The organism is Enterobacter cloacae complex sp. IR5428, from assembly GCF_049238585.1.
GTDB classification, from domain to species: Bacteria; Pseudomonadota; Gammaproteobacteria; order Enterobacterales; family Enterobacteriaceae; genus Enterobacter; species Enterobacter intestinihominis.
Genome location: NZ_JBMKHV010000005.1, coordinates 114879 through 228304 on the forward strand (window position 1 = coordinate 114879; position 113426 = coordinate 228304).

The following is a 113426-nucleotide window of genomic DNA, read 5'->3' on the forward strand; positions in this document are numbered from 1 at the left end:
TGGTGGCCAGACCAAGCCGTTACTGATTTACGGTAAACCGGAAGCGCAGCAGGCATCTGGCGAATAATTCACCATTTCATACAATCAGTTAATCAAAAAGGGGGGATTTTATCTCCCCTTTACTTTTTCCGTATTCATGGCGTTGAATGTATGGGAAACATCCCCATATACTGGATTACATGTTAATGGTTGTGTGAAGCACAGTTACATGACCAGTTTACCTGGCGGACACTAAACTAAGAGAGAGCTCTATGAATCCTGAGCGTTCTGAACGCATTGAAATCCCCGTATTGCCGTTGCGCGATGTGGTGGTTTATCCGCACATGGTCATACCCTTATTTGTAGGGCGGGAAAAATCTATCCGTTGCCTCGAAGCCGCCATGGATCATGATAAAAAAATCATGTTGGTTGCGCAGAAGGAAGCATCAACGGATGAGCCGGGTGTAAACGATCTTTTCACCGTCGGGACCGTGGCCTCTATTTTGCAGATGCTGAAGCTGCCAGATGGCACCGTGAAGGTGCTGGTGGAAGGCTTACAGCGCGCGCGTATTACCACTCTGTCAGACGATGGCGAGCACTTCTCTGCGAAGGCAGAGTACCTTGATTCACCGGAACTTGATGAGCGCGAGCAGGAAGTGCTGGTACGCACCGCGATCAGCCAGTTTGAAGGCTACATCAAGCTGAACAAGAAAATCCCACCTGAAGTGCTGACGTCGCTGAACAGCATCGACGATCCTGCACGTCTGGCGGATACCATCGCTGCGCACATGCCGCTGAAGCTGGCTGACAAACAGTCCGTGCTGGAAATGTCCGACGTTAACGAACGTCTGGAATACCTGATGGCGATGATGGAGTCTGAGATCGATCTGCTTCAGGTTGAGAAGCGCATTCGCAACCGCGTCAAAAAGCAGATGGAAAAATCGCAGCGTGAGTACTATCTGAACGAGCAAATGAAAGCCATTCAGAAAGAGCTCGGCGAGATGGACGATGCGCCGGATGAAAACGAAGCGCTGAAGCGTAAGATCGACGCGGCGAAGATGCCGAAAGAGGCGAAAGAGAAAGCCGAAGCTGAGTTGCAGAAGCTGAAAATGATGTCTCCGATGTCGGCGGAAGCGACCGTTGTACGCGGCTACATTGAGTGGATGGTTCAGGTTCCATGGAATGCCCGCAGCAAGGTCAAAAAAGACCTGCGTCAGGCACAGGAAATCCTCGATACCGACCACTATGGCCTGGAACGTGTGAAAGACCGCATTCTTGAGTACCTCGCGGTACAGAGCCGTGTGAACAAAATCAAAGGTCCAATCTTGTGCCTGGTAGGGCCTCCAGGGGTGGGTAAAACCTCTCTGGGCCAGTCCATCGCCAAAGCGACCGGACGTAAGTACATCCGTATGGCGCTGGGCGGCGTGCGTGATGAAGCGGAAATCCGCGGTCACCGCCGTACCTATATCGGTTCTATGCCGGGCAAGCTGATCCAGAAGATGGCGAAAGTGGGCGTCAAAAACCCGCTGTTCCTCCTCGACGAGATCGACAAAATGTCTTCGGACATGCGTGGCGATCCGGCGTCGGCGCTGCTGGAAGTGCTTGATCCAGAGCAGAACGTGGCGTTCAGCGATCACTACCTGGAAGTCGATTACGACCTGAGCGATGTGATGTTCGTGGCGACGTCGAATTCCATGAACATTCCGGCGCCACTGCTGGACCGTATGGAAGTGATCCGTCTGTCCGGTTATACCGAAGACGAGAAGCTGAACATTGCTAAGCAGCACCTGCTGCCGAAGCAGATTGAGCGTAACGCGCTGAAAGCTAACGAGCTGACCGTTGAGGACAGCGCTATTGTCGGCATTATTCGTTACTACACCCGTGAAGCGGGCGTGCGTAGCCTTGAGCGTGAGATCTCTAAACTGTGCCGCAAGGCGGTTAAGCAGCTGCTGCTGGATAAGAGCCTGAAGCACATCGTGATTAACGGCGACAATCTGCATGCTTACCTCGGCGTTCAACGCTTCGACTATGGCCGTGCGGACAACGAAAACCGCGTTGGTCAGGTGACTGGACTGGCGTGGACGGAAGTGGGTGGCGATCTGCTGACCATTGAAACCGCCTGTGTACCGGGTAAAGGCAAGCTGACCTACACTGGCTCGCTCGGTGAAGTGATGCAGGAGTCCATCCAGGCAGCGTTGACCGTGGTGCGTGCGCGCGCGGAAAAACTGGGTATCAACCCGGATTTCTACGAAAAACGCGACATTCACGTTCATGTTCCGGAAGGGGCGACGCCGAAAGATGGCCCAAGCGCGGGTATTGCTATGTGTACGGCGCTGGTTTCCTGCCTGACGGGTAACCCGGTCCGTGCTGATGTGGCCATGACTGGTGAAATTACGCTGCGTGGTCAGGTACTGCCCATCGGCGGGTTAAAAGAAAAACTGCTGGCGGCACACCGTGGTGGGATCAAAACCGTATTGATTCCTTACGAGAATAAACGCGATCTGGAAGAGATTCCGGACAACGTTATTGCCGATTTGCAGATCCATCCGGTGAAACGCATTGAGGAAGTTCTGACTCTCGCATTGCAAAATGAACCGTCCGGAATGCAGGTTGTAACCGCAAAATAGTGACCTCGCGCAAAGAGCGCTAATAAAAACAAGGCTGGTAAGTCATTTCGTACTTGCCAGCCTTTTTTTGTATAGCTAATTTAGATTGCTGATTGGGTTAGCCATCAACAACGGGTGTTGTAAGGTCATAGCAGGACTGATATAACTGCTGCGCGGTCGCGCTGTGAAGGATTCAGGTGCGATATAAATTATAAAGAGAGGAAGAGAACAGTGAATAAATCTCAACTGATTGACAAAATTGCTGCGGGTGCTGATATTTCTAAAGCTGCAGCTGGACGTGCTTTAGATGCTTTAATTGCTTCTGTTACTGAATCTCTGCAAGCTGGGGACGACGTTGCACTGGTAGGCTTCGGTACTTTTGCGGTTAAAGAGCGTGCTGCCCGTACTGGCCGCAACCCGCAGACCGGTAAAGAGATCACCATTGCTGCCGCTAAAGTGCCGGGTTTCCGTGCAGGTAAGGCGCTGAAAGATGCAGTAAATTGATTGCTTTCCCGCTCCAGGGAAGCTGAAAAGTACAAGGGCGCATCGTTTGATGTGCCTTTTTTGTTTGTCCAGACCTGATTTGTGCGAGTTTATGCGAGTTGTGGGCTGACAATTGCCCTGTTTTCTTGTCACAATACGCCTTTACGCGCGACGGTCAGGATTTTCCGTCAGCGTCAGGTAACCAGTCACCTACAGCGGAGTGTTGTTACACCATGATGGACAGCTTACGCACGGCTGCTAACAGTCTCGTGCTCAAGATTATTTTCGGTATCATTATCGTGTCGTTCATATTGACCGGTGTGAGTAGTTACCTCATCGGCGGTGGCGCGAACTACGCCGCAAAAGTGAATGGCCAGGAAATTAGCCGTGGGCAGTTCGAGAACGCTTTTGCTGGTGAACGTAACCGCATGCAGCAACAGCTGGGCGACCAATACTCTGAACTTGCAGCCAACGAAGGCTATATGAAAAACCTGCGTCAGCAGACGCTGAACCGCCTTATCGACGAAGCGCTGCTGGACCAGTACGCGAAAAGCCTCGGTCTGGGCATCAGCGATGAGCAGGTTAAAAAAGCCATCTTCTCGACGCAGGCTTTCCAGTCTAATGGGAAGTTCGACAACGCGCGTTACAACAGCATTGTTAACCAGATGGGGATGACGGCTGACCAGTACGCACAGGCGCTGCGTAACCAGTTGACCACGCAACAGCTGATCAACGCGGTGGTGGGCACCGATTTCATGCTGAAAGGCGAAACTGAAGCGCTGGCGGCACTGGTGGCGCAGCAGCGCGTGGTGCGTGAAGCGACGATTGATGTCAATGCACTGGCGGCGAAACAGCAGGTTAGCGACGCTGAAGTTAATGCTTACTATGAGCAAAACAAGAACAACTTCATCTCTCCTGAACAGTTCCGCGTAAGCTATATCAAGCTGGATGCAGCCGCGATGCAGAAAAACGCGACTGACGCCGAGATCCAGTCTTATTACGACCAGCATCAGGATCAGTTCACTCAGCCGCAGCGTAACCGTTACAGCGTGATCCAGACCAAAACGGAAGCAGAAGCAAAAACCGTGCTGGACGAGCTGAACAAAGGCGCTGATTTCGCGACCGTGGCGAAAGCAAAATCCACCGACATTATTTCTGCCAAAAACGGTGGTGATATGGGCTGGCTGGAAGATTCCACTACCCCGGACGAGCTGAAAAATGCGGGTCTTAAAGAGAAAGGCCAACTGTCTGGTGTAATCAAATCCTCCGTTGGCTTCCTGGTGGCGCGTCTGGACGATGTCGTGGCGGCGAAAACCAAGCCGCTGGCTGACGTTCGTGATGATATCGCTGCGAAAGTGAAGCAGGAGAAAGCGCTGGACGCCTTCTATGCTCTGCAACAGAAAGTGAGCGATGCCGCAAGCAACGACAACGAATCACTGGCGGGCGCTGAGCAGGCTGCTGGCGTGAAAGCGGTTGAGACGGGCTGGTTCAGCCATGAAAATCTGCCGGAAGAACTGAACTTCAAACCGGTTTCAGATGCCATTTTCAATGGTGGTCTGGTAGGTGAGAACGGTACGCCGGGCAGCAACTCAGACATCATTACCGTTGACGGTGACCGTGCGTTCGTACTGCGCGTCAGCGAGCACAAAGCCGAGGCAGTGAAGCCCCTGGCGCAAGTGAAAGATCAGGTGGTGGCGCTGGTCAAACACAACAAAGCGGCACAGCAGGCAAAACTGGATGCAGAGAAAATTCTGGCCGATCTGAAAGCCGGTAAGAACGATGCACTGAAAGCGGCTGGCCTGAACTTTGGCGAAGCCAAAACGCTGAGCCGTACCGGTCAGGATCCTGTCAGCCAGGCGGCGTTTGGTCTGAGCCTGCCGGCGAAAGACAAACCTGTCTTTGGCACCACGACCGATATGCAGGGTAACGTGGTGATTCTGGCGCTGGATGAAGTCAAAGCCGGCACGCTGCCAGACGCGCAGAAGAAGGCCATGGTTCAGGGAATTACCCAGAATAATGCCCAGATTGCTTTCGAAGCGATGATGAGCAACCTGCGTAAAGAAGCCAAAATCAAGCTGGGTGATGTGGTGACCCAGGAGCAATAATTACGTACCTGCTCGCAGATTTTCGTAACGCTCTGCAAAAACTAAAGGCCGCTTTCGCGGCCTTTTCCATTTCTGCAATCTGCTGTTTGTCCCTGTTTTCTCGTACGGCTATCGTGGCGTGGCTGTCAACAAACAAGGAGAAAACAGCATGAAATGTGGAATCAAAGCACTGTTAATTACACTGGCTATTGCCACTTCCGGGATGAGTGCGGGCGCGCTGGCGGCGTCGCCCTCGGCTAAAGCGCAGGCTGCACAGACCAAAACAGACTCAGTTGCGCAGGCTTATACGCAATCAAAAGCGACTGATGCCGGTAAAAGTGCAGAGGATGACGGTACGCGAGTCAGCATCAATTCGGCATCGGCAGAAGAGCTCGCGCGCGTGATGAACGGTGTGGGACTTAAAAAAGCCCAGGCCATTGTTAGCTACCGCGAGGAGTACGGTCCTTTCAAAACCCTTGACGATCTCAAGCAGGTGCCGGGTATGGGCAGCGCGCTGGTTGAGCGCAATCTCGCACACCTGACGCTGTAATCGCGTAATCACTTGCACTGCGGCAAAAATTTGCCAGGATAAAGAGGTCATACCAGTTATGACCTCTGAACCTATAACAACGAAAGGCTATTGCGCTATGCAGACACAAATCAAAGTCCGTGGTTATCACCTCGATGTTTACCAGCACGTCAATAACGCCCGCTACCTTGAATTTCTTGAAGAGGCGCGCTGGGATGGCCTGGAGAACAGCGAAAGCTTCCAGTGGCTGACCGCACACAACATCGCGTTTGTGGTCGTCAACATCAACATTAACTACCGCCGCCCGGCTGTGCTGGGGGATGTGCTCACCGTGACCAGTGAGGTCCAACAACTGAATGGCAAAAGTGGTGTATTGAGCCAGGTCGTCACGCTTGAGCCAGAAGGGCAGGTAGTGGCCGATGCGCTGATCACCTTTGTCTGTATCGATCTCAAAACCCAGAAAGCGTTGCCGCTGGAAGGGGAGTTGCGTGAAAAGCTGGAGCTGATGATCGCGTAAGTAATATTCAGGAATGCCCGCGCTGTCGACTCCTGTTGTACGACAGCGCGGACAGTTAGCCCTTATTTCAGACCGGTCTTTTTCTGCATCGCGGCCATCACGCCCGCTTTATCCGCAAGATAATGATTCAGACCGTTCGCGCGCAGGTTACAGGCGGCACACTGCCCGCAGCCGTCCCCTTTAATGCCGTTGTAGCAGGTCAGGGTCTCGTTGCGAACGATATCCAGCTTGCCCCAGTAGTCGGCCAGCGCCCAGGTTTCGGCTTTATCCAGCCACATCAGCGGCGTTTCGAAGCGGGTCTCTTTTGCCATTCCCAGATCCACGGCGTGATTGAGCGCTTTCACGAATTCATCCCGGCAGTCCGGGTAGCCAGAGAAGTCGGTCTCACACACGCCCGTGATCACCGCTTCGGCTTTCACCTGGTAGGCATAGATTGCCGTCAGGGTCAGGAAGAGAATATTACGCCCAGGTACGAAGGTATTCGGAATGCCGCTGGCATCCGGTTCGTAATCAGGCACCGGAATGCTGTCGCGAGTGAGACTGCTGACGGCCAGTTCATTTAACAGCGTCACGTCCAGCACTTTATGAGCGCGGGCGCCCAGTTTGAGGGCCAGTTCACGAGCGACATCGATTTCAGCGCGATGACGCTGACCATAATCAAAAGTGACGCAATGCACTTCATCATACTGGTGAAGTGCCTGAATCAGGCAGGTTGTGGAATCTTGTCCTCCGCTGAACACGACGACGGCACGTTTCATAGATCATCTCGACAGTTACGGTAAAAGCGTCATGTTAACGCCTGGCTAAAGCGGCGACCAGCTTCTTCACGCGTTTGGTGGAGGAAGCCAGGCTTCGGTGAAGTCAAACCAGCCGCGAGTGTTAAGGCGTATGCCGTTGACCCCCGGAGGCGCGCTGATTTGATACTGGTAGTTAAAGAGCGGTGTCAGGACGGCTGTCTCCATTAATCGGCTGAAGATAGCCTGAAGTCCTGCGTGTCGGTCACGTTCGTCGGCCTGCGTCTGCACCGCATCCAGCGTGGCCTGCAAATGGGCGTATGCCGGTGCGCTCAGCAGATGCGGCCAGAGCGCATCGCAGCGGAGCCATTGCTCAAGGGTGTACGCTGGCGCTTCGCCAATCAGTCTGTCTCCCATCATGATGTCTGCATCGGCAAGCTGCTGGCAACCGTCCCACGTCTTGGCGTCGTGAAAGATGACGGTCAGTTCACACCCCTGTCGCGCAAGGTATGCTTTTAACTGACTGGCCATGGTGTGAAGCTCAACTGGCAGGTGGTAGACAAGCGTCAATGCCTCTGGCAGCACAACGTCGGTTAAATCAGGCCATTGGGGGATCGCCCAGCCGGGAAGCAGTTCCTCGGTAGGAGTGATGAGCCCTTCGTTCAGGGGAAGCGTATGCAGCAGCGTTGAGAGATGAATGATATTAATCAGCCGCTTTGCCTGAAGTTCGCTCAGACGCGGACTTTGTTTCAGCGTGAGGTAGCAGAAGCCCAGACTGGTGCTGTTACTCACCAGCCGCAGGCTGGCCAGCTCGTCGGCCTCACCAATGGCGATTTGCACCGGGTGGCGACAGCTGGTGCCCAGACTGTAGTCAAAAAGCTGGGGCGTGATCCAGTACTCGATAGCCTTAAGTAACGGATGACCAAGGTGATACTGCTCGTGGCTTTCCAGACGCACCAGTTCAGGCTCAAAAACGCTCAGCCGAAAGGGACCGCTGCCCACCACGGGGTAATCAGGATGCGCCAGACGGCTACAGTAGGTTGCCAGCCTGTGCGCCAGCCAATAGTCAGGTTGATGGAGAATAAACGTCAGGCTTTGCGGATGCGTGGTTTCGATACGTAAGACGCTGCGGAAAAGCGTGTCCATGCCGGGCTGCGATAGCAGCGCCGTCAGGCTTTGCCTGAGCTGTGCCGTCTCTATTTTATCGCCGTTATGCCAGTGCAGGGTGGAGCGAATGTAGAAATGCCAGCGCAGGCCGTCAGCGGAGATTTCCCAGTGATGCGCCAGATCGCCCGTGGGTTCACTGCTGGTACCATTAAAACGCGTCAAACCAGAGAATACCTGTCCCGCCAGATGCTGCTCCGCCCGGCCAGGGAGAAACCCCGGCTGAAGCGGCTCCAGCGAGCGATAGTAGGGAATACGCAGCGTCGGCGTATCGTTCTGCCATTGCCCGCCCATAAACGGATGCAGCAGCGATCGCAAATCTTCAGGCGCGAGCTGGGCCAGCTCCAGCGCGTTGTGCTGCTGTCCACTTTTCAGGGCCTCTTCCATCATCGTATTACGCAACGAATCCGGGGTGACGTGAAAGCGTAATTCCCCACGCTTTCCTCGTCCGGAGCGGGCGTGCCAGCTTAGCCAGCCCGCCTCCTGCGCCTGGCGCAGCAGGGTGCGTACATGTCGCTCGCTGCAAAAGCAGCGGCTGGCAAGTTCACTGATGGTCACCTGCTGCGTTGCGCCGGCGGAGGGGTGCCACAGACGCTGATACTGGTTAAGACGGTTAAGCTGGCGCATGAAAAACCCGGAACAATAATTATCATCTATTCACTATTACTTCCGTATATCTCACGTAATACTGATGCACAAGTTAACCGCATCACATTTCGGGAGTAATTATGGCTCGGCTCGCTGCATTTGATATGGACGGCACGCTGTTAATGCCGGATCACCGTTTAGGGGAGAAAACCCTGAACACACTTAAGCGCCTGCGCGAGCGTGAAGTCACCCTGACGTTTGCCACTGGTCGTCATGTTCTCGAGATGCGCCATCTACTGGGAACATTTGCCCTCGATGCGTTCCTGATCACCGGCAACGGGACGCGCATTCACTCCGTCGAGGGCGATGTGCTGCACCGTCAGGATCTGGATCCGGAAGTGGCGGACATCGTCCTGCACAGCACCTGGGATACGCAGGCCAGCGTGCATGTTTTTAACGATGAAGGCTGGTTTACCGGGCGTGAGATCCCGGCCTTGCTGCACGCTCACGTTTACAGTGGCTTTAAATATCAGCTCATCGATTTGCGCCGCATTCCGGCACACAAGGTAACCAAGATCTGCTTCTGCGGCGATCACGACGATCTCTGCCGCCTGCGTATTCAGCTTAACGAGGCGCTGGGCGACCGGGCGCACCTGACCTTCTCGGCAGTGGACTGTCTTGAAGTGCTGCCGGTGGGCTGTAACAAAGGATCTGCGCTGGCGGTGCTGAGCGATCGTCTGGGGCTGACGATGCAGGACTGTATGGCCTTTGGTGACGCCATGAACGACCACGAGATGCTGAGCAGCGTAGGCCGTGGTCTGATTATGGGGAACGCGATGCCGCAACTTATCGCCGCGCTCCCGCATTTACCGGTTATCGGACACTGTCGTAACGAAGCGGTGTCCCATTTTTTGACGCATTGGCTGGACAAAAATAACCTCCCATATTCCCCCGAATAGCGAGATCCTTCCAGCAAGCCAGACTAAAGCCTGGCTTTTTTTTATTTCACCAGATGCGAAATCTGCGCTTTCCACGGTTCAACATCGCCAATATTGGCCTGTACCCATTCTGCGTTATAATAGGTGTCCAGGTAGCGCTCCCCGCTGTCGCACAGCAGCGTGACGACAGAGCCGCTAAGGCCTTCTTCACGCATTCTCGCGGCCAGTTGTAGCGCCCCCCACATATTGGTGCCGGTAGAGGCCCCGACTTTACGGCCAAGCTGTGTCTCCAGCCAGTGCGCCGTCGCGACGCTGGCGGCGTCCGGCACGCGGAGCATCTCATCCACAACGTCCGGAATGAACGAGGGTTCGACGCGCGGGCGACCAATTCCTTCGATCTTGCTCCCCACAGGGCTGCGCAGGCTGGCATCGCGAGATTGCCAGTAATCAAGGAACACCGAGTTCTGAGGGTCAACCACCATCAGCTGCGTATCATAACCCTGACAGCGGATATAACGTCCGATGGTGGCGGAGGTTCCGCCCGTGCCCGCGCTCATGACAATGTAAGAGGGGACGGGATGTGGCTCGTGGGTCATCTGGCGGAAAATGCTGTCCGCAATGTTATTATTGCCGCGCCAGTCGGTGGCGCGTTCGGCGAAGGTGAACTGGTCCATATAGTGACCATTTAGTTCGCGGGCCAGCATTTCGGAGGCCGCATAGATTTCGCAGGCGCTTTCCACAAAGTGGCAGCGTCCGCCGTAAAATTCGATCTGTTCAACTTTACGTTTCGCCGTGCAGGAGGGCATCACAGCGATAAACGGCAGGCCCAGCAGGCGGGCAAAGTAGGCCTCTGAGACGGCAGTTGATCCGGACGACGATTCAATAATCGTGGTGCCTTCTTTAATCCAGCCGTTACATAAACCGTATAAAAAGAGTGAACGCGCCAGGCGATGCTTCAGGCTGCCGGTAGGATGGGTACTTTCATCCTTCAGGTAAAGCTGAATGCCGGGAAATCCAGGCAAAGGCAGGCGGATCAAATGGGTATCTGCCGAGCGCTGATAGTCGGCATTTATTTCGCTGATGGCATGTTTAACCCAGGTGCTATTCATCGTAGTTATCCGTTTGTCATTTTGTGCCCAGCATAGCGAAAAGCACAGAAAAAATTGTTGCTATCTGGCCTTTAAAATAGAATGTAAGGAGAATAATTTTCTCTGGGAGGTGGATATGCTAGATAAAATTGACCGCAAGCTGCTTTCTTTGCTGCAAAGCGACTGCACCCTCTCTTTGCAGGCGCTGGCAGATGCCGTTAATCTGACCACCACACCGTGCTGGAAGCGCCTCAAGAAGCTGGAAGACGATGGCATTCTGCTGGGACGTGTGGCGCTGCTGGACCCCGAAAAACTGGGGCTTGGACTGACCGCCTTCGTCCTGATAAAAACGCAGCATCACAGCAGCGAATGGTACAGCCGCTTCGTCACCCAGGTTTCCGACATGCCCGAGGTGCTCGGCTTCTGGCGCATGGCGGGGGAATACGACTATCTGATGCGCGTTCAGGTGGCAGACATGAAGCGCTACGATGATTTTTACAAGCGGCTGGTCAATAGCGTACCGGGCTTGTCCGATGTCACCTCCAGTTTCGCCATGGAACAGATTAAATACACCACAGCGTTACCCATTGAATAACTTCATAAAATATCTTCAGGAAAAGACCGCGTGCGATTATTTGCCCAATTAAGCTGGTACTTTCGTCGGGAGTGGCAACGCTACCTCGGCGCGGTGGCCCTGCTTATTATCATTGCCATTTTGCAACTGATCCCGCCCAAAGTGGTGGGATACGTCGTGGATGGTGTTACGGAACAACATTACACCGCCGCACGGGTGATGATGTGGGTCGGTACGCTGGTGTTGACGGCCGTGGTGGTTTACCTGCTGCGTTATGTCTGGCGCGTGCTGCTGTTCGGCGCGTCCTATCAGCTTGCCGTTGAGCTGCGCGAGGACTTTTACCGCCAGCTGAGCCGCCAGCACCCTGAGTTTTATCTGCGTCACCGTACCGGGGATCTCATCGCCCGCGCCACTAACGATGTGGACCGTGTGGTGTTTGCCGCCGGTGAAGGGGTGTTAACGCTGGTGGATTCCCTGGTGATGGGCTGTGCGGTACTGATTGTGATGTCTACGCAAATTAGCTGGGAGCTCACGCTGCTGGCGTTGCTGCCGATGCCGCTGATGGCGCTGGCGATTAACCGCTACGGCGAGCAGCTCCATGAACGCTTTAAGCTGGCGCAGGCGGCGTTCTCGTCGTTAAACGATCGCACCCAGGAGAGCATGACCAGCATCCGCATGATCAAAGCGTTTGGTCTGGAAGACAGGCAGTCCGCGCTGTTTGCGGCCGACGCCGCCGATACCGGTGCGAAAAACATGCGCGTGGCGCGTATAGACGCCCGCTTTGATCCGACAATCTATATTGCGATTGGCATGGCGAACCTGCTGGCGGTGGGCGGCGGCAGCTGGATGGTGGTGCGAGGCACCATGACCCTCGGGCAGTTAACCAGCTTTGCGATGTACCTCGGGCTGATGATTTGGCCGATGCTGGCGCTGGCCTGGATGTTTAACATCGTTGAACGTGGGAGCGCCGCCTACAGCCGTATCCGCGCCATGCTGGCGGAAGTGCCGGTAGTGAACGATGGCAGCGAGCCGGTACCGGAAGGTCCGGGTGTTCTGAAGGCTGATATCCGCGTCTTTATCTACCCGCAAACGGAACATCCGGTGCTTGAAAACGTCAGTTTCACGCTGCGTCCTGGTCAGATGCTGGGCATCTGCGGCCCGACGGGCTCCGGTAAAAGCACCATTCTGTCACTGATTCAGCGCCATTTTGACGTGAGCGAAGGCGATATCCGTTTCCATGACGTCCCCCTGCCACGTCTGCTGCTGGATGACTGGCGCAGCCGCCTGGCGGTCGTCAGCCAGACGCCGTTTTTGTTTTCAGACACCATAGCCAACAATATCGCGCTCGGGTGCCCGACGGCGACACAGGACCAGATCGAGCATGTGGCGCGCTTAGCCAGCGTCCATGAGGATATTCTGCGCCTGCCGCAGGGCTACGACACAGAAGTGGGTGAGCGGGGCGTTATGCTCTCCGGTGGACAAAAACAGCGTATCTCTATTGCCCGCGCGCTGCTGCTGGACGCTGAGATCCTGATTCTGGATGATGCGCTGTCCGCGGTTGACGGGCGTACCGAGCATCAAATTCTGCATAACCTTCGCCAGTGGGGGGAGGGGCGCACGGTCATCATCAGCGCGCACCGTCTGTCGGCCCTTACCGAAGCCAGTGAAATTCTGGTGCTTCAGCACGGGCATATTGCCCAACGTGGTCAGCATGAACAGCTCGCCGGGCAGGCCGGCTGGTATCGGGATATGTACCGCTATCAACAGCTTGAAGCTGCGCTGGATGAGGAGGTCACCGATGCGTAAGTTTGGACAGATGTGGCCGACGTTAAAACGGCTGCTCGCCTATGGCTCACCGTGGCGCAAACCGCTTTCCATCGCCGTGCTGTTACTGTGGATCGCCGCGATTGCGGAGGTGACCGGTCCGCTGCTTATCAGCTATTTTATCGATAACATGGTGGCGAAAAGCTATCTGCCGCTGGGGCTGGTGGCGGGGCTGGGTGTGGCGTATGTCGGGCTACAGCTGACGGCGGCGGGGCTGCACTATGCGCAGTCGCTGCTGTTTAACCGGGCCGCCGTGGGCGTGGTCCAGCAGCTACGCACGGATGTGATGGATGCCGCGCTGCGCCAGCCGCTGAGCGAGTTTGATACCCAGCCGGTCGGGCAGGTTATTTCGCGCGTCACCAATGACACCGAGGTGATCCGCGACCTTTATGTGACCGTTGTCGCAACGGTTCTGCGCAGTGCCGCATTGATTGGCGCGATGCTGGTGGCGATGTTCAGTCTGGACTGGCGGATGGCGCTGGTGGCGATCGCTATTTTCCCGGCGGTGCTGATTGTGATGGTAATTTACCAGCGCTACAGCACGCCGATTGTTCGTCGCGTGCGCGCTTACCTTGCAGACATCAATGATGGCTTCAACGAAGTGATCAACGGCATGAGCGTTATCCAGCAGTTTCGCCAGCAGGCGCGTTTTGGCGAGCGGATGGGAGAAGCCAGCCGTTCGCACTATATGGCGCGGATGCAGACGTTACGTCTGGACGGCTTCCTGTTACGCCCGCTGCTGAGCCTCTTCTCTGCGCTGGTGCTGTGCGGGATGTTGATGCTGTTTGGCCTGACGACGCGTGGAACCATTGAGGTGGGAGTGCTGTACGCGTTTATCAGTTACCTTGGCCGTCTTAACGAACCGCTGATTGAACTCACTACGCAGCAATCGATGCTGCAACAGGCGGTAGTCGCGGGTGAGCGTGTGTTTGAGCTGATGGACAGGCCGCGTCAGACCTATGGCGATGATGAACGTCCGCTGGAAAGTGGATCCATAGCGTTTGATCATGTCTCGTTTGCCTACCGCGACGATCAGCTTGTCTTGCAGGATATCAACCTCGAGGTACCGTCGCGCGGTTTTGTCGCACTGGTTGGGCATACCGGCAGCGGCAAAAGCACGCTCGCCAGTTTGCTGATGGGCTACTATCCGTTGACGCAGGGGGAGATCCGTCTGGATGGACGGCCTCTTTCCGCGCTTAGCCACAACGCGTTGCGTAAAGGCGTCGCGATGGTGCAGCAGGATCCGGTAGTGCTGGCGGATACCTTTTATGCCAACGTGACGCTGGGACGATCTTTCACGCCTGAGCAGGTATGGGAGGTGCTGGAAACGGTGCAGCTGGCAGATCTGGCGCGCGGGTTAAGCGAGGGGATCAATACCCGGCTGGGCGAGCAGGGCAATAATCTCTCTGTCGGGCAAAAGCAGCTCCTGGCGCTGGCGCGCGTGCTGATTGAGACGCCGCAGGTGTTGATTCTGGATGAAGCGACCGCAAGCATCGACTCCGGTACCGAACAGGCGATCCAGCTGGCGCTGGCTGCCGTGCGGGATCGCACTACGCTGGTGGTGATCGCTCACCGCCTCTCAACGATCGTCGATGCCGATACCATTCTGGTGCTGCACCGTGGCCAGGCCGTTGAACGGGGTACGCACAAAGCGCTGCTCGAGGCGAAAGGACGCTACTGGCAGATGTATCAGTTGCAGCTGGCAGGCGACGAGCTGGCCGCCAGCGTGCGCGAGGAGGAGTCGCTCAGCGCCTGATGCACCATAACAAGGCAATGCGCTAACAGTCTTAACCGTTGGTGCAAAACTGAAACGCACCCTGCACTGCCATGGTGCGTTTTTTTTCTCCCCTTCGCGGCGCATGCGCGCCGCGGCGCTTTCCTCCTCACATTTCACTTCTGGCACACCCTTTGCAATATCCCTCTCGTGTTAGCTGCGGCCATTACCGAATTCTGACTGGAGGGGATATATGAAGCTGGTTACGGTGGTAATCAAACCATTCAAACTCGAAGACGTGCGTGAAGCGCTGTCTTCCATGGGTATTCAGGGACTGACTGTCACCGAAGTGAAAGGCTTTGGGCGTCAGAAAGGTCATGCCGAGCTTTATCGCGGGGCGGAATACAGCGTTAACTTCCTGCCAAAAGTGAAGATTGATGTGGCGATTGCCGACGATCAGCTTGATGAGGTGATTGATGTCGTCAGCAAAGCGGCCTACACCGGAAAAATTGGCGACGGCAAAATTTTCGTTGCCGAACTACAGCGCGTCATTCGCATCCGTACCGGCGAATCTGACGAAGCGGCGTTGTAAGTAACTCCTGGCACACAGTGATAGGGATCGAGAAAATGATGAAAGCAACAATGAAAACAGGTCTGGGTTCGCTGGCACTGCTGCCGGGCCTGGCAATGGCTGCACCTGCTGTGGCAGACAAAGCCGATAATGCCTTTATGATGATTTGCACCGCGCTGGTGCTGTTCATGACGATTCCGGGGATCGCGCTGTTTTACGGCGGCCTGATCCGCGGCAAGAACGTACTCTCCATGCTGACGCAGGTTGCCGTCACGTTCGCGCTGGTGTGCGTGCTGTGGGTGGTTTACGGTTACTCGCTGGCCTTCGGGGAGGGCAACGCCTTCTTCGGCAACGTTAACTGGGCGATGCTGAAAAATATCGAACTGACCGCGGTAATGGGCAGCTTCTATCAGTATATTCATGTCGCGTTCCAGGGCTCATTCGCGTGCATCACCGTGGGGCTGATTGTGGGCGCGCTGGCTGAGCGTATCCGCTTCTCTGCGGTACTGATTTTCGTGGTGGTCTGGCTGACGCTCTCCTATGTCCCGATTGCGCATATGGTCTGGGGCGGTGGTCTGTTGGCTTCCCATGGCGCTCTGGACTTTGCGGGCGGCACCGTTGTTCACATCAACGCCGCCGTAGCCGGCCTGGTAGGCGCATACCTGATTGGCAAGCGCGTGGGCTTTGGGAAAGAAGCATTTAAGCCGCACAACCTGCCGATGGTCTTTACCGGCACCGCCATCCTCTACTTTGGCTGGTTCGGCTTCAACGCAGGTTCAGCCAGCGCCGCTAACGAAATCGCCGCGCTGGCCTTCGTGAATACCGTGGTGGCAACTGCCGGGGCCATCCTCTCATGGGTATTTGGCGAGTGGGCCGTTCGCGGCAAGCCATCCCTGCTGGGTGCCTGTTCTGGGGCGATTGCCGGTCTGGTAGGTATTACGCCAGCATGCGGTTACGTGGGCGTGGGCGGCGCATTGCTGATCGGTATCGTCGCGGGTCTGGCGGGGCTGTGGGGCGTTACCGCACTGAAACGTATTCTGCGCGTTGACGATCCGTGTGATGTATTCGGCGTACACGGTGTGTGCGGCATTATCGGCTGTATCATGACCGGTATCTTTGCTGCACAATCTTTGGGCGGCGTGGGTTATGCTGAAGGCGTGACCATGATGCATCAGGTGCTGGTCCAGCTTGAAAGTATCGCGATTACGGTTGTCTGGTCGGGCGTTGTGGCCTTTATCGGCTACAAGCTGGCCGATATGACCGTGGGGCTGCGCGTACCGGAAGAGCAGGAGCGCGAAGGTCTGGACGTCAACAGCCACGGCGAGAATGCGTACAACGCATAATTTGAGTGCCTTGCCGGGTGGTGGCTTCGCCTTACCCGGCCTGAAAAAGTGAAATTTGCAGGCCCGGTAAGCGTAGCGACCGGGCTTTTTACCTCACCCGCGATTACGCATCACACCTTCCTGCACGGTAGAAGCCACCAGCACGCCATCCTGAGTGTAAAACTCCCCGCGTACAAAGCCGCGCGCGCTGGACGCAGAGGTACTTTCCACGCTGTAAAGCAGCCATTCATTCATATCGAATGGACGGTGGAACCACATGGAATGGTCAATTGTGGCGACCTGCATCCCTTTTTCCAGGAATCCCACGCCGTGCGGCTGTAGCGCAACCGGCAGGAAGTTGAAATCCGACGCATAACCCAGCAGATACTGATGCACGCGCAAGTCTGCCGGTACGCTGCCGTTGGCGCGGATCCACACCTGGCGGGTGGGCTCAGCAGTATGCCCCTTCATTGGGTTATGAAATTCGACCGGGCGGATCTCCAGCGGTTTATCGCACAGAAACTTCTCTTTTACCTGCGGCGGCAGCAGATGTGCGAGTGCGCGGGCAATTTCGGTTTCCGATTTCAGATCGTCCGGCGATGGGGCAGACGGCATCTGTTTTTGATGCTCATAGCCCGGCTCTGGCGCCTGGAAGGAGGCGGTCATGTAGAAGATGGGTTTCCCATGCTGGATGGCCGCCACACGGCGAGCGCTGAAGCTTTGGCCGTCACGCAGAACTTCCACGTCGTACACAATCGGTTTAGCGCTGTCACCGGGGCGTAAAAAGTAGCTGTGGAATGAGTGCACCAGACGGTCTGCCGGAACGGTCTCCTTAGCGGCATATAGCGCTTGCCCCACGACCTGGCCCCCAAAAACCTGGCGTAAGCCTAAATCTTCGCTCTGTCCGCGAAAAAGCCCTTCTTCTATTTTTTCCAGGTTCAGCAATGTCAGCAGATTGTTCAGTGCCTGACTCATAGTGGTCCTCAATAAACGCCGTGGCGAAAGATATGCTGAGTATAACGCAGAAACGATAGTGGTCCGATGGGTAGAATTATCTTAATACCTGGGCAAAATTAGGCATAAATCCGTGATTTGTGCCACACTTGTTTACGTTATGTGAATAAAAACGACATCGGATGGGATCGATCCCGCCGGTGCATTGATGATAAGGAGACTTCAATGAAACTCGTGCCTATGTTAAGCGGTGTTGCAATGGCGGTGGCGTTGTCCGCCTGTGCGGATAAGAGTGCCGATGTAGCGGTACCAACGGCGACCCCAAACGGGATTAACACCCTTTCACAGCAAGCTATTCGACAGCCTAACGTGTCCGGTACCATCTGGATCAAACAGAAAGTCGCTCTGCCGCCGGACGCGGTTTTAACGGTCACGTTATCCGATGCGTCTCTGGCGGATGCACCGTCTAAAGTCCTTGCACAGCGTGCAGTTCGTACAGAGGGTAAACAGGCGCCGTTCAGCTTCGTGCTGCCGTACAACCCGTCTGACGTTCAGCCTAACGCGCGTATCCTCCTGAGCGCGGCGGTAACGATCAACGATAAGCTGGTCTTTATCACCGATACCGTGCAGGAAGCGGTCAACAAAGGGGGCACCAAAATCGACCTGACCCTGGTCCCGGTGCAGCAGACTGAAGTGCCTGTGGCAACGCAGACCAATCAGCCGACCTTGCCTACACCGCCAACACAGTTGTAACTTTCTTTCGCCCTCTTCATCTTGACGGGAGAGGGCGTCAGTATTCCCAGCGATACTTCTGCATATCTATCTGTCCCGTCCCGGACACCTGCACCCCTTCTGAGAGTAATGCCTGACGCTGGCGCTGCAAGTCTGGCCCGGTGAGGGAAATGGCACCATGGCGATTAACGACCCGGTGCCATGGTAACGTACTTCCCTCCGGAAGCCTTCTTAGCACGCCGCCAACCTGACGCGCTGCGCGCGGAGAGCCCGCCAGTCGGGCGACTTCCCCATAGGTCGTAACACAGCCTTCCGGAATCGAGGCCACGATTTGCCACACTCGCTGTGGGAAAGAGTCGTGTTCGTCCATTGTTTCTCCAGCGGGAATTCAGCGAAGGGTAATGTTATACGAAGATAAAGAAGATTGTCGGGTCAGTTTGCGCAATAATCCAGCATCCAGTTGCCAGCGGCTTGCAATTGAGGTGCTCCACAGGGATAATGCGCCAGCGCGTTGGTTATCAACGCTCTCAATGGGGGCTCTGTTGGTTCTCCCGCAACGCTACTCTGTTCACCAGGTCAGGTCCGGAAGGAAGCAGCCAGGGCAGACGACGTGGGTGCCGGGATGTAGCTGGCAGGGCCCCCACCCATTTGTGCTAAGTGCATGATATCCATCATGTAACCCTCTGTTTTCGTGCATTGAAACGGCGGTGATACAACTTTCATGTATCACTTAGGACGCTAATCAATGTCGCATCTGATGCTTTCCCGTCACGGGATCTGGTACTACCGTAGGGTCTACCTGACACCTCGGAAACGCCGTGAAATTCGTATTTCTCTTCGCACACGTTCCAAGCGTGAAGCTTTGCTCCGTGTGGAGAAATATCTCACCTCACAACCTTTCCACTGCGTTCCGCAGTCCATCCCGGCACACACTGCAACCCCGTCTGCTTCCTTCCAACAACCACATCAGAAAAAGCCTTTCAAGAGCCTGAAGAGCGAGCTTGATAAGTACACCAAGGCTAAAACAGGAGAGGTTGGTGAACGGGAAATACTGACGATCAATAGGTGCGTAAATGCATATCTGAATTCTACAAAAGAGCCTTTCAGCAAACGAAGCGCGGCGGCGTTTGTTGATGGCCTTGAAGGTTCAGCATCCACCAGAAACCGTTACATCAAAAAGAACTCGGCGTTTTTCAAATGGCTTGCAACTCGCACGGATGATGAGATTCGAAACCCATTTGAGGGGATGGGGGTTAAGGAAATAACCGCACCAATGGATCGCCGTCCAGCATACACGCTCAACGATCTGAAACGATTGCACATTGCTTTACATGGCGTGAAGGATTGGAAACGGTGGATCATTCTGATTGGTCGCTATTCGGGGATGAGGCAGAATGAGATCTGCCAGCTTTACCACAATGACGTGATGAAAGTTGACGGAGTTTGGTGCTTCCGTGTTGATAACTTGAATCCGAATCAGACGCTTAAAACGGACAGTTCGCGCCGATTCGTTCCGATCAATTCGCAACTGCTGACACTTGGTCTACTTGATTTTATCAAAGAAAGAAAAGGCCATCTGTTCCCTGAGCTAACATTGCATCTTGGGAGCTATGGTCACTATTTCAGCCGTTGGTTTACGAGGTTCAGAGGCAAGCATAGCCTGCCTGAATATCATTCACTGCGCCACTATGCCGCCACAACATTTAAACAGAATGGCTTCCCTGAACAGTTCGCTTCGCAGGTGCTCGGACACTCGAACGCAACGATCACGTACAACCGATACGGGAAGGGGATTGCTGTCAGGACGCTCGTCGAGTTAATTGAGGTACTCTAAAGTTATCTGGATAAGCAAATTCACGCTGGTTCCAAAGGGGATAAATACGCTTCGAAAATCTTGAGTGCCAATCATAACCCCTTTAAATATAGAGGTTTTGTGATCCGTGTTGTTTTAGCGAGGTTTCCAAAAGTGATAGTCTGGAAATCATGCTAATGCACTATTGATGGGGGTAGGATAATTATGCCAACTCGTAGAATCGCTTATGCATACTACGATCCTGATTGGATTAAAGGCGAGCATACGCTTCTCGCCCTCAAAAGGAATACTGTCGAGCCGCTTGCTTATTCACTGTCTATGAAAGGATATATTTTTTGTCCTTCTTGCTATGAACATATAACTCGAGTGCCTGCCGATCCTGACAAGGGCATGACTACGAATGAAGTTCCGGCCTATTACAAACACCTTAAAGATGATAATGCGCCTTTCTGTAGTTTGAGATGTGGCCCCATTCAGTACAAAAAATACGCATCTCAAGAGGATGCAAAAAAAGCCGTTGAAGATGAAGAGCTTATAGTCATAAGCGGTTTTCTCGAGTCTCGTCCTGATAACAATCCAAGGATCGATTCTGAGGGCAGTGAGGTACCTGTCGATTCTCATTTTGAGAGAAAAAATGGCAAAGAGGTTTCATTGCCTATTTCCCGCCATCATGGTGAGTCTTTCAAGGTTCCGAGCCAAGTAACTAGTGTCCAGTCTTTATGCGTTAATTTCGATCATAATTATTACCGTGAGATTTACCTTGTTGGCGCAGATGGTAAAGCAAAGCGCTACAGATTTTGTGACTCACTAAAAGAAATCAATGACATAACTGAGGGTTCTCCTGATCCAGCATTCTTTTTTGGTACGTTTTGGAAAATTGAGACGTTTACAGGCCATAGTAATGTCTGGTTAAAGATCAACCAAGGAACATCATTTAGGGATTTCAGAGTACGTATCACTAATGATACCGCTGAAGGGAGAGGATTTTTTAATGATAAAAATCGTGGGAGGATAACCGTTTTTTATAGTCGAGTAGATGAGGTCGGCATGGGTTATATGACACCCCAGTTAGGGTGGGGGGAGGTGGCACTTTTGCCTGCAAAATATGATGATTTTTTAATCAGTGATTATGCGTCATCTCGTAAGGACAATCATTAATTTTCGATTGGTGTGAGGAATCGACAAGATTATAAGCCCTGCTGAAGCAGGGTTTTTTTATGTGTAAAGCTGACCGATAAGGCGGCTTCGTTCGACCATACGTCAGGTATCTACAGCGCCAGGATTGTCTTGTGTCGCAGACTGTATCTCACTTTGTGTAGCAGATAAAGTCAGTTAAGAAGCAAAAAACTTGCAGGGGCGAAACCAGCTAATCTGCTGAAAATTGAAAAAAATATTTATTTTGAAAGGTCGAAATTTGAGGGGGTAGATAAAAATCAGCTATACGCGAGAAGCGGAGTTTCAGTGCCGGTTGGCTTAACAAACATCGCAGTATGTCAATGAGCTGGGAGAAAGCCAGTAAGAAAATAAATATGAAGCTGTAATGACTTTTCGATAATCACTTCTTGATTTTGTCATAATATTTATGTTGAAATCATGAAGTGAAACTACCGGAGAGACTTTCATGACCATGCCTTACTGTATCCTGCATACCGAAGCTGATTCAGATGTTGTACTTAATGGACTGGGCTTTTCAGAAAACGATATTCATGCTGCTCTGACATCTGCTTTGTACGAGCGCCGCAAATCCAGCAAGCTACACCCCGCTGTCGATGCAGGGTTCCGTTTCTGGAGTGAAATGGTTGCCGCGACACGCCGTGTACTAATTGGTAAGGGTAACGGCTGGTCCCCTGAAGTGGTAAAGCGAATGGAAATGGTCGCTAACTCAGCGAGAGGGGTTAATCTGATTATCACCTCGGGTGACAGACACACCGGGCGTCCTGATGGATTGCCGAAAACCAAAAATGCCAAAGGGGAGGCAACGCGCTCGATTGTTCACAACAATCCTGGCACAGTTGATATGTTCCAGACGGATGCATTGTATTCAGGCAAATCTGAAATCACTCCGATAGATAGCACTCGCACTTATATCGTCCTGTACTATTATGATGCGGCTAACAAAGAGGTTCGCTGCGAGGTGTCTTATCCGGTAGGAATGGTGAATCAGGACGGATTTGCCCGCGTAAGCGCATGGAGTGAGCGTATTATTTTGAGTCCTCTGCCATTTGAAGGTGCGGATATTTTCCCTGATGAGGATTTCAATGATGACATATCAATTACTGTTGAAAGCAAATGAGTAACCCTGTTGATGACGGTAAACGTCTTTTTAATCCATCCCGGCTCAAGCTGGCACGGATCAGACGCAAACTGACCCTAAAAGAACTGGCAGAAAAGATGGGACTTTCCAGCCGTATCGTAATTGAGTACGAAAAAACCTATTGCCTATATGAACCCACGCCAGAGACGGTCCAGGCGTACGCTAGGGCTCTGAAATACCCAGAGTCATTTTTTTTCGGGGATGACGTTGAAGCAATCGATCCACTGACGGTTTCATTCCGTTCTTTGCGCACGACAAAAGCCGCCGACCAGCATGCGGCAATCGGGGCTGGTGCGCTGGGAGTTATGCTGAGCGAGTATTTCAGCACCCGTTTCACTCTGCCGCAGCCTGAATTGCCGAATCTTCGTGGAAGTGAGCCTGAGATCGCTGCTCAGGCGGTGCGCGAAGCTTGGGGTATTGGCAAGAAGAGCATCACCAACGTTGTTCATCTTCTGGAGAAGCACGGCGTTAAGGTGTTCTGGCTCTCGGAGGAAACGGCGAGTATCGATGCATTTTCGTTCTGGAAAGATGATGTCCCTTACATCTTCCTGAACACTCGTAAATCAGGTGAACGCAGTCGTTTCGATGCGGCACATGAACTTGCTCACCTGGTGCTCCACCGTCATGGTGACGTCAAGGGGCAAGATGCAGAGCGTGAAGCGGATGCTTTTGCGTCGGCCTTTCTGATGCCCTTGGAAAATGTGATGGCTGTTAAGATGACGTTGCCGACGTTCGACAAAATCGTGCAATTGAAATCGCTCTGGAAAGTCTCGGCGATGGCTCTGATTGTCAGAATGCGAAATCTGAACATGCTTACAGAATGGCAGTACAACAGTCTGATGCGCGATGCGACGGCAAAGGGGTATCGAACCGGTGAGCCGGGAGGAATCGAGCGTGAAAGATCGCTCATTATTGAAAAAATGATGACCGCTCTGGCTGGTAACGGCATTAATCTGACTCAATTGAGTGATGAGCTTAACGTGCCTCTTGATGAACTGAGTAGCCTGCTTTACGGTGTGGCGGCAATTAGTGGTGGTAATTGCGGAACATCAAGCTCACTGTCAAAGGCCTCTCTCCGTCTGGTGTGAAAAGCTATAAGCCGTTAGAGACCGTCTTTAGCGGCTTATTATTGATCGCCAGTGGGCTCACCGCAGTCATCCTTCTGAGCAATAACCTTCATTTTCGATGTTCGACACATTCTTATCCATAATTTACTCACTTTCGACCGTGTTGAAACTTTTGCTATATGGGCAATGTTTCGACTTCGTGACGTAGGTAAAGGTGTAAATACTGTTGGAATAGACACACAAGGTTTGCCCGTTCGCCGTGGTTGACTGCTCCGGGTTGCTCATAGTTATACGCCCGGCATTGGCACTGAACGCAGCAAGAATAAATCCCATCAACAACACTCTTCTTACCATCTCTAAACCTCCATTGCAGTTGATTTCTGCCGCCTTCCTGCAAGCGGTGTATGTAGGATGTATCTCAATCATTGATCTACAAAAACGATCGATAACATAATTTCGATCGATAAAATCTATTATTAATGGTAACGATCAAGTCTGCATACAGGAAGAAGCATGAAAAAAATTATTGGGTTGTCTCTGGCGTTCTGCGCTTTCTCGTCCGTAGCTGGTGATGCTGCCTCAGGCGAAATCCAGCCATATCCTGAATACCTGTCTGCCTATGTCAAAACGCTTGTTACAGCCAGTTGCGACCAGGTACTTTCAGATGATGGAAAGAACTCCATTGATAGAGTCATCAAATCTATCAGCACCAGCGCCACCAAAGGAATGACTACCGACACGGAAAGCTACTACGCTGTTTACAATTCAATCGTCTTTGGTGCTGAGATGGGGGATAAGCTAAAAAATGCTAAGAAACAGAAAATAATTCTGGCAACGAAAGACAAAATTGGAATAGATAGTTGCGGTGGTGTTGGTGCTTATGCATTGATACAGAAGGATTTTAGAAAGATGACTCTTACGGGGCTAATGCCTTTAGCCACGCAAACTGGTGTCGTAAAACCGAAGACGATAACTTCTGATGAGGGCATTTACCGTACAACAGCAAAAGCTCTGGCAGAACTGTACAGCGCTAATGAAGTTGCAGCGGATGACAAGATTGGTGGTCGTAAGGTGGAAATGACCGGAACTGTTCAGGACATAACAAAAAATTTCGCGAATGATGTCGTTCTTAAACTTGAAAGTGGTAATCGCTTCATGCCTGTCAGCCTGAGTATGGCTGATTCAGAGATGGCGCAGGCGTCGAAGCTGAAGAAAGGGCAGAAGATAACCGTGACTTGCGAAAAGATGCAGCTTTTCATCGGTGCACCGTCTGGCGGCAACTGCACCTTTAACTGATCTTTCATACAGTCTGCCGGGTAAATTCCCGGCGACTTACCCAACTCCCCGCCGGGTAGATTCAGAAGTACCCCTACCAAATACACTACTAGTAGCTCAAATATCCCAGTCGAGTTCTCAGCACGGCCTGATGCACATAAAGATAAACAATTTTGAAGTTGTATCTTGGCCTACCCTGCTAAAAATTGTACTTTCATTTTGACAAGAGATATCAATACGGGAACGAAAATGCCTGAAAAATTGCTATTTAAAGCTCCTTGCCCAAAATGCCAAGGGGACTGTAACGCATTTGTCCATGGAGAGACTTCTACTGAGTGGAGTGATGACAGCGATCCTGATAACTACATGTATGGTGGAACATTCCATAAGCTTTTAGAATGCTGTGGTTGCAGTACCGTCTTTTACTTCACTGATTCATCCCATAGCGAGGAATGGGATTTTGACAAAAATGGACAGATGTACCTGATCCACAACATTAAAACCTTCCCTGCAAGAGATCATAGACCAAAGTGGTTTGATTCGCTCTTTCGCAAAGATTATATCCTATATCATATTTTATATGAGGTTTATAATGCTGTAGGTAACGAATCATATATTCTCGCTACTATCGGCCTCAGAACAGCCTTTGATCGAGCAATTGAAATTATCGGTATCGATCCAGAGTTAAAAATGTACCAAAAGGTTGATGCTGTCTTGAAGGAAGGTTTTGTTGGCGAAACAGAACGCGAGCAGCTCAGTATAGTCACCGAGGCAGGCAATGCTGCGGCCCATCGCGGATGGTCGCCAAATAGCCACGAATTTACTCCTTTACTACAAGCAATCGAACGTTTTATAGAAAAGTCGGTTATGCGTGATAAGCGCATTGAGGAACTCAAAGAAATAATCCCAATGAAACAAAAAAAACGCAGATGAAAAAACCGTCATTGAAGCCCCTGGGCTTAGCGAAGAGCTACAGGGGTCTAACGTTTTTTTAATGAAACCATCCCTCCGCCGTGAAGGGTCCAGAAGTCCCCTCTCCCCAAATACGTACAGGCGGACAATATCAATGGCGTATGTGCAGCACGGTCAAACCCGGATTTTCTGAAGCATAAAGCCAGCCCTGGAAATATAGAAATATCAGGTCGGGCTGTGGATGCAGTGATTATCAGGCGGTTTCGAGGATTTTCTTTACCTTGGCGACCATCCCAACGGAGCAATCACACAGTTTCGCAATCTCTGCATATGTATTCCCGCCTTTGGTGAGATACAACTCAATCTTGCGTCGCAGGTCTGTATCCGCTGGTCTGCCTTTGTACTTATTTTCAGCCTTTGCTTTAGCAATGCCCTGTGCCTGACGTTGGCGGCGTTTGGTGTAGTCCTCGTGTGCGTAATGGGCTGCAATATCCATCATGAGGCCATTGATAAGCTCAATGATGCGGTCACCTGCTGCGGATTTTAATGCATCGTGCGATGTAGGCAGATCCACAACGACGACGCGTAAGCCCTGCTTTTCAATGCGAGCCTTGAGGGCTTCATATTGTACAGCGGGGAGTCGGGTTAAGCGATCGATGGACTCCACCAGCAAAAAGTCACCCTTTTCGGCTGCGGCAAGCAGACGGGAAAGTTCCGGGCGCTCCAGCTTGGCACCAGAAAAGTTTTCGACATAATACTCAACACTTGTTAGCCGATGCTCCTCAACAAAGTCATTTATGGTTTCAAGTGCGCGTGTAGCGTCTTGATCGTCAGTGGATGCCCTGAGGTAAACGTGGGTCGTGATTTGGTGTGTAGTCATTGTTTTTTTCACATTGGGTTTTAACTGTATAACTTTACGTGAATTATTTACATAGAGTCAATTTTTACTACTCATTGTGAATGAATTTGTTCACGAAAGCTCTTTTCATTTCAGGTATACCCTTTGTGAATATCACAATCCTATCTCAATACACGAGAGGATGATCGCCCTAAGGCTTTTTCGGTTCGTCGCATTTATAAAACATTTCGACGGTGTAGCCGCAGACTGTGGATTTATGTTTTTCAATGAAGTGCTCGTTCCGCAGTTCAATAATCTCACTCACTGATTTTTTCAATATGCTTGTTCCGAACTGGTGAAAGCTCTCATATCGGTTACCATCAACAACGCAGTACCGAGGCATATGTTTAATCCCACCGCGATTCAATTTGATTGGGCGGTTTGTTACTGGACAAATTTTGTGTGTCATCAATTGACCCTCTATGAGCAAGTTGTATTCAGAACAATTTAATCATTTCCAGATACCAGTTACAGGTTTTTTATCGCTTTTGCGCTCATGAAAGCGATATTTACCAGCTTTTTCGTTTAAATGTTCCGGGAAAGTCCCCGACTGTTTCACAGACAAAGAGCATTTTCTGATTGGAAATTCTCTGGCGAAGTTGAGAATAAACAGCTATATTTAAAGGTTAACCAAAAGTATAAGAGATAAACCCTTGTTAAACGCAACATGCGCCATCGTGAGCGCGTTTTATGGTGTTGGTAATGGTAGGTGCTGCTTTTGATTTTCGAGGGCGCATGGAGCGTTACATGAAGGATTTCGCGATCATGGCTTTTGTTTCGTTATTGTAAAGTTGGATGTATCCGACGGTATTTTTCCGGGTTAGCTTCTGCAATATCCTTTGCTTTCTGAATGGCTCGTTTCAATGCGCCTTCGTCGATGACGGTAACGGGGCTCTCTTGCCCCTTGGTCTGGCTGGATTGCGCTGTCATGCTTTCACCATACCGAGGGCAGCCCTCAACTGGTCACGCATTGCAGCTTCTTCGGCAGCTGCTTGCTGAACTGCTTTCTGTTGTGCGTGCTGTGCTGCTTCATGTATCAGTTCGTCAATCTCACGCTCCATCGCTTTAAAAAGTTGATCGTGGTAAGCGTTGGAGACTCTGGAGCGTAGCGTCTTCAACTCCTCTTCGATCAAGGCCTCCGGTTTCTGCAACTTAACAGAAATCATCGCAGCATTGGAAAGCACTGAAGAATTAGCTGAAGGGCAAAACCGCCAGCCGTCTAGGAGCAGGCTCTGGAGTTTAACCACCAGCCGCGCTGGAATGTCAGAAAACTGTTGTGTTCGGCTGTAGCGAGCTTCCGCATTATCAATTTGACGCTTTAGAGCCCCCGGATCTGGTTTGTACTTCGCTGCGATGTTGTCGAGATAAGTTTTCAATTCCGGCGAAATCTGGGCCTGTGATTTCTTTTTTGTAGTCATGTTGGAACTCCGTATCGGTAGTAAAGGGGCGTGGTTGCTCGCTGGCGCTGTTTGTATGCGTCAGTCTCAGCCGCTTTATGCGGTCATTTGGTTGTATCAGCGAGAGGCGTTGTAAGTCTGATTGCAAGTTGGGCAGAAGTTAGGGCGGTCTGCGAAAAGAAAATACCAACGACAGACGCTTGCGCGATCAACAATGAAATCGACTAGTCCGCAGTCAGCGAACGTCGAAAGAGTCCTGTGTGTTGTTGATAGCGGGAGTTCAATTTGTTTTGACAAGTCTGAAGCCGTAAGCGGGATCTGGGTTTGCTTCATGTGGTGAAGAAGATGGATTCTTGAAGTTGTCAGCGTTAGCCCGAAATCATTCAGGGTTCTGACCAGCTCCTTACGTTCTTCTACCGATGGCAGAAAAAATGCTAGTGGTCTAAAGGCAAAGCACAAAATAACCTCTCTGTAAGTCATTCATCACATAAGTATTTTATCATATAAACGTAAAAAGATATACTAGTGGTATGCATTTTGCTTGACAATGATTTCAGAAAGTGGATAATGGCGGGTTGAAGTTCGGGGGTGGCTTGAGGGGCGTTCGCTCACATCAGATAGCGAAGATGTGCCATAAAACGCCACAATATAGTATTCCTTCATTCCTTTTCGTCCATACTGGGTGATAGGAATAAAACGCCACAATAATATAAGAGACTTCGTTACTCTGTCTTTTCCTTCCTTCTCCAGGAATGAAAACTCACGTAACATCACCCATACGGGCTTCGGTCTCCTTGTATCTCGTTTCGACATTTATACACACTAACACTCATAATCTCGTCGAAACAAAAGCAAAAGAGTGAAAACCAACAGCAGGATGACTGGTGTCATCTGGATGGTTGTTTAGTTATTTACTTACGTCACTCCGTGACAACTCGGCTACGCCACTTTAGAAGATATAATGGTAATGGTCTGTCCAGAAGTGAACAGACTTGTCTGTCCATACCATAACCTTCGTTTACCACTCTGTTACATCCCACAACATCAACAGGCTGATAGCCTGTCTCTGTGTGGTCTGTTCCAATCGTGGACTCAGGTAACCTAGCTGATACCCCGCTATGTGTTTACATCATGGTACTGAAATTCCTTGCTGATGTTTACATCATTGGCTGTGCCAGCATGTGTGTGGAAAAGCGATTTAGATCGCTCTGTACGAGAATGGTGGTCAGCGCGACTGCAATCGTATGTTGGTCATTCTTATCGTATAAGCGTTAACGTCGTCTGGCGCGCAGCGAGACATATCAAGCTACCGTAAACACGGTAATTTAAAACCAAATGCCATCCACAAAGGAAGGCCACATATCCTGATCGCTACCAGCGATAGCGGAGGATTACTTATGTCTATTTAAAAAGGAGAACAATATGGCGAGAACTAAGGGTGCTGTAGCAAAAGGGGTTGATAATACAGCTGTACGCATTTTCTTACGAGGGTATGGCTCTTTGGGGGAGTTGCCACGCATTGTGGAAGATTGTATCTGCGGTGCATTGGGGCAGGAAGAAGAGACAAGAAGGTTCAAGGGAGAGCGAATTCTTGCAATCTTAGAACAACTGGATCATATCGATACGCCAACAGTACATCGGCAGATGTGGGATTATAATATTTCTCAAGGTAAAAATACTGAGCCATCCAAACGGAACACGGAACGCATGACAAGGGTTCTAAGATGTGCTTCTAGGGCACTGTATCATCATTTGAAATTGTGTAACGGATTGTCGCGTGAAGACGAGGTGGTCCAGATTTCCGCTCCCGATCTCACGGTAGATGAGATCGAACATGCCCGTCGTTTGGCTCTGGCAGGTAGAATTGAAGCGTTCACACAATTTGTGAACTCTTGCCGGAGCGTGATCAAAAACTATGAGCCGCCAGTGTTTAAGTACACAGGGGAAAATGTGGTCGCTTTATCTTCTTGTACGGAGGTATCTTTAAGGACTGCGGTTAGTCGTCCGTATTATGGTTATGTTAAAAAAGCCGTAAAAGATGAACAGCCAGAAGACCTATTTACAGTCAAAGGCAGCAATACGAACCTCCAACCACTGATTGAAGAGGTTGGGCGATCCTACATGGTAGTGGAAAATGTAGCTTAGATGGAGTTTGGTCAAAAGCCATACAAAGCCGGGTCAGCCCCGGTTTTTTTGTGTCTGTCGCATGAGAAAACGGCTTGCCAGTGTATACTTTTGGTGATACAAAATCATTGCCCCACCGCTTTTTAGTGCATTGAAATACATAGGTTTTATTAGAAAAAGCTTAGCTGGCAGGGCCCCCACCCATTTGTGTTCTTCTCTGAAGTTTCCCCCTATATAAACCTTCTCAATTATGTGCCTATTTTGTTCGTGCAATATCTCCTTCATTGAACTGAAATAATAATGTCATAAACCTGTAATAATAGACTGTCATTTTATTATCGGGCGTCTTTTTGTTGTCATAAGCAAAAAAATATATATCTGGATAACAAACTTATCTTCGTGTATTAAATTAAACACGTGTTCCGAAAGGATGTGACAATCATGGTAACTGCGGTTTTAAACGTTAAAATTGATGAAGCGCTAAAAGAAAGACTCCGCCACTATGCGGAAGACAATAATGAGAATTTAAGCGTGACCACAGAGAAACTGCTGCTGCTGGCATTTGAAGCAGTAGAAGAGGCGGGAGTATCGGAAGAGGATGTTGATAATCAGCATACGGAAGAAGAGAGCGTAAATCCATTTACTCCTAAAGAAATCAAAGCACTACGTAAACTTCTGAAGAAGAGAAAATGAAACAACAACTATCGACTGCCAGCGATTACAACGAGGCCTGCAATCTGTTACGTTCGGGCTATGTGAAACATGTTCGTCTTGGCTGGAATGTAGGAAGTGATGAGTTCTTTCGAATTGCGTCTGACTGGTGTGATACCGGTGCGAAAATAAAGAAAGAAGGTGAAAATTTCATTATTTCGCTGAAAGGCTTCCCGATTCCTCCTCAACATTAAGTTGTTCTTCATGAAAACAGCTGACTGCATGCGTTACAGTCAGCTGTTTTTATTGTTTCTGGCGAATAATTTACACCAGGCTCCGTTTTACTGGCGGTGTACTTTTATTTAAGGCAAGCCACAGCGGTTTGATACGCAGTAATGCCTCTTCAAGTTCTGGCGAATTGAGTGAGAAGGGCATACGCAGGTAGCGGTCAAACGCGCCTGAAAGCCCAAAGCGCGTGCCGGTGCCCATAATGATGCCTGTCGTTTCCGCACGTGCCGCCAGTTGAGTCGCCAGCATGCCGGGTAGTTCAATCCAGTATGAAAGTCCTCCCTCCGCTTCCTGAAAGCGCCATTCGGGGAAATGCTCCCGTAACATCTGGCCGCAGCGGTCACGCCGTTCTGCCAGCATTTCCCGCCGGGCAGGCAGGAAGGTTTCACTGTTTTCGATAAGCCACAGCGTGGCCAGCTGTTCCAGCACCGGAGAGCCCAGATCCAGCGTATCGCGCGTCTGTGCGAGCGTGGCGATAGTGCGGGACGAGGCGCGGATCCAGCCGAGACGAAGCCCACCCCAGAAGCTTTTGCCTGCGGAACCCAGCGTAATCACCGCGGCCTCCGGGTTAAAGGCGGCCAGCGGTGGCGGCGGGGGAGCATCGAACCAGAGATCGACCATGGTTTCATCCACCACCAGCGTGGTGCGGGTTTGCGCGGCGATGTCGGTTATGGTCTGACGCGTCGCGGCATCCATGCAGCGCCCGGTCGGATTATGAAAATCCGGCATTAGATAGGCCAGACGCGGGGCGGTCTGGGCAAGCGTTGCGGCAAAACCATCGGTATCCCAGCCCGTTTCTGGCAGCGAGACGCCCACGGGCCGGCATTGCGCCCCCTGAATCGCGGCTATCGCCAGCGGGTAGGTGGGATGATCCACCACCACGCGATCCCCGGGCCCGGTCATCATTCTTAAGATCAGGGCGAAGCCGCTGACGGCACCGTTCACCACCATCACTTCGTCTGCCCGGGTGGGCAGACCGCGTGCGGTGTAGCGGGCGGCGATAGCTTCACGCAGCGCTGGAAGCCCAAGCTGATCGTACCCGGTCAGCGCCAGATTCGGCGTAATGGTCGTCAGCGCGTGGGTGTAGGCCTGATGGATCTCTGGCCCTGCGTTGAGCGCGGCGGTTGAGAGATCCAGCGCCGCGCTGGCAGTGGAAAGCGTGGGCACGGCCCGGCTGTCTGGCAGGATCGCCCGGGAACCGCTGCCGTGACGGCTCTCCAGAAAACCCTCTTCACGCAGATGCGCCAGCGCGCTGCTGATGGTGGTGCGGCTGACGTCCAGTGCGGCGGCCAGTTCCCGCTCTCCGGGCAGGCGCGTGTTTAGCGCCAGCCTGCCATCCAGAATTAACAGGCGTAACGCGTCAGCCAGCTGGCGCCACCGCGGGGTGCGGGAAGAGGTTTGTTGCCAGTGCCCTAACAGGCGAACCAGAGACTGGCTTCCAAAACGACGAGATGACATGTGCAGTCCACTATTTGAAAACTGGACATTAATCATAGTGCCATTTTCAGCGAAGATGGAAGCTGGTTCTTCGGAGAAGAGAAAATGGTGCGTCGTCTGGTACAACTTTATGTCGGTTTAGCCCTTTACGGACTTTCAACCGCGATATTTATTCGTTCGGATCTGGGTGTTGATCCCTGGAATGTTTTTCACCTTGGCGTCGCCATCCAGGCCGGAATGAGCATCGGCACGGTGATGATTTTAACCGGGGCTGCGGTGCTGCTGCTATGGATCCCGCTGCGTCAGCTTCCGGGGCTGGGTACGGTCAGTAACGTGATTTGTATTGGCCTGGCGGCAGATGCGTCAATGGCATTGATCCCGGAACTCACCTCGCTGCCCGTGCGCATCACCCTGCTGGTTTCCGGCATTGTGGTTAACGCCCTTGCCACCGGAATGTATATCGGCGCGGGTTTTGGCGCAGGCCCGCGCGACGGTCTGATGACCGGCATACACGCCCGGCTGGGCTGGTCGATCCGCAGCGTGCGTACCGCAATCGAGGTGACCGTGTTGATCGTCGGCTATCTCCTCGGGGGAGCGTTTGGCGTCGGAACCGTGCTATATGCGTTAACCATCGGCCCGCTGATCCAGCTTTGTTTGCCGTGGTTTCGCCAGAGACCGCGCATGCAGAAAGCCGCGCAGCCGGAGCGGATTGCTTAATTTTGCGAAGCGCTCACAGGCTATAATGGCGTAACTGTGTCAGAATAGTGACTACCTTTTACGACGCCAGAATCTATGAAAGCGATCACTCTTTATGACGTTGCCCGCGTAGCGGGCGTTTCTTATCAGACCGTTTCCCGGGTGATTAACGACGCGGAACACGTTTCTGCCCGTACGCGGGAAAAGGTCCGACAGGCCATGGCGGCGCTACATTATGTACCTAACCGTGGCGCGCAGCAGCTGGCCGGAAAACGCACCCGCACGCTGGGGCTGATGACCAGCGATCTGGCGCTGCATGCGCCGTCGCAAATCGCCTCAGCTGTAAAATCCCGGGCAGTGGAGCAGGGGGCTGGCGTGCTCATCTCTATGGTGGAGCAGCCCGCGCAGTGTCAGGCTGCTTTGCAGGAGTTACTGGCGCAGCGCGTGGAGGCGCTGCTGGTGAACGTTCCGCTGGAAGATGCTCAGGCAGAAATGCTTCAGGAAATGGCCTCGCCGACCCCGGTTCTTTTTCTTGATGTTTCCCCCACAGCTCGGGTTAACAGCCTCGTTTTCAATGCTGAACAGGGCGCTGGCCTGGGGGCGGAGCATCTGCTTTCGCTGGGGCACCGGCGAATTGCGCTGCTCGCCGGGCCGGAAAGTTCTGTCTCTGCCCGGGCTCGCCTGGCGGGATGGAAAACTACGCTGGCTCAGGCTGGCGTGGAGGCGTTTGCGGTGGCGCAGGGCGACTGGAGCGCGGCTTCAGGCTACGAGAAAGGGCATCAGCTCCTGGCGGGCGCGCAGCTGCCGGAGGCGATCCTTGTGGCGAACGATCAGATGGCGCTTGGCGTTTTACGCGCCTGTGCGGAAAAAGGCGTTGCGGTACCGGGGCAGATCTCGGTTGTTGGGTTTGATGATACGGCTGACAGCGCGTGGTTTTCCCCTCCGCTGACCACCGTTCGGCAGGCGTTCCGCGAGGCCGGTGAACGCAGCGTGGAGTGGCTCCTGGCAACTGCCCGTCACGCCGAACCCTGGCAACAACAACTTCCTGTTACGTTGATCGTTCGTCATTCCACCGCGCCGCGCGCCGTACAACAGGCCGATCGTGAAGAGCTGGCGCAACAGCTAAGAACGCTGGCGCTGCTGGCGGAGAAACTGGCGCGCAGCTAGCGCTTTTGTGATCGTGCTCGCCTGGTGACGATCAAAGTCTTTACCGCCACCGTTTACCAGGGCATGTTGACTAAAATTGTGAGCGCTTCGTAAAGAGGTTGATATGTCTTCCACATTGCCGCTGACCCTCAGCGCAATTCTGGCTCGTCGTGACTGGGAAAACCCGGGCGTGACGCAGTGGAATCGTCTGGCCGCACACGCGCCTTTTCATAGCTGGCGCGATGAAACCCTCGCCCGGGAGGATAAGCCTTCGCTGAGCAAGCGTCTGCTTAACGGCATCTGGCGATTCAGCTTTTTCCCGGCACCAGAGCAGGTGCCCGAGGCATGGGTAACGGGCGATCTGTCTGATGCCGTTGAGATGCCCGTGCCGTCGAACTGGCAGATGGAGGGATTTGATACCCCCATCTACACCAACGTCACCTATCCGATAAATGTGAACCCGCCCTATGTTCCGGCTGAAAACCCAACCGGTTGTTACTCGCTCACATTTGAGATGGATGATGCCTGGCTGCTCAGCGGGCAAACCCGCATTATCTTTGATGGGGTGAATTCAGCTTTTCATCTGTGGTGTAACGGCCAGTGGATAGGCTATTCCCAGGACAGCCGTCTGCCTGCGGAGTTCGACCTCAGCGCGGTGCTGCGACCGGGGCAGAACCGCCTGGCGGTGATGGTGTTACGCTGGTGCGACGGAAGCTACCTGGAAGATCAGGACATGTGGCGGATGAGCGGCATTTTCCGTGACGTCTCGCTGCTGCACAAGCCGGAAACGCAGATTGCCGATTATCAGATCGTGACCGATCTGAATGCCGAATGCGATCGGGCGCTGCTCCGGGTTGACGTTGCGCTGGAAGGCTTACGCTATGCCGAATGCGAGGTGGCGTTTACCCTGTGGCGTAACGGCGAAGCCTGCGCGCAAATCACGCAACAGCCCGGATCGGCCATCGTGGACGAACGCGGCAGTTGGGCGGAGCGGCTCACGGTGGCGATACCCGTGAACAATCCCGCGCTGTGGAGCGCTGAAACACCGGAACGCTATCGTTTGACCATGTCGCTTCGGGATGTGCAGGGCAACATGCTGGAGACTGAAGCCTGCGATGTCGGTTTCAGACGCGTCGAAATCAGCAACGGCCTGCTGAAGCTTAACGGCAAACCGCTGCTGATCCGCGGCGTGAACCGTCATGAACATCATCCTGAGAAGGGGCAGGTGATGGATGAGGCGACCATGCGCCGCGACATCGAACTGATGAAGCAGCATAACTTCAATGCCGTGCGCTGCTCGCATTATCCGAATCACCCTCTGTGGTACACGCTTTGCGATCGCTACGGCCTGTACGTGGTCGATGAGGCGAATATTGAAACCCATGGCATGGTGCCGATGAGCCGTCTGGCGGACGATCCGCGCTGGCTGCCTGCCATGAGCGAACGCGTCACGCGTATGGTGCAGCGGGACCGGAATCATCCGTCCATCATCATCTGGTCCCTGGGGAATGAGTCCGGGCATGGGGCGAATCACGATGCGCTGTACCGCTGGCTGAAAACCACCGATTCCACGCGGCCGGTGCAGTACGAAGGCGGGGGGGCCAGTACGGCGGCAACTGATATTATTTGCCCGATGTATGCCCGCGTCGATCAGGATCAGCCGTTCCCGGCGGTGCCAAAGTGGTCGATTAAAAAGTGGATTGGTATGCCGGACGAAACCCGTCCGCTGATCCTGTGCGAGTATGCCCACGCGATGGGTAACAGCTTTGGCGGCTTTGCCAGCTACTGGCAGGCATTCCGCAGCCATCCCCGGTTGCAGGGCGGCTTTGTCTGGGACTGGGTCGATCAGGCACTGACGAAAAAAGCGGAAGACGGCACGGCATTCTGGGCCTACGGCGGCGATTTTGGCGATAAGCCCAACGATCGTCAGTTCTGCCTCAACGGGCTGGTGTTTCCCGATCGCACCCCGCATCCCGCCCTTTACGAGGCACAGCGTGCCCAGCAGTTCTTTACCTTTACGCTGGTGAGCACCGCTCCGCTGGTCGTCGATATCCAGAGCGATTATCTGTTCCGTCATACTGACAACGAGAGTCTGCTATGGTCGGTGGCGCGTGACGGTGCGGTGTTGGCTTCCGGCGAAATAACCCTTTCTGTTGCGCCCCAGGGAACACAGCGCGTTGAGATCCCGCAGACTGAATTCGGCGCTGAACCGGGCGAGGTCTGGCTCAACGTGGAGATCGTTCAGCCGCAGGCCACGCCGTGGTCGCCGTCCGGCCACCGTTGTGCCTGGGATCAGTGGCCGCTCCCGGCTCCGCTGTACCTTACGCCACCGAAAGCAGACGGAACCCCACCACAGTTAACGGTGCAGGAAGAGGTGCTGGACATCACTCATCAGCAGCAGCGCTGGCAGTTTAGCCGTCTCACCGGCAACCTGACCCAGTGGTGGAACGCGGGCGCTGAAACGCTCCGTTCCCCGCTAACGGATAACTTTACCCGCGCGCCGCTGGATAATGACATTGGCGTCAGCGAGGCGACCCGCATCGATCCGAACGCGTGGGTGGAACGCTGGAAAGCGGCAGGGATGTATGAGATATCCTCGCGCCTTATCCAGTGTGAAGCGGAACAGCATGCCCGTGAGGTGGTGGTGACCACGCAGCACGTCTGGGAGCATCAGGGTAAAGCGCTGTTTATCAGCTACAAGGTCTGGCGGATTGATGACCACGGGTTACTGCACGGTGATGTGCAGGTGACGGTGGCGTCTGACATTCCTGAACCCGCTCGCGTGGGCCTGAGCGTTATGCTGGCGGATATCCCGCAAACGGTGCGCTGGCTGGGGCTGGGCCCGCTGGAGAACTATCCGGACAGAAAACTGGCGGCGCAGCAGGGGCGCTGGGCGTTACCGCTGGACGCCATGCAGACGCCGTATATCTTCCCGACGGAGAACGGTTTACGCTGCGACACCCGTGAGCTGACGTTTGGCTCACATCACTTCCAGGGACAGTTCCATTTCTCCCTGAGCCGTTACAGCCAGCAGCAACTGCATACGACAACGCATCAGCACTTGCTGCGGGAAGAGGCTGGCTGCTGGTTGAATCTTGATGCCTTCCACATGGGCGTGGGGGGGGACGACTCATGGAGCCCGAGCGTAGCTCCCGCCTTCATTCTGCAAAACCGTCGGCTGCGCTACACGTTTTGCTGGCAGCAGAACGGCTGAGCCGATACGTGCGGCCACTGCCGTGGCCGCACGTAACACCGCGTAATAGGTTTATTTCCTGAGGTTGTGCTCGGCCCAGCGAATGAAATCTTCTTTAGGCAGCGCCTTGCTGAAATACCAGCCCTGTCCGTACTGCACGCCGTGGCGATGCAACCATTCGAGCTGCCCTTCAGTTTCAATGCCTTCTGCGACCATCGCCAGCTTAAGCGATTTGGCCATTTCGATAATGTGGGGAGTCACGTTCTTATACTCCAGCGCGTCCACAAAGGATTTATCAATCTTCAGGGTATCGACATCAAGATCCTGCAAATAGCTCAGGCTGGAGTAACCCGTACCAAAATCATCAATGTAGATGGCATGCCCGGAGCGCCGAAACGCAGCGATGGCAGGGGCGCTGACGGCAGGATCGGCAAAGCCGCGCTCGGTCAATTCAAGGGCGATCTGGCGCGGGTGGACGCCCCATTTGTTGAGCAATTGACTCAGCAGGCGAGGCAGCTCGGGGGACGTTAAATCGGCTGGCGAAAGGTTGACAGAAATGTGCAGTTCCGGGTGATGATGCAGCCAGGCACCTAAATCCTCAAACACCTTATTCACCACCAGCTGTGTCAGCGTTGAAATAAGCCCCGTCTGCTCCGCCAGGGGAACAAAGAGATTAGGCGACAGGTCACTGCCATCTGGCTGCGGCCAGCGCATCAGCGCTTCTGCACCCACCAGTTTTCCACTGCATAGCGCCACAATGGGCTGATAGTGAACCTCGATCTCCCGGTTGTTGATCGCGTCGATCAGCCGGTTACGCGGGGAAAGCAAACGGCGGAGGATGCGAAGCACAATAAGGGCTGCAACCAGGCTTATCAGTATGCCTGCCGGTAGCCAGATGATCAGCTGCTGATGCCAGGATGCCGCGAGCGGTTTTAACGATGCCCAGGCAATAACCGTAAGCCCCAGTTCTGGCACCGGTTTCAACACGTACATCGAGCCGTTGTATTGCACGCGCTTAACGTCCTGCTGCTCCTTAACGACAGAAAGAATATACGGGTCGAGAATATTGCTTCTGGCAAATATCCGATGGGTTTCGCTTCCCACCAGGGCGGCATCCATCGAAATGTCACCGAACGGGACAACATCCACAAGCGACTCCGGATCGACCATTACCAGATAATGTCCTTTCCCCAGAACGGCCATATAACGGTGAATGCCGAGGTCGTTTTGCGAGGTGAGCCACGCGCTATATCCGTCTGCGGTGATCCGCATCGGGGGCGGTAAGATCGCCGTATTACTGGATTGTTCCAGAGAGGAGCAGAGCGGCTTCAGGTTATCGATATACATCACTTCCTGAATATAGCGCCATGAGAACGCGACACGACGCATTTCGCGTAAGTGCGGAGGAGTGCAGGGCGGGGCGTTGAACAACTGTAGGTGCGTGAGCGCCTGTTTTGCCTGCGCAACGACTCTGTCGGTACGGATCAGGGCGCGCGAGGCATATCTGTCCAGTGCATCCACAAATTTCGCCTCTGCCTGACGATGCGCCAGCCAGATACTGAGGCACACAGGGACCAGCACAGAGAAGATCAGTACGCCTGTCACCAGGCTGACCAGATGTCGGGTTCGCATGCTGCTGTATCCTTTCCATATGCCCGACCAGGGCATGGAGTTTGCGCGCCAGAGGAAAAATTTTTTATCGCTAAATGATATAGTTATAGCATGTAACAGTCTCTGGCAGTATTTGAAAACCTTTCAAAAACAGGCTGTGCGTCACAGGGGTTGTTTTTGCAGCAAAGCTCAGATAGTATCTTGTTATGTTATAACAATACACGAAGGCCAGAGATGAAACCGAATATCCATCCAACCTATCGCACCGTTGTGTTTCACGACACCACGGCTAATGAATATTTTAAAGTTGGCTCAACGATTAAGACAGACCGTGAAATTGAACTTGAGGGGAAAACGTATCCCTACGTTACTCTTGATGTCTCCTCTAAATCACATCCGTTTTATACCGGGAAGCAGAAGACCTTCTCGACGGATGGCAGCGCGGCACGCTTCCGCAAGCGTTTTGGTGGCTTTCTTGATGCGAAGCGAGGCTAATCATGCAGGTGCTTAACTCATTGCGCAGTGCAAAACAGCGTCACCCGGATTGCCAGATAGTCAAACGCAAGGGACGCTTATACGTGATTTGCAAATCTAACCCGCGCTTTAAGGCGGTGCAGGGGCGTAAAAAAAGACGCTAGACGCGCGTTTCTCGCCAGCTTTCCAGGGATCTTTTCTGTTTGCCATCGACGGTAAAATTGTCGGTGGCAAGCCAGCTTTCAAACGCGCTCGCCAGCGCTGACCACTCTTTGTCGAGAATTGAAAACCAGTCGGTGTCCCGGTTTCGGCCTTTAATGACCAGCGCCTGGCGAAAACGCCCTTCAAACTGAAAGCCAAGACGCAGGGCCGCTTTGCGGGAGGGTTCGTTCAGGCTGTTGCACTTCCATTCATAACGTCGGTAGCCCAGGGTATCGAACACGTACCGCATCAGCAGATACTGCGCTTCTGTCGACATGGGCGTGCGGCTTAACATTGACGAGAAGTGAACATGTCCCACTTCTACAACGCCGTTTTTAGGATCGATCCGCATAAGGGACAGCGTCCCGACAGGAGATTGGGTCTGGTTATCGATAACGCTAAAGTGGATGGGATCGGATAATTTGCTCACGCTCGCCACCCATTCGGCAAACTCCTCTGCGGTGGCATCGGGTTCACGCAGCAGCCACGTCCAGCTTCGGGTATCTCCGGCCAGGGAATACGCAGAGAACAACGCGTGGGCATGCTCCACGCGCAGCGGCTCAAGCCGACAATAGCGACCCTGAAGTACCACCCGGGACGGGGGCGGGCGAGGCTGCCAGTCGGCAAGGCTTTCCCCTACAGGTTGTCCAAACTCATTGAATACACTCATCTTTATTTCCACGATGTTGAAAAGATCTCCAGATTAGTGAATTACTGGTTCCTTAAAAAGAACCACCAGGCTATGTTTTGCTGGTACCACGAGGAGGTAAAGATGAATATACCGGGTGATGAGCTATACACCCTGCTCCATGCTGCGCTGAAAAAACGTGGGGAAGAAACGCTCCAGCGCGCGCTCTACCTTGCTTTGCGGGAGGCCATACTGTGCGGAAGGCTTCGGTCCGGCAGTCATTTGCCCGGCTCGCGAACGCTGGCGCAGCAGATCTCGGTGTCCCGAAACACCGTTAATGCGGCGCTGGACCAGCTCACGCTCGAAGGTTATTTGCTGCGTAGCCGCCAGGGTACGCGGGTGGGGCAATTCGCTCATCGTACGATTGCCCGGACATTACCGGACCCGGACGTCAGGCTGACAAAACGTGTTGCCCTGCTGCCCGCGCCTGTGCCGCGCGACACTCCGGTGATGGCATTTACGCCAGGAACGCCTGCCATCAACTATTTCCCCTTGCCGCTGTGGCGGCGGTTATACGATCGCGTCCTGCGCGAGGAGGGGAGCGCCCTGTTAGGGTATGGCGACCCGGCCGGCGAGCCGACGCTACGGGCCGCCATTGCCCGCCATCTTGCGCTCTCCCGCGGCATTGACTGCGATGCCAGCCAGATTGTGATAACCGAAGGGGCACTGGAGGGCGTCAATCTGTGCACGATGCTGTTAAGCGAGCCGGGGGATGTCGCCTGGGTTGAAAATCCCGGCTATAGTGGTGCTAAAAGCGCTTTCGTCAAAACCGGCCTGGCGATGAGCGGCATACCGGTTGATGACGAGGGGATGTGCTGGGAAGGGTTGTGTGCGCCTTCACCCACGCTGATTTTTACCTCGCCATCGCATCAGTTCCCTTACGGAAGCGTGCTCAGCGCGCGGCGGCGTCTGGCGCTGCTGGAACTGGCCCGGCAGCACAGCGCGTGGATCATTGAGGACGATTACGACAGCGAATTCCGTTATGCCGGTGAGCCCGTACCGGCGATGCTGGGAATGGTCAACAATGCGCCCGTTGTGTATCTGGGGACGTTCAGCAAAACGCTGTTTCCGTCGCTCAGAATGGGGTTCATGGTATTACCGCCAGCGCTGGCTAAGGCGGCGCGTCCGGCCATCGGCTCGCTGCTGCGCGGCGGGCATCGCGCTGAACAGCGCACCCTGGCGCTATTTATTGAGGAAGGCCACTATGCGCGACATCTTGCCGCCATGCGCCGACTTTATCGTAAGCGATACCGCCAGCTGCGGGAGGTGCTAAGCGCAGAGCTTCATACGCCGCACCGTGTTCTTGCCGGAGAAGGAGGGATGCACCTGGCGCTGGCGATTGACGGTATCGACGACCAGCGGCTGGTGGAGCAGGCAAGAGCGTTTCAGCTGGCACCCGCTGCACTGAGCGGGTACTACCTTGAGACGACGCAGGGGCAAACCGGTCTGGTTTTAGGTTACGGCAATACCTCTGCTTCGCAGTTTGCGCCGGGTATTCGACGTCTTCAGGCGCTCATTACACAGCAGCGGGGCGGGAAAGGGTAAAGACATCATAAAAAGAGAGCTGGCCCTTGGTGATGACCATTTTCTGCAACTTCTCTTTTTGCCCGGCTTCGACAGCCGGCGAGTGCAGGATGCTGTCGATCAGCTCTTTCGGCACGTAACGCGTGTTGTACCACTCCCCGTTGTAGCAGACGCGGAAATCGAGTACGTCGATATCTTCATACCGGTAACGCGGATTGACGTCGAAAAAGAAAAACGCGTTAAACACCACGAACAGCACAACCAGCAGCCAGACGGAATCGACCAGCGTTTCAGACTTCAGCATGACGATAAGCGTTGCCAGCCAGGCGGCGTACATGGCGACGAACAATCCGGGATGTTTGCGAATAAAGCTGATGCTAAAGCGCGGACGATTGTCGCGCTTTTCGCGGGTATTGAGCTCGTCGATGGTGGCGGTAAGCAGGCGCTGTATCTCTGTCATTTTTTGCCTTTATGATTGTTAAAAATACAGGTGATCTGCCTATTTTATGAGAGGGGTTTATGCGATGAAAGTAACAGTTATGCCAGGAAAAAGCATAACAGTTACTCAGGATGCGCTTAGATCATTTTAATGATTTTCGCCGGATTCCCGCCCACTACCGCATTGGCCGGCACGTCTTTGGTCACTACCGCGCCGGAAGCGATAACTGCATTATCGCCAATGGTCACGCCCGGATTAATCACCGCGCGTCCGCCGATCCAGACGTTATGGCCTATGGTGACCGATTTACCGTACTCCAGCCCGCTGTTACGTTCGGTCGCGTCCAGAGGATGCGTGGCTGTATAAATGTGCACCCCCGGTGCGAGCATACAGTTATCGCCAATGCGGATAGGGCAGACGTCCAGCATGACGCAGTCGAAGTTGGCGTAAAAATTGTTGCCCAGATAGATGTTATAGCCGTAGTCGCAGCGGAAGCTCGGCTCAATATAAGCGCCTTTGCTTTGACCCAGCAGGTCAGCTAATAAGGCGCGACGTTCGGCCTTCTCATCGGGTGCGGTATGGTTATAGCGGTGAACAATATGACGAGCGCGTAAACGGTCAGCCCTCAGCGTGTCATCGCCGGGGCGATAATATTCACCGGCAATCATCTTCTGTTTTTCTTCACTCATGGGAACCTCTCTGGAATCGTTTTACGTAGCGTAAAGAGGATTAGCCAGAAAGGGAACGTTCCCTAAAAGTGGCTGTGACGGGAGTCACAACATTCTTGCGTATAAATACGTTTTATACGGGGACCTGGCGTTTGCACTTGAAGCGTAATACGAAAGGTAAATTCAGCTTAACAACGGGCGTAGTGCCTTAAAGTCTCTCTTCAACGACTAACGAACAAATTTCCATACCGAAGAGGGGATCTTGTCATAGAGTTTATTCATGGTCAGTTCAGCAAGACGATGGTCGGCAGCTGAATAAAATACCGCCAGTTCATTATCAGACAGCTCGTATTTATTTTTCTCAATAACACGTTCGAGCGTGTCAATTGACTGACAGCGTCGCAGGCGCATCAAATAATCGACTTTAGTTAATGGTTTATCAGACATAAAATTCACCTTAGTATTTGTAATAATTTTAACAGGAAAGACTAACCGGATTAGCTCTGCTGACATTCGTGAAGCAGCGAAATAGACGGTTTCCTGATTTACGCCATTTCTGCAAATCCTGTGCGTTAATGCCGTAGCTGCTGAACAACATAAAGGTGTCGTCCAGGTATTCATCAATTTGCTCTATCAACTTATTATCTTCATTGTACTTAATTTTATAATTAAGTGCGAAGGTTGCGATATGCTCGATCAGCTCATTAAGCTGTAAATTGATAGCAGACGTTGGATCGTTCACCCAGCCATGGTTACTTTCTTCAAGATTGGCAAGGCAGTCATGGTACAAGGATTCGCAGAGAAATTTCAACTGCGCGATATCATGCCTTTTTGGCGAGTACTCGTCCATAGCGCATCCCCTTCTGAGTGATTTTTTACTCACCGAACATCATGTCGGGATGGATACAACTTGCTTAGCCACACGGGAGCTGTGTTCCTGATAACACTAACTATAAGCCACTCTGATCAGGATTTCACCGCGCTATTACGAAAAATTACAATTAAAACGTTTCCTTGCGAGCGCTTACGCAAATGTGACCTCAGACGCGAACACTTTTATCGAGAGAAACCCTTTTTTTAATCCGTTCCTTAAGATTCATTGAGTTAGCGCAATGTTTCATTTGAAGTCCGGATTCAGATGTCTTCGGCATTTACGATGATTTAGGATTTGTCCGAATATTTTAGGCGATGAATTGATATAAAAAGAATGCTGAATTCTACGATTAGCTTATCGGATTATTATGATAAGTCTTATCAGGACGGGTGAAAATAAATAAAACGACAATAAGACTATTTTATGAATTTTTCTGAAAATGAAAAAGGCCGCAAATGCGGCCTTTTTATCATGTGAAACCGGTATCAGTGATGTTCTACCGAATGATTGTGCTCCACATCTTCATTTTTGCGGCTAAAGCGGCGACGTACCACCACGAAGAACACCGGTACAAAGAAGATGGCGAGAACGGTCGCAGTGACCATACCACCCATTACACCGGTACCTACCGCGTTCTGTGCGCCGGAGCCTGCGCCTGAGCTGATAACCAGCGGCATAACGCCGAGGATAAACGCCAGGGACGTCATCAGGATTGGACGCAGACGCATACGAACGGCTTCAAGCGTTGCTTCAATCAGGCCTTTACCTTCTTTCTCCATCAGATCTTTGGCGAATTCGACGATAAGTATCGCGTTCTTCGCCGACAAGCCAATGGTTGTCAGCAGGCCCACCTGGAAGTAAACGTCGTTAGTCAGCCCACGGAAGGTTGCGGCAAGCAGCGCACCGATAACCCCCAGCGGAACCACGAGCATAACGGAGAACGGAATCGACCAGCTCTCATACAATGCCGCCAGACACAGGAACACCACAATCAGTGAAATGGCGTACAGGGCAGGGGCCTGGTTACCGGACAGACGTTCCTGATAGGACATACCGGTCCAGTCGTAGCCAATACCCGCAGGCAGTTTGCTGGCCAACTCTTCCATCAGGTTCATGGCTTCACCGGTGCTTCGGCCCGGCGCCGCCTGACCGAGGATCTCCATCGATGGCAAGCCGTTATAACGCTCCAGACGCGGCGAACCGTATTCCCAGCGCGAAGTTGAGAAGGCGGAGAACGGCACCATCTGGCCATCACTGCCGCGAACGTACCAGTTGTTGATATCGTTCGGCAGCATACGGTATTGCGCTTCGGACATGACGTACACTTTCTTCACGCGACCACGGTCGATGAAGTCGTTGACGTAGCTGCCACCCCAGGCTGCACCCAGCGTGGTATTGATGTCACTGATGGACACACCCAGCGCCTGTGCTTTTTCCTGGTCGATATCGATCTTGTACTGCGGCGTATCTTCCAGACCGTTAGGACGCACGCCCACCAGCAGGTCAGGGTGTTTAGCCACCTCGCCAAATAGCTGGTTACGCGCCTGAGTCAGTTTTTCGTGGCCCAGACCGCCCTGGTCAATCAGCTGGAAGTCGAAGCCGGTCGCTGTACCCAGTTCAACAATCGCTGGCAGGTTAAAGGCGAAGACCATCGCATCTTTAATCTGTGAGAAGGTACCCATGGCCCGGTTGGTAATGGCTTCAACTTTGTTCTCATCACCCGGACGTTCGGACCAGTCTTTCAGAGAAACGAAGGCAATACCGGTGTTCTGACCACGACCCGCGAAGCCAAAGCCGTTAACCGCAAACACGGATTCGACGTTGTCTTTCTCTTTGGTCAGGAAGTAGTCGGTCATCTCATCCAGCACTTTTTGCGTACGTTCTTGCGTCGCACCCGCCGGAAGCTGAGCCATGCTCAGGAACACGCCCTGGTCTTCATCTGGCAGGAACGAGCTTGGCAGACGAACAAACAGGAAAGCCATGCCCACCACGATGATGATATAGAGCAGCAGATAACGACCGGTGCTGCGCAGGATGTTCCCCACGCTGTCGGTGTAGTGATGCGTACTCTTATCAAACATGCGGTTAAACCAGCCGAAGAACCCTTTGTGCTCGCCGTGGCCACCTTTCTTAATCGGCTTCAGCATGGTCGCACACAGGGCTGGCGTCAGGATCAGGGCTACCAGCACCGACAGCGCCATCGCGGAAACGATGGTAATAGAGAACTGACGGTAAATCGCACCGGTTGAACCCCCGAAGAAGGCCATCGGGATAAATACCGCAGACAGAACCATCGCGATACCGACCAGCGCGCCCTGGATCTGGCCCATTGATTTACGGGTTGCTTCCTTCGGCGGCAGGCCTTCTTCCGCCATCACACGCTCAACGTTTTCGACCACTACGATGGCGTCATCCACCAGCAGGCCGATGGCGAGCACCATCCCGAACATCGTCAGGGTGTTTATCGAATAGCCAAATATCGCCAGAACCGCGAAGGTGCCGAGCAGTACAACCGGCACGGCGATGGTTGGGATCAGCGTTGCGCGGAAGTTTTGCAGGAACAGGTACATTACCAGGAAGACGAGGATGATCGCCTCAACCAGGGTTTTAACCACTTCGTGAATCGAAATTTTAACGAACGGCGTGGTGTCATACGGGTAAACAATTTTCAGACCTGACGGGAAGAAAGGTTCCATCTTCTTCAGTTCTGCACGGATAGCCGTCGCGGTGTCCAGGGCGTTCGCTCCAGTCGCCAGTTTGATACCTAAACCGGAAGCCGGTTTACCGTTGAACTTCGCAATAACGTCGTAGTTCTCGCCACCCAGCTCCACTTTCGCCACGTCACGCAGGCGAACCTGCGAACCGTCCTGATTCACCTTCAGCAGAATTTTACTGAACTCATCCGCCGAGGTCAGACGCGTTTGCGCGATGATAGACGCATTAAGCTGCTGGCCTTTCACCGGCGGCGTGCCGCCTAACTGACCGGCTGCAACCTGGGCGTTTTGCGCTTTAATTGCGCTGATCACGTCAACCGGGGTCAGCTGGAAGTTGTTCAGCTTATTCGGATCCATCCAGATACGCATCGCGTACTGTGAACCGAACAGCTGAACGTCACCCACACCAGACGTACGGCTGATGGCGTCCTTCATGTTGGCGCCCACGTAGTCGGAAATATCTTCCTGCGTCATGGTGCCATCGGTGTTAATCACGCCGACAACCATCAGGAAGCTACTGGACGATTTCTCGACGCTCACACCCTGTTGTTGCACTTCCTGCGGCAGCAGGGGCATCGCCAGCTGCAGTTTGTTCTGCACCTGAACCTGCGCAATGTCCGCATCCGTACCGGATTCAAAGGTCAGGGTAATCTGAACTGTACCGGTTGAGTCACTGTTTGAGGACATGTACATCAGGTTATCGATACCGTTCATGTTCTGTTCGATAACCTGCGTAACGGTGTCCTGCACCGTTTTGGCATCAGCGCCCGGGTAGGTTGCGGAGATCGTCACTGCCGGCGGCGCAATCGTTGGATATTGCGCAACAGGCAGCTTCAGGATCGCAAGTCCCCCGGCCAGCATGATGATAATGGCGATCACCCACGCAAATATGGGGCGATCGATAAAGAAATTAGGCATGTCTTAACGGCTCCTGTTTAAGTTAAGACTTGGTTTGTTCTGACTGGCCAGCGGCCGACGCTTGTTGTTTGTCGTCAGATTTCACTTCCTGAGCTTTGACCTGCGCGCCAGGACGAACTTTTTGCAAACCAGTAATAATCACGCGATCGCCATCTTTCAGACCTTCCGTTACCAGCCACTTGTCGCCAATCGCCTGCGTTGCAGTGATATTGCGTGTTTCGACTTTGTTATCGGCACCTACAACCAGCGCGCTCGCATCGCCGCGTGGCGTACGGGTCACACCTTGCTGCGGAACCAGAATGGCGCTTGGGTTAGTCCCTTCTTCAAGACGGGCGCGTACGAACATACCCGGCAGCAGGGTTTTATCCGGATTCGGGAAAATAGCCCGGATGGTGATAGAGCCGGTGGTCTGATCGACGGTCACATCAGAAAATTCCAGTGTGCCTGTTTGTGAGAACTTGATACCGTCGTTGGTAACCAGTTCAACTTTGGCTTTACCGTTTTCCTGTTTCAGTTGTCCGCTGGCAAGCTCCTGTTTGAGACGCAGGAAATCGTTGCTGGACTGTGTAACGTCAACGTAGATCGGGTCAAGCTGCTGCACGGTGGCCAGCGCGTTGGTTTGACCGTTCTGCACCAGCGCACCTTCGGTGACGGCTGATTTACCAATACGACCGCTGATAGGGGAGGTCACTTTGGTGTAGGCGAGGTTAATACGCGCGGTTTCTACCGCCGCTTTCGCCGCCACAACGGCTGCATTGGCTTGCTGTGCATCGGCCAGGGCAGAATCGTAATCCTGTTGGCTGATGTACTGCGTGCCGAGCAGTTTCTTGTAACGATTCAACGTCAGTTGCGAAATTTTGGCTGCCGCTTCTGCTTTCGCCAGATCGCCTTTAGCGCTCTCATAAGACGCCTGATAGGTTGCTGGATCAATCTGATAAAGAGACTCACCTGCTTTCACATCACCGCCTTCGGTGAAGTTACGTTTCAGGATGATACCGCTCACCTGCGGACGTACTTCTGCAATGCGATAGGCGCTGGTGCGGCCCGGTAGTTCTGTTGTCATCTGGAGAGGTTCGGATTTGAGCGTCACGACGCCAACTTCTGGCACCTGCTGAGCTCCTTGTTGAGCCTCTTTCTCGTCACATCCTGTAAGCGCTAAGCTGCCTGAGAGCATCAGAACGACCGCCAGAGGCGTTAACCCTCTGTTTTTGTTCATATGTAAACCTCGAGTGTCCGATTTCAAATTGATCAAGGGTCCTGAGTCTAAAAACCCATTGCTGCGTTTATATTATCGTCATGCTATGGTACATACATTCATAAATGTATGTAAATCTGACTCCTGTAAATTCATCAACGTATGGCACGAAAAACCAAACAACAAGCGCTGGAAACCCGACAACACATTCTGGATGTGGCAATGCGTTTGTTCTCACAGCAGGGTGTTTCGGCAACCTCGCTGGCGCAGATTGCTCAGGCCGCGGGCGTCACGCGGGGAGCGATTTACTGGCATTTTAAAGACAAGTCAGATCTGTTTGGTGAAATCTGGGAGCTTTCAGAGTCCAGCATCAGCGATCTTGAGAGTGAGTATCGGGCAAAATTCCCTCACGATCCACTCTCAGTATTAAGAGAAATATTAGTATATATCCTTGAAGCGACTGTTGTGGAAGAACGCCGACGTCTGATGATGGAAATCATCTTCCATAAATGTGAGTTTGTTGGCGAAATGGCGGTGGTTCAGCAGGCGCAGCGCGACCTGTGTCTGGAAAGCTACGATCGCATCGAGCAAGTTCTTAAGGAATGTATGCAGGCCGACATGCTTCCCGCTACGCTGTTAACGCGCCGGGCGGCGATCCTGATGCGCAGTTATATTTCCGGCCTGATGGAAAACTGGCTTTTCGCCCCGCAGTCGTTCGATCTGAAATCAGAGGCGCGCAGCTACGTCGCGATTTTCCTGGAGATGTGCCAGCTTTGCCCGACCCTTCGCAGCGAGGGAGCGCCGCTTACTGCCTGAATCTTTCCAGGAAATGTCTTAGAGGATTACCTTCCCGCTATTCTGCTTTAGCCGGGCGTGATATTCTTCACGCCCGACTATTTTCGGTCATTTCTCAGATCACATTCACGACTATGCTGCACACCTATCGCTCGACACATTCTGTTCTGGCCGTTTTTTTGATCCTGCTGTTTTTCTTTGCAGCCGCACCGCATTCCTGGGCCCGTGCAGACAACGGCAGTGACGTCCCGACGCGTGCCGAGGTTCAGTCGCAACTCGACACCCTGAATAAACAAAAAGATCTCTCCGCCCAGGAAAAGCTCGTTCAGCAGGACCTGACGGAAACCCTGGATACGCTGGATAAGATCGATCGCATCAAAGCCGAAACGGCCCAGTTGCGGCAGAAGGTCGCTCAGGCGCCGGAGAACATGCGTAAAGCAACGGAGGCCCTGAACGCGCTTAGCGACGTTGATAACGACGATGAAACCCGAAAAACGCTTGCCACGCTTTCGTTGCGCCAGCTCGAGTCGCGCGTGGCGCAGCTGCTGGACGATCTGCAAACGGCGCAGTCCGATCTCTCGACCTATAACAGCCAGCTGGTTTCGCTGCAAACCCAGCCTGAGCGCGTGCAGAACGCCATGTATTCTGCATCGCAACAGCTACAGCAGATACGTAACCGTCTGAATGGCATTACCGTGGGGGAAGGGGCGCTTCGACCGACCCAGCAAACGCTGCTGAACATCCAGCAGACGCTGCTGAACGCGGAGATTGAACAGCAGCGTAAGAGTCTGGAAGGCAACACGGTGTTGCAGGATGCGCTGCAAAAACAGCGTGACTACGTGAACGCGAATATCAACCGGCTCGAGCATCAGCTTCAGCTGTTGCAGGAGGCGGTGAACAGCAAGCGCCTGACGCTGACCGAAAAAACGGCGCAGGAAGCGGTCTCGCCAGACGAAACGGCGCGTATCCAGGCCAATCCGCTGGTGAAGCAGGAGCTGGAAATTAACCATCAGCTGAGCGAGCGCCTGATTCAGGCGACTGAAAGCGGCAGCGCGCTGGTGCAGCAGAATATTAAAGTCAAAAACTGGCTGGATCGCGCTTTGCAGGCTGAGCGCAATGTCAAAGAGCAGATTGCCGTCCTGAAGGGAAGCCTGCTGCTGTCGCGCATTCTTTACCAGCAGCAGCAGACGCTGCCGTCCGCCGACGAGCTGGAAGACATGACCAACCGCATTGCGGATTTGCGTCTTGAACAGTTTGACGTTAACCAGCAGCGCGATGCCCTGTTCCAGAGCGATACGTTTGTTGCCAAAGTGGAAGAAGGCCATTCAAGTGAAGTAAACGGTGAAGTTCACGACGCGCTGTTGCAGGTTGTGGATATGCGCCGCGAACTGCTCGATCAGCTTAATAAGCAGCTGGGCAACCAGCTGATGATGGCGATTAACCTGCAAATCAACCAGCAGCAGCTGGTGAGCGTGTCTAAAAGCCTCCAGGAGATCCTGACCCAGCAGATTTTCTGGGTGAACAGCAACAAACCCATGGACTGGGACTGGTTTAAATCTTTCCCTGAAACGCTGAAATCCCAGATCAAAAGCATGAAAATTACCGTGAACTGGGAGAAAGCCTGGCCTGCGGTAATGATTGCCTTCCTTGCGGGTCTGCCTTTGCTGCTCATCGCCGGAGTAATACGCTGGCGTTTGAAATGGCTGAAGCAGTACCAGGCGAAGCTGGCCTCGGAAGTGGGGCAACTGCGTAACGACAGCCAGCTGCACACCCCGAAAGCGATCCTGATCGATCTGATCCGTGCTCTGCCGGTCTGCCTGCTGATCCTCGCCGTCGGCCTGATCCTGTTGACCATGCAGCTCAATATCAGCGACCTGCTGTGGGCGTTCAGCAAAAAGCTGGCGCTGTTCTGGCTGGTGTTTGGCCTGTGCTGGAAAGTGCTGGAAAAAGATGGCGTCGCGGTCCGACACTTCAACATGCCGGAGAAACTCACCAGCCACTGGCGTCGCCAGATTGTACGTATCAGCCTCGCGCTGTTGCCGCTGCACTTCTGGTCCGTTGTGGCCGAGCTTTCGCCGCTGCATCTGATGGATGACGTGCTGGGACAGCTGGTAATTATGCTGAACCTGCTGCTGATAGCCGTCCTGATGTGGCCGATGTGCCGCGACAGCTGGCGTGATAAAGAGTCCCACAATCTTCGTCTGGTTACCGTAACGGTGCTGGCGATCATTCCGCTGGCGCTGATGGTGCTGACGGCAACGGGTTACTTCTATACCACGCTTCGTCTGTCAGGCCGCTGGATTGAAACCGTGTATCTGGTGATCCTGTGGAACCTGCTGTTCCAGACCGTGCTGCGCGGTTTGAGCGTGGCGGCGCGCCGCATTGCGTATCGTCGCGCTGTTGCCCGTCGACAGCATCAGGTTAAAGAGGGGGCTGAAGGGGCTGAGCCGCAGGAAGAGCCGACCATTGCCCTGGAGCAGGTCAACCAGCAAACGATGCGTATTACCATGCTGGTGATGATTGCGCTGTTTGCGGTGATGTTCTGGGCCATCTGGTCTGATTTAATTACCGTCTTCGCCTACCTCGACAGTATCACCCTCTGGCAATACAACGGTACCGAAGCGGGCGCTGCGGTAATGAAAAGCGTCACCATGGGCAGCCTGCTCTTTGCGCTGGTGTCGTCGGTGGTGGCCTGGGCGTTGATCCGCAACCTGCCTGGTCTGCTGGAAGTGCTGGTGCTCTCAAGGCTGAACCTGCGTCAGGGGGCGTCGTATGCCATTACCACCATCCTGAACTACGTCATTATTATTGTCGGGGCGATGACGGTATTCGGCTCGCTGGGCGTCTCGTGGGATAAACTCCAGTGGCTGGCGGCGGCGCTGTCGGTAGGTCTGGGCTTCGGCTTGCAGGAGATCTTCGGTAACTTTGTTTCTGGCCTGATAATCCTGTTCGAACGTCCGGTGCGTATCGGCGATACCGTCACCATCGGCACCTTCTCCGGGACCGTCAGCAAGATCCGTATTCGTGCGACCACCATCACTGACTTCGATCGTAAAGAGGTGATCATCCCGAACAAAGCCTTCGTGACCGAGCGACTGATCAACTGGTCGCTTTCGGATACTACGACGCGCGTGGTGGTCCGACTCGGGGTGGCATATGGTTCAGATCTGGATAAAGTGAAAGAGGTCCTACTGGAAGCCGCGAAATCACATCCTAAAGTGATGCACGATCCTGCGCCTGACGTATTCTTCACCACCTTCGGGCCAAGCACGCTGGATCATGAGCTGCGCCTGTACGTACGCGAACTACGCGATCGCAGCTACACCGTCGATGAGCTGAACCGCACCATTGACCGTCTGTGCCGTGAAAACAACATTAATATCGCCTTCAATCAGCTTGAGGTTCACCTGCGTAACGAGAAAGGTGACGAACATACGGAAGTGAAGCGCGAGATTAAGGGTGACGAAAACTCCGCCCCTCACCCTGCCCTCTCCCCAGAGGGGAGAGGGTAAAAAGCGAATCAGGGCAGATCTTTCAAACCGCACCTAACGGTCCCCTCTCCCTCCAGGGAGAGGGCTAGGGTGAGGGTGAGGGCAACCGGCCTTCACCTTTCCCTCAAAATCCCGCCGCACAATCTCCAGCGCTTTCAGCACCGTCTCCGCCGGGATCTCGTGATTCTCCAGCAGCATAATTAAATCGACGGCCAGCTTGACCTCGTCGGGGGCATTTTCCAGTGACATTAGTGGCTCCTGTTAACGGGTCAGGCGTTCAATGACGCGTTCAATCTCATCCAGCGCCTGACGGCAGCGGACGATGCGGCCTTCCAGCGCGCTGATTTCACGCATTAATAACTGCTGCTCTTGCAGCGTTTCGCTGGTGGTCAGGCGGGCTTCGCGCTCACACTTCATCTCAAACAGACGCCGCTCAAACTCCTGGTTCTCCAGCCGCTTGCGCTGCCATTTTCCGAGCCCAGGCGAGGCGCTGTCCCACGCCCGTAGCGGCCAGGCGGCGATTTCGCGGTGCAGGGCGGTGATCTGCTCAGTAAGATGCTCCGCAAGCCACACCACCTGTTCCTGCTGTTCACTCTCAACCGCGTGGCGAAGCTCGTCGAGGTTGGTCTGCATTTCAGCAAGGTAATCCTGAATGACGGTACTGCGGGTGCGGAAGAGCTGCCGGTCAAAGCGCGGTTTCAGCGTAGCATGTCCCATCAGCGGTGTGGCCTGCGCCCGCAGCGCGATCAGCTGATTTTGCAGCCTCTCAAGAAGCAGTGCTGTTTTCAATGCGCTCTCCAGTGGTAAAGTAGCCGTTCAGTTTGATAACGATTCGCATTATGCAGCGTACTATTTTAATCATCATTGGCTGGCTCGCGGTAGTGCTGGGTACGCTGGGCATCGTATTGCCCTTGCTGCCGACCACCCCGTTCATCCTGTTGGCCGCCTGGTGCTTCGCCCGCTCGTCGCCGCGTTTTCACCACTGGCTCCTGTACCGTTCGTGGTTTGGCGGCTACCTGCGGCACTGGCAAAAACACCGGGCCATGCCGCCCGGGGCCAAGCCGCGCGCCATTGCCTTCATCCTGATCACCTTCGCCGTCTCGTTATGGCTGGTGAAAATGATGTGGGTGCGCATTCTGCTGCTGGCAATCCTGGCCTGCCTGCTGATCTTCATGTGGCGGATCCCCGTGGTTGATGAAAAGCAACAAAAGCACTGAAGCCTCATCATGGCGGTTGCAATTATGGCGCACAGCCAGTAAATTCGACCGTTTTCGAGCACAGGTGCGCCTGGTCAAAGGTTAAACAACTGTTACTTTGACCGACTCGTCGCGCGCCGTGAGTAACACTGTTTCATTTAGGCACAAACCGATGACCGCAACTGCACAGCAGCTTGAATATCTGAAAAATAGCATCAAAAGTATCCAGGATTATCCAAAGCCTGGCATTCTTTTCCGTGATGTCACCAGCTTGCTGGAAGACCCGAAAGCGTACGCCCTCAGCATTGAACTGCTGGTTGAGCGTTATAAAAACGCCGGGATCACCAAAGTAGTAGGTACCGAAGCCCGTGGCTTCCTGTTCGGCGCACCGGTTGCGCTGGCGATGGGCGTGGGTTTTGTGCCGGTGCGTAAGCCGCGCAAACTGCCGCGTGAAACCATTGCTGAGAGCTATGAGCTGGAATACGGCACCGATCAGCTGGAAATTCACGTTGATGCCATCAAGCCAGGCGACAAAGTGCTGGTGGTGGACGATCTGCTGGCAACCGGCGGCACCATCGAAGCGACCGTGAAGCTGATCCGTCGTCTGGGCGGGGAAGTGACCGACGCGGCCTTCATCATCAACCTGTTCGATCTCGGCGGCGAGCAGCGCCTGGAAAAACAGGGTATTACCAGCTACAGCCTGGTGCCTTTCCCGGGACATTAATCCCGTATCTCACAACCTCGCTCAATGGGTGAGGTTGTGATAGCATTCCCCTCCATTAATTCACCTTCCAGCGTTGCAGAGCCTGCCCATGAGTTATCAGGTGTTAGCCCGTAAATGGCGACCACAAACCTTTGCTGACGTTGTCGGTCAGGAACATGTGCTGACGGCCCTGGCGAACGGCTTGTCGCTAGGTCGCATCCATCACGCCTATCTTTTCTCCGGCACCCGTGGCGTCGGTAAAACCTCTATTGCCCGTCTGCTGGCAAAAGGTCTGAACTGCGAAACCGGGATCACCGCCACCCCGTGCGGCGTATGTGACAACTGCCGGGAGATCGAGCAGGGGCGTTTTGTCGATCTGATCGAGATCGACGCCGCCTCGCGCACCAAGGTGGAAGACACCCGCGATCTGCTCGACAACGTGCAGTACGCCCCGGCGCGCGGCCGCTTCAAGGTCTATCTGATCGATGAAGTGCACATGCTGTCGCGCCACAGCTTCAACGCCCTGCTGAAAACGCTGGAAGAGCCGCCTGCGCATGTCAAATTCCTGCTGGCGACCACCGATCCGCAAAAGCTGCCGGTCACGATCCTGTCGCGCTGCCTGCAATTCCATCTGAAGGCGCTGGACGTTGAGCAGATCCGCGCACAGCTTGAACACATTCTTGATGAAGAGAAGATCGTTCACGAGCCGCGCGCCCTGCAGCTGCTGGCCCGCGCGGCGGACGGCAGCCTGCGTGATGCGCTGAGCCTGACTGACCAGGCAATTGCCAGCGGTGACGGTAAGCTTTCCACTGACGCGGTCAGCACCATGCTCGGCACGCTGGATGACGATCAGGCGCTGTCGCTTATCGAAGCGATGATTGCCGCCAACGGTGAGCGGGTAATGACCCTCGTCAACGATGCCGCCGCCCGTGGCATTGAATGGGAAGCGCTGCTGGTCGAGATGCTCAGCCTGCTGCATCGCGTGGCGATGCTGCAATTGTCTCCGTCGGCCATTGGCGCGGACATGGCGACCATTGAACAGCGGATGCGTGAACTTGCGCGCACCGTGCCGCCGGCTGACGTGCAGCTTTATTATCAAACCCTGCTGATTGGCCGCAAAGAGCTGCCGTTTGCACCGGATCGCCGGATGGGCGTTGAAATGACGCTGCTGCGCGCGCTGGCCTTCCATCCGCGCAAGCCATTGCCGGAGCCGGAAACGCCCCGGCAGTCCTTTGCGCCGGTTGCGCCGACCGCGGTAATGTCACCGCAGCAGGTGCCACCGCAACCGGCATCGCCGCCGCCGCAGAACGTGCCGCTGTCGGATGCCACCAGTTCGGTGCTTGCCGCACGAAGCCAGTTGCAACGTGCGCAGGGAGCAACCAAACCAAAAAAGAGTGAACCGGCAGCGCCTGCAAGAGCGCGGCCGGTGAACAACGCCGCGCTTGAACGACTGGCCTCGGTAACGGAGCGCGTGCAGTCGCGTCCGGCACCGTCCGCGCTCGAGCAAAAAGCCCCGGCGAAAGAAGAGGCATACCGCTGGAAGGCGACTACCGTTGTTGAAACGGTCAAGGAAGTGGTCGCCACGCCAAAAGCGCTGAAAAAGGCGCTTGAGCATGAAAAAACGCCGGAGCTGTCCGCGAAGCTCGCGGAAGAGTCCATCGAGCGCGACGCCTGGGCCGCTGAGGTCAGCAAACTTCAGCTGCCGAAGCTGGTGGAGCAGGTCGCGCTGAATGCCTGGAAAGAGCAGGAAGGCAATCAGGTGCGTCTGCATCTGCGTCCGGGCCAGCGACATCTGAATTCCCCTGGTGCGCAAAAGGCGCTGGCCGAGGCGCTTACCGCCTTACAGGGTGTGCCGGTTGAATTGACTATCATTGAAGATGATAATCCGGCGGTGAAAACGCCGCTCGAGTGGCGACAGGCGATTTATGAAGAGAAGCTCGCGCAGGCGCGCGAGTCGATTATCGCGGATAACAACATCCAGACCCTGCGCCGGTTCTTCGACGCCGATCTGGATGAAGAGAGTATTCGCCCCCTTTGATCGTGAGTCTGACTTACGGTTGTAATCCTTAACGTGAAAGAAGAGAGAAGCCTATGTTTGGTGGAAAAGGCGGTCTGGGTGGCCTGATGAAGCAGGCTCAGCAGATGCAGGAAAAAATGCAGAAGATGCAGGAAGAGATCGCTCAGCTGGAAGTCACGGGTGAATCCGGTGCCGGTCTGGTCAAGGTGACCATCAACGGTGCGCACAACTGCCGTCGCGTTGAAATCGACCCGAGCCTGCTCGAAGACGACAAAGAGATGCTGGAAGATCTGGTTGCAGCCGCGTTTAACGATGCCGCTCGCCGTATCGACGAAACCCAGAAAGAGAAAATGGCCTCTGTTTCCAGCGGTATGCAACTGCCGCCGGGCTTTAAGATGCCATTCTGATGCAAACCAGTCCGCTGCTCACGCAGTTAATGGAAGCACTGCGCTGCCTGCCGGGCGTTGGCCCGAAGTCGGCGCAGCGTATGGCGTTTACGCTATTGCAGCGCGACCGCAGCGGCGGGATGCGCCTGGCGCAGGCTCTGACCCGCGCCATGTCAGAAATTGGTCACTGTGCGGATTGCCGGACCTTTACCGAGCAGGACGTCTGTAACATCTGCACGAACCCGCGTCGTCAGGAAAACGGTCAGATTTGCGTGGTGGAGAGTCCGGCGGACATCTACGCCATCGAACAAACCGGGCAGTTTTCCGGCCGCTATTTCGTGCTGATGGGGCATCTCTCCCCGCTGGACGGCATCGGCCCGGATGATATCGGTCTCGATCGTCTTGAACAGCGTCTTGAGTCCGAGACGATCAAAGAGGTGATCCTCGCCACCAACCCGACGGTGGAAGGGGAGGCAACCGCCAACTACATCGCCGAGCTGTGCGCGCAGTACGGCGTTGACGCCAGCCGCATCGCCCACGGCGTGCCGGTCGGCGGTGAGCTGGAGATGGTCGACGGCACCACGCTGTCGCACTCGCTGGCCGGACGACACAAGATTATTTTCTGACCAAACGGAGGCTGCGTGCGCGGCCTCCGCTTGAAAATTCCCCCCCTTATCCCCATCTCTCACTCAACGTTTTACAACCCCATTAAATGGCATTGTTGAGGTCGACTTAGATGAAAGGACAAGAAACCCGTGGTTTCCAGTCAGAAGTAAAACAGCTTCTGCACCTGATGATCCATTCCCTGTATTCCAACAAAGAAATCTTCCTGCGTGAGCTGATTTCCAACGCCTCCGATGCGGCGGACAAGTTGCGCTTCCGCGCGCTGTCCAACCCGGATCTGTACGAAGGCGATGGCGAACTGCGCGTGCGCGTCTCTTTTAATAAAGAGAACCGCACCCTGACGATTGCCGATAATGGCATCGGGATGAACCGCGACGAGGTGATCGACCATCTCGGCACCATCGCTAAATCCGGCACCAAAGCGTTCCTCGAGTCCATGGGCTCTGACCAGGCGAAAGACAGCCAGCTGATCGGTCAGTTCGGCGTAGGCTTCTACTCGGCATTCATCGTGGCGGATAAAGTCACCGTGCGCACCCGCGCCGCGGGCGACAGCGCCGAAAACGGCGTGCTGTGGGAATCCAAAGGGGAAGGCGAATACACCGTTGATGATATCACCAAAGCGGATCGCGGCACCGAAATCACTCTGCACCTGCGCGAAGGCGAAGACGATTTCCTGAACGACTGGCGCGTACGCTCCATCATCAGCAAATATTCTGACCACATCGCGCTGCCGGTTGAGATTGAAAAACAGGAAGAGAAAGACGGCGAAACCGTGGTTTCCTGGGAGAAAATCAACAAGGCGCAGGCGCTGTGGACGCGCAACAAAGCTGAAATTAAAGACGACGAGTACAACGAGTTTTACAAGCACATCGCCCACGACTTTACCGACCCGCTGACCTGGAGCCACAACCGTGTGGAAGGGAAGCAGGAGTACACCAGCCTGCTGTACATTCCGGCGCAGGCGCCGTGGGACATGTGGAACCGCGATCACAAGCACGGCCTGAAGCTGTACGTGCAGCGCGTCTTCATCATGGACGACGCCGAGCAGTTCATGCCGAACTACCTGCGCTTTGTGCGTGGCCTGATAGATTCCAACGATCTGCCGCTGAACGTCTCCCGTGAAATTCTCCAGGACAGCACCGTCACCCGTAACCTGCGTAACGCCCTGACCAAGCGAGCGTTGCAGATGCTGGAAAAACTGGCGAAAGACGATGCGGAAAAATACCAGACCTTCTGGAAACAGTTCGGCCTGGTGCTGAAAGAAGGCCCGGCGGAAGACACCGCGAACGTGGAAGCTATCGCTAAACTGCTGCGCTTCGCCTCTACGCACAACGACTCCTCCGCCCAGACCGTGTCGCTGGAAGAGTACGTCTCCCGCATGAAAGAAGGGCAGGAGAAGATCTACTACATCACCGCCGACAGCTATGCGGCAGCGAAGAGCAGCCCGCATCTGGAGCTGCTGCGTAAGAAAGGCATCGAAGTGCTGCTGCTGTCTGACCGCATCGACGAGTGGATGATGAACTACCTGACCGAGTTCGACGGTAAATCCTTCCAGTCCGTTGCTAAAGCCGACGAGTCTATCGATAAGCTGGCGGATGAAGTGGACGACAGCGCGAAGGAAGCCGAGAAGGCGCTGGAGCCGTTCGTTGAGCGCGTGAAAACCCTGCTGGGCGACCGCGTGAAAGAGGTGCGCTTCACGCACCGTCTGACCGATACGCCAGCCATTGTCACCACCGATGCGGACGAAATGAGCACCCAGATGGCGAAACTGTTCGCTGCGGCGGGCCAGGCCGTGCCGGAAGTGAAATATATCTTTGAGCTTAATCCGGATCATCCGCTGGTGAAACGCGCGGCGGATACCCAGGACGACGCCCGCTTTGCGGAGTGGGTTGAACTGCTGCTGGATCAGTCCCTGCTGGCCGAGCGCGGCACCCTGGAAGATCCTAACCTGTTCATTAAACGTGTGAATGCGCTGCTGCTGGCGTAATACAAAACCTACCCCTCACCCTGGCCCTCTCCCCAAAGGGGAGAGGGTATAATCGTCCCCTCTCCCCTTTGGGGAGAGGGTTAGGGTGAGGGGGCATTCTCGCACTACCCCAAATAATCTCCCCCCGTTAACCGTTTCAGCCTCCCCGCCTTCCTTGAGCGATACCCGTTCTGGTGGTATTGTTTAGCGCTTTTGAAAAATTGAATCGACATTTGAGGGGATTTTCGCAATGCGTATTATTCTGCTTGGCGCTCCGGGCGCGGGTAAGGGAACTCAGGCTCAGTTCATCATGGAGAAATACGGTATTCCGCAAATCTCTACTGGTGACATGCTGCGTGCCGCTGTTAAATCTGGCTCCGAGCTGGGCAAACAAGCTAAAGACATCATGGACGCAGGCAAGCTGGTGACCGACGAACTGGTTATCGCGCTGGTAAAAGAGCGCATTGCTCAGGAAGACTGCCGCAATGGTTTCCTGCTGGACGGCTTCCCGCGCACCATTCCTCAGGCTGACGCCATGAAAGAAGCGGGCATCAACGTGGATTACGTGCTGGAGTTCGATGTACCGGACGAACTGATCGTTGACCGTATCGTTGGCCGTCGCGTGCACGCTGCCTCTGGCCGCGTTTACCACATCAAATTCAACCCACCTAAGGTTGAAGGCAAAGACGACGTGACCGGCGAAGAGCTGACCACCCGTAAAGACGACCAGGAAGAAACCGTGCGTAAACGCCTGGTGGAATACCATCAGATGACCGCACCGCTGATCGGCTACTACTCCAAAGAGGCGCAGGCGGGTAACACCAAATACGCGAAAGTTGACGGCACCAAAGCCGTGGCTGACGTACGTGCAGAGCTGGAAAAAATCCTCGGCTAAGCGCACCTCTCTCACCCGGAGCCCCGGGTGAGAAAAATTCTCATCTTACCTATTACAGCAATGGGTTTCGTTTAAACGCATTTCCGCTACAATTGACAGCCTATCAAATGGTTAAGAGGCGTGAATGAGTCAGGCGAAAACCGGCATCCTGCTTGCCAATCTGGGCACCCCAGAAGCACCTACTCCAGCGGCGGTAAAACGCTACCTGCGACAATTTTTAAGCGACACGCGCGTCGTGGATACCCCAAGACTGCTGTGGTGGCCACTGCTGCGTGGTGTTATTCTGCCGATTCGTTCTCCGCGTGTAGCAAAGCTCTATCAGTCCGTGTGGATGGAAGAAGGCTCGCCGCTGATGGTCTACAGCCGTCGTCAGGAGAAGGCGCTGGCCGCCCGTCTGCCGGACATGCCCGTTGCGCTCGGTATGAGCTACGGTAAGCCATCCCTGGAAAGCGCCGTCGACTCTCTGCTGGCGCAGGGCGTTGAACACATTGTGGTGCTGGCCCTTTATCCTCAGTATTCGTGCTCCACGGTGGCTGCCGTCTGGGACGAACTGGCACGCATTCTGGCGACCCGCCGCCGTATACCGGGCATCACCTTTATCCGCGACTACGCCGATAACGAGCTGTACATTCAGGCGCTTGCCAGCAGCGCGCGCGCGTCGTTTGAAAAACACGGCGAGCCGGATCTGCTGCTGCTCTCCTATCACGGTATTCCGCAGCGTTTCGCGAACGAAGGGGACGATTACCCCCAGCGTTGCCGCGATACCACCCGCGAGCTGGTCTCCGCCCTCGGCCTGCCGCCTGAGAAGGTGATGATGACCTTCCAGTCGCGCTTCGGTCGTGAACCGTGGTTGACCCCGTATACTGATGAAACGCTAAAAATGCTGGGCGAGAAGGGCGTGAAGCACATTCAGGTTATGTCGCCGGGCTTCTCGGCGGATTGTCTGGAAACGCTGGAAGAGATTGCCGTCCAGAACAAAGAGTTCTTCATGGAGGCCGGCGGAACGAAATACGAATACATTCCTGCGCTTAACGACTCCCCTGAACACATCGATATGATGGTGTCACTGGTCACCACCCGCCGCTGATCGCGTTACGGGCCGGGTTTGTGCTACCATTCCCGGCCCGTATTCTTTGCACAGTTCAGACCATGAAATTTCCCGGTAAACGTAAGTCCAAACACTATTTCCCCGTCGATGCCCGCGATCCGCTGTTACAGCAAATTCAGCAGGAAAGCGAAACCAGCGCTGCCTGGGTGGTCGGTATCGATCAGACGCTGGTGGACATTGAAGCCAAAGTGGATGATGCGTTTGTCGCACGTTACGGTCTGAGCGCCGGGCACTCGCTGGTGATTGAGGATGACGTTGCCGAAGCGCTGTATCAGGACCTGATGCGCGAAAATCTTATCACCCACCAGTTTGCTGGCGGCACCATCGGTAACACCATGCACAACTACTCCGTTCTGGCAGACGACCGCTCGGTGCTGCTTGGCGTGATGTGCAGCAATATCGAAATCGGTGGCTACGCCTACCGCTACCTGTGCAATACCTCCAGCCGCACCGATCTGAACTATTTGCAGGGCGTTGACGGGCCGATTGGTCGTTGCTTTACGCTGATAAGCGATTCCGGCGAGCGTACCTTTGCCATCAGCCCCGGCCATATGAACAAGCTACGCGCTGAAAGTATTCCGGAAGAGGTGATCGCGGGCGCGTCTGCGCTGGTGTTGACGTCTTATCTGGTGCGCTGCAAGCCGGGCGAACCAATGCCGGACGCAACCATGAAGGCAATTGAGTATGCGAAGAAATACAACGTGCCTGTGGTTCTGACGCTGGGCACCAAATTCGTGATTGCCGACAACCCGGAGTGGTGGCAGGCCTTCCTGAAAGAACACGTCTCGATTCTGGCGATGAATGAAGAAGAAGCCGAAGCGCTGACCGGCGAAAGCGATCCGCTGCTGGCGTCTGATAAGGCGCTGGACTGGGTGGATCTGGTGCTCTGCACCGCCGGGCCGGTCGGGCTGTACATGGCGGGCTTCACGGAAGAAGAGAGCAAGCGGAAAACCCAGCACCCGCTGCTGCCGGGCGCTATCGCCGAATTTAACCAGTACGAGTTCAGCCGCGCCATGCGTCATAAAGACTGCATCAACCCGCTGCGTATCTTCTCCCACATTGCACCGTATATGGGTGGCCCCGAGAAGATCATGAACACCAACGGCGCGGGCGACGGCGCGCTGGCCGCGCTGCTGCACGACATCACCGCTAACGCCTACCACAAAACCAATGTGCCGAATTCCAGCAAACACACCTTCAACTGGCTGACCTATTCCTCGCTGGCGCAGGTGTGCAAGTACGCGAACCGCGTGAGTTATCAGGTGCTGAACCAGCATTCACCGCGCTTAACGCGTGGGCTGCCGGAACGGGAAGACAGCCTCGAAGAGGCGTATTGGGACAGGTAAAAGAAGACCCCTCACCCTGGCCCTCTCCCCAAAGGGGAGAGGGAACTTGAACACCCTCTCCCCTTTGGGGAGAGGGCTGGGGTGAGGGGACCAGGCCGCACAAAATTTACCCCGTCACCGCCTCTTCAACCGGCGGCTTCGTCAGCATTGTCAGCATCGTATTCGCAATCTCACGCTCACCCATCACCACCTGATTCGCGCCGCGCTCGGTAATGTACTCTACTTCGTCATCATAATGGGCGCGGGCTATGATTTCGATATGCGGGCATTTTTCACGGGCTGTGGCGACAATCTCGCCAGCCTCGTAACCGTTCGGGATAGTGAGCAGCAGCCAGCGAGCGCAGTCCAGATGCGCCAGATTCATAATCTCTTCGTTAGCCGCGTTGCCCAGCACTGCGCGGATGCCGCGCTCGCGAAGCTCGTCGACGCGAGTGCGTGACGTTTCAATCACTACAAGTGGAATGCCCTGAGCCATCAGTTTTTCACCCAGCAGGCTGCCGACGCGGCCAAAACCGACCAGCAGCGCGTGGTTGCAGATATCCACCGGGATCTGTTTCTCTTCTTCTGTCGCCTCTTCCAGCGTCAGCTCTTCGAGGGTTTCGGTCTTCTCGAGATATTTCTCCAGCAGGGCAAACAATACCGGGTTCAACATGATGGAGAGGATCGCCCCCGCCAGCACCAGATTTTGCCCAGCCTGTGGCAGCAGATTCAGGGCCATTCCCAGACCAGCCAGAATAAAGGCGAACTCGCCAATCTGCGCCAGGCTGGCGGCGATGGTCAGCGCCGTGCGCGGCGAGTGACCGAACATCCGCACCAGGAAGAAGGCGGCAACGGACTTACCAAAGATGATGATTGCCAGCGTACCCAGCACGGCCAGCGGCTGCTGGATGAGGATCATCGGGTCGAACAGCATCCCGACGGAGACAAAGAACAGCACCGCGAACGCATCACGTAATGGCAGAGTATCGTGCGCGGCACGGTGGCTCAGCTCGGACTCGTTCAGCACCATCCCGGCGAAGAACGCGCCCAGCGCAAAGGAGACGTCAAACAGCTCGACAGCGCCAAAGGCAATGCCCAGCGCCAGCGCAAGGACCGAAAGCGTGAACAGTTCACGCGAGCCGGTGGCGGCGCTGCGGGACATGATCCACGGCACCAGACGGCGGCCCACCAGCATCATGATGGCAATAAACGCCACAACCTTACCGATGGTAATGCTCATATCCAGCGCCAGCGAAGCGAAGCCGATATTCTCTTTTTCCATCATCCCGGCGACGGCGGGCAGCAGTACCAGCGTCAACACCATCACCAGATCTTCAACTATCAGCCAGCCAATCGCGATTTGCCCGCGCTGGCTGTCTATTAGCTGTCTCTCTTCAAGCGCGCGCAGCAGCACCACGGTACTGGCGGTTGAAAGACACAGCCCAAATACGATACCGGTCATGATTGACCAGCCCAGCACCGCCGAAAGCGCCATGCCCAGTAGCGTCGCCACCCCTATCTGGGCGATCGCTCCCGGTATGGCGATCGACTTTACCGCCATCAGATCCTTCAGGGAAAAATGCAGTCCGACGCCAAACATCAGCAGGATAACGCCCAGTTCCGCCAGCTCCGGTGCAAGTTTGGTATCTGCGACAAAACCCGGCGTAAAGGGTCCTGCCAGCACGCCCGCTAACAAATAGCCTACCAGGGGCGAAATACGCAGTTTGTTGGCAATCATGCCGAGGATAAAAGCGAGCACAAGTCCACCAACAATGGTGGTGATAAGCGGTGTGGCGTGGTGCATTCCGTCTCCTTTCGCGATGGGTGATCCATTTTTGGTGCAAATACCAAAAAGCCGATTAATAGTTTATGACAATTTTTACGCTTATGTTTATGAATAATTGTTGAAATCACAATAAAAAGGCAATAAGCACGAAAAAAGGCAGATTTTGATAAATTTGCTGAGGGGAGGGAGAGGAAAGCCTTATGGCATCAGGTTATCCGGCTGCCAAAGTTTAACTTTGGCAGCCATGAAGTTACGCTTTATGACGGTTGTCAGGCAGGAATATGGTCAACATCCCCAGAAGTGGCAGGAAAGCGCAGATTTTATAGACCAGGAAGATGCTGGTGTGGTCTGCAACCATCCCTAACACGGCGGCGCCAAGGCCGCCCATGCCAAAGGCAAAACCGAAAAAGAGACCGGAAACCATACCGATACGTCCCGGCAGCAGCTCCTGCGCATAGACCAGAATGGCTGAAAACGCCGACGCGAGAATAAAACCAATAATCACTGTCAATATTCCGGTCCATTCCAGCGTTGCGTACGGTAAAACAAGCGTAAACGGCGCAACGCCGAGGATAGAGCCCCAAATCACATATTTACGTCCGATTTTATCTCCCACAGGGCCGCCAATCACCGTGCCTGCCGCCACCGCAAACAGGAAGGCAAAGAGATGGAACTGGGCGTTTTGTACCGATAATCCGAATTTTTGCATCAGATAGAAGGTGTAATAGCTGCTAATGCTCGCCATATAGAAATATTTCGAGAAAATCAGCACCAGCAACACGCTGACGGCAAGGATCACCTTATTACGCGGAAGGGGATTGGTTATCTTCGCGACAGGTTTTCCCTTATTTACGCGGTGCTGCGCGGCATACCAGCGGCTGATTTGCGCCAGGACGACAATCGCCAGCAGCGCGGCCAGCACAAACCACGCCACGTTGCCTTTGCCGTAAGGCGCGATAATTACCGCCGCCAGCAGAGGACCGAGGGAGCTACCAAAATTCCCCCCCACCTGAAACAGAGACTGCGCCAGCCCGTGGCGTCCGCCGGAGGCCATACGCGCCACGCGGGACGATTCCGGATGGAACACCGATGAACCGGTTCCCACCAGCGCCGCGGCAACCAGTACCGCCTCAAAGCTGCCCGCCATGGCCAGCAGCACCAGCCCGCTCAGGGTGAAGCACATCCCAATGGGCAGCGACCATGGCATCGGGTATTTGTCCGTCCAGTAGCCCACCACCGGCTGTAGCAGCGAAGAGGCCAGCTGGAAGGTCAGGGTAATCATCCCGATCTGCACGAAGGTTAATGAGAACTCAGACTGCAACAGCGGGTAGATCGCCAGAATCAGCGACTGGATCATGTCGTTGAGCAGATGAGAGAGACTGATTGCGCCTAATACTTTGAAGGAAGTGCGCGATTTCGGCGGCGACGCCGGAACGCCCTGAACAGGCTGGGTTGATTCACTGATTGCCATAAATACCACGTCAATTTGTAATTAGAGATGCAGGGAGTAATTATTATCCGACTAACATACTCGTCCGTGACATTTGAAGAAAGTCGCAATTCTGAAAACTTATTTGTCTATTCTTGTGAGTCACTGTAATTTTTGCGTTTGTCTATGGGTCAGGGAGAGAGAAGATGAAGTTAATAAAGCGTGGCGTCGCGCTGGCGCTCATCGCCGCATGGGGGCTGACAAGCCTGCCCGCGCAGGCGTATGAAAAAGATAAAACCTATAAAATTACCATTCTGCATACTAACGATCATCACGGCCATTTCTGGCGCAGCGAATACGGTGAATATGGCCTGGCGGCGCAAAAAACGCTGGTGGACGGCATTCGTAAAGAGGTCTCGGCTCAGGGCGGCAGCGTGCTGTTGCTGTCGGGCGGGGATATTAATACCGGCGTACCGGAATCTGATTTGCAGGATGCCGAGCCTGATTTCCGCGGCATGAATTTAATTGGTTACGACGCGATGGCGGTCGGAAACCACGAGTTTGATAACCCGCTGAGCGTATTGCGCCAGCAGGAAAAGTGGTCCAAATTTCCGTTCCTTTCCGCCAATATTTATCAGAAAAGCACCGGCGAGCGCCTGTTTAAACCGTGGGCGCTGTTTAAGCGTCAGGATCTGAAGATCGCGGTCATCGGCTTAACCACCGACGATACGGCCAAAATTGGCAACCCTGAATTTTTCACCGACATCGAATTCCGTAAACCGGCGGACGAAGCGAAGCTGGTGATCCAGGAGTTGCAGCAGAATGAAAAACCGGATGTGATTATCGCTACCACCCACATGGGGCATTACGACAACGGTCAGCACGGCTCTAACGCGCCGGGCGACGTGGAGATGGCGCGCAGCCTTCCTGCGGGCTCGCTGGCGATGATTGTGGGCGGTCATTCGCAGGATCCGGTCTGCATGGCTTCTGAGAATAAAAAGCAGGTAGATTATGTGCCCGGCACGCCGTGCGCGCCGGATCGTCAGAACGGGATCTGGATTGTACAGGCCCACGAGTGGGGTAAATACGTAGGCCGTGCGGATTTCGAATTCCGTAACGGCGAGATGAAGCTGGTGCACTATCAGCTCATCCCGGTCAACCTGAAGAAGAAAGTAACCTACCCGGACGGCAAAAGCGAGCGGGTACTCTACACGCCAGAGATCGCTGAAAACCAGCAGATGCTCTCCCTGCTGACGCCGTTCCAGAGCAAAGGGAAAGCGCAGTTGGACGTGAAGATTGGCACGCTTAACGGACGACTGGAAGGGGACCGCAGCAAAGTCCGCTTCGTACAAACCAACATGGGGCGTCTGGTGCTGGCCGCGCAGATGGCGCGCACGAATGCGGATTTCGGCGTGATGAGCGGCGGCGGTATTCGTGATTCCATCGATGGCGGAAACATCACCTATAAAGACGTGCTCAAAGTGCAGCCGTTTGGCAACGTGGTGGTGTATGCGGACATGAGCGGGAAAGAGGTGATTGACTACCTGACCGCCGTGGCGCAGATGAAGCCGGACTCCGGAGCGTATCCGCAGTTTGCTAACGTCAGCTTCGTCGCGAAGGACGGTAAGCTCAACGATCTCAAAATCAAAGGCGAACCTGTTGATCCGGCGAAAACCTACCGCCTGGCAACGTTAAGCTTTAACGCCACCGGCGGCGACGGCTATCCGCATATCGATAACAAACCGGGCTATGTAAATACCGGGTTTATTGATGCGGAAGTGTTAAAGCAGTTTATCCAGCAAAATTCACCGATTGACGTGAACGCGTATGAGCCGAAGGGCGAGGTGAGCTGGCAGTAGTGCGGGTGTGTTGTGCCGGGTGGCGGCTACGCCTTACCCGGCCTACATTCGAATCGGAGGCCCGGTAAGCGCAGCGCCACCGGGCAATTTTCTCAATCCCTGCGCGCAATATCCGCAAATTTCGCGTCCAGCATTTTCGCCAGATCGCCTGCGGCCAGTTCGATATCCAGCCCGCGTTTGCCGCCAGAAATATAGATCGTCTCAAATTCCTGCGAAGGCGCATCGATCAGGGTCGGCAGACGCTTTTTCTGGCCGAGCGGGCTGATCCCGCCGACCAGATAACCCGTAGTGCGTTGCGCAACCATCGGGTCTGCCATATCGACCTTTTTCGCTCCCAGCGCTTTGGCCACTTTCTTCAGATCAAGCTGTCCGGCGACGGGCGTCACTGCCACGGCGAGGTGCTTCATATCGCCATTCACCGCGACCAGCAGCGTTTTGTAAACCTGGTTCGCGTTCAGCCCCAGCTTGCGCACCACTTCATCACCAAAGTTGGTTTCGTTCGGATCGTGATCGTAGGTGTGGATCCGGAAAGAAATTTTGTTTTTTTCGAGTAATTTAACGGCGGGAGTCATGGCTATCCTTCTTACGACAGACGATTCATACCAGCAGCATACGCCTGACGTTTGTCTAAAAAATAGCACCATCTTGCGCAATAGTATTGGCAGTGATGGTTACTTTGAGCGACAATCGGCGTAGCCGAAGGTCACTTCGGTATAATAAAAACGATGAAATTCCTCTTTGACGGGCCAATAGAAATATTGGCCATTTTTTTATTTCAGCAGCGACGGCAAATTCCCTTCTCCGTACAAATGCAACGCGCCAACCGCGACAACATAACGACCGGCAGGCAGGGCATACAGCGTCTCCCGCCACGCCTGGTTGCGCGCGTTCATCAGCACATCATACAACGATTCACTGAACGTCGACGGTAACGCCAACTTACCTTCTGCGGGCGGCGCATCCAGCCACCAGCCAATCATCGTTTGCAGCAGACGCGCGTTGGTGTGCCAGTGGGTCAGGGTATCATCCAGTAGCATCTTACCGTCATCAGGAAGCTGGCGAAGAAGCGCAATCTGGCTGTCCGTGCCTTCCAGTTCAATGACGGACAGGTTGCACGCCCGTGCCGCATTCAGCAGTTGATAATCGATACCGTAATCGCCGCGCAGCCCCAGGCGCTGCGCCTGGGTTGCCTGTAGCACCATGGCAATTTGCCACAGGGGCAGGGTGTCGAGCATTGAGAGCGAGACGCCGGACTCATCCGCAAGACGGGTAAGCTCAGCCAGCTGCGTCTCGTTAAGACGTTCAGCCAGGGGGCGGTCGCTTTCCAGCCCGGCAAACGGCGATTCATGGCCGGAGATGTCGGCTTCGACGATCAGCGCGTCGGCGCGCTTCAGTAGTTTAATCAGGCCGGAGGGCAGGGGGGACATATCCTGCGTGCCCATATGAATGCTTCCCACCAGGTGCAGTTGCTGCCCACCCGGAAGCGAAATATCCATACCGGGCCAGGCATAACGGCGGGGAAAAAGGGCGCGAAACGATGTTTTTATACGATTAAACAGACCCATACGCGCTCCATAAACGGAAAGGTTCATGCTAGCGCGTGGGGAAGGGGGGCGCAATAGGCGAAAGCCGGGCGGCGCTGCGCTTACCCGGCCTGCTTCCGGGATTCTACGCTTTCGGTTTAAACCGCAGCAGACGGTTAGCGTTGCTCACCACGGTAATTGACGAGAGCGCCATCGCCGCACCCGCAACAACCGGGTTCAGCAGGGTGCCGGTCAGCGGCCACAAAATCCCGGCGGCAATCGGAATGCCGAGCGAGTTATAGACGAAGGCCCCCAGCAGGTTCTGCTTCATGTTGCGCAACGTGGCTTTCGAAATCGCCAGCGCATCCGCCACACCCATCAGGCTGTGGCGCATCAGGGTGATCGCCGCGGTTTCAATGGCGACATCGCTCCCGCCGCCCATCGCAATACCTACGTCAGCCTGCGCCAGCGCCGGGGCGTCGTTGATGCCGTCGCCGACCATCGCCACCTGACGACCATCACGTTGCAATTTCCTGATGGCGTCCGCTTTGCCATCTGGCAGTACGCCGGCTATCACCTCATCAATCCCGGCTTCTCTGGCGATGGCGTTAGCGGTAGTCGGGTTATCACCGGTTAACATCACCAGGCGATATCCCGCATGGTGCAGGCGTTGCAAGGCATCCACGCTGTCCTGGCGTAACGGATCGCGCACGGCCAGCAGCGCCGCCACATGACCATCTTTCGCCAGCAGAACCGGCGTCGCGCCCTGAGAGGCCTGCGCGTTCAGCTCAGCGTCCAGCACGGACGTATCAACACCGTGTTCAGTTAGCAGTGCCAGGTTACCCAGCAGCAGCGTATGGCCTTCTGCTTCACCGCTGACCCCTAAACCGCGCAGGGTGCGGAAGTTGCTTACCTGCGGCAGACGGGCATCACCGGCTTTCTCAAGGATGGCGCGCGCCAGCGGGTGACTGGAGCCTTGTTCCAGCGCGGCGGCCAGGCGCAGGGCATCCGTCTCCGTACAGCCAATGGTATTAACGGCCACTACCTGCGGTTTGCCCTCGGTGAGCGTGCCGGTTTTATCAAAGACAAGGGTGTCCAGCGTGCTTGCCCGTTGCAGGGCGTCAGCATCACGGACCAGTACGCCAAATTCGGCGGCGCGTCCGACGCCAGAGATAATCGACATCGGCGTGGCCAGGCCAAGGGCACAAGGGCAGGCGATGATCAGCACCGTGGTGGCGATCACCAGGGTGTAGACAATCTGCGGCGCCGGGCCGAAGAAATACCAGATTGCCGCGCTCAGCAGGGCAATACCGACCACCACTGGCACAAAAATGGCGGAGATTTTATCGGCAAGCTGACCAATTTCCGGCTTACTGCTCTGCGCCTGGCGGACCATCCGAATGATGCGTGACAGTGTGGTATGACTGCCAACGGCGCTGGCGCGGAACAGCACGCTGCCGTCCTGTACCACCGTACCCGCATGCACCGCATCGCCCTGAGATTTCTGCTGGGGGATCGGCTCACCGGTCAGCATGGCTTCATCAAGCCAGGCATCGCCCTGGGTGATTTCACCGTCGACGGGCACGCGGTCACCGGTGGTGAGACGCAGCGTCATACCGGGTTGCACCTCTGAGAGAGGAACGTTTTTTTCCCCATCGTCGGTGACAACGCGGGCCGTCGGCGGGGTTAAATCGAGTAATCTTTCCAGCGCTTTCGACGAACGCTGACGCGCGCGGGCTTCGAGCATATGGCCTAAGTTAATCAGACCTATAATCATCGCGCTCGCTTCATAATAGAGATGGCGCGCCTCCATCGGGAACCACTGCGGCCAGACGTTAACGCTCATCGAATACAGCCACGCCGCACCCGTCCCGAGCGCGACCAGCGTGTCCATCGTCGCGGTGCGGTTTTTCAGGCTCTTCCAGGCGCTGGTATAGAAATGTCCGCCTGCAAACACCATCACCGCAAGGGTAATCAGACCAATCACCAGCCACAGGGTGCGGTTGTCTGCGGTGACCATCATGTTGTCACCGATCATGCCCCACACCATCACCGGAATACCGACCAGCAGGGCGACAATCGCCTGCCAGCGGAAGCGCTTCATGGTGGCGACAGCCGTTTCCTGCTGGCGCTCGCGGCGCTCGGCATCATCTTCGATGGCCTCCGCCCCGTAGCCCGCTTTCTCCACGGCCAGCACTAAATCTGCGGCGGAGGCACTGCCCATCACCAGCGCAGTACGCTCCGCCAGGTTTACCCGTGCCTGTGCGACGCCCGGTACCGCCTGTAAGGCGTTTTGTACCCGGGAGACACAGCTGGCGCAGCTCATGCCGTTGATCAGCAGCTGTTGGCTGTCATCAATATCATCAGCTACCGGAAGCTCAGGAGTGGCCGCTGTCAGTGCTTCCGACGGGGATGATGACTCTGCCAGCGGTTTAGCCTTTGGGTGGCTTAACTCCGCCCCGTAACCGGCCTGTTTAATGGTATCAATCAGCGCGTCGGCGCTGGCGCTGCCGGTCACGGCGGCATGATCGATAGTCACCTCAGCGCTTTCCACATCAGGACGCTGCTCCAGGCTTTCTTTAACACGTTTGACACAGTGGCCGCAGGAGAGGCCGTCCAGTGTCAGGTCAATAGTGTGAGACATAACAAAACTCCCGTATAATGTTCTGGTCAATTGTTGACCTTCACTCTGCTTTTCGCTAACTGTTATGAAGGTTAAACCTTCCATCAAGGGGAAGGTCAAGGGGGAAATGTGAATATCAGCGATGTTGCGAAAAAAACCGGCTTAACCAGCAAAGCGATTCGCTTTTATGAGGAAAAAGGGCTGGTGACGCCACCGTTGCGCAGTGAGAACGGCTACCGCAGCTATACGCAGCTGCATCTTGATGAACTGACGTTACTGCGCCAGGCAAGACAGGTAGGATTTAACCTTGAAGAGTGCGGCGAGCTGGTTAACCTGTTTAACGATCCGAAACGCCACAGTGCCGACGTGAAAAAACGTACGCTGGAAAAAGTGGCGGAGATCGAACGCCATATCATCGAATTACAGGCGATGCGTGAGCAACTGCTACAGCTGGCAGAATCCTGCCCGGGAGATGACAGCGCCGAGTGCCCGATTATCGACAATCTTTCCGGCTGCTGCCACCGTAAAACCCACGCCTAACAGGCTTTAACCCGCAGGGTAATGCCTTCTACCGCAATGACCTCAACCCGCGTGCCGGCGCTGAGGTCATCATCGGCCACCACCGGCCATGAACTGTCCCCCACGCGCATATGACCGCGTCCGTTGATCAGCGCGTTATCAAGCGTAAAACGTTTACCCACGATCTGCTGCCCACGCTGATTGAGATGCGCGTCGACCGGCTTCTGCGCCTTCACCCGTTTGTTCAGCCAGCGCCACCACAGCCAGGCGGCCAGCAGCGTCAGCACGGCAAACAGCGCGCCCTGCCACTCCCAGCCGACAGGCAACAGCCAGATGACTAGCCCGGTAATCACAGCGGCAACACCGCTCCACAGCAAATAACCGTTGCCGCCAAGCATCTCGGCGGCCAGCAGCAAGCCGCCAAGGCTTAGCCAGAACGCATGAGGATGTGCAACGATGAGCTCAATCATTTTTTACGCTCGTTTCCGCCGTCTTTGATCAACTCGGCAATTCCGGCGATAGATCCCATCAGACTGCTGGCATCCAGCGGCATCATCACCACTTTGCTGTTGTTCGCAGAGCCGATCTCCTTCAGCGCATCGGTATATTTTTGCGCGACGAAGTAGTTCACAGCCTGGATATCCCCGGCGGCAATCGCCTCGGAAACCATTTGCGTCGCGCGGGCTTCCGCTTCTGCCGAACGTTCACGCGCTTCTGCCTGGAGGAAGGCAGACTGACGGTCGCCCTCGGCTTTCAGGATCTGCGACTGTTTTTCCCCTTCCGCTTTCAGGATCTCGGCCTGACGCACCCCTTCGGCTTCAAGAATATAGGCGCGTTTGGTACGCTCGGCCTTCATCTGCGCGTTCATGGAAGCAATCAGCTCTGCCGGTGGGCGCACGTCGCGGATCTCAATGCGGGTCACTTTGATCCCCCACGGATTGGTGGCTTCATCAACAATGTGCAGCAGGCGGGTATTAATGCTGTCGCGCTGGGAGAGCATTTCGTCCAGCTCCATCGAGCCAAGCACGGTACGGATGTTGGTCATCGTCAGGTTGACGATCGCCAGCTCCAGGTTGCTCACCTCATAGGCCGCTTTCGGCGCATCAATCACCTGAATAAAGCACACCGCATCGATGGTGACGTTGGCGTTATCCTTGGAGATGACTTCCTGGGAAGGAATATCCAGCACCTGCTCCATCATGTTGATTTTACGCCCAATTCTGTCCATGAAGGGGACGATCAGGCTTAAACCCGGCTGAAGGGTATTGGTGTAGCGACCGAAACGTTCGACGGTCCACTGGTAACCCTGCGGGACAATTTTGACGCCTGCGCCCACGATAACCAGCGCAACGAAAATAAGGACAGGAACAACGATGAGCATAAAAACCTCCTGTTTTGCATGCCGTAACGAGAAAAATTGCGTATTTGTTGAACGTAAGTATATCGGTTAACGGGCGGGATTTCGCCCCTGTAAAGAGGTGGGAACCGGACTGGTAAAATTAAAACGCCCCGCCAGGAGAGCGGGGCGCATAGCGTTACTCTTCAGACCAGGTATAGCTGAAGTCGGTGATAAACCCATCCCCGGCGTCAGCGATGGCTTTCGATAAGCCCTGATAGTATTTTTCCAGGCCGATGGCCTCTATCTGCTGGATCTGCTCGCGAACGGGAGCGCAGAACAGTACTGCATTGCCCGCTCCGACACGTTTGTTGTTCGGCGGCAGATCGCCGGTAATCCCCTTAAACCAGGTTCTGATCCCTTGCTTTAAGCTGTGCGGCGCTTTTGCAAGATCCTTCTGGCCTGTCAGCACCTGTAAGGTGGGGAACTCATTTGCATTGACGGCGGTTTTCATGCGTGCAAAGAACGCGGTAAAAAGCTCAAAAGAGCCGAGATCCGTGACGCGAGGTTTGGTGGTTTTTCCGTTTTTATTGCCCATTTTTCCGGCAGGGGCTGTAGGCGCCGGAACCACATTGACCTTATGCAGATCCAGACCAAACAGCAGATTGCAGTGCGCCCGGCGCTCTTTAAGCGGGTAGGACATTAGCACGTCAATAAACGCCGTCGCCTTCACATCGGCCAGGTCATGGTTAATCAGCCATTGCGAGCGGGCAAATTCCGCGGGGGAAACGAACCAGTCCGGCACCTCAGTAAAGCGTCTGGATTTACCCTTGCCGTCAAACTCGAGAAAGTAAGCCCCATCATCGAAAGCAAAATAGCAGTTTTTAAAGCTTCCGATCGTGGTGTTAACGATGAGCGCCTTCTTAACAAAATCGACCACCTCTGCACCCATGACAAAACGCGTGAGTTCAGAAGAATTGATGACTTCCATTAATGTTTCCACATCTGGAACACCAGGCTTCAGGGAAGAGAACTCATAAAAGATATGTGCCATGTTGCTGACTTCCTGTAGTTATAGAGGTGACAATTACCGAACAAAAAGTTTAACACTTGCGATAGGTTAAGGCTATTCGCGCAGCGTAGCGGAAAGGATTATGCTAAAGGCTGTTCTTATCACAGCGGTTAACGGAATCGGAATGAATAATAAAAAAAATCTTCTGGATATCAGGGATGTTGGCTTTTGTGTGGGTGATAACACCATCCTTCAGCACGTCGATTTTTGTCTCTCTCCGGGCGAATTTAAACTCATAACCGGCCCCTCCGGCTGCGGCAAAAGCACCCTCCTGAAAATCGTGGCTTCGCTACTGAGCCCAACGGAGGGAACCATCCTGTTTGAAGGGAAAGATATCGCCACGCTTACACCGGAAAGCTATCGCCAGCAGGTGTCATACTGCGTGCAAACGCCATCCCTGTTTGGCGACACGGTGTACGACAATCTGGTTTTCCCCTGGCACATCCGCAACCAAACGCCCGATCCGAAAAAGTTTGCGGACGATCTGACCCGTTTTGGGCTTCCGCCGGAGACGCTGACCAAATCGACTGCCGAACTGTCAGGCGGGGAAAAGCAGCGCGTCTCGCTGATCCGTAACCTGCAATTCCTGCCGAAGGTGCTTTTGCTGGATGAAATCACCAGCGCGCTGGATGACGCTAACAAGCGCAACGTCAATGAGATTATTCATCGCTACGTCCGTGAACAGGATATTGCCGTGCTGTGGGTGACGCACGATTCAAATGAAATTAGCCATGCGGATGATGTCATCACGCTCAGGCCGCAGGGCGGGAAAATGGAGGAGGCTCACCGTGGGTGAACATAACATAACCAACGAATCGCTGGCGCTGTCGATGGTGCTGGTGCTGGTGGCGATTGTGGTCAGCTACCGGGAGAAGCTGGGGCTGGAAAAAGATATTCTGTGGAGTATCGTTCGCGCGGTCATTCAGCTCATCATCGTCGGCTATGTGCTGAAATACATCTTCAACGTCAATCATGCCGTGCTGACCCTGTTGATGGTGCTGTTTATCTGCTTTAACGCGGCATGGAACGCGCAGAAACGCAGTAAATACATCGATAAAGCGTTCCTCTCGTCGTTTATTGCCATCACCACCGGGACCGCGTTAACGCTGGCGGTACTGGTGCTCTCCGGCTCGATAGAATTTACGCCGATGCAGGTGATCCCCATTTCCGGGATGATTGCGGGCAATGCGATGGTGGCGGTCGGGTTATGCTACAACAATCTGGGGCAACGCTTCAGCAGTGAACAGCAACAGCTTCAGGAGAAGCTAAGCCTGGGCGCGACACCGAAGGTGGCCTCGGCGCGGTTGATCCGCGACAGCATTCGTTCTTCGCTGATCCCAACGGTGGATTCCGCCAAAACCGTGGGTCTGGTGAGCCTGCCGGGCATGATGTCGGGGCTGATTTTTGCCGGTATCGATCCGGTAAAAGCGATTAAATACCAGATTATGGTGACGTTTATGCTGCTCTCTACGGCGAGCCTGTCGACGATTATTGCCTGCTATCTGACCTATCGGAAGTTTTACAATGCGCGCCACCAGCTGGTGGTGACGCAGTTGAAAAAGACGGGGTAATATCGGCTTTTGTAGGCCCGGCAAGCGTTAGCGCCACCGGGCATTTTTGTTAGTAAAGCAATGCGTACAGCTGACGACGATACTTAGACGCCAGCGCGTCACCGGTGCCGAGCGCGGCCAGGATCTCCTGGAACATCTTTCGCGCCTGACCGTCTGCGGCGCCCAGGTCCTTCTGAAGGTGGCTAAACAGCAGCTCCAGCGCCTCTTCATTACGCCCCACCTGATGAAGCTGAAGCGCCAGCTGGCTTGCCAGCGCGGCATCCGCCGGGTTGTCCGCAACCTGCTGCTGAAGTTGCTGAATTTCAGGGGTATCCGCCGCCTGTTTCAGCAGGTCAATCTGCGCCACCAGGCCCTGATAGCGGGTGTCCTGATCCTGCATCGGCACCGTTTTCAGCACGGCTTCCGCGTCTTCGGGGCGGTGCAGCGCAATCTGGGTCTCTGCCAGCAGCAGACCAATCTGGCTGTTCTGGTTCGACAGCTGCCACGCGTCTTTTAACAGCGGCAGCGCCTCGTCGTACTTGCCTTCCTGCATCAGCGCCATGGCTTCCTGCGCTTTCAGCTCTTCTTCGCGCGGCAGGACTTTATCCAGCAGGGCGCGGATCGCCTCTTCCGGCTGCGGCCCCTGGAAGCCATCCACCGGCTGACCGTTCTGGAACAGGTAGACGGTTGGGATCGCACGCAGGCCAAACTGGGAAGCCACCATCGGTTCGGCGTCACAATCCAGCTTCGCCAGAATGAATTGACCGTTGTACTGCGCGGCAAGGCTTTCCAGGACCGGCGTCAGCTGCAGGCAGTGTTGGCTGCGTTCAGACCAGAAGTAGAACAGCACCGGTGTAGTCATTGACTGTTCGAGTGTCTGTTGCAGGTTAGCTTCAGTTATGTTGACGATATTCTGTACGGACATGCGGCATTCTCTTTTATCGGTTTACTCTTTACATGGGGGTAAGCGTCGTCGCTTCAACTCAACCCTGCAAAATTTTGTCCATCATCCGCCCCGGCAGCAGGCGTTTCAACCAGCCGACGGCATGGGTCACCAGCGTGACCGGATAGCGCATTTTAGGGGTATCGCTCTCAAATGCGTGGCGCACTTTGGCAACCACGGCTTCTGGCCCAAGCGTAAAACGCGCCGCGATACCGGGATTTTCGACCGGTTGGTCCGCCTGCGTCTGGTTAACGTTTTCCGTAAAGCGGGTGCGGATGGGGCCCGGTTCAATCAGGCTGACCTTAATGCCGCTGTGGCGCAGCTCCATGCGCAACGCATCGGACCAGGCTTCAAGCGCATATTTACTGGCAGCGTAAGCCCCGCGTCCCGGCGTGGAGATCAGGCCCATCACCGAGGAGGTCATGACAATCCGCCCTTCGCCGTGTGGCAGCATGGCGGGGAGAAGGCGCATGGTGAGCTGATGCGCCCCAAAAAAGTTTGCGGAGAACTGCTGCTCCAGCTGTTCCCGTGAGAGGGTCTGTAGCGGGCCGTATACGCCATAGCCCGCATTGTTGAACAGGCCGTAAAGCCGGTTGTTGGTCAGGGCGATAACCTCATCGGCGGCCTGCTCCACGCTCTCTGGCGAATCGAGATCCAGCAGAATGCCGGTAAATCCCAGCCCTCGCATGCGTTCGACATCCTCGGGTTTGCGGCAGGCTGCCAGCACCCAAAACCCCTGACGTTTCAGTTCAAGGGCGCTTTCAAGGCCAATTCCGCTGGAACATCCTGTTATTAAGACCGATTTTTGCATAACTTTACCTGTCAGGTTCTCAGCTGTTTGACGAGTCATGTTTTACTAAAGGAGCCAGCCGGGTTGCCATCCAGTCGGCAATGAACGGCTGGGCATCGCGATTGGGGTGAATGCCATCATCCTGCATCCACTGGGGTTTCAGATAGACCTCTTCCATGAAAAATGGCAGCAGCGGAATATCAAACTCTTTGGCAAGCTTAGGATAGATCGCGCTAAACGCCTCATTATACCGACGGCCGTAGTTAGCGGGCAGGCGAATTTGCATCAGCAGCGGCTGGGCGTTAGCGGCCTTAATGGTCTGCAAAATAGTCCGCAGCGTTTGCTCCGTTTGCTGTGGCTGGAAGCCGCGCAAACCATCATTACCGCCCAGTTCGACCAGCACCCAACGCGGTTGATGCTGCTTAAGCAGGGCAGGCAGGCGCGATAAGCCTTGCTGCGACGTATCGCCGCTGATGCTGCCGTTAACGACAGACGCCCGGGACTGCCATTTATCATTGAGCAGGGCGGGCCAGGCCGCACTGGCCGCCATACGATAGCCCGCGCTCAGGCTATCGCCCAGAATCAATAACGTGTCCGCAGCCGCCGCGCGGAAGGTCATCAGCATCAAAAACAGGAAGGGCAAATGCCAGCGGAAAACATTGTTGAAGTTCATCGTCTTAAGAAGTCCGTCGGTCAGGGAGAACACGAGCTTTCCATCCTCACCGGAGTTGAACTCGTTGTCAAACGTGCCGAAACCATCGCCCTGATTGGCGAATCCGGTTCCGGTAAGTCCACGCTGCTGGCCATTCTCGCCGGGCTGGACGATGGCAGCAGCGGGGAAGTGAACCTGGTCGGCCAGCCCCTCCACGCGCTTGATGAAGAGGCGCGCGCCGCGCTGCGTGCCCGGCATATCGGGTTTGTCTTTCAGTCATTCATGCTGATCCCAACCCTCAACGCGCTGGAAAACGTTGAGCTGCCCGGCCTGCTGCGCGGTGAAAATACCCGCGAAAGCCGCGATCACGCCAAAGCGTTGCTGGAACAGTTGGGGCTGGGAAAACGTCTCGACCACCTTCCGGCACAGCTTTCCGGCGGTGAGCAGCAGCGCGTGGCGCTGGCCAGGGCGTTTAACGGGCGCCCGGAAGTGCTGTTTGCCGATGAGCCCACGGGCAATCTCGACCGTAAAACCGGGGACAAAATTGCCGATCTGCTGTTTTCCCTCAACCGCGAGCATGGCACCACGCTGATTCTGGTTACCCACGACCCGCAGCTGGCCGCCCGCTGCGACCGCCGCCTGCGGCTGGTGAACGGTGTTCTTCAGGAGGAAGCATGATTGCCCGCTGGTTTTGGCGCGAATGGTGCTCGCCCTCGCTGCTGATTGTCTGGCTGGCGTTGAGCCTGGCGGTGGCCTGCGTGCTGGCGCTCGGCAGCGTCAGCGATCGTATGGAGAAAGGGCTTAGCCAGCAGAGTCGGGAATTTATGGCGGGGGACCGGGCTCTGCAAAGTTCTCGCCCCGTGCCGCCGGGCTGGATTGAGGAAGCGCGCAAAGAGGGGCTGAAGGTGGGAGAGCAAATCACCTTCCAGACCATGACCTTTGCGGGCGACACGCCACAGCTTGCCAGCGTAAAAGCCGTGGATGACATCTACCCGATGTATGGTGATTTACAAACCAGTCCGCCGGGGCTAAAACCGACGGCCGGTACGGTACTGCTGGCATCGCGTCTGATGGCGCTGCTGAACCTGAAACCCGGCGACAGTATCGACGTCGGCGACGCGACCCTCAAAATTGCCGGGGAAGTGGTGCAGGAACCCGACTCCGGATTTAATCCGTTCCAGCTCGCGCCGCGCCTGCTGATGAACACCGCTGATGTGGAGAAAACCAACGCCGTCCAGCCGGGTAGCCGCGTCACATGGCGCTATAAGTTTGGCGGGACGCCTGCTCAACTGGAGGCGTATGAAAAATGGCTCCTGCCTCAGCTCAAGCCGGAACATCGCTGGTACGGGCTGGAGCAGGATGACGGGGCGCTCGGCAAATCCCTCGAGCGTTCTCAGCAGTTTCTGTTGCTGTCGGCGCTGTTAACCCTGCTGCTGGCCATTGCGGCCGTTGCCGTGGCAATGGGGCACTACTGCCGCAGCCGTTACGATCTGGTGGCGATCCTCAAAACTCTCGGCGCGGGCCGGGCACAGCTGCGCAAGCTGATTGTCGGCCAGTGGCTGATGGTGCTGGCGCTGTCGGCTCTGACCGGCGGGGCGATAGGGCTGCTGTTTGAAAAGCTGCTGATGGTGCTGCTCAAACCGGTACTGCCCGCTGCGCTGCCGCCTGCCAGCCTCTGGCCGTGGCTGTGGGCCATCGGCGCGATGACGACGATCTCCCTGCTGGTGGGGTTACGCCCCTACCGGCTGCTGCTCGCCACCCAGCCGCTGCGCGTGCTGCGCCGGGATGTGGTGGCCAGCGTCTGGCCGCTGAAGTTCTATCTGCCGGTGATTATTGCGGTGGCAGTCGGGCTGTTGGCCTGGCTGATGGGCGGCAGTACGCTGCTGTGGGCGGTGCTGGCGGGCGCGGTGGTGCTGGCGCTGCTGTGCGGCGTGGTGGGCTGGCTATTGCTCAATCTTCTCAAAAAGCTGACGGTGAGATCGCTGCCGGTGCGGCTGGCGGTTAATCGACTGCTGCACCAGCCGTGGTCTACCCTCAGCCAGCTCTCGGCGTTTTCGCTGTCGTTTATGCTGCTGGCGCTTCTGCTGGTGCTGCGCGGGGATCTGCTGGATCGCTGGCAGCAGCAGCTTCCGCCGGAAAGCCCGAACTATTTCCTGATCAACATTGCTCCCGAACAGGTGACGCCGCTGAAGGGGTTCCTGTCTGAGCATCACATTATTCCGGAATCGTTCTATCCGATCGTGCGCGCCCGCCTGACGCAGATCAACGGCCAGTCCACGGAGGGAAATAAGGATGAATCGCTCAACCGCGAGCTCAACCTGACCTGGCAGGCGAAACGTCCGGACCATAACCCGATCGTTGCCGGCACCTGGCCGCCGAAAGCGGGGGAAGTGTCGATGGAGGAGGGGCTGGCGACACGCCTGAACGTGAAGCTCGGCGATAGCGTGACCTTTACCGGTGATACCCAGGATTTCACCGCCAAAGTCACCAGCCTGCGCAAAGTGGACTGGGAAAGCCTGCGGCCAAATTTCTTCTTCATCTTCCCGCCGGGCGCGCTGGACGGACAGCCCCAGAGCTGGCTGACCAGCTTCCGCTGGGAAAACGGCAACGGCATGCTGACGCAACTGAACCGGGAATTTCCGACGGTGAGCCTGCTGGATATCGGCGCGATCCTCAAACAGGTCGGGCAGGTGCTGGAACAGGTGAGCCGCGCCCTGGAGGTGATGGTGGTGCTGGTGACCGTCTGCGGCCTATTGCTGCTGCTGGCGCAGGTGCAGGTCGGCATGCGTCAGCGTCATCAGGAGCTGGTGGTCTACCGCACGCTGGGGGCCAGTAAACGGCTGCTGCGCGCCACGCTGTGGAGCGAATTTGCCCTGCTCGGGCTGGTGGCGGGCCTGGTGGCGGCCATCGGGGCGGAAACCGCACTGGCGGTGCTTCAGACGAAAGTCTTTGATTTTCCATGGGAGCCTGACTGGCGGCTGTGGTTAACGTTGCCCGTCTGCGGCGCGGTGCTGCTGTCCCTGTGCGGTGGCTGGCTCGGGACGCGGCTGTTGAAAGGTAAAGCGCTGTTCCGCCAGTTTGTCAGCTAGTTTACTTGCGTGATGATGGCGCACCGGCATTTCTGCTGGTGTGTCATCGCTTAATAGCACAAATCGTTAATACCCATGCATTTAGTAGCACAAAACATTAAAAACCCGCCCACACAGCCCGAATTTTTCCGGTTAATATTCACCAGCTAAATATTTAGCAGCGTGTCTATCAAGGAAAAATAATGACTATAAGAAAAACAGCGCTGGCGACAACGATCGGCGCAGCAGTGGCATTGGCTTCTTTCGCATCTCAGGCGGAAATCACCCTTCTGAAACAGGATCCGCAGGCGGGTAACCCGCTGAGCCGTCTGAACTTCACCGTTGGCGGCAGCATCCGTCCTCAGTTCCAGAACATGACCGGTGATGACGGCAAAAACGGCTACAAGCGTAACGGTTTTGACGGCGGTACCCGTTTCCGTTTCGCGGCAGACTACTACCTGTTCGATGACATCAGCTGGATCACCTACTACGAGCTGGGTGTGAACATTCCGGCGCAGTTTAACTGGGATAACCACTACGCCGACGGCGCGCACGACACCTCACGCCGTATGCTCTACACCGGTCTGAAGAGCGACACCTGGGGTACGCTGACCTTCGGCCAGCAGAACAGCGTGTACTATGACGTGGTGGGCGCGAAAACCGATATCTGGGACTACGACATGATTGGTCAGGCGTCGGGTAACGGGATCAACGGCGACTACGACGGCTCTTACCGTTCACGCCAGATGCTGAAGTACAAGAAAACCGTGGGCGATGCTGACATCTACGCCTCTTACCTGTTTGAAGACAGCGAATACCTGCCGGGCAACGGCCTGCGCTACAAGCGCAAAGGCGGCGGTTCACTGGGTATCGATTACCACCTGACCACTGATCTGACCTGGGGCGCAGCGTGGAACTACACCCGCGCGGACATGCGTAATCCGGACAACGGCGACAGCAAATCCTACGACCAGAACATTCTCGGCACCGCACTGAGCTGGACGCCGGATAACTGGACCTTCTCCGCAGGCGGCGGCTGGTATCAGAACTTCATGACCACCAAAAAAGTGTCCGTTAACGACTACTTCGCCGGTGATGCATGGGGTATTGAATACTTCGCAGGATACAAATTCCCGGTCGGTCAGTATGCGGTGAAATCCATTCAGCCGTACTTCATGGGCGACCGCATTGAGTACGTGAACGGCCGTAACTACCAGCGCATCGACAACGGCGTAGGTATCAGCTTCCAGCTGGACTACGGTTTCCGCGTGGATTACGAACACGTGTTCACCTCCAGCACCGACAACCTGGGCGACATGAACCTGGTGCGTCTGCGTTACGACTTCTAAGTGGTTTGTTCCCCGGTGGCGCTGCGCTTACCGGGGCTACAAAAGCACGCGTAGGCCGGGTAAGGCGTAGCCGCCACCCGGCTTTTTTCAGCGATCAAGCCACTCGGCAATTTCTTCGTACGTCCCGCGAAAAACAATCTTCTCCGCTTTCTTCTCCAGCTGATAGCCGTACATCGGGTCGTAATAGTCCTTCAGCAGCGGCACAAGCCAGCTGAAGTGCGCGTCAGTGCTTCCAGAGCGCTGTTGTTCCAGCAGCGCGGAATCTAATAGCGCGGTAAATTCCGCGAATCGTTGCAGCCCCAGACGACGGCGGATGGCGAACAGGCCGTGATGCAGGTATTCGCTGTAGGCTTTCCAGCCCGCTTCTTCACCGTAGGCGGCAAAAAAATCGGCCCACATGTGGTCGAAATACTCTTCGCGCAGGCGCTCAAGACGGATCTCAAACGGATCTTCGACCACCACGACAGGCGCTTCCGCCATGCGGTCGCGCAGGCACTCCGGCAGGTGGTTAGAGCCAATCATCCGGCCCTCATCCTCCAGCACCCAGCGCGCGGCATCTTTTTTTAGCAGCTCGACGGCAAGGTGATTCTCGAAGCTCGCCTGAGAAAGTTGCGGGGTGAGCGTGCGGCCAAATGACGAGCCGCGATGGTGCGCCAGCCCTTCCAGATCGATGCCCTGCGCATGCTGCTTCACCAGCAGCGTTTTGCCGTTTCCGGTACAGCCACCGATAAGCACCATCGGTTTTTGTGACTGCTCAATCGTCACCTGAATTGCCGTCTGGCGCAGGGCCTTATAGCCGCCGCGGATCAGCGGATAATCGATTCCCGCCTCTTTAAGCCAGGCCTGGGAGATATGTGAGCGCTGGCCACCGCGCGCGCAGCAAAGGTAGCCCTCAGGATGGGCCAGGCTGGCTTCGCGCCAGGCGTTGATGCGCGCCTCTCGCGTCTCGCCGTTGACCAGGCTATGGCCGAGCGTCAGTGCGGCGTCCGGACCCTGGCGTTTATAGCAGGTGCCGACGGCGGCACGCTCGTCGTCGTTCATTAAGGGCAGGTTGAGTGCGGCGGGCATCGCACCCTGGACAAATTCGATCGGCGCGCGAACGTCGATTAAAGGGGTATCGGACGCGAGGATCGCGCGATAGTCCGTTCCATCGTTCATGGTGGTTCCAGAAGAAAGCTAAGCAGCAATGGGCGGGAATTGTACGCCGGGGAAGGGGAAGGTCAACTCCCCGGCGGGGGTTACTTACTTCAGTTTTGACTGCGCCCAGACAATCCCGCTCGCGTATTCTGGCGGTAGCAGGGGAACAATCGCTTCCAGCGTGGCGCTCAGGCGGTCCGTGTCGGTATCGTTCAGGTTCAGGTGGCCGACCTTACGACCCGGGCGCACCGCTTTGTCGTACCAGTGCAGGTGCACCAGCGGCAGCTTCAGCCAGTCGTAGTTCAGATCGGTGCCGATCAGGTTGATCATCACCGACGGGCTGGTCACCACCGGCTGCGGCAGCGGCAGGTCAGTGATGGCGCGCAGGTGCAGCTCGAACTGGCTGATGGAGGCACCGTTTTGCGTCCAGTGGCCGCTGTTGTGCACGCGCGGCGCAAGTTCGTTGATCAGCAGACCCGATGGCGTGACGAAACACTCCATCGCCATTACGCCCACATAGCCCAGCTCATGCATGATGGCAGAGAGCATCTCTTCCGCCTGCGCCTGCTGGTCAGCATTGGCCTGCGGGAAGGCGACGCTGGTGCGCAGAATCCCGTCCTGATGCAGGTTATGCGTTAGCGGGTAAAAAACGGTGTGCCCGTCATGCCCGCGCGCGCCCACCAGCGACACTTCACCGCTGAAGTTTATGCCCTGCTCAACGATGCACTCGCCGTAGCAGTCGTCCGGCAGCTCGGCGGTGTCGTTCGCGCGCAGGCGCCACTGCCCGCGACCGTCGTAGCCGCCGACACGACGCTTCACGATCGCCAGATCGCCCAGCATGGCGAAGACGTCATTCCACTCGCTTTTGTCGGACAACAGCTGCCACGGCGCGGTCGCAAGGCCGAGCTTGTCGAACAGCTGCTTTTGCGTCAGACGGTCGGCGATGATCGGGAAGACGTCGCGGTTCACAAAGGCGTTATGGCGCGCCAGCTCGCGGGTCAGGGCGGTTTCCGGCCAGCGTTCAATTTCGGCGGTGATCACGCTCTGATGGAACGGCACGGCTTCCGGCTCGGCGTCCAGCCCGACGGGCCAGACGGCAATACCCAGCGGCTCACCGGCCTGACGCAGCATCCGGCCAAGCTGACCATTACCAAGAACGCAAACCTGCTTCATGCTGCACCCCGCGGATCCGGGTTATCCAGCACCTCGTCGGTCTGGGCTTTACGCCACTCCGCCAGACGTTGATGTAAGTCATTATCATGCGTCGCGAGGATCTGCGCGGCCAGCAGGGCGGCATTTGCGGCACCCGCCTTACCAATCGCCAGCGTACCGACAGGGATACCGCGCGGCATCTGGACGATAGAGTACAGGCTATCAACCCCGCTTAACGCGGCGCTTTGCACGGGAACACCCAGTACCGGCACCAGGGTTTTGGCGGCAATCATGCCCGGCAGATGTGCTGCGCCGCCCGCACCGGCAATGATCACCTCGTAACCGTTCTCTTCGGCGCTTTCGGCGAAGCTGAACAGTTTATCCGGCGTACGGTGCGCGGAAACCACTTCGACGTGGTGCGGAACATTCAGGATTTCAAAGATTTCGGCGGCGAACTGCATGGTAGCCCAGTCGCTTTTGGACCCCATCACGATGGCGACACGCGCCGGATTATTGCGGGAAGACATGCGTCTTAAAACTCCTGTGGTGCGGAACACACTGCTTTCGAGGGCACAGAGAATAGCATGTAATACCGGCAAGGAAAACGGTTGCGTGGTCGTGAAATGGGCGAAAAAACGAGGAGGGTTAGAACGGGAAGGCGATCAATTCCACACCTTCCGGCGTGACTTTGACCATCGATCCTTCACTGTGCCAGGCGCCTAAAACCACGCGATGGGCGGGCTCGCCGTTGGCGATAAGGGAATGCACATCGGGACGATGGGTATGGCCGTGGATCAACCACTGAACGCGATGCTTCTCCATCACGTTCACCACCGCCTGCGGGTTGACGTCCATGATGGTCATCGATTTGCTGCTATTGGCGGCCTTGCTGCCCGCGCGCATTCTGGCGGCGATGCGGTTGCGGATAAACAGCGGCAGGGCGAGGAACACTTTTTGGATCCACGGGGTGTGAACTTTGGCGCGAAACGCCAGGTAGCCGGTATCGTCAGTGCAGAGCGTGTCGCCGTGCATGATCAGAATATTGCGGCCATAGAGGTCAAGCACCTGCTCTTCCGGCAGCAGCGTCATGCCGCTCTCGCGGGCGTAGCGCTGGCCGATCAGGAAATCACGGTTGCCGTGAATGAAATAGCAGGGGACGCCGGAATCCACCAGCGCTTTAATGGCCGCTGCCATCTCACGGTGCAGCGGGTTCGGATCGTCGTCGCCTATCCAGGCCTCAAACAGGTCACCCAGAATGTACAGCGCATCGGCGCTTTTCGCTTCACCGCGTAAAAAACGCAGAAAACCGGCGGTTAACGCCGGTTCTTCTGTTTGCAGATGCAGATCCGCAATAAAGAGTGTCGCCACGAATTACTCGCTGACGGTCACGCTTGTGATCACAACGTCTTCTTTAGGAACGTCCTGGTGCATACCGCTGCGGCCAGTAGAAACGGCTTTGATCTTGTCGACCACGTCCATGCCTTCAACCACTTCTGCGAATACGCAGTAGCCCCAGCCCTGCAGGCTTTCGCCAGAGAAGTTCAGGAAGTCGTTGTCCGCCACGTTAATGAAGAACTGTGCGGTAGCAGAGTGCGGGGCCTGAGTACGGGCCATTGCCAGCGTACCGCGGGTGTTTTTCAGGCCGTTGTTCGCTTCGTTTTTGATCGCTTCTTTCGTCTCTTTCTGGCGCATGCCAGGCTCGAAACCGCCGCCCTGGATCATAAAGCCGTTGATCACACGGTGGAAAATAGTGTTGTTGTAGAAACCTTCGCGGCAGTAGTCCAGGAAGTTTTTAACTGTTTCAGGCGCTTTGTCATCAAAGGTTTTGATTACGATATCGCCATGATTAGTGTGGAAAGTAACCATTTTTGCATCCTGTTCCGTTATTGTGGTGCGTCGACCCGTGCTCGGGTCACATATAGGGGCTTGTTATAGCATAACCACAGGACACGATCACCTTGCATTGTGTGCTGACCGTGCTCCGAATTATGGGTATTATAAGGAACAAACAATCCACACACGTGTTTACATGGAATCTTCGATGTTAAAAATCTTTAATACAATGACGCGCCAAAAAGAGGAATTTAAACCTATCCATGCCGGGGAAGTCGGCATGTACGTGTGTGGTATTACGGTTTACGATCTCTGTCATATCGGCCATGGCCGTACCTTTGTCGCGTTCGATGTGGTGTCCCGCTACCTGCGCTTCCTGGGCTATAACCTGAAGTATGTGCGCAACATCACCGACATCGACGACAAAATCATTAAACGTGCTAATGAAAATGGCGAAAGCTTTGTCGCGCTGGTGGATCGCATGATCGCCGAAATGCACAAGGATTTTGATGCCTTGAATATTCTGCGCCCGGATAGCGAGCCGCGTGCGACCCACCATATTCATGAAATCATTGAGATCACCCAAAAGCTGATCGAGCGCGGTCACGCCTATGTGGCGGACAACGGCGACGTGATGTTCTCGGTGCCGACGGACCCAACCTACGGTGCGCTTTCCCGCCAGGATCTGGACCAGCTCCAGGCCGGTGCACGCGTGGACGTGGTTGACGTGAAGCGTAATCCGATGGACTTCGTGCTGTGGAAGATGTCCAAAGCGGGCGAACCGAGCTGGCCATCCCCGTGGGGCGAAGGGCGTCCGGGCTGGCACATTGAATGTTCCGCGATGAACTGCAAACAGCTGGGCAACCATTTCGACATTCACGGCGGCGGTTCGGATCTGATGTTCCCGCACCACGAAAACGAAATCGCGCAGTCCACCTGTGCTCACGGCGGCGAGTACGTGAACTACTGGATGCACTCCGGGATGGTTATGGTTGACCGCGAGAAGATGTCGAAATCGCTGGGTAACTTCTTCACCGTGCGCGACGTGCTGAAGTATTACGACGCGGAAACCGTGCGCTACTTCCTGATGTCCGGCCACTATCGCAGCCAGCTGAACTACAGCGAAGAGAACCTGAAGCAGGCGCGCGCTGCGCTGGAGCGTCTGTATACCGCACTGCGCGGCACCGACAGGTCTGTTCCGGCCGCTGGCGGCGAGGCGTTCGAAGCCCGCTTCGTTGAGGTCATGAACGACGACTTCAACACGCCGGAAGCCTACTCCGTGCTGTTCGACATGGCGCGTGAGGTGAATCGCCTGAAGTCAGAAGATATGGCGGCGGCGAATGCGCTGGCGTCTCATCTGCGTAAGCTCTCTTCCGTGCTCGGCCTGCTGGAGCAGGAGCCGGACGTGTTCCTGCAAAGCGGCGCGCAGGCGGACGACGGTGAAGTAGCGGAAATTGAAGCACTGATTAAAGCGCGTCTGGAAGCGCGTCAGGCGAAAGACTGGGCGGCGGCGGATGCGGCGCGTAACCGTCTGACCGAGATGGGTATTATTCTGGAAGATGGCCCGCAGGGCACCACCTGGCGTCGTAAGTAAGTCTGTAATGCCCGGTGGCGCTTACGCTTACCGGGCCTACAGGTGAAAGTAGGCCGGGTAAGGCGTAGCCGCCACCCGGCTTTTTTTACCTTCTCTTCTTCCACCATAATAGTCCCATCAGCACGATTCCCGGCAGCCACACCCACAGCAGTTCCGAGATAATCACCTGATGCCCGTACGGCGTGGTATAGCGCGACAGTGCAAACGGCGCGACCTTAATCACCTGCCACGGTGCAAAGAAGCGCTCATCTGACCAGGGCCACAGCCAGCCGACGCCTTTCCCGCCGGTGGTAATCGAATCCAGCAGGCTGTGCGACAGCAGCGACACGGTTAAAAACAGCCAGCAGCGCGACAGGCTGGCCCGGAACCATCGACGCCCAGCCAGCACGCAAAGTATGGGCACTACAAAGGCAAACAGCAGCGAATGAGTGAAACCGCGGTGGCCGAAAATATTTTCGTAGGCGACACCGAATTTAAACGCCAGTACGTCAGCGTCAGGCAGCATGGCGAGGACGATCCCGGCAAACAGCAGGCGGGGTGGGATGACTTTGGTTCCGAGCCCTAAGCCCAGACACAGAGGTACGGCAGCGTGGGTGATAACGGTAGGCATTACATTTATCCATGGCAAATCATGGAAATATAGCAGTCATCTCGCGCTATAAGACCCATGCTAAATTCTGAATCTACGCCGATTCCCGCGCGATAAGCTGGCCGGAGAGGGTAATACGCTGCGTTTGCAGATCCGGCTCCTTCAGCCTGCGGATCATCAGCCCTGCCGCCTGGCGGCCTGTCTCTTCGCTGGCAGACGAAACGTAAGTCAGTGACGGCGACGTGAGGTTTACGTGAAGCATATCTTCAAAGCCGATCAGCGCCACCTGCTGAGTCAGGAAAACATCTTTGCCCACCGTGCGCCCCACCTGGTGAATGCCGGAGATCGAACCGATCATCGCGTCCGGCGAATGGCAGAGCAGGGCGGTAATCGTGTTGTTCTTCTCCAGCAGCTGGCGAGTCGCCATGGCCGCCGCCTGCGTATCATCGGTGCAGGCGGGAGAATATTCCTCACGCCAGACCAGGCCGTTCTGCGTCATCGCGCTGCGAAAACCGAGCAGGCGCTGCTCGCGAATACGGCACCCGTCGCGCCCGCCCATGTAGGCGATGGTGCGGTGCCCGCGCTCGATAAGATAACGCGCGGCCAGGTTCGCCGCCTGGCGGTTATCGCGCATCACCAGGTTGCATTTCTCTTCCAGCAACGACTGCGAAACCGCCACAAGCGGCAGCGGGCATTGGCGAATGTGTTCCGGGAGAGAGGCGGCGCGGGTGTCCGACGCCAGATAGATGACGCCCGCCACGCCCTGCTGCTTAAATGAGAGCAGGGTACGCTCAAGATGTTCGTCGTCGTTCAGCGGCTGACCGAGAAAAACCATATAACCCTGTTTCTCCAGCTCCTGAACGATGCTCGCCATCACTTTGATGGAAAAGCTGTCGCTGAAGTCCCGCAGGATCAGGCCGATTAAGTTGGAGGTGTTGGCGCGAAGGTTGGCAGCGGCGACGTTATGAACATAGCCCAGCGTTGTGATGGCGGCATTGACCTTCCCGATCGTCGCCTCTGAGATCTTCCCTTTCTGGCGCAGCACCAGCGACACGGTAGAAACCGACACGCCCGCATGCTTTGCAACATCAATAATGCTGACTTTCTTCAAAACCGCTCCCTGAAATTTACCGATTATCAGCCAGATAAGAGGCGTACCCCAGCGTACAGGAGACGCCTCCTTCAGGCATCTTATTATTTGCCAATCATCGTGGACATGGTCTGGGCGATAAACTGTGCTCTGGCCCCGAAAATCACCTGTATCCCGTTGTCGCCAACAAACACCACGCCGCGCGCGCCCAGCCCGTTCAGCCCGTCCCGGTCCACCGCTTCGCTCTTCGCCACTTCCAGACGCAGACGCGTGATGCAGGAGCCGACAGAATCAATGTTCTGCGCACCGCCCAGCAGGCCGATGATTTCGGTGGCAAGTTCGGAATCGGACTTGTCATTCGCGCTGGCGGTCACTTCGGTGCGGCCCGGCGTTTTCACGTCGAAACGGCGGATCACGAAGCGGAAGGTGAAATAGTAAATCAAGGCCATTGGGATACCGATGATAATGGCGCTCAGGAAGTTGGTCTGATAGCCGTTAAACGACGGCAGGATCCCGAACGACAGGTAGTCGATAAAGCCCGCCGAGAACGACTTGGCGATGTGCGCATGCAGCAGGTACATGGTCATGTACGCCAGGCCCGCCATGATGGCGTTGAAGACGTAAAGGATTGGCGCCACGAAGATAAAGGTGAACTCTACCGGCTCGGTGATGCCCGTCAGGAAGCAGGTGAGGGCGGCGGAGAAGAGAATACCGGCCGCAATTTTCTTATTCTTCGTATGCGCTTCATGGTACATCGCAAGGCACGCCGCAGGCAGCGCGAACAGCATCAGCGGGAACTCGCCCTGCATGAATTTCCCGGCGTTCTGGTAGGTATCGCTGCTGAAGGATTTCACCCCTTCTTCGAGCATCTTGAACCAGATGGTCTGGTCGCCGTGGATCACCTGACCCGCCTGGGTGGTGTAATCCCCGAACGAATACCAGAAGGAGGGATACCAGATGTGGTGCAGGCCGAGCGGGATCAACGCGCGCTCCACCAGCCCGAAGATAAAGGTCGAGGCCGCCTGGTTATCGCCGTTCACCACCACGGACAGGGCGTCGATCCCGGACTGAATATGCTGCCACACGTACGGCAGCAGCAGGCCGAGCAGGAACGACAGAAATGCCGTCGCAATCGCCACAAAACGCTTCCCGGAGAAGAAGCCGAGGAATTCCGGCAGCTGCATGGTGTGGAAGCGGTTGTAGCACCAGGCCGCGAGAATACCGCAGATCAGGCCGCCAAAGACGCCCATTTGCAACGTCGGAATGCCGACGACCATGGCGTATTTCCCGCCCTGGGAGGCCATTTCCGGCGTAATGCTCAGCACGGTGCTGATGGTTATGTTGGTGACAAACACCGAGACCGCCGCAGAGAGTGCCGCAATGCCGGATTCCGAAGCCAGACCGACGGCAGAGCCGATGGCGAACAGCATCGGCAGGTTATCAAAGATAACCCCGCCGGCGTTCATCATCAGCGGCAGGTGGAACTTATCGCCGAAGGCCAGCAGCAGGCCCGCAGCGGGAAGCAGTGAAATTGGCAGCATTAAGGCGCGACCAATCATCGATAACTTAGACAGCGATTTAACAAACCCTGATATCAGACTCATGCTGATTTCCCCCCGAGTAGCGCTTTTTCGCGCTGTTATTGTAAGTAGAACGTTTTAGTAGAACGTTCTACTTATCGTGGGGAAAGTCTGAAAATCGCGCAACATAATTTTCACGTTTCGCCAGAGGGAATAGTGATTATTTGAAGTTGATCGATAATTAACCGTGATGGGTGTGAGGGGATGTTTATCCCCTCTCCCTGTGGGAGAGGGTTAGGGTGAGGGCATCAGACAGCTCAGGCCGTCACGGTCACGCTCTGACCTGCAAAGCTCACGGTCTGGCCCGCGACAATTTTGCAGCGCTTGCGGGTTTCCACCGCGCCGTCTACTTTTACCTGCCCGTCGGCGATGACGATTTTCGCCTGCGCACCGCTTTCGCTCCAGCCTTCCAGCTTCAGCAGATCGCACAGCTCAACGTGCGGATGTTTACCTAAAGAAAAAGTTGCCATGATTACGCGTCCTCTACGTCGTGATACTCCTCGCACGCCTGCAAGGTATTCTGAATCAGTGTTGCGACCGTCATCGGGCCTACGCCGCCCGGGACCGGAGTAATATAGGAGGCTCGCGCTGCGGCATCTTCATACACCACGTCGCCAACCACTTTGCCGTTTTCCAGACGGTTAATACCCACGTCCACGACGATTGCGCCCTCTTTGATCCACTCGCCCGGAATAAAGCCCGGCTTGCCGACCGCAACGATCAGCAGATCGGCGTTTTCGACGTGATGACGCAGGTTTTTGGTGAAGCGGTGGGTGACGGTGGTGGTGCAGCCCGCCAGCAGCAGCTCCATGCTCATCGGGCGGCCCACGATGTTGGAGGCGCCAATCACCACAGCGTTCAGGCCATAGGTGTCGATGTTATAACGCTCCAGCAGCGTCACGATGCCGCGCGGGGTGCACGGACGCAGGCGCGGCGCGCGCTGGCACAGACGGCCCACGTTATACGGATGGAAACCGTCAACGTCTTTGTCCGGCGCGATACGCTCCAGCACCTTCACGTTGTCGATGCCCGCAGGCAGCGGCAGCTGAACCAGAATGCCGTCGATCTCTTTATCGGCATTCAGGGTGTCAATCAGTTCCAGCAGTTCCGCTTCGCTGGTGGTTTCCGGCAGATCGTAAGAGCGGGAGACGAACCCCACCTCTTCACACGCTTTGCGTTTGCTGCCGACATAAATTTGCGAGGCCGGGTTGCTGCCAACCAGCACTACGGCCAGCCCTGGAGCGCGTTTTCCGGCAGCTTTACGCGCCTTCACTTTTTCCGCAACCTCAGAGCGCACCTGCTGCGCAATCGTTTTACCGTCAATAATCTTTGCTGCCATCAGAGAGAAGATTCCGTCTGTAACGTTAGAAAGGGGGGATTACCTGTATTTTGTCAGAAGCGAGCGCCGCTGTCAGTCACCCTTTACGAGATTTCATCGATGGCCCGCAAAACCCCTTCTCAGGGCATGGTCAATTTCTTAGAGGCGATTAGGATGTGACCTGGCAAAATGGCAGCGTTTTGACATATTACAAAATAGATTCCTGAGCTACTTTGTCCTCTCCGAAATAAGCCTTCAATTTTTTAATTGAACGTATTTCTTATTCCCGAATATGCGCGGGAAGGGTTATTTACATTTTAAAGGAATAGACATGAAACTCAGCAACATTGCTTCTACTGTTATTGCAACTCTGGCCCTGGTCGCGGGTGCCGCTCACGCAGAAGATCCGGTAGCACCTGTATCTGTAAACGGTGGTACGGTGCATTTTAAAGGTGAATTAGTGAATGCCGCGTGTTCAGTGAATACTGACTCTTCAGAGCAGACGGTTAATCTCGGCCAGTACCGTACCGCGAAATTCACTAAAGTGGGTGACACCACCTCCAATATTCCCTTCACCATCGAACTGAACGACTGCGATCCTGCGGTAGCGAAAACCGCTGCTGTCGCGTTTACCGGCCAGATCGACGCCACCGACAAAACGCTGCTGGCGGTAAGCTCCGGTAACAACGACAACTCCGCGAAGGGCGTAGGCATTGAGATCCTCGACAGCAAATCCTCCACGCTGACCCCGGACGGTGCAACCTTCTCTGCGGCGCAGAACCTGATTGAAGGGACTAACACCCTGAACTTCACCGCGCGCTATAAAGCCACGGCGGCAACCACCGCGCCAGGCCAGGCAAACGCGGACGCAACATTCGTAATGAAATACGAGTAATGCCTGAGTACAGGGATGTGGCTGGCCTCAGGGAAGAGGTCTTTTGAGCGCCTATACCGGGAGCGAAGGATGACAAGGACTGGGATACTGCTGTGTGCCCTTGCGATTGCCTCAGCAGTAAACGCACATACCGTTGTCATAGACGGCGGCAAAGTACACCTCAGGGGAGAGCTGGTTAACGGCGGCTGCGCCGTGGCCCCGGACAGCCAGAATATGCGCGTGGATATGGGGCAATACCGCACAAACGCCTTTTCCGGCGTCGGCAGCTTTTCCACGGTTAATGTGCCTTTCACCGTACGTCTGCTGGATTGCAGCGTGGACGTCTCCCGCAGCGTGGGGATCCAGTTCCAGGGAGTGACACCGGCAGAAGACCCGCAGGTTTTCCTGGCGACATCGCGGCCGGGGGAAAATGCGGTCAGCAGTGGTGTCGGACTGGCGCTTTTTGACGAACAGCAACGTCAGATCATCCCGAACGCGACGGCAGTGAGCTGGTTACCCATTAACACCCGCGAGCTGGTATTTCATTTCAGCGCCCGCTACCGGGCTATTTCCGAACACCTTGTACCAGGCACTATTCAGTCGAATGTCTGGTTTACGTTGATTTATCCCTGACGCCTGCGAACTAATTATTAAAGGTACGGTTGTGATGAACACCCTGATTAAACCTGGACTGTTTTTAACTTTTATTTTGATGATGGTTTCTGCCAGCGCGAATGCATCCGGCGGAATTGCGCTGGGCGCGACGCGCGTTATTTATCCGGCCGATGCAAAACAAACGTCGCTGGCGATCACCAACAGCAATAAACAAGAGCGCTATTTAATTAACGCGTGGATAGAAAATGCCAACGGGCAAAAGGAAAAAACCTTTGCCGTCACGCCGCCGCTGTTTGTCAGCGAGCCGGCCAGCGAAAACACCCTGCGCATTATCTACGCAGGCCCGGCGCTGCCTGCCGATCGCGAATCACTCTTTTACATGAACGTCAAAGCGATTCCCTCCGTCAGCAAAAAACATCAGGACGGCAACAACGTCCTGCAACTGGCCATTCTGTCACGCATCAAGCTGTTTGTTCGCCCGGCTAACCTGGCGATGCCGCCGGAAGAGGCGCTCTCACAGCTGCGTTTTGAGCGCGTCGGCAACCATCTTAAGGTGAGCAATGCCTCGCCGTATTACGTCACGCTGGTCAATCTGAAGCTCGGCGGTCAGACGCTGGAGAACCTGATGGTTGCTCCGAAAAGCTCGGCGCAGCAGGTGCTGCCTGCCGCAGCGAGCGGCACGCTCTCCTGGCAGAGTGTGAATGACTACGGTGCCATTACGCCGGCGCGTAGCGTCAGCCTGTGAGCAGAGACAGGGCGATGAACACTCAATGGCGTTACTGCCCGGTTGCGCTGGCACTGATGGCAACGCTCTGGCCACACGCTGGCTGGGGCGAAAGCTACTTTAACCCGGCGTTTCTCTCCGATGACGCGGCGAACGTGGCGGATTTGTCGCGTTTTGAGAAAGGCCACCAGCAGGCACCGGGCGTCTATCGCGTCGATATCTGGCGTAACGATGAGTTTATCGGCACCCAGGACGTGCGGTTTGAGCAAGCCGACAACACGCCGCCGGTCGCGGGCGGTTTGTCGCCGTGCATTACGCGCGCGATGCTCGATCGCTTTGGCGTCAATATCGCCGCCTTCCCGGAACTGAGCAACGTGCAGGGCGAGACCTGCGTTCCGCTCACCACGGCTATTCCGGGCAGCGAAACGGCGTTCAACTTCGCCTCGTTGCGCCTTAACGTCAGTCTGCCTCAGGTGGCGATGCAAAACAGCGCCCGCGGGTATATTCCGCCTGAACAGTGGGATGAAGGCATCCCCGCCGCGCTGCTGAACTACAGCTTCACCGGCAACCGGGGCAGCGACGACGACAGCTACTATCTGAACCTGCAAAGCGGGTTGAACTATGGCGCCTGGCGATTACGCAATAACGGCGCGTGGCGTTATACCGAAAGCAACGGCCAGCGGCACAGCAGCTGGCAAAATATTGGCACCTGGGCGCAGCGTACGGTCATTCCGCTAAAAAGCGAGCTGGTGCTCGGCGACAGCAACACCGGTAACGATGTCTTCGACAGCGTCGGTTTTCGCGGTGGTCGGCTCTATTCGTCCGACAGCATGTATCCGGACAGCCTGCAAGGCTACGCGCCTACCGTACGCGGAATCGCCCGCACCCCTGCCAAAGTGGTGATCCGCCAGAACGGATACGTGATTTACCAGAGCTATGTGCAGCCGGGGGCTTTTGCGATAACTGACCTTAACCCGACCTCCTCAAGCGGTGACCTGGAGGTGACGGTGGAAGAGAAGGACGGCAGCCAGCAGCGCTACACCGTCCCGTATTCCACCGTTCCGTTGCTTCAGCGTGAAGGACGCTGGAAATACGATCTGGTGGCAGGGGACTATCGCAGCGGCAACAGCGAGCAGGACACGCCGTTCTTTACTCAGGGTACGATGATTGCGGGTCTTGCCGACGGCTACACGCTGTACGGCGGAACGCAGCTGGCCTCGCGCTATACCGCCATCGCCATTGGCGCGGGAAAAAACCTCGGTGACTGGGGGGCGGTGTCACTTGACATCACCCATGCCCGCAGCCAGCTTGCCGATGACAGCCGCCATGAAGGGCAGTCTCTGCGGTTCCTGTACGCAAAATCCCTTAACGGATTCGGCACCAACTTCCAGCTGCTGGGCTATCGCTACTCGACCAAAGGCTTCTACACCCTCGACGATGTGGCCTGGCGCACAATGGAAGGCTACCAGTATGGCGACGATCAGGACGATGACGGCGTGCCGGACGTGCAGAGCTATCACAACCTGACGCTGAATAAAAAAGGACGTTTCCAGCTCAATATCTCCCAGTCTCTTGGCGATTACGGCTCGGTGTACGTCTCTGGCAGCCAGCAGAGTTACTGGGGTACCAGCGAGTCCAACGTCTGGTATCAGCTCGGCTACGCCGGCGGGGTGAACGGGATCAGCTACGCCTTATCCTGGTCATGGAACAAGGCCGTCGGCATTGAAGGAACTGACCGGATCGCCTCGTTTAACGTCTCCGTCCCGTTCAGCCTGTTCACCCGTCACGGCTACCGTCGCGATAACGCGATCGACCGGGCCTATGCCACGGCCTCAGCCAGCCGCAACAGCGACGGTGATACCAGCTGGCAGACCGGGATCAGCGGAACGCTGCTCCAGGATCGTAACCTGAACTACAGCGTCACGCAGGGTCACACCAGCAATAACGGTGCCAGCGGCAGCGCCAGCGCCAACTGGCAGGCAACGTACGGTACGCTGGGTGTGGGCTACAACTACACGCGGGATCAGCACGACCTCAACTGGCAGCTCTCCGGCGGCGTGGTAGGGCATTCAGACGGCATCACATTCAGTCAGCCGCTGGGCGATACCAACGTCTTGATCAAAGCGCCGGGCGCGTCAGGCGTGAGCGTCGAAAACCAGACCGGCGTCAAAACAGACTGGCGTGGCTATGCGGTGATGCCGTACGCCACGGTGTACCGTTACAACCGCGTGGCGCTCGACACTAACACCATGAGCAACAACACCGACATTGAAAATAACGTTTCCAGCGTCGTGCCGACGAACGGTGCGCTGGTGCGCGCCAGTTTTGACACCCGCATCGGCGTGCGTGCGTTGCTCACCGTTAAGCGTGATAACCAGCCTGTGCCGTTTGGGGCGGTGGTGCGTGAGACGCAGAGCGGCGTAACCAGCATGGTGGGCGATGACGGGCAGATTTACCTGAGCGGGCTGCCGCTGAGCGGGGAACTGCTGATTCAGTGGGGAGACGGGAAGCAGTCCCAGTGTCGTGCGCCCTACAGCCTGCCAGAACAGAGCCTGCAACAGGCGATCACACTTAAGGGGATCCGCTGTGAATAAAATCCATTATCTGGGGCTATCCCTTCTGGCATTTTTGCCGCTATCTGAGGCGTTCGCCACCGTCTGCGTCAATGAAAATGGCGTGCCGACGGAGGTGTATTACGACCTGACGGATAAATTCAACAGCTCCAATAACCAGGTGGGGCAGATTGTTACACTCAGCGAGAAGTCCCAGTGGGTGGGCGTCAACGCCGTCTGCCCTAAGGGAACGTCCGGGAACACCACCAAGCGTAGCTATGTGACCGAATTCCCGGTCACAGGCACCAGCGATGGCTACCAGTATCTGAAGCTAAACGACTATCTGGACGGGGCGATGAAAATCACCGACAGCTACGCTGGCACGTTCTATCCACCCAGAAAGTACATTCAGATGGGGAGCCATCCGAACGTGTCTAAAAACAAACCGTTTGGAGTACAGGATTCCAGCCTCGTCTTTCGGCTTAAGGTGACCCGACGCTTTATCAATATGGTGGTGATCCCCCGGGCAATCATGTTCCGGGTTTACGTCACCACGACCTCCACGGATCCGCTCACCACGCCGGTTTATACCATCAGCTACAGCGGGACCATTCAGGTGCCTCAGAGCTGTGAGATTAATGCCGGAAATGTGGTGGAGTTCGATTTCGGAGACATCGGCGCCTCTCTGTTCAGTAAAGCGGGCATCGGAAATAAGCCGGAGGGGATCTCAGCGCAAAGCAAAACCATCGGCATAAAATGCACCAACGTCGAGGCGAACGCCATGCTCACAATGCGTGTTGAAGCGGAGAAGGTTTCAGGCAGTACGCTGGTCTCTGATAACGCGGATGTGGGTTTTGTGATTGCCAACAGTAATGGTGTACCGCTGACGCCGAACAACCTGACCAGCAAAATCCCGTTCCGTCTGGACGATAGCGCACAGGCACAGGTGGGGATCCGCGCGTGGCCCGTCAGCGTGACCGGTAAAAAACCTGCCGAGGGGCGTTTTACCTCTCGCGGCTATTTACGCGTCGACTATGACTAAGGAGCAGGTATGCGAAACGGAATGCGGTATTTAGCCGTCGCGCTCTTTGCGCTTTGCTCCCCTGCGCACGCAGAGACGGCGCTTGGGGAAATTAACATTCAGCTCTATGGCAATATCGTGGATTTTACCTGCGTGGCGGAGGGGGACGACAGCAATAAAACCGTCACGCTCGGCACCTGGCCCACGAAACAGCTCCGCACAACGGGAAGCCGGACGCAGCCTGTACCGTTCACCCTGAAGCTGACCGGATGCCCGCCGGGGGCGGCTTCGATCACATTTACGGGGAAGATGGACGGGCATGATAACAGCCTGCTGGCGCTGAATGATGCCAGCGCGGCCAGTAACGTGGCCGTGGAGATCCTCGACCGGGATAAAACGCGCCTCGCGTTGCAGCAGGCCAGCCAGACGGTGTCCGTGGATGCGCAGGGAAATGCCGAACTGTCGTTTTATGCCAATTATATCGCCACGGCGGATAACCCGCAGCCGGGCCGGGCTGATGCCGATGCAACTTTCATGATTAATTATAATTAATCGTATCCCCTCTCCCTGTAACGGTTATATGTTGCAGGGAGAGGGAAGGATTACAGTAATTCGTGCGCTTTCGCGTAATCAATTAATTCAACGATACTTTGTACGCCCAGCTTGGAAAAGATATTAGACTTATGAGCGCGAATTGTTTTGTTGCTAAGTAATAATTGATCCGCAATCTCCTTATTAGATAATCCGTTCGCCAGATATCGCAGAACCGTCACTTCACGATTCGATAATGGCATATCCACAGCGGCGCCTGTCCGGGAGCCTATATGGTTTATAAAACTCAATGTTTCTGACGGGAAAAAAGAATAGCCCGTCAGTATCATTTCCACCGCGTTATAAATTTCCCCCAGATCTTTCCGCTTACTGACAAAACCATTTGCCCCGGCGCGGATGGCGCGCCCTGCGTAGAAGGCTTCAGATTTCGAAGAGAGGAAGAGAATCTTAATATCTTTATTTAAGTTTCTGATTCTTTTCAATAATACGAAGCCGTCCGTGCCTGTCATTTCGATATCGAGAATGACCAGGTCGATGGGGTGGTTGCGTATACAGTCAAGCACTTCGTGGCTGTCGCCTGACTTCAGTTTGACCTGGATGTTTTTATTTTTCTGTAGCAGGACTTCTATCGACATTCTGACGATAGGGTGTTCGTCCATAATGATAACGGATGCCGGTTTCATTTTTTATGCCTCAGATTGTTAAAAGCGTTATGCTGAGTTTTGTTAAAACTCTCGAAAAGCCGGAAGGATAATTACGCAGATCCTTGTACGGTAGATCCCTGGGAAGAGCGAAAGCATCCTTGTTTACGTAGTGGTGATATCAATGCCTGAGCGCAGTTATCTCATAAGGCTGTTATGGCAAAATGATTTTTCTTATTCGCGTGTCAAACACGTCTTATTATACCGTTTAAGTATTGTCCGAAAAGCCTGTAAATTAATGTCCATATATTGATGATTATTATCTTCTGTATCTGAATCGCTAACTTTTTAAAATTAGCAAAAATGTCCTGATATTGCATTTACCACACAGTTTCATCTTTATGTAATAACAAAAAATAAACGATCTTACTGTATGTTGATCAAATGTTAACAATACGCAGGTCGTGACAAAGTGTTTTCCGCCTGTCCGCTACCTCTGATGTCCGCTCTTTAGCGCGTCATCGCCTCATTTCTAACACCTCAGGCCAGGAGGATGATCCCTTCGTCAAAACAGCACTATCTGCTGTTTTCTTCACCTCTCATCGCTTTTATTTACAGATAAATCGCTTGTTTTTACACCATTATCATCCTGTTAACGGAAACGTCAGAAACTTAACGCATGGATAAAACGACTCTCGTTTAGCGTACAGGCAGCATTTCGCATGGTTTAAGATGAAGAATTAGGAATAGTTATAAAATCGAAAGTTTTGTTAAAAAACACAAAAAATTAACATATATCCTAAGTATTTTCTTAAAGGTCTTTAGGAATTAAGGGGTTACTGAATACGTTAATACGTGAAATCTGAAAGGTTGTTGAGAAGATGTAGCAACTCATGACGATGATTCAGCCCAAGTTTCGCCAGGATGCAGCTGAGACGGTAAATAATGCGGCTATAGGGGCGGTTCTGTAACTGAGCAATCTGTCGCAGGGTGCTACCCTGCGATAGCGCCTGCAGGATCGGCCATTCATCACGTGAAAACCACTCTTTCCGGTGGCCGGCGGGTGACGGCGCTTCCAGCAAGGTTTGTTGCAAAGCCCGCGGCGTAAGTTGCCGTTCAAGCACATGAAAAGGGCCAGCCGCTTTGCAAAACAGGCGTGTATCGTAATCATCGGCGCGAATGAGCAGGTAGGGTGTCAGGTAGGGGGCGAACAGGCTGTGGCGTCGTAATCGGTCCAGCAGGTCAATAAGCGGCGAGGCGCGGCTTTCTACATCTACCACCAGACGTGATGAAGGCCACTGATTCAGATCGCTGAGGGCGGCTTCCAGGGTGGAATAGTCACAGCAATTGCTCAGGGGAGAGTGCCCGCTCAGAAAACCGGAACGGAAAAAGTTATCCTGTGTGACCAGGACGATAAAGGGAGCATCGGTTTTGCGGGTCTGGTTGATTGACTGGCTCAAATATTCGAGACGATCAAAAAATGGGAGAGCAAAAGGCGAGTGCGTTGAACCCGGTGAATCACTTCCTGTCCGACGACGCCGGTAACGGCGTACTGTCATTCGCATAGCTTCCCTCTTGGCGATGACCGTTCAGTCCTCCTGCCATCTCCAGGATGGCCAATAATATCCCTGACCGAAGCGCGCGCCAGCCTGAAGCGCAAACTTACGATCCGTTTCTGTTTCAATGCCTTCTATGAGTACATTTTCAGCAATTTTTGAACAAAGCGTGACCAGGTTTGCCAGCGCTGGCGTTGCACGTAAACGCCAGAAAGCGATCTTATCGATTTTTATTCCGCTTAACGGCATGCGGCAGGATAAAAACGCGCGCCCTGACGCTTCATCAATGTCATCCAACCAGATCCGATGTCCTTGCGCCGTCAACTGCTGAAGCGCACAACTCACCCTCAGACGTGCCGGGTCTGAGAGAGAAAAGAAGGAAGCAGGCTCCACGAGTTCAATGTTCAGCGGTGGGCTGTTAAGTTGCAGTAAACGCTGGAACATTTCCGGTATGGTCAGAACGGTTATCGGCAAATTTATGAAAAGGTTGTCGCAGGGAAAGGGTTTTTTTAACGCAGCGATCTGTGCTTCCAGCAGCATAAGCGCCCGAGCAGCGGACCAGTCGTGAAAAAAGCCTTCGCTTTGTTGATGCGGTGACAGCACGCTGAGCACTTCAGCCCCTACCGTGCGCGAAGAGGAGAGGGCGACAATGGGTTCAAGCTTGATGCCTGTAATGTCGTGTGAGATGTGCTGCACGCACGAGGGGAAACCTGTCTGGTCTGACGCTGTCACTCCGTCGTCCTGTTCATTTCCAGCCTCCAGGCGGCCGGGATACCGCAGGACAGTGTGAAGGGGAAGTAAACAGGAAAACAGCAGGCGTTACTTAAAAGCGGCTAAGCCTTTTCGCAGCCCGTAAAAGAGGGATAAATGTTGAAAAAACAGCCGTATTTACAATCAGCTAGTCATTAACGGCAGAGAAGGTGGAAAAGGCATTGACTCACTACGCATTGACCGTATAATTCCAGGCGTTTCACCACCGCGAAGTACACTCTTCTCCGTGCGCCCTTAGCTCAGTTGGATAGAGCAACGGCCTTCTAAGCCGTAGGTCGTAGGTTCGAATCCTACAGGGCGTGCCATTAAATATCATGCACATACGCTAGTCTCAAACTGGCCTGATTTTCTCCATGCGTCGTATTTGTGTCATGATTGCCAAAAATGGCATCAATTTTCCGTGCGTGTTCGCTTAAGTGTTTCGGTGCCAGGTGAGCATATCGACGAACTATTTCGATACTTTCCCCGCCGCCCATTTCCTGAAGAACAGATAACGGGACGCCAGATTCAATTAACCAGCTCGCCCATGTATGTCTCAGGTCGTGGAATCGGAAATCTTCGATACCTGCACGACGACATGCTGCATTCCATGCGCTCTGGTCATCAACCCGCATTTTCCTCACTGATGGAGTTCTGCGAGTTGTATCGAGAATGACGCGTTAATTATCGATTCAAGCATGGCGCGCCTGAAACAGAAAAGGCCGGATGAGTATGGTCTTCTTTTTGACCATTATGTCAAAAATATCTCTAAGCGTGTGCTTGGGCGAAAGTTACGTCTGTCAGAGGGAATGATTCGCATTAAATTTCAGATGGCGGAAGCTTTTATTGATGGCTGCCCGGCGATGCTGGATATTCGGCTGGAGATGGATTATTGAACACCTTCAAGGGCCGGAAAAGGCCCTTATCTTTCCTCTTCAAGGTAACGGGTGGCCTGTGCGGAGATCATGGTTAAAAACTGCTTAGCTGTGATCCCCCATAACTCAGGGTGAAAGTCGAACTTATACAGTTCAAGAAACTCCATTTCTAAGTCTTTGCTTGTATTGATGAAATTTATGCAATCTGTGACTACGCCTCGGGCATACTCAGGCCCCTCGCATTTAAGGTATTCATCCATCACCTCCTCAATGGTTTCTCCGAAGAGGTCATAATCCTGATTGAAGTAGGTCGCTATAAGGTGATCCAGGTATCTATAAATCATCATTATCTCAGTATCGGGAAGGCGGTCAGAACGTAATATGGTTTATCGTTGTACATTTGAAGCTCAAGTACGACACGCATTTTATGAGACTTGATCACAGAGCCAGTGGCAGACTCAATTCCAAAACCGACCTCTTTTCCTGCAAAAAAGTCGATATTCAGTTTCGCTCCCGGTCTCGTTGTTTTGGCCCAATTGGTGATATAAGACGAATTGAACCTCAACGCCTGGGAAATTGCCTCCTCTGCTACGCGCCGATTATAGAAAGTGCTGCTACCGGATAACGTTGGTCGGTTAGCCAGACGGGTTCGCAGCTCCGCTTCACTTAGCCCCACATGGCGAGATAGTGTATGTCCCCCAGGTTTATATCCGGTCGCTGATTCATGTTCCATCAGTTTAATCCGACCAACACGAACAGAGGCAATACGTACAGCCCCCAAAGCAAGGCCAAAGGCTACGGGAACAGCAATATCGACAGTCAGGCCAATATTAAGCGCAGTCTTTTCATCAGCTCCAAGACGGCGAGCTGTATCAGTAGCTAACTGATACGCTGCTGTCCGTGTATCTCGACCCGTCAGAGTCTGGTCAATAGCAGCATTGAGGCTGTCGAGTCCATGCGCACCAACAACAATGCAGGCCGCTTTAGTCAGCGTCGTTGGGTCTGGCGCTGCGCACAAAATTGTCGCACCGGCCAGTTCAACGGTACTCATTGCTACACCGAGTCCGCCCAGCAACCGATTCTGCAGTGTCTCTGCTTCAGTTACTGTTTTATCAGACATTACGGCGGCCAGTTGTACCGGCGACATTACCACCTGTAATCCATCGCTCATATTGATACTCCGATTATCTTTCCGCCAATCATAAAAAATGTTAGTGCGTTACGCAAAAAGACTGGGCCAGCTTATTGTGGCTCAGGGGCAGCGGGGAGAGGAATATAACGAAAATCTCGGTCGCTATGTGGCCGCCGCGTTTATTGCAATGGAACGCCTTGATAGCGCCCCTGGCGTCAGAGTTGATGATGGACGTAGCGGGAATGGGATAACCGGTGACGGCGACCAAAGCTAACTTCTTGATTAAATGCCATGAGCGATCTGCAGCCTGAGAGACCAGCACCCGAGGGTTATCCTTTATCGTCCCGGCGATGGCTACAACTTCGTCTCGAACTGCGCGGGCTGATGCGTTTTTTTCGGCTACGTACTCAGCGGATGGAAGATTAAACCAATTTCCGGCTCCGTCCTGAATTTCGCGAAAGTAATTTCTGGACTCCATTGCTTCATGAAGGCGATCGTAGTCATCGGATGATGCACCGCCAGGTCGGCGATCTTTTCCGTTTACGTGCCATATGGCTTGCTTTTTCAATATTGTGTTTCTCAGTCGGTTAGAATGAGTATTTTGCATTTAAAGAAAATGACTCGTTAATTTTGGTTTTTGCAAAAAAGAATTTTATTCATATTGTTTGTATCGTGCAGGATGCAGAAGTAATGTCACGGTATCAATTAGCTTTAGGATTCATTTCTTTTCTAATAATCGGTGTTATTAGTGTCCGGAGCTAAATGACAGCTGTTAAACATAAAGCTTCGGTTTTTTACCGGAGCTTTTTTATATTTACTTAATGTGCACCGGTTCTAGGTAGCGATGAATCGATATCAACTTAAGAGCATGAGCGCAGCCACATCCTTAGATGTGGCAAAGAATTTACAGAGCCTTACATGCATGGGGCTTTTTTCCTCAAATTCCTGAGCGCAGGCTCTTCAGCTCTCTCTGGATCAGTACCTGTGAAAAATGCACGTCTTGCGCTGGCTGCCGCCCCGCTTTTCCTGGTCATGGCGGTAGATTATACCGGGCGGATGATGTCGTTCCTGGCTGATGATGTGCTGGTGGTCTGCTTTATTGCCGTCGCACTGCCGCTTATCCGCCAGAAAGAATAGCGCCCTTATCATGCGTCCTGCGGGGCGCATTATTAAGCACGTTGATCCCCGTCACCCGACGGAATAATTCCTTCTTTTATTAATATCAGGAGATTCCCATGTTTGAAAAAGCCCCCGACGTATGGGGATGGTTTTCTTTGTCTGTTACCTGGGTGAAGTCCAACTCCTATCTGTACTGGGGGAGCTTCACGGCCTTCCTGGCGGCACTGTGGTCAGGGCTCTGCGACAAACATGGCTGGTGCTCCTCGTTGTTTGGTGGGCTACTGGCGACCATCATCACCCTGAGTATTCTGGCGGTAATGAAAAAGACCGGGTTACACGAAGAGTGGATGCCCAGGTTGGGCTGATACCCCCAGCTTACTTGCCGGGGGAGAGCGCCATTAGTGCCCTGTAACGGCCGCGGCGGCGACCGGATGGTCAGCGTTAGCGACCACAGTTGCACGGGCGACGGGATGATAACTACCGTCTGTTGCGGCTGCGACGGCGACAGGGTGATCGGCAGATACCACCGCCGTGGTGCGGGCGACAGGATGGTTACCTTCACCGGTGGCCGCCGCAACGGCAACAGGATGATCGGCGGAGGCGACGGCAGTCGCACGGGCTACCGGATGATTTGCAAATGCAGAAAATGATGCCGCAGTGAAAGCCAGAGCGAGAATGACTTTTTTCATAATATAACTCCTGATGTTTTCCCTGTATGGACAGGGACCATTATATTAATAACGATGATTGGTACTTATTGAGAATTGTGCAATGGATATTGCTTCGTCTGAATCAAATACTCTGACAATGTATCTGGAAAACACGTTATTGATAATTGAAGTCAATATACCTTTCCAGTTTTAAATTGTTTATTTTTAAATTTATGGTCGTTTTGTGTAAAAATAAATTATTTGCCTGGTAAAGCATATTTAGCTAAAGGAGATGATTTTTCGCCGGGCAGAATAGTGTCACCTTCAATGAATAATAAAGGCTTAAAATGAAAAAATATTTACTCATCGCGTTGAGCTTTCTGGCTATAACCAGTCCGGCGAGTTACGCTGGCATCCGATCGCTGGTGGAGGATGGCACGGTTCTGCAGAGCCAAATTATTACGCATACCCGAGAAGGGTATCATCCGCTGCGTACCCTAACCGCGGGCACGATTGGTGGCGTAGTGGGTCACCAGTTCGGTAACGGCAAAGGGAAAACCGCCATGACGGTGGCCGGTGCAACAGCCGGGGCGGCGGCTTCTCATAACCGGCAGTCTTACGAATTGGCAGCACAGGAAGTGAAGTTACTTATCAAGACTCAATCCGGGCAGACTATTCAGGTGGTGCAGCACAATAATGGTTTGACATTTAACCCTGGCGACAAAGTTCGTATCATCACAACGGGTTCTAATACCACCGTGGAAAAATCATACTAAGCACATTATTATGATTACAAAAATGAAATACCGTGGTTTTCACGTCTGTTATAAAAATAACGATACACGATACCTGGAAATACTGGACGATATATTGTCCTGTAATGTAAAACGACTCAGCGTTCAGATGGTATTTAAAAGCCTTCCGCATACCCACGTCTCTTTACTGAATACCCCCTACGGACAGTTTGTATTAAAGATTTACTCCCCCAGGAAAAAAAGGATAGAAAAATTTTTTAAATCGTTTTTTACGCCCAACCCCAACGAAAATTTGATTGAGCGGATCGACTATGCTGGCAGGCAAGGTCATACCTTCCCGAATGATTTTTATCTCCTGGCTGAACGCCGGATTTTCAGATTCGCAAAAATCTCGCTCATGTTGTTTGAGTATGTCCCCGGTCCGGAGTTACGCGTTCTTCCCGCGATCACGCCGGACATAAAGCGTGAAATCCGACACAGTATGCAGAAAATGCACAATCTGAAAATCATTTCCGGGGATGCGCACGGCGGGAACTTCATCCTGAGTGAAAAAGGAATAAGGATCATCGATCTGTCCGGGAAGCGTTGTAACGCGAAAAGGATTGTTGAAGACAACGTGACGGCCAGCCTGCGCATTGGTATTCCCATTGAATCCCACCGGCGTTGGGAAAAACGCCTGATCGCAAAAAAAATCAGACGACACCATAAAATCGTCCAGAGGAAGTATCTGGCGCGTTCAAATACCGCTTAAACCCTTTATTCATGCAGGACAACAGCCTGTTATAAAAGAATTTTCCCTGGTATATGGCATTTTCGCCAATCCTCTACCATGCTCATTACACCTCACCGTTTCGCGTGGGGGCTTTTCGTAGTTGCTCATTAATCTTAAGGAAAAAGTTTATGAAAAAAACGACTGCTATTTTGTTGGGCACCGCGTTTCTGTTTACCACCAACGCCTTTGCGGCTGAAATGATGACAAAAAACGAATTCGAAAAAGTTGAGTCTCAGTACGAAAAAATCGGTACCGTGAGCACGGCTAACGAAGTCTCTGTCGACGATGCGAAAAAAGAGCTGGTCGAAAAGGCCGATAAAGAAGGTGCTGATGTACTGGTGCTGACTTCCGGTAATACAAACAACAAAATTCACGGCACCGCCGATATTTACAAGAAAAAATAATGCTTTAGCAACCACCCCTTTCTGGGGTGGTTGTGCGCCATACTTCTCCCCCACATCGTTTTTAGCCTCTTCTCGCGCAGTGCTCCTCGTTGACGCTTGATTATGTAAGCATAATGCGTATAGTTCTCATTTGCATTTCATTTGATAAATACTAAGGCCCGACAACGGGCCATTTTTGCGCGCACGTTAAGAGCTCATTATGAACAACACCACAATGCACAAAACGCTGCTGGCGATTGCCATCGGCGCGGTTACACACTCCGCCTTTGCGGCGGAAGAGAAAAAAGAGGACACCATCGTGGTCCAGTCCACGGCGGGGAGTGATTTCAAACCCGGCGGTGACCAGCTGCTTCCGGCCTTCCTCGACGGCCAGGTGGCTAACGGCGGACGTATGGGGATGCTCGGGCAGCAGAACGCCATGGACGTGCCGTTCAACATCATTAGCTACACCTCGAAGCTGGTGGAAGATCAGCAGGCGAAAACCATTGCTGACGTGGTCGCTAACGACGCGGGCGTGCAGTTCGTTCAGGGGTACGGCAACAGCGCGGAAACCTTCCGTATCCGCGGCCTGAAGTTTGACGGCGACGATATGACCTTTGGCGGATTGTCCGGCGTACTGCCGCGTCAGGTGGTGGATGCCCAGATGGTTGACCGCATCGAGATCTTCAAAGGGGCCAACTCCCTGATGAACGGCGCGGCCAGCTCGGGCGTGGGCGGGATGATCAACCTTGAGCCAAAACACGCGGGCGACATCCCGCAGGCGAAAGTGGGCGTCGACTACACCTCGGATTCCCAGATTGGCACCACGCTGGATGCGGGGCGTCGCTTTGGCGATAACGACCAGTTCGGCGCGCGGGTGAACCTTGTGCATCGTGAAGGCGAAACCGGCGTGCCGAACGACCGCCGCCGCACCACGCTGCTCTCCACCGGTCTGGATTACAAAGGTGACCGTTTCCGCACCTCGCTGGACCTGGGCTATCAGAAAAAAACCTTCCACGGCAGCCCGACCAGCGTCAACATCTCGGCGGTGGACTTCGTGCCTGAACCACCGAAGAACGATCGCAACTTCTCGCAGAAGTGGGCCTACAGCGATATCGAAAACGAATTCGGCATGTGGCGCAGCGAGTACGACATCACCGATAGCTGGACGGCCTATACCGGCCTCGGCGCACAGCACGCGCACGAAGAGGGGATCTACAGCGCCCCGAAGCTGATGGATAAAAGCGGTAATGCGACGGTCAGCCGCCTTGATACCAACCGCATCAGCGATTCCGTCAGCGGCATGGCGGGCATTCGCGGTAACTTCATGACCGGCTTCGTCTCGCACAAGGTGAATGTCGGGTATTCGGCGATGACCAAAAACGAAAAAATCGCGTGGAAAATGTCTGCCGCGGCGGATAACCCGACCACCAACATCTACCACAACACTGGCGTTGCTATGCCGGACAGCAGCAACTTCAGCGGCTCAGGCGGCAAATACAGCGATCCGCTGACCAGTGGGCGCACCCGCACGCAGGGCTGGCTGTTGAGCGATACCCTGGGCGTGCTGGACGACAAACTGCTGTTTACCGCAGGCGCACGCCATCAGAAAGTGGTGATTCGCGGGTACAACAAAATTACCGGTGCGGAAAACGACGCGGACGGTTTTGACGGTAGCCGCTGGATGCCAACCTACGGCGTGGTCTATAAGCCGTGGGAGGAAATTTCCCTCTACGCCAACCACACCGAGGCGTTACAGCCCGGTGAAACTGCGCCTCGCTCAGCAAACAACTACGGCCAGAGCACCGGTATCGTGCACTCTAAGCAGAACGAAGTGGGTGTAAAGGCGGACTTTGGCCGCGTGGGCGGCTCCCTGGCACTGTTTGAGATCAAAATGCCGTCGGCCATCCTCGACGACAGCGGCCACTACGGCCTGGACGCTGAACAGCGTAACCGTGGCGTGGAGCTGAACGTTTTCGGCGAGCCAATGCTTGGGATGCGTCTGAACGCCAGCGCCACCTGGCTTCAGGCCGAGCTGACCAAAACTAAAAACGGCGTGAACCAGGGGAACGACGCGATCGGTATTCCGAACTTCTACGCCGTGCTGGGCGCAGAATACGATATCAAGCCGATTGAGGGCCTGACGGCGACCGCGCGCGTTAACCACTCCGGCACGCAGTATGCCGATCTTGCGAACACCAAAAAGCTGGACAGCTACACCACGCTGGATCTGGGTATGCGCTATCGCTTCGCGGTGAACCACAATGAAAACCAGATGACCGTGCGAGCAGGCATCGACAACGTGACCAACGAGAACTACTGGTCAAGCGTGGATGATTCCGGTACTTACATCACTCAGGGCGAGCCGCGTACCTTTAAGGTCTCGGTTGGCTACGAGTTCTAAGCGTTCCACCTCGTTATCCGGGGCAGGGACGCCCCAATCCCTTCGTTGTTGTGTTATAAAATTGTAATAAAAGCTTCTTACACTGGTCGCCACATCCTTACCTCTTGGCCAATGACAGGAAGCCGCTATGGGCAGACCCCTCAAATCCGTATTTAAAAAAGAACATCGCGACGATATCAGTAACCGCAGCGCTAACCCGGTATTCTCCGAGGTGGCAGAGGTGTTCCTCTCCCGCCGCCGTTTTCTCCAGATGGGGGCCGTAGCGGGGGCCGCCGTATCATTCCCGTATCTGATCACACCCGAGAATGCGATTGCCGCGGTCTCAAAACCGTCCGCGCTGGCAAAAGCGGTTTCCCTGGGCTTTACCAGCATCGACGTCTCCACGGAAGATACGGTCAGGGTGCCGGAAGGTTATATTGCCCGCCCGTTCTATCGCTGGGGCGATCCGACAGGCATCAAAAACAACATGCCGGCGTTTAAACCGGACGCCAGCAATACCACAGACGAGCAGGCCGTGCAGGCGGGCATGCACCACGACGGCATGGCGTGGTTTAGCCTGCCGCAGGGGGGGCAAAGCCCGGAGCATGGCCTGCTGGCGCTGAACCATGAATACATCGACAACGGAATGCTGTTTACGGACGGTACGGCGAACTGGAGCCTCGACAAAGCCCGCAAGGGGCAGAACGCGATGGGCGTGTCGGTGGTGGAAGTGAAAAAAACGGGCAGCGGCTGGGAGGTGGTGCGTCCGTCTTCGTTCGCCCGCCGTATTACCGTCAATACGCCGATGCAGCTTACCGGCCCGGCGCGGCATCAGGACTTAATGAAAACCGCCGCCGATCCGCAGGGGGAACGCGTTCTGGGCACCATGCAGAACTGCGCCAACGGCCACACGCCGTGGGGGACCTATCTCACCTGCGAGGAGAACTGGTCGGACATATTTGTGAAAAAAGCCGATCTCAACCCGCTGGAAAAACGCTACGGCATTAGCGACAGCGATGAATCATACCGCTGGAACGAGGTGGATGAGCGGTTCAGCGTCGATAAAACCCCTAACGAACCCAACCGTTTCGGCTGGGTCGTGGAAATCGATCCCTACAACCCGACCTCCACCCCGCGCAAGCACACCGCGCTGGGCCGCTTCAAGCATGAGGGGGCAGCCGTCACGCTCGCCGCCGATAATCGCGTGGTGGTTTATATGGGTGACGACCAAAAGTTTGAGTACATCTATAAATTTGTTTCGGATAAAAAATACGATCCCGCGAACCGCGAAGCCAATATGCAGCTGCTGACGTCCGGCACGCTGTACGTCGCCAGGTTCAACGAAAACGGCAGCGGCGACTGGCTGCCGCTTGTCTTCGGGCAAAATGGCCTGGATAAAAGCAACGGTTTTGCAAGCCAGGGCGATCTGCTGATTAAAACCCGTCTGGCGGCCGACGTGGTGGGGGCAACGAAGATGGATCGCCCCGAGTGGATAGCCGTCGATCCGCACGCCAGCGGCAGCGTCTACTGTACGCTCACCAACAACAGCGATCGCGGTAAAGAGGGCAAGGCACCGGTCGACGCCGCTAACCCGCGCGCCAACAACGTGTACGGGCATATTATGCACTGGCTCGAAGAGGGGGCCGATCCTGCCGCCGCACGCTTTAAGTGGGATATTCTGGTCATGGCCGGGCGCACCGACGGCGACGATCCGAAGGCCAAAGGCTCGATGCAGGGCGCGGAATTTGGCAGCCCGGACGGCCTGTCGTTTGACCATCAGGGCGTCCTGTGGATCCAGACCGATGTCTCCTCCAGCACCATCAATAAGAAAGCGTACGAGGGGATGGGCAATAACC

The 113426-nt window shown here is 54.7% G+C and carries 110 protein-coding genes, 1 tRNA gene, 1 other RNA gene, 1 pseudogene and 1 other annotated feature (2 of these 114 cut by a window edge); of the genes and pseudogenes, 63 read left to right on the forward strand and 50 right to left on the reverse strand.

The features are described from left to right. The 6 genes from clpX to ACOTXC_RS08835 all read left to right on the forward strand — a co-directional run. Positions 1 to 67, forward strand: partial view of an ATP-dependent protease ATP-binding subunit ClpX gene (gene clpX / locus ACOTXC_RS08810; protein ID WP_006809879.1) — the 3' portion only. 1208 nt of this gene lie to the left of the window's left edge; only the last 67 of its 1275 coding nucleotides appear in the window; the start codon falls outside the window, past its left edge; the stop codon is at positions 65 to 67. Positions 68 to 251: 184 nt separating this feature from the next. Next, a complete protein-coding gene (gene lon, locus ACOTXC_RS08815) occupies positions 252 to 2606 on the forward strand; it encodes an endopeptidase La (RefSeq protein ID WP_006809878.1) in 2355 nt (784 codons plus the stop codon). 210 nt (positions 2607 to 2816) lie between these two features. Next, positions 2817 to 3089 (forward strand): nucleoid-associated protein HU-beta, encoded by a 273-nt coding sequence (hupB, locus tag ACOTXC_RS08820; protein WP_002444653.1) that lies wholly within the window; start codon positions 2817 to 2819, stop codon positions 3087 to 3089. Positions 3090 to 3301: 212 nt separating this feature from the next. Beyond that, on the forward strand, positions 3302 to 5173 hold the full coding sequence (ppiD, locus tag ACOTXC_RS08825) for a peptidylprolyl isomerase (RefSeq protein WP_336196432.1): 1872 nt from the start codon (positions 3302 to 3304) through the stop codon (positions 5171 to 5173). 148 nt (positions 5174 to 5321) lie between these two features. Continuing rightward, entirely contained in the window at positions 5322 to 5702 is a 381-nt protein-coding gene (locus ACOTXC_RS08830; protein ID WP_199009008.1) for a helix-hairpin-helix domain-containing protein, read from the forward strand. Positions 5703 to 5799: 97 nt separating this feature from the next. After that, a complete protein-coding gene (locus tag ACOTXC_RS08835) occupies positions 5800 to 6198 on the forward strand; it encodes a YbgC/FadM family acyl-CoA thioesterase (RefSeq protein WP_017694410.1) in 399 nt (132 codons plus the stop codon). Positions 6199 to 6260: 62 nt separating this feature from the next. Here ACOTXC_RS08835 and queC read toward each other — a convergent pair whose 3' ends face one another. After that, entirely contained in the window at positions 6261 to 6956 is a 696-nt protein-coding gene (gene queC / locus ACOTXC_RS08840; RefSeq protein WP_022647250.1) for a 7-cyano-7-deazaguanine synthase QueC, read from the reverse strand. A gap of 66 nt (positions 6957 to 7022) precedes the next feature. Next, positions 7023 to 8723, reverse strand: coding sequence for an SgrR family transcriptional regulator (locus ACOTXC_RS08845; RefSeq protein ID WP_336196430.1), 1701 nt, complete (start codon positions 8721 to 8723; stop codon positions 7023 to 7025). 101 nt (positions 8724 to 8824) lie between these two features. Here ACOTXC_RS08845 and cof point away from each other — a divergent pair, with 101 nt between their 5' ends. Further along, the gene (cof, locus tag ACOTXC_RS08850) at positions 8825 to 9643 is read left to right on the forward strand and encodes an HMP-PP phosphatase (protein WP_023299454.1); all 819 of its coding nucleotides are present in this window, start codon (positions 8825 to 8827) and stop codon (positions 9641 to 9643) included. A 41-nt stretch (positions 9644 to 9684) separates the two neighbouring features. Here the strand turns inward: cof and ACOTXC_RS08855 are convergent, their stop codons facing one another. Further along, a complete protein-coding gene (locus tag ACOTXC_RS08855; protein ID WP_022647253.1) occupies positions 9685 to 10731 on the reverse strand; it encodes a PLP-dependent cysteine synthase family protein in 1047 nt (348 codons plus the stop codon). A gap of 115 nt (positions 10732 to 10846) precedes the next feature. Here ACOTXC_RS08855 and ACOTXC_RS08860 point away from each other — a divergent pair, with 115 nt between their 5' ends. The 5 genes from ACOTXC_RS08860 (at position 10847) to amtB (ending at position 16736) form a co-directional block, all read left to right on the forward strand. Next, positions 10847 to 11305 carry an Lrp/AsnC family transcriptional regulator gene (locus ACOTXC_RS08860; protein ID WP_022647254.1) on the forward strand — a complete coding sequence of 153 codons (459 nt, stop codon included), beginning with the start codon at positions 10847 to 10849 and terminating at the stop codon, positions 11303 to 11305. Positions 11306 to 11335: 30 nt separating this feature from the next. Then, the gene (locus ACOTXC_RS08865; protein ID WP_045307882.1) at positions 11336 to 13090 is read left to right on the forward strand and encodes a SmdA family multidrug ABC transporter permease/ATP-binding protein; all 1755 of its coding nucleotides are present in this window, start codon (positions 11336 to 11338) and stop codon (positions 13088 to 13090) included. Next, entirely contained in the window at positions 13083 to 14864 is a 1782-nt protein-coding gene (locus ACOTXC_RS08870; RefSeq protein WP_023299457.1) for a SmdB family multidrug efflux ABC transporter permease/ATP-binding protein, read from the forward strand. Before ACOTXC_RS08865 ends, ACOTXC_RS08870 begins: the two co-directional genes overlap by 8 nt. A 211-nt stretch (positions 14865 to 15075) precedes the next feature. After that, entirely contained in the window at positions 15076 to 15414 is a 339-nt protein-coding gene (gene glnK / locus ACOTXC_RS08875; protein ID WP_006809867.1) for a P-II family nitrogen regulator, read from the forward strand. Positions 15415 to 15449: 35 nt separating this feature from the next. Beyond that, positions 15450 to 16736, forward strand: coding sequence for an ammonium transporter AmtB (gene amtB / locus ACOTXC_RS08880; RefSeq protein ID WP_022647257.1), 1287 nt, complete (start codon positions 15450 to 15452; stop codon positions 16734 to 16736). 93 nt (positions 16737 to 16829) lie between these two features. On the opposite strand, the gene tesB is transcribed toward amtB, so the two are convergent. Beyond that, the gene (tesB, locus tag ACOTXC_RS08885) at positions 16830 to 17690 is read right to left on the reverse strand and encodes an acyl-CoA thioesterase II (protein ID WP_022647258.1); all 861 of its coding nucleotides are present in this window, start codon (positions 17688 to 17690) and stop codon (positions 16830 to 16832) included. A 204-nt stretch (positions 17691 to 17894) separates the two neighbouring features. Between tesB and ACOTXC_RS08890 the strand changes: the two genes are divergently transcribed. After that, complete coding sequence (locus tag ACOTXC_RS08890) at positions 17895 to 18422, forward strand: YbaY family lipoprotein (RefSeq protein ID WP_022647259.1); 528 nt, start codon at positions 17895 to 17897, stop codon at positions 18420 to 18422. A gap of 37 nt (positions 18423 to 18459) precedes the next feature. Here the strand turns inward: ACOTXC_RS08890 and ACOTXC_RS08895 are convergent, their stop codons facing one another. Then, positions 18460 to 18771 (reverse strand): MGMT family protein, encoded by a 312-nt coding sequence (locus tag ACOTXC_RS08895; RefSeq protein ID WP_022647260.1) that lies wholly within the window; start codon positions 18769 to 18771, stop codon positions 18460 to 18462. Positions 18772 to 18941: 170 nt separating this feature from the next. Here ACOTXC_RS08895 and ffs point away from each other — a divergent pair. From ffs to ACOTXC_RS08920, 5 genes are all read left to right on the forward strand, one after another. Further along, positions 18942 to 19038: signal recognition particle sRNA small type (ffs, locus tag ACOTXC_RS08900), an RNA gene on the forward strand. A 108-nt stretch (positions 19039 to 19146) separates the two neighbouring features. Then, positions 19147 to 20235 (forward strand): tyrosine-type recombinase/integrase, encoded by a 1089-nt coding sequence (locus ACOTXC_RS08905; protein ID WP_395036313.1) that lies wholly within the window; start codon positions 19147 to 19149, stop codon positions 20233 to 20235. Positions 20236 to 20418: 183 nt separating this feature from the next. Continuing rightward, positions 20419 to 21372 (forward strand): hypothetical protein, encoded by a 954-nt coding sequence (locus ACOTXC_RS08910; protein ID WP_003021675.1) that lies wholly within the window; start codon positions 20419 to 20421, stop codon positions 21370 to 21372. Between the two features lie 463 nt (positions 21373 to 21835). Beyond that, positions 21836 to 22507, forward strand: coding sequence for a hypothetical protein (locus ACOTXC_RS08915; protein WP_033486668.1), 672 nt, complete (start codon positions 21836 to 21838; stop codon positions 22505 to 22507). Then, positions 22504 to 23616: a helix-turn-helix domain-containing protein gene (locus ACOTXC_RS08920; protein ID WP_395036312.1), complete on the forward strand. Its 1113-nt coding sequence runs from the start codon at positions 22504 to 22506 to the stop codon at positions 23614 to 23616. The genes ACOTXC_RS08915 and ACOTXC_RS08920 overlap by 4 nt, the downstream gene beginning before the upstream one ends. A gap of 123 nt (positions 23617 to 23739) precedes the next feature. On the opposite strand, the gene ACOTXC_RS08925 is transcribed toward ACOTXC_RS08920, so the two are convergent. Then, on the reverse strand, positions 23740 to 23949 hold the full coding sequence (locus tag ACOTXC_RS08925; RefSeq protein ID WP_049086740.1) for a hypothetical protein: 210 nt from the start codon (positions 23947 to 23949) through the stop codon (positions 23740 to 23742). Positions 23950 to 24108: 159 nt separating this feature from the next. Between ACOTXC_RS08925 and ACOTXC_RS08930 the strand changes: the two genes are divergently transcribed. Further along, the gene (locus tag ACOTXC_RS08930; RefSeq protein WP_395036311.1) at positions 24109 to 24891 is read left to right on the forward strand and encodes an OB-fold protein; all 783 of its coding nucleotides are present in this window, start codon (positions 24109 to 24111) and stop codon (positions 24889 to 24891) included. A gap of 228 nt (positions 24892 to 25119) precedes the next feature. Beyond that, the gene (locus ACOTXC_RS08935; RefSeq protein WP_395036310.1) at positions 25120 to 25803 is read left to right on the forward strand and encodes a DUF4145 domain-containing protein; all 684 of its coding nucleotides are present in this window, start codon (positions 25120 to 25122) and stop codon (positions 25801 to 25803) included. Between the two features lie 232 nt (positions 25804 to 26035). Here ACOTXC_RS08935 and ACOTXC_RS08940 read toward each other — a convergent pair whose 3' ends face one another. From ACOTXC_RS08940 to ACOTXC_RS08955, 4 genes are all read right to left on the reverse strand, one after another. Beyond that, positions 26036 to 26662 (reverse strand): recombinase family protein, encoded by a 627-nt coding sequence (locus tag ACOTXC_RS08940; RefSeq protein ID WP_395036309.1) that lies wholly within the window; start codon positions 26660 to 26662, stop codon positions 26036 to 26038. Positions 26663 to 27460: 798 nt separating this feature from the next. Next, entirely contained in the window at positions 27461 to 27610 is a 150-nt protein-coding gene (locus tag ACOTXC_RS08945; RefSeq protein ID WP_395036308.1) for a hypothetical protein, read from the reverse strand. Then, complete coding sequence (locus tag ACOTXC_RS08950; RefSeq protein ID WP_417647780.1) at positions 27607 to 28098, reverse strand: hypothetical protein; 492 nt, start codon at positions 28096 to 28098, stop codon at positions 27607 to 27609. Before ACOTXC_RS08950 ends, ACOTXC_RS08945 begins: the two co-directional genes overlap by 4 nt. A gap of 96 nt (positions 28099 to 28194) precedes the next feature. Further along, positions 28195 to 28557 carry a helix-turn-helix domain-containing protein gene (locus ACOTXC_RS08955; protein WP_421767570.1) on the reverse strand — a complete coding sequence of 121 codons (363 nt, stop codon included), beginning with the start codon at positions 28555 to 28557 and terminating at the stop codon, positions 28195 to 28197. A gap of 942 nt (positions 28558 to 29499) precedes the next feature. On the opposite strand from ACOTXC_RS08955, the gene ACOTXC_RS08960 reads away from it, so the two are divergent. The 3 genes from ACOTXC_RS08960 (at position 29500) to ACOTXC_RS08970 (ending at position 31106) form a co-directional block, all read left to right on the forward strand. Beyond that, positions 29500 to 30222 (forward strand): hypothetical protein, encoded by a 723-nt coding sequence (locus ACOTXC_RS08960; RefSeq protein ID WP_049086747.1) that lies wholly within the window; start codon positions 29500 to 29502, stop codon positions 30220 to 30222. Positions 30223 to 30642: 420 nt separating this feature from the next. Next, entirely contained in the window at positions 30643 to 30894 is a 252-nt protein-coding gene (locus ACOTXC_RS08965) for a hypothetical protein (protein WP_022647261.1), read from the forward strand. After that, entirely contained in the window at positions 30891 to 31106 is a 216-nt protein-coding gene (locus ACOTXC_RS08970) for a hypothetical protein (protein WP_006809861.1), read from the forward strand. The genes ACOTXC_RS08965 and ACOTXC_RS08970 overlap by 4 nt, the downstream gene beginning before the upstream one ends. Before the next feature lie 70 nt (positions 31107 to 31176). On the opposite strand, the gene ACOTXC_RS08975 is transcribed toward ACOTXC_RS08970, so the two are convergent. Continuing rightward, on the reverse strand, positions 31177 to 32598 hold the full coding sequence (locus ACOTXC_RS08975; RefSeq protein WP_022647262.1) for a PLP-dependent aminotransferase family protein: 1422 nt from the start codon (positions 32596 to 32598) through the stop codon (positions 31177 to 31179). Positions 32599 to 32682: 84 nt separating this feature from the next. Between ACOTXC_RS08975 and ACOTXC_RS08980 the strand changes: the two genes are divergently transcribed. From ACOTXC_RS08980 to ACOTXC_RS08990, 3 genes are all read left to right on the forward strand, one after another. Continuing rightward, complete coding sequence (locus tag ACOTXC_RS08980) at positions 32683 to 33294, forward strand: YczE/YyaS/YitT family protein (RefSeq protein ID WP_096216670.1); 612 nt, start codon at positions 32683 to 32685, stop codon at positions 33292 to 33294. Between the two features lie 75 nt (positions 33295 to 33369). Further along, entirely contained in the window at positions 33370 to 34440 is a 1071-nt protein-coding gene (locus ACOTXC_RS08985; protein ID WP_022647264.1) for a LacI family DNA-binding transcriptional regulator, read from the forward strand. A gap of 103 nt (positions 34441 to 34543) precedes the next feature. Next, positions 34544 to 37633 (forward strand): beta-galactosidase, encoded by a 3090-nt coding sequence (locus tag ACOTXC_RS08990; RefSeq protein WP_126490104.1) that lies wholly within the window; start codon positions 34544 to 34546, stop codon positions 37631 to 37633. Between the two features lie 51 nt (positions 37634 to 37684). Here ACOTXC_RS08990 and ACOTXC_RS08995 read toward each other — a convergent pair whose 3' ends face one another. Continuing rightward, positions 37685 to 39244, reverse strand: coding sequence for an EAL domain-containing protein (locus ACOTXC_RS08995; protein WP_058676947.1), 1560 nt, complete (start codon positions 39242 to 39244; stop codon positions 37685 to 37687). Positions 39245 to 39457: 213 nt separating this feature from the next. Between ACOTXC_RS08995 and ACOTXC_RS09000 the strand changes: the two genes are divergently transcribed. Together ACOTXC_RS09000 and ykgO are read left to right on the forward strand one after the other, a co-directional pair. Then, positions 39458 to 39718 (forward strand): type B 50S ribosomal protein L31, encoded by a 261-nt coding sequence (locus ACOTXC_RS09000; RefSeq protein ID WP_015571255.1) that lies wholly within the window; start codon positions 39458 to 39460, stop codon positions 39716 to 39718. A 2-nt stretch (positions 39719 to 39720) separates the two neighbouring features. After that, complete coding sequence (gene ykgO, locus ACOTXC_RS09005; RefSeq protein WP_003859006.1) at positions 39721 to 39861, forward strand: type B 50S ribosomal protein L36; 141 nt, start codon at positions 39721 to 39723, stop codon at positions 39859 to 39861. Here ykgO and ACOTXC_RS09010 read toward each other — a convergent pair. Continuing rightward, positions 39858 to 40568, reverse strand: a complete 711-nt coding sequence (locus ACOTXC_RS09010) for a GNAT family N-acetyltransferase (protein ID WP_022647267.1) — start codon at positions 40566 to 40568, stop codon at positions 39858 to 39860. The genes ykgO and ACOTXC_RS09010 overlap by 4 nt on opposite strands. A 102-nt stretch (positions 40569 to 40670) precedes the next feature. Between ACOTXC_RS09010 and ACOTXC_RS09015 the strand changes: the two genes are divergently transcribed. Beyond that, positions 40671 to 42131, forward strand: coding sequence for a PLP-dependent aminotransferase family protein (locus ACOTXC_RS09015; RefSeq protein WP_023299463.1), 1461 nt, complete (start codon positions 40671 to 40673; stop codon positions 42129 to 42131). On the opposite strand, the gene ACOTXC_RS09020 is transcribed toward ACOTXC_RS09015, so the two are convergent. The 6 genes from ACOTXC_RS09020 to acrA all read right to left on the reverse strand — a co-directional run bounded on the left by ACOTXC_RS09020 (position 42103) and on the right by acrA (position 48939). Next, a complete protein-coding gene (locus ACOTXC_RS09020; RefSeq protein WP_022647269.1) occupies positions 42103 to 42570 on the reverse strand; it encodes a YlaC family protein in 468 nt (155 codons plus the stop codon). The two genes, ACOTXC_RS09015 and ACOTXC_RS09020, sit on opposite strands and share 29 nt — an antisense overlap. Positions 42571 to 42686: 116 nt before the next feature. Continuing rightward, entirely contained in the window at positions 42687 to 43238 is a 552-nt protein-coding gene (maa, locus tag ACOTXC_RS09025) for a maltose O-acetyltransferase (protein ID WP_161177432.1), read from the reverse strand. Positions 43239 to 43445: 207 nt separating this feature from the next. Further along, entirely contained in the window at positions 43446 to 43664 is a 219-nt protein-coding gene (locus ACOTXC_RS09030) for an HHA domain-containing protein (RefSeq protein ID WP_015571250.1), read from the reverse strand. 28 nt (positions 43665 to 43692) lie between these two features. Beyond that, positions 43693 to 44067 carry an Hha toxicity modulator TomB gene (gene tomB / locus ACOTXC_RS09035; protein WP_006809850.1) on the reverse strand — a complete coding sequence of 125 codons (375 nt, stop codon included), beginning with the start codon at positions 44065 to 44067 and terminating at the stop codon, positions 43693 to 43695. A gap of 509 nt (positions 44068 to 44576) precedes the next feature. Next, on the reverse strand, positions 44577 to 47723 hold the full coding sequence (gene acrB, locus ACOTXC_RS09040; protein WP_023299464.1) for a multidrug efflux RND transporter permease subunit AcrB: 3147 nt from the start codon (positions 47721 to 47723) through the stop codon (positions 44577 to 44579). Between the two features lie 22 nt (positions 47724 to 47745). Further along, positions 47746 to 48939 carry a multidrug efflux RND transporter periplasmic adaptor subunit AcrA gene (acrA, locus tag ACOTXC_RS09045; RefSeq protein WP_421767571.1) on the reverse strand — a complete coding sequence of 398 codons (1194 nt, stop codon included), beginning with the start codon at positions 48937 to 48939 and terminating at the stop codon, positions 47746 to 47748. Positions 48940 to 49080: 141 nt separating this feature from the next. Between acrA and acrR the strand changes: the two genes are divergently transcribed. Continuing rightward, positions 49081 to 49734 carry a multidrug efflux transporter transcriptional repressor AcrR gene (acrR, locus tag ACOTXC_RS09050; protein WP_032624732.1) on the forward strand — a complete coding sequence of 218 codons (654 nt, stop codon included), beginning with the start codon at positions 49081 to 49083 and terminating at the stop codon, positions 49732 to 49734. A 113-nt stretch (positions 49735 to 49847) separates the two neighbouring features. Continuing rightward, positions 49848 to 53225, forward strand: a complete 3378-nt coding sequence (gene mscK, locus ACOTXC_RS09055) for a mechanosensitive channel MscK (protein WP_023305598.1) — start codon at positions 49848 to 49850, stop codon at positions 53223 to 53225. A 33-nt stretch (positions 53226 to 53258) separates the two neighbouring features. On the opposite strand, the gene rsmS is transcribed toward mscK, so the two are convergent. Both rsmS and priC read right to left on the reverse strand, forming a co-directional pair. Then, positions 53259 to 53453, reverse strand: a complete 195-nt coding sequence (rsmS, locus tag ACOTXC_RS09060; RefSeq protein WP_022647275.1) for a pleiotropic regulatory protein RsmS — start codon at positions 53451 to 53453, stop codon at positions 53259 to 53261. 12 nt (positions 53454 to 53465) lie between these two features. Beyond that, positions 53466 to 53993 (reverse strand): primosomal replication protein N'', encoded by a 528-nt coding sequence (priC, locus tag ACOTXC_RS09065; RefSeq protein ID WP_022647276.1) that lies wholly within the window; start codon positions 53991 to 53993, stop codon positions 53466 to 53468. Positions 53994 to 54043: 50 nt separating this feature from the next. On the opposite strand from priC, the gene ACOTXC_RS09070 reads away from it, so the two are divergent. The 9 genes from ACOTXC_RS09070 (at position 54044) to ACOTXC_RS09110 (ending at position 63445) form a co-directional block, all read left to right on the forward strand. After that, complete coding sequence (locus ACOTXC_RS09070) at positions 54044 to 54421, forward strand: DUF454 family protein (protein ID WP_001189855.1); 378 nt, start codon at positions 54044 to 54046, stop codon at positions 54419 to 54421. 151 nt (positions 54422 to 54572) lie between these two features. After that, positions 54573 to 55124: an adenine phosphoribosyltransferase gene (apt, locus tag ACOTXC_RS09075; protein ID WP_000127359.1), complete on the forward strand. Its 552-nt coding sequence runs from the start codon at positions 54573 to 54575 to the stop codon at positions 55122 to 55124. Between the two features lie 88 nt (positions 55125 to 55212). Next, complete coding sequence (dnaX, locus tag ACOTXC_RS09080) at positions 55213 to 57141, forward strand: DNA polymerase III subunit gamma/tau (RefSeq protein ID WP_023299467.1); 1929 nt, start codon at positions 55213 to 55215, stop codon at positions 57139 to 57141. Further along, positions 56471 to 56535 (forward strand) — a sequence feature (DnaX frameshifting element). It overlaps the preceding gene by 65 nt. 53 nt (positions 57142 to 57194) lie before the next feature. Next, entirely contained in the window at positions 57195 to 57527 is a 333-nt protein-coding gene (locus ACOTXC_RS09085) for a YbaB/EbfC family nucleoid-associated protein (protein ID WP_003858972.1), read from the forward strand. After that, the gene (recR, locus tag ACOTXC_RS09090) at positions 57527 to 58132 is read left to right on the forward strand and encodes a recombination mediator RecR (protein ID WP_006809843.1); all 606 of its coding nucleotides are present in this window, start codon (positions 57527 to 57529) and stop codon (positions 58130 to 58132) included. The genes ACOTXC_RS09085 and recR overlap by 1 nt, the downstream gene beginning before the upstream one ends. A gap of 110 nt (positions 58133 to 58242) precedes the next feature. Then, positions 58243 to 60117, forward strand: a complete 1875-nt coding sequence (gene htpG, locus ACOTXC_RS09095; RefSeq protein ID WP_015571245.1) for a molecular chaperone HtpG — start codon at positions 58243 to 58245, stop codon at positions 60115 to 60117. A gap of 229 nt (positions 60118 to 60346) precedes the next feature. Further along, positions 60347 to 60991 carry an adenylate kinase gene (adk, locus tag ACOTXC_RS09100; RefSeq protein WP_022647279.1) on the forward strand — a complete coding sequence of 215 codons (645 nt, stop codon included), beginning with the start codon at positions 60347 to 60349 and terminating at the stop codon, positions 60989 to 60991. A gap of 124 nt (positions 60992 to 61115) precedes the next feature. Further along, the gene (gene hemH / locus ACOTXC_RS09105; protein WP_017383216.1) at positions 61116 to 62078 is read left to right on the forward strand and encodes a ferrochelatase; all 963 of its coding nucleotides are present in this window, start codon (positions 61116 to 61118) and stop codon (positions 62076 to 62078) included. A 62-nt stretch (positions 62079 to 62140) separates the two neighbouring features. After that, positions 62141 to 63445 carry an inosine/guanosine kinase gene (locus ACOTXC_RS09110; protein WP_063146583.1) on the forward strand — a complete coding sequence of 435 codons (1305 nt, stop codon included), beginning with the start codon at positions 62141 to 62143 and terminating at the stop codon, positions 63443 to 63445. 106 nt (positions 63446 to 63551) lie between these two features. Here ACOTXC_RS09110 and ybaL read toward each other — a convergent pair whose 3' ends face one another. Next, entirely contained in the window at positions 63552 to 65228 is a 1677-nt protein-coding gene (ybaL, locus tag ACOTXC_RS09115; RefSeq protein WP_022647281.1) for a YbaL family putative K(+) efflux transporter, read from the reverse strand. 232 nt (positions 65229 to 65460) lie between these two features. Next, complete coding sequence (locus ACOTXC_RS09120) at positions 65461 to 66681, reverse strand: MFS transporter (protein ID WP_022647282.1); 1221 nt, start codon at positions 66679 to 66681, stop codon at positions 65461 to 65463. A 164-nt stretch (positions 66682 to 66845) separates the two neighbouring features. On the opposite strand from ACOTXC_RS09120, the gene ushA reads away from it, so the two are divergent. Further along, the gene (gene ushA / locus ACOTXC_RS09125) at positions 66846 to 68498 is read left to right on the forward strand and encodes a bifunctional UDP-sugar hydrolase/5'-nucleotidase UshA (RefSeq protein ID WP_022647283.1); all 1653 of its coding nucleotides are present in this window, start codon (positions 66846 to 66848) and stop codon (positions 68496 to 68498) included. A 92-nt stretch (positions 68499 to 68590) separates the two neighbouring features. On the opposite strand, the gene ybaK is transcribed toward ushA, so the two are convergent. The 3 genes from ybaK to copA all read right to left on the reverse strand — a co-directional run bounded on the left by ybaK (position 68591) and on the right by copA (position 72665). Continuing rightward, entirely contained in the window at positions 68591 to 69070 is a 480-nt protein-coding gene (gene ybaK / locus ACOTXC_RS09130; protein ID WP_421767572.1) for a Cys-tRNA(Pro)/Cys-tRNA(Cys) deacylase YbaK, read from the reverse strand. 198 nt (positions 69071 to 69268) lie between these two features. Beyond that, positions 69269 to 70063, reverse strand: coding sequence for a TraB/GumN family protein (locus tag ACOTXC_RS09135; protein ID WP_421767573.1), 795 nt, complete (start codon positions 70061 to 70063; stop codon positions 69269 to 69271). A gap of 103 nt (positions 70064 to 70166) precedes the next feature. Beyond that, positions 70167 to 72665, reverse strand: coding sequence for a copper-exporting P-type ATPase CopA (copA, locus tag ACOTXC_RS09140; RefSeq protein WP_421767574.1), 2499 nt, complete (start codon positions 72663 to 72665; stop codon positions 70167 to 70169). A 108-nt stretch (positions 72666 to 72773) separates the two neighbouring features. On the opposite strand from copA, the gene cueR reads away from it, so the two are divergent. Further along, entirely contained in the window at positions 72774 to 73184 is a 411-nt protein-coding gene (gene cueR / locus ACOTXC_RS09145; RefSeq protein WP_017383222.1) for a Cu(I)-responsive transcriptional regulator, read from the forward strand. Here cueR and ACOTXC_RS09150 read toward each other — a convergent pair. The 3 genes from ACOTXC_RS09150 to ACOTXC_RS09160 all read right to left on the reverse strand — a co-directional run bounded on the left by ACOTXC_RS09150 (position 73181) and on the right by ACOTXC_RS09160 (position 75553). Further along, positions 73181 to 73633, reverse strand: coding sequence for an NfeD family protein (locus ACOTXC_RS09150; protein WP_150312037.1), 453 nt, complete (start codon positions 73631 to 73633; stop codon positions 73181 to 73183). The two genes, cueR and ACOTXC_RS09150, sit on opposite strands and share 4 nt — an antisense overlap. Next, a complete protein-coding gene (locus tag ACOTXC_RS09155; RefSeq protein WP_003858941.1) occupies positions 73630 to 74544 on the reverse strand; it encodes an SPFH domain-containing protein in 915 nt (304 codons plus the stop codon). Before ACOTXC_RS09155 ends, ACOTXC_RS09150 begins: the two co-directional genes overlap by 4 nt. A 154-nt stretch (positions 74545 to 74698) precedes the next feature. Beyond that, complete coding sequence (locus tag ACOTXC_RS09160; RefSeq protein ID WP_421767575.1) at positions 74699 to 75553, reverse strand: hypothetical protein; 855 nt, start codon at positions 75551 to 75553, stop codon at positions 74699 to 74701. Between the two features lie 142 nt (positions 75554 to 75695). Between ACOTXC_RS09160 and fetA the strand changes: the two genes are divergently transcribed. Together fetA and fetB are read left to right on the forward strand one after the other, a co-directional pair. Then, complete coding sequence (gene fetA / locus ACOTXC_RS09165; RefSeq protein WP_421767576.1) at positions 75696 to 76367, forward strand: iron efflux ABC transporter ATP-binding subunit FetA; 672 nt, start codon at positions 75696 to 75698, stop codon at positions 76365 to 76367. Next, complete coding sequence (gene fetB / locus ACOTXC_RS09170; RefSeq protein WP_022647290.1) at positions 76360 to 77142, forward strand: iron efflux ABC transporter permease subunit FetB; 783 nt, start codon at positions 76360 to 76362, stop codon at positions 77140 to 77142. The genes fetA and fetB overlap by 8 nt, the downstream gene beginning before the upstream one ends. Before the next feature lie 49 nt (positions 77143 to 77191). Here the strand turns inward: fetB and ACOTXC_RS09175 are convergent, their stop codons facing one another. The 3 genes from ACOTXC_RS09175 to tesA are packed head-to-tail and all read right to left on the reverse strand — an operon-like array spanning position 77192 to position 79527. After that, a complete protein-coding gene (locus ACOTXC_RS09175) occupies positions 77192 to 78046 on the reverse strand; it encodes a co-chaperone YbbN (RefSeq protein WP_022647291.1) in 855 nt (284 codons plus the stop codon). Positions 78047 to 78104: 58 nt separating this feature from the next. Further along, entirely contained in the window at positions 78105 to 78914 is an 810-nt protein-coding gene (locus ACOTXC_RS09180; RefSeq protein WP_087878403.1) for an SDR family oxidoreductase, read from the reverse strand. Beyond that, entirely contained in the window at positions 78895 to 79527 is a 633-nt protein-coding gene (gene tesA / locus ACOTXC_RS09185) for a multifunctional acyl-CoA thioesterase I/protease I/lysophospholipase L1 (protein WP_003858933.1), read from the reverse strand. Before tesA ends, ACOTXC_RS09180 begins: the two co-directional genes overlap by 20 nt. Here tesA and ybbA point away from each other — a divergent pair. The 3 genes from ybbA to ACOTXC_RS09200 all read left to right on the forward strand — a co-directional run bounded on the left by ybbA (position 79498) and on the right by ACOTXC_RS09200 (position 83923). Beyond that, the gene (ybbA, locus tag ACOTXC_RS09190; protein ID WP_006809828.1) at positions 79498 to 80184 is read left to right on the forward strand and encodes a putative ABC transporter ATP-binding protein YbbA; all 687 of its coding nucleotides are present in this window, start codon (positions 79498 to 79500) and stop codon (positions 80182 to 80184) included. The two genes, tesA and ybbA, sit on opposite strands and share 30 nt — an antisense overlap. Continuing rightward, positions 80181 to 82595, forward strand: coding sequence for a putative ABC transporter permease subunit YbbP (gene ybbP, locus ACOTXC_RS09195; RefSeq protein ID WP_421767577.1), 2415 nt, complete (start codon positions 80181 to 80183; stop codon positions 82593 to 82595). The genes ybbA and ybbP overlap by 4 nt, the downstream gene beginning before the upstream one ends. 182 nt (positions 82596 to 82777) lie before the next feature. Further along, positions 82778 to 83923, forward strand: a complete 1146-nt coding sequence (locus ACOTXC_RS09200) for a porin (protein WP_105322513.1) — start codon at positions 82778 to 82780, stop codon at positions 83921 to 83923. Between the two features lie 87 nt (positions 83924 to 84010). On the opposite strand, the gene mnmH is transcribed toward ACOTXC_RS09200, so the two are convergent. The 5 genes from mnmH to ppiB form a co-directional block, all read right to left on the reverse strand. Further along, complete coding sequence (gene mnmH / locus ACOTXC_RS09205) at positions 84011 to 85081, reverse strand: tRNA 2-selenouridine(34) synthase MnmH (RefSeq protein ID WP_038415556.1); 1071 nt, start codon at positions 85079 to 85081, stop codon at positions 84011 to 84013. A gap of 84 nt (positions 85082 to 85165) precedes the next feature. Further along, on the reverse strand, positions 85166 to 86233 hold the full coding sequence (gene purK, locus ACOTXC_RS09210) for a 5-(carboxyamino)imidazole ribonucleotide synthase (protein WP_023299480.1): 1068 nt from the start codon (positions 86231 to 86233) through the stop codon (positions 85166 to 85168). Then, complete coding sequence (gene purE, locus ACOTXC_RS09215; RefSeq protein ID WP_023299481.1) at positions 86230 to 86739, reverse strand: 5-(carboxyamino)imidazole ribonucleotide mutase; 510 nt, start codon at positions 86737 to 86739, stop codon at positions 86230 to 86232. Before purE ends, purK begins: the two co-directional genes overlap by 4 nt. A gap of 118 nt (positions 86740 to 86857) precedes the next feature. Beyond that, the gene (gene lpxH, locus ACOTXC_RS09220) at positions 86858 to 87580 is read right to left on the reverse strand and encodes a UDP-2,3-diacylglucosamine diphosphatase (protein ID WP_323633302.1); all 723 of its coding nucleotides are present in this window, start codon (positions 87578 to 87580) and stop codon (positions 86858 to 86860) included. A gap of 3 nt (positions 87581 to 87583) precedes the next feature. After that, positions 87584 to 88078 (reverse strand): peptidylprolyl isomerase B, encoded by a 495-nt coding sequence (gene ppiB, locus ACOTXC_RS09225; protein WP_000256009.1) that lies wholly within the window; start codon positions 88076 to 88078, stop codon positions 87584 to 87586. Positions 88079 to 88253: 175 nt separating this feature from the next. Here ppiB and cysS point away from each other — a divergent pair, with 175 nt between their 5' ends. Continuing rightward, a complete protein-coding gene (gene cysS, locus ACOTXC_RS09230; protein WP_022647300.1) occupies positions 88254 to 89639 on the forward strand; it encodes a cysteine--tRNA ligase in 1386 nt (461 codons plus the stop codon). Between the two features lie 85 nt (positions 89640 to 89724). Here the strand turns inward: cysS and ACOTXC_RS09235 are convergent, their stop codons facing one another. From ACOTXC_RS09235 to folD, 5 genes are all read right to left on the reverse strand, one after another. Then, positions 89725 to 90249 carry a metal-dependent hydrolase gene (locus tag ACOTXC_RS09235; RefSeq protein ID WP_421767578.1) on the reverse strand — a complete coding sequence of 175 codons (525 nt, stop codon included), beginning with the start codon at positions 90247 to 90249 and terminating at the stop codon, positions 89725 to 89727. 73 nt (positions 90250 to 90322) lie between these two features. Beyond that, positions 90323 to 91339, reverse strand: a complete 1017-nt coding sequence (gene malI / locus ACOTXC_RS09240; protein WP_271074473.1) for a Mal regulon transcriptional regulator MalI — start codon at positions 91337 to 91339, stop codon at positions 90323 to 90325. Between the two features lie 83 nt (positions 91340 to 91422). Beyond that, the gene (locus ACOTXC_RS09245) at positions 91423 to 92922 is read right to left on the reverse strand and encodes a PTS transporter subunit EIIC (protein WP_003858916.1); all 1500 of its coding nucleotides are present in this window, start codon (positions 92920 to 92922) and stop codon (positions 91423 to 91425) included. Positions 92923 to 93155: 233 nt separating this feature from the next. Next, positions 93156 to 93368 (reverse strand): ribosome-associated protein YbcJ, encoded by a 213-nt coding sequence (gene ybcJ / locus ACOTXC_RS09250; protein WP_017694378.1) that lies wholly within the window; start codon positions 93366 to 93368, stop codon positions 93156 to 93158. A gap of 2 nt (positions 93369 to 93370) precedes the next feature. After that, entirely contained in the window at positions 93371 to 94237 is an 867-nt protein-coding gene (folD, locus tag ACOTXC_RS09255; RefSeq protein WP_008499332.1) for a bifunctional methylenetetrahydrofolate dehydrogenase/methenyltetrahydrofolate cyclohydrolase FolD, read from the reverse strand. Between the two features lie 310 nt (positions 94238 to 94547). On the opposite strand from folD, the gene fimA reads away from it, so the two are divergent. From fimA to sfmF, 6 genes are all read left to right on the forward strand, one after another. Then, positions 94548 to 95111, forward strand: a complete 564-nt coding sequence (gene fimA, locus ACOTXC_RS09260) for a type 1 fimbrial major subunit FimA (protein ID WP_022647305.1) — start codon at positions 94548 to 94550, stop codon at positions 95109 to 95111. Between the two features lie 69 nt (positions 95112 to 95180). Next, the gene (fimI, locus tag ACOTXC_RS09265; protein ID WP_421767579.1) at positions 95181 to 95723 is read left to right on the forward strand and encodes a type 1 fimbrial protein subunit FimI; all 543 of its coding nucleotides are present in this window, start codon (positions 95181 to 95183) and stop codon (positions 95721 to 95723) included. A 34-nt stretch (positions 95724 to 95757) separates the two neighbouring features. After that, positions 95758 to 96450: a type 1 fimbria chaperone FimC gene (fimC, locus tag ACOTXC_RS09270; protein ID WP_022647307.1), complete on the forward strand. Its 693-nt coding sequence runs from the start codon at positions 95758 to 95760 to the stop codon at positions 96448 to 96450. A 14-nt stretch (positions 96451 to 96464) separates the two neighbouring features. Further along, positions 96465 to 99023 carry a fimbrial biogenesis usher protein gene (locus tag ACOTXC_RS09275; protein WP_063163443.1) on the forward strand — a complete coding sequence of 853 codons (2559 nt, stop codon included), beginning with the start codon at positions 96465 to 96467 and terminating at the stop codon, positions 99021 to 99023. Continuing rightward, complete coding sequence (fimH, locus tag ACOTXC_RS09280) at positions 99016 to 100023, forward strand: type 1 fimbria D-mannose specific adhesin FimH (protein ID WP_022647309.1); 1008 nt, start codon at positions 99016 to 99018, stop codon at positions 100021 to 100023. Before ACOTXC_RS09275 ends, fimH begins: the two co-directional genes overlap by 8 nt. 9 nt (positions 100024 to 100032) lie before the next feature. Then, a complete protein-coding gene (gene sfmF, locus ACOTXC_RS09285; RefSeq protein ID WP_023299488.1) occupies positions 100033 to 100554 on the forward strand; it encodes a fimbria assembly protein in 522 nt (173 codons plus the stop codon). A gap of 50 nt (positions 100555 to 100604) precedes the next feature. Here sfmF and fimZ read toward each other — a convergent pair whose 3' ends face one another. From fimZ to ACOTXC_RS09300, 3 genes are all read right to left on the reverse strand, one after another. After that, positions 100605 to 101237, reverse strand: a complete 633-nt coding sequence (gene fimZ / locus ACOTXC_RS09290; protein WP_421767580.1) for a fimbria biosynthesis transcriptional regulator FimZ — start codon at positions 101235 to 101237, stop codon at positions 100605 to 100607. 806 nt (positions 101238 to 102043) lie between these two features. Beyond that, positions 102044 to 102760, reverse strand: a complete 717-nt coding sequence (locus ACOTXC_RS09295) for a response regulator transcription factor (protein WP_022647312.1) — start codon at positions 102758 to 102760, stop codon at positions 102044 to 102046. 24 nt (positions 102761 to 102784) lie between these two features. Continuing rightward, complete coding sequence (locus ACOTXC_RS09300; RefSeq protein ID WP_032670951.1) at positions 102785 to 103447, reverse strand: EAL domain-containing protein; 663 nt, start codon at positions 103445 to 103447, stop codon at positions 102785 to 102787. A 303-nt stretch (positions 103448 to 103750) separates the two neighbouring features. Here ACOTXC_RS09300 and ACOTXC_RS09305 point away from each other — a divergent pair. Further along, positions 103751 to 103827 (forward strand) — tRNA-Arg (locus ACOTXC_RS09305). Here the strand turns inward: ACOTXC_RS09305 and ACOTXC_RS09310 are convergent. Beyond that, positions 103828 to 104154, reverse strand: a pseudogene (locus ACOTXC_RS09310) (tyrosine-type recombinase/integrase); the annotation flags it as partial. 12 nt (positions 104155 to 104166) lie between these two features. Between ACOTXC_RS09310 and ACOTXC_RS09315 the strand changes: the two are divergent. After that, positions 104167 to 104397: an antiterminator Q family protein gene (locus ACOTXC_RS09315; protein WP_370967635.1), complete on the forward strand. Its 231-nt coding sequence runs from the start codon at positions 104167 to 104169 to the stop codon at positions 104395 to 104397. 26 nt (positions 104398 to 104423) lie between these two features. Here ACOTXC_RS09315 and ACOTXC_RS09320 read toward each other — a convergent pair whose 3' ends face one another. Genes ACOTXC_RS09320 through ACOTXC_RS09330 form a run of 3 tightly spaced genes read right to left on the reverse strand, consistent with a single transcriptional unit; the run spans position 104424 to position 106076 of the window. After that, a complete protein-coding gene (locus ACOTXC_RS09320; RefSeq protein ID WP_032624716.1) occupies positions 104424 to 104723 on the reverse strand; it encodes a contact-dependent growth inhibition system immunity protein in 300 nt (99 codons plus the stop codon). After that, the gene (locus ACOTXC_RS09325; RefSeq protein ID WP_032624715.1) at positions 104723 to 105547 is read right to left on the reverse strand and encodes an RNase A-like domain-containing protein; all 825 of its coding nucleotides are present in this window, start codon (positions 105545 to 105547) and stop codon (positions 104723 to 104725) included. Before ACOTXC_RS09325 ends, ACOTXC_RS09320 begins: the two co-directional genes overlap by 1 nt. 40 nt (positions 105548 to 105587) lie before the next feature. Beyond that, the gene (locus tag ACOTXC_RS09330; RefSeq protein WP_050595067.1) at positions 105588 to 106076 is read right to left on the reverse strand and encodes a hypothetical protein; all 489 of its coding nucleotides are present in this window, start codon (positions 106074 to 106076) and stop codon (positions 105588 to 105590) included. Positions 106077 to 106492: 416 nt separating this feature from the next. Between ACOTXC_RS09330 and ACOTXC_RS09335 the strand changes: the two genes are divergently transcribed. Then, positions 106493 to 106645, forward strand: a complete 153-nt coding sequence (locus tag ACOTXC_RS09335; RefSeq protein WP_074172116.1) for a DUF3927 family protein — start codon at positions 106493 to 106495, stop codon at positions 106643 to 106645. Between the two features lie 137 nt (positions 106646 to 106782). Beyond that, positions 106783 to 106992 (forward strand): hypothetical protein, encoded by a 210-nt coding sequence (locus ACOTXC_RS09340; RefSeq protein WP_421767581.1) that lies wholly within the window; start codon positions 106783 to 106785, stop codon positions 106990 to 106992. A gap of 33 nt (positions 106993 to 107025) precedes the next feature. On the opposite strand, the gene ACOTXC_RS09345 is transcribed toward ACOTXC_RS09340, so the two are convergent. After that, complete coding sequence (locus tag ACOTXC_RS09345; RefSeq protein ID WP_022647314.1) at positions 107026 to 107316, reverse strand: hypothetical protein; 291 nt, start codon at positions 107314 to 107316, stop codon at positions 107026 to 107028. A gap of 308 nt (positions 107317 to 107624) precedes the next feature. On the opposite strand from ACOTXC_RS09345, the gene ACOTXC_RS09350 reads away from it, so the two are divergent. The 5 genes from ACOTXC_RS09350 to ACOTXC_RS09370 form a co-directional block, all read left to right on the forward strand. Then, a complete protein-coding gene (locus tag ACOTXC_RS09350) occupies positions 107625 to 108053 on the forward strand; it encodes a glycine zipper 2TM domain-containing protein (protein ID WP_045621279.1) in 429 nt (142 codons plus the stop codon). A 10-nt stretch (positions 108054 to 108063) separates the two neighbouring features. Continuing rightward, positions 108064 to 108783, forward strand: a complete 720-nt coding sequence (locus ACOTXC_RS09355) for a lipopolysaccharide core heptose(II) kinase RfaY (protein WP_023305620.1) — start codon at positions 108064 to 108066, stop codon at positions 108781 to 108783. Positions 108784 to 108932: 149 nt separating this feature from the next. After that, the gene (gene yahO / locus ACOTXC_RS09360) at positions 108933 to 109208 is read left to right on the forward strand and encodes a DUF1471 family periplasmic protein YahO (protein WP_022647318.1); all 276 of its coding nucleotides are present in this window, start codon (positions 108933 to 108935) and stop codon (positions 109206 to 109208) included. 199 nt (positions 109209 to 109407) lie between these two features. Beyond that, positions 109408 to 111591 carry a TonB-dependent receptor gene (locus tag ACOTXC_RS09365; protein WP_302215550.1) on the forward strand — a complete coding sequence of 728 codons (2184 nt, stop codon included), beginning with the start codon at positions 109408 to 109410 and terminating at the stop codon, positions 111589 to 111591. A 127-nt stretch (positions 111592 to 111718) separates the two neighbouring features. Beyond that, positions 111719 to 113426: the 5' portion of a PhoX family protein gene (locus tag ACOTXC_RS09370; RefSeq protein WP_421767582.1), read on the forward strand. 266 nt of this gene lie beyond the right edge of the window; only the first 1708 of its 1974 coding nucleotides appear in the window; it begins with the start codon at positions 111719 to 111721; the stop codon falls past the right edge of the window.

Excerpts from the sequence above, each read along its gene's own strand:
- lon (WP_006809878.1), top strand. The coding sequence starts at position 252 with ATGAATCCTGAGCGTTCTGAACGCATTGAAATCCCCGTATTGCCGTTG.
- ppiD (WP_336196432.1), top strand. The coding sequence starts at position 3,302 with ATGATGGACAGCTTACGCACGGCTGCTAACAGTCTCGTGCTCAAGATT.
- ACOTXC_RS08830 (WP_199009008.1), top strand. The coding sequence starts at position 5,322 with ATGAAATGTGGAATCAAAGCACTGTTAATTACACTGGCTATTGCCACT.
- ACOTXC_RS08835 (WP_017694410.1), top strand. The coding sequence starts at position 5,800 with ATGCAGACACAAATCAAAGTCCGTGGTTATCACCTCGATGTTTACCAG.
- queC (WP_022647250.1), bottom strand. The coding sequence starts at position 6,956 with ATGAAACGTGCCGTCGTCGTGTTCAGCGGAGGACAAGATTCCACAACC.
- ACOTXC_RS08845 (WP_336196430.1), bottom strand. The coding sequence starts at position 8,723 with ATGCGCCAGCTTAACCGTCTTAACCAGTATCAGCGTCTGTGGCACCCC.
- cof (WP_023299454.1), top strand. The coding sequence starts at position 8,825 with ATGGCTCGGCTCGCTGCATTTGATATGGACGGCACGCTGTTAATGCCG.
- ACOTXC_RS08855 (WP_022647253.1), bottom strand. The coding sequence starts at position 10,731 with ATGAATAGCACCTGGGTTAAACATGCCATCAGCGAAATAAATGCCGAC.
- ACOTXC_RS08860 (WP_022647254.1), top strand. The coding sequence starts at position 10,847 with ATGCTAGATAAAATTGACCGCAAGCTGCTTTCTTTGCTGCAAAGCGAC.
- ACOTXC_RS08870 (WP_023299457.1), top strand. The coding sequence starts at position 13,083 with ATGCGTAAGTTTGGACAGATGTGGCCGACGTTAAAACGGCTGCTCGCC.
- glnK (WP_006809867.1), top strand. The coding sequence starts at position 15,076 with ATGAAGCTGGTTACGGTGGTAATCAAACCATTCAAACTCGAAGACGTG.
- amtB (WP_022647257.1), top strand. The coding sequence starts at position 15,450 with ATGATGAAAGCAACAATGAAAACAGGTCTGGGTTCGCTGGCACTGCTG.
- tesB (WP_022647258.1), bottom strand. The coding sequence starts at position 17,690 with ATGAGTCAGGCACTGAACAATCTGCTGACATTGCTGAACCTGGAAAAA.
- ACOTXC_RS08890 (WP_022647259.1), top strand. The coding sequence starts at position 17,895 with ATGAAACTCGTGCCTATGTTAAGCGGTGTTGCAATGGCGGTGGCGTTG.
- ACOTXC_RS08895 (WP_022647260.1), bottom strand. The coding sequence starts at position 18,771 with ATGGACGAACACGACTCTTTCCCACAGCGAGTGTGGCAAATCGTGGCC.
- ACOTXC_RS08905 (WP_395036313.1), top strand. The coding sequence starts at position 19,147 with ATGTCGCATCTGATGCTTTCCCGTCACGGGATCTGGTACTACCGTAGG.
- ACOTXC_RS08910 (WP_003021675.1), top strand. The coding sequence starts at position 20,419 with ATGCCAACTCGTAGAATCGCTTATGCATACTACGATCCTGATTGGATT.
- ACOTXC_RS08915 (WP_033486668.1), top strand. The coding sequence starts at position 21,836 with ATGACCATGCCTTACTGTATCCTGCATACCGAAGCTGATTCAGATGTT.
- ACOTXC_RS08920 (WP_395036312.1), top strand. The coding sequence starts at position 22,504 with ATGAGTAACCCTGTTGATGACGGTAAACGTCTTTTTAATCCATCCCGG.
- ACOTXC_RS08925 (WP_049086740.1), bottom strand. The coding sequence starts at position 23,949 with ATGGTAAGAAGAGTGTTGTTGATGGGATTTATTCTTGCTGCGTTCAGT.
- ACOTXC_RS08930 (WP_395036311.1), top strand. The coding sequence starts at position 24,109 with ATGAAAAAAATTATTGGGTTGTCTCTGGCGTTCTGCGCTTTCTCGTCC.
- ACOTXC_RS08935 (WP_395036310.1), top strand. The coding sequence starts at position 25,120 with ATGCCTGAAAAATTGCTATTTAAAGCTCCTTGCCCAAAATGCCAAGGG.
- ACOTXC_RS08940 (WP_395036309.1), bottom strand. The coding sequence starts at position 26,662 with ATGACTACACACCAAATCACGACCCACGTTTACCTCAGGGCATCCACT.
- ACOTXC_RS08945 (WP_395036308.1), bottom strand. The coding sequence starts at position 27,610 with ATGACAGCGCAATCCAGCCAGACCAAGGGGCAAGAGAGCCCCGTTACC.
- ACOTXC_RS08950 (WP_417647780.1), bottom strand. The coding sequence starts at position 28,098 with ATGACTACAAAAAAGAAATCACAGGCCCAGATTTCGCCGGAATTGAAA.
- ACOTXC_RS08955 (WP_421767570.1), bottom strand. The coding sequence starts at position 28,557 with ATGACTTACAGAGAGGTTATTTTGTGCTTTGCCTTTAGACCACTAGCA.
- ACOTXC_RS08960 (WP_049086747.1), top strand. The coding sequence starts at position 29,500 with ATGGCGAGAACTAAGGGTGCTGTAGCAAAAGGGGTTGATAATACAGCT.
- ACOTXC_RS08965 (WP_022647261.1), top strand. The coding sequence starts at position 30,643 with ATGGTAACTGCGGTTTTAAACGTTAAAATTGATGAAGCGCTAAAAGAA.
- ACOTXC_RS08970 (WP_006809861.1), top strand. The coding sequence starts at position 30,891 with ATGAAACAACAACTATCGACTGCCAGCGATTACAACGAGGCCTGCAAT.
- ACOTXC_RS08975 (WP_022647262.1), bottom strand. The coding sequence starts at position 32,598 with ATGTCATCTCGTCGTTTTGGAAGCCAGTCTCTGGTTCGCCTGTTAGGG.
- ACOTXC_RS08980 (WP_096216670.1), top strand. The coding sequence starts at position 32,683 with ATGGTGCGTCGTCTGGTACAACTTTATGTCGGTTTAGCCCTTTACGGA.
- ACOTXC_RS08985 (WP_022647264.1), top strand. The coding sequence starts at position 33,370 with ATGAAAGCGATCACTCTTTATGACGTTGCCCGCGTAGCGGGCGTTTCT.
- ACOTXC_RS08990 (WP_126490104.1), top strand. The coding sequence starts at position 34,544 with ATGTCTTCCACATTGCCGCTGACCCTCAGCGCAATTCTGGCTCGTCGT.
- ACOTXC_RS08995 (WP_058676947.1), bottom strand. The coding sequence starts at position 39,244 with ATGCGAACCCGACATCTGGTCAGCCTGGTGACAGGCGTACTGATCTTC.
- ACOTXC_RS09000 (WP_015571255.1), top strand. The coding sequence starts at position 39,458 with ATGAAACCGAATATCCATCCAACCTATCGCACCGTTGTGTTTCACGAC.
- ykgO (WP_003859006.1), top strand. The coding sequence starts at position 39,721 with ATGCAGGTGCTTAACTCATTGCGCAGTGCAAAACAGCGTCACCCGGAT.
- ACOTXC_RS09010 (WP_022647267.1), bottom strand. The coding sequence starts at position 40,568 with ATGAGTGTATTCAATGAGTTTGGACAACCTGTAGGGGAAAGCCTTGCC.
- ACOTXC_RS09015 (WP_023299463.1), top strand. The coding sequence starts at position 40,671 with ATGAATATACCGGGTGATGAGCTATACACCCTGCTCCATGCTGCGCTG.
- ACOTXC_RS09020 (WP_022647269.1), bottom strand. The coding sequence starts at position 42,570 with ATGACAGAGATACAGCGCCTGCTTACCGCCACCATCGACGAGCTCAAT.
- maa (WP_161177432.1), bottom strand. The coding sequence starts at position 43,238 with ATGAGTGAAGAAAAACAGAAGATGATTGCCGGTGAATATTATCGCCCC.
- ACOTXC_RS09030 (WP_015571250.1), bottom strand. The coding sequence starts at position 43,664 with ATGTCTGATAAACCATTAACTAAAGTCGATTATTTGATGCGCCTGCGA.
- tomB (WP_006809850.1), bottom strand. The coding sequence starts at position 44,067 with ATGGACGAGTACTCGCCAAAAAGGCATGATATCGCGCAGTTGAAATTT.
- acrB (WP_023299464.1), bottom strand. The coding sequence starts at position 47,723 with ATGCCTAATTTCTTTATCGATCGCCCCATATTTGCGTGGGTGATCGCC.
- acrA (WP_421767571.1), bottom strand. The coding sequence starts at position 48,939 with ATGAACAAAAACAGAGGGTTAACGCCTCTGGCGGTCGTTCTGATGCTC.
- acrR (WP_032624732.1), top strand. The coding sequence starts at position 49,081 with ATGGCACGAAAAACCAAACAACAAGCGCTGGAAACCCGACAACACATT.
- mscK (WP_023305598.1), top strand. The coding sequence starts at position 49,848 with ATGCTGCACACCTATCGCTCGACACATTCTGTTCTGGCCGTTTTTTTG.
- rsmS (WP_022647275.1), bottom strand. The coding sequence starts at position 53,453 with ATGTCACTGGAAAATGCCCCCGACGAGGTCAAGCTGGCCGTCGATTTA.
- ACOTXC_RS09070 (WP_001189855.1), top strand. The coding sequence starts at position 54,044 with ATGCAGCGTACTATTTTAATCATCATTGGCTGGCTCGCGGTAGTGCTG.
- apt (WP_000127359.1), top strand. The coding sequence starts at position 54,573 with ATGACCGCAACTGCACAGCAGCTTGAATATCTGAAAAATAGCATCAAA.
- dnaX (WP_023299467.1), top strand. The coding sequence starts at position 55,213 with ATGAGTTATCAGGTGTTAGCCCGTAAATGGCGACCACAAACCTTTGCT.
- ACOTXC_RS09085 (WP_003858972.1), top strand. The coding sequence starts at position 57,195 with ATGTTTGGTGGAAAAGGCGGTCTGGGTGGCCTGATGAAGCAGGCTCAG.
- recR (WP_006809843.1), top strand. The coding sequence starts at position 57,527 with ATGCAAACCAGTCCGCTGCTCACGCAGTTAATGGAAGCACTGCGCTGC.
- htpG (WP_015571245.1), top strand. The coding sequence starts at position 58,243 with ATGAAAGGACAAGAAACCCGTGGTTTCCAGTCAGAAGTAAAACAGCTT.
- adk (WP_022647279.1), top strand. The coding sequence starts at position 60,347 with ATGCGTATTATTCTGCTTGGCGCTCCGGGCGCGGGTAAGGGAACTCAG.
- hemH (WP_017383216.1), top strand. The coding sequence starts at position 61,116 with ATGAGTCAGGCGAAAACCGGCATCCTGCTTGCCAATCTGGGCACCCCA.
- ACOTXC_RS09110 (WP_063146583.1), top strand. The coding sequence starts at position 62,141 with ATGAAATTTCCCGGTAAACGTAAGTCCAAACACTATTTCCCCGTCGAT.
- ybaL (WP_022647281.1), bottom strand. The coding sequence starts at position 65,228 with ATGCACCACGCCACACCGCTTATCACCACCATTGTTGGTGGACTTGTG.
- ACOTXC_RS09120 (WP_022647282.1), bottom strand. The coding sequence starts at position 66,681 with ATGGCAATCAGTGAATCAACCCAGCCTGTTCAGGGCGTTCCGGCGTCG.
- ushA (WP_022647283.1), top strand. The coding sequence starts at position 66,846 with ATGAAGTTAATAAAGCGTGGCGTCGCGCTGGCGCTCATCGCCGCATGG.
- ybaK (WP_421767572.1), bottom strand. The coding sequence starts at position 69,070 with ATGACTCCCGCCGTTAAATTACTCGAAAAAAACAAAATTTCTTTCCGG.
- ACOTXC_RS09135 (WP_421767573.1), bottom strand. The coding sequence starts at position 70,063 with ATGGGTCTGTTTAATCGTATAAAAACATCGTTTCGCGCCCTTTTTCCC.
- copA (WP_421767574.1), bottom strand. The coding sequence starts at position 72,665 with ATGTCTCACACTATTGACCTGACACTGGACGGCCTCTCCTGCGGCCAC.
- ACOTXC_RS09150 (WP_150312037.1), bottom strand. The coding sequence starts at position 73,633 with ATGATTGAGCTCATCGTTGCACATCCTCATGCGTTCTGGCTAAGCCTT.
- ACOTXC_RS09155 (WP_003858941.1), bottom strand. The coding sequence starts at position 74,544 with ATGCTCATCGTTGTTCCTGTCCTTATTTTCGTTGCGCTGGTTATCGTG.
- ACOTXC_RS09160 (WP_421767575.1), bottom strand. The coding sequence starts at position 75,553 with ATGGCACATATCTTTTATGAGTTCTCTTCCCTGAAGCCTGGTGTTCCA.
- fetA (WP_421767576.1), top strand. The coding sequence starts at position 75,696 with ATGAATAATAAAAAAAATCTTCTGGATATCAGGGATGTTGGCTTTTGT.
- ACOTXC_RS09175 (WP_022647291.1), bottom strand. The coding sequence starts at position 78,046 with ATGTCCGTACAGAATATCGTCAACATAACTGAAGCTAACCTGCAACAG.
- ACOTXC_RS09180 (WP_087878403.1), bottom strand. The coding sequence starts at position 78,914 with ATGACTCGTCAAACAGCTGAGAACCTGACAGGTAAAGTTATGCAAAAA.
- ybbA (WP_006809828.1), top strand. The coding sequence starts at position 79,498 with ATGCCAGCGGAAAACATTGTTGAAGTTCATCGTCTTAAGAAGTCCGTC.
- tesA (WP_003858933.1), bottom strand. The coding sequence starts at position 79,527 with ATGAACTTCAACAATGTTTTCCGCTGGCATTTGCCCTTCCTGTTTTTG.
- ybbP (WP_421767577.1), top strand. The coding sequence starts at position 80,181 with ATGATTGCCCGCTGGTTTTGGCGCGAATGGTGCTCGCCCTCGCTGCTG.
- ACOTXC_RS09200 (WP_105322513.1), top strand. The coding sequence starts at position 82,778 with ATGACTATAAGAAAAACAGCGCTGGCGACAACGATCGGCGCAGCAGTG.
- mnmH (WP_038415556.1), bottom strand. The coding sequence starts at position 85,081 with ATGAACGATGGAACGGACTATCGCGCGATCCTCGCGTCCGATACCCCT.
- purK (WP_023299480.1), bottom strand. The coding sequence starts at position 86,233 with ATGAAGCAGGTTTGCGTTCTTGGTAATGGTCAGCTTGGCCGGATGCTG.
- purE (WP_023299481.1), bottom strand. The coding sequence starts at position 86,739 with ATGTCTTCCCGCAATAATCCGGCGCGTGTCGCCATCGTGATGGGGTCC.
- ppiB (WP_000256009.1), bottom strand. The coding sequence starts at position 88,078 with ATGGTTACTTTCCACACTAATCATGGCGATATCGTAATCAAAACCTTT.
- cysS (WP_022647300.1), top strand. The coding sequence starts at position 88,254 with ATGTTAAAAATCTTTAATACAATGACGCGCCAAAAAGAGGAATTTAAA.
- ACOTXC_RS09235 (WP_421767578.1), bottom strand. The coding sequence starts at position 90,249 with ATGCCTACCGTTATCACCCACGCTGCCGTACCTCTGTGTCTGGGCTTA.
- ACOTXC_RS09245 (WP_003858916.1), bottom strand. The coding sequence starts at position 92,922 with ATGAGTCTGATATCAGGGTTTGTTAAATCGCTGTCTAAGTTATCGATG.
- ybcJ (WP_017694378.1), bottom strand. The coding sequence starts at position 93,368 with ATGGCAACTTTTTCTTTAGGTAAACATCCGCACGTTGAGCTGTGCGAT.
- folD (WP_008499332.1), bottom strand. The coding sequence starts at position 94,237 with ATGGCAGCAAAGATTATTGACGGTAAAACGATTGCGCAGCAGGTGCGC.
- fimA (WP_022647305.1), top strand. The coding sequence starts at position 94,548 with ATGAAACTCAGCAACATTGCTTCTACTGTTATTGCAACTCTGGCCCTG.
- fimI (WP_421767579.1), top strand. The coding sequence starts at position 95,181 with ATGACAAGGACTGGGATACTGCTGTGTGCCCTTGCGATTGCCTCAGCA.
- fimC (WP_022647307.1), top strand. The coding sequence starts at position 95,758 with ATGAACACCCTGATTAAACCTGGACTGTTTTTAACTTTTATTTTGATG.
- ACOTXC_RS09275 (WP_063163443.1), top strand. The coding sequence starts at position 96,465 with ATGAACACTCAATGGCGTTACTGCCCGGTTGCGCTGGCACTGATGGCA.
- sfmF (WP_023299488.1), top strand. The coding sequence starts at position 100,033 with ATGCGAAACGGAATGCGGTATTTAGCCGTCGCGCTCTTTGCGCTTTGC.
- fimZ (WP_421767580.1), bottom strand. The coding sequence starts at position 101,237 with ATGAAACCGGCATCCGTTATCATTATGGACGAACACCCTATCGTCAGA.
- ACOTXC_RS09295 (WP_022647312.1), bottom strand. The coding sequence starts at position 102,760 with ATGCGAATGACAGTACGCCGTTACCGGCGTCGTCGGACAGGAAGTGAT.
- ACOTXC_RS09320 (WP_032624716.1), bottom strand. The coding sequence starts at position 104,723 with ATGATGATTTATAGATACCTGGATCACCTTATAGCGACCTACTTCAAT.
- ACOTXC_RS09325 (WP_032624715.1), bottom strand. The coding sequence starts at position 105,547 with ATGAGCGATGGATTACAGGTGGTAATGTCGCCGGTACAACTGGCCGCC.
- ACOTXC_RS09345 (WP_022647314.1), bottom strand. The coding sequence starts at position 107,316 with ATGAAAAAAGTCATTCTCGCTCTGGCTTTCACTGCGGCATCATTTTCT.
- ACOTXC_RS09350 (WP_045621279.1), top strand. The coding sequence starts at position 107,625 with ATGAAAAAATATTTACTCATCGCGTTGAGCTTTCTGGCTATAACCAGT.
- ACOTXC_RS09355 (WP_023305620.1), top strand. The coding sequence starts at position 108,064 with ATGATTACAAAAATGAAATACCGTGGTTTTCACGTCTGTTATAAAAAT.
- yahO (WP_022647318.1), top strand. The coding sequence starts at position 108,933 with ATGAAAAAAACGACTGCTATTTTGTTGGGCACCGCGTTTCTGTTTACC.
- ACOTXC_RS09365 (WP_302215550.1), top strand. The coding sequence starts at position 109,408 with ATGAACAACACCACAATGCACAAAACGCTGCTGGCGATTGCCATCGGC.